General features: G+C 35.6%; 109 protein-coding genes (2 of these 109 running past the window's edge). 63 read left to right on the top strand and 46 right to left on the bottom strand.

Features of this window, described 5'->3' with window-relative positions; translation table 11 throughout:
- The 3 genes from leuC to leuB all read left to right on the top strand — a co-directional run.
- Window positions 1-352, top strand: partial view of a 3-isopropylmalate dehydratase large subunit gene (gene leuC / locus H6W53_RS01055; RefSeq protein ID WP_185204511.1) — the final stretch only. 1,028 nt of this gene lie to the left of the window's left edge; the window shows 352 of its 1,380 coding nt (coding positions 1,029-1,380); its start codon lies beyond the left edge, outside the window; it ends in the stop codon at window positions 350-352.
- 324 nt (window positions 353-676) lie between these two features.
- A complete protein-coding gene (leuD, locus tag H6W53_RS01060) occupies window positions 677-1,276 on the top strand; it encodes a 3-isopropylmalate dehydratase small subunit (RefSeq protein WP_185204512.1) in 600 nt (199 codons plus the stop codon).
- Window positions 1,266-2,387, top strand: a complete 1,122-nt coding sequence (gene leuB / locus H6W53_RS01065; protein WP_185204513.1) for a 3-isopropylmalate dehydrogenase — start codon at window positions 1,266-1,268, stop codon at window positions 2,385-2,387. Before leuD ends, leuB begins: the two co-directional genes overlap by 11 nt.
- A 354-nt stretch (window positions 2,388-2,741) precedes the next feature.
- Here the strand turns inward: leuB and H6W53_RS01070 are convergent, their stop codons facing one another.
- The 7 genes from H6W53_RS01070 to H6W53_RS01100 form a co-directional block, all read right to left on the bottom strand.
- Complete coding sequence (locus H6W53_RS01070; RefSeq protein ID WP_076390252.1) at window positions 2,742-2,930, bottom strand: hypothetical protein; 189 nt, start codon at window positions 2,928-2,930, stop codon at window positions 2,742-2,744.
- A 12-nt stretch (window positions 2,931-2,942) separates the two neighbouring features.
- The gene (locus tag H6W53_RS01075) at window positions 2,943-3,548 is read right to left on the bottom strand and encodes a DUF4230 domain-containing protein (protein WP_076390251.1); all 606 of its coding nucleotides are present in this window, start codon (window positions 3,546-3,548) and stop codon (window positions 2,943-2,945) included.
- A gap of 3 nt (window positions 3,549-3,551) precedes the next feature.
- Window positions 3,552-4,118, bottom strand: a complete 567-nt coding sequence (locus H6W53_RS01080; RefSeq protein ID WP_185204514.1) for a TlpA family protein disulfide reductase — start codon at window positions 4,116-4,118, stop codon at window positions 3,552-3,554.
- A gap of 1 nt (window position 4,119) precedes the next feature.
- Window positions 4,120-4,587, bottom strand: coding sequence for a nucleoside triphosphate pyrophosphohydrolase family protein (locus H6W53_RS01085; protein ID WP_087710124.1), 468 nt, complete (start codon window positions 4,585-4,587; stop codon window positions 4,120-4,122).
- Window positions 4,588-4,956: 369 nt separating this feature from the next.
- Entirely contained in the window at window positions 4,957-7,887 is a 2,931-nt protein-coding gene (locus tag H6W53_RS01090) for a reprolysin-like metallopeptidase (protein ID WP_185204515.1), read from the bottom strand.
- A gap of 205 nt (window positions 7,888-8,092) precedes the next feature.
- Entirely contained in the window at window positions 8,093-8,590 is a 498-nt protein-coding gene (locus H6W53_RS01095; RefSeq protein ID WP_185204516.1) for a DinB family protein, read from the bottom strand.
- A gap of 35 nt (window positions 8,591-8,625) precedes the next feature.
- Entirely contained in the window at window positions 8,626-9,765 is a 1,140-nt protein-coding gene (locus H6W53_RS01100; protein WP_185204517.1) for an acyl-CoA dehydrogenase family protein, read from the bottom strand.
- Window positions 9,766-9,974: 209 nt separating this feature from the next.
- On the opposite strand from H6W53_RS01100, the gene H6W53_RS21665 reads away from it, so the two are divergent.
- Window positions 9,975-11,840, top strand: a complete 1,866-nt coding sequence (locus H6W53_RS21665) for an endonuclease (RefSeq protein ID WP_185204518.1) — start codon at window positions 9,975-9,977, stop codon at window positions 11,838-11,840.
- 73 nt (window positions 11,841-11,913) lie between these two features.
- Here H6W53_RS21665 and H6W53_RS01110 read toward each other — a convergent pair whose 3' ends face one another.
- The gene (locus H6W53_RS01110) at window positions 11,914-16,653 is read right to left on the bottom strand and encodes a lamin tail domain-containing protein (protein WP_185204519.1); all 4,740 of its coding nucleotides are present in this window, start codon (window positions 16,651-16,653) and stop codon (window positions 11,914-11,916) included.
- Window positions 16,654-17,181: 528 nt separating this feature from the next.
- Between H6W53_RS01110 and H6W53_RS01115 the strand changes: the two genes are divergently transcribed.
- The 4 genes from H6W53_RS01115 (at window position 17,182) to purF (ending at window position 20,854) form a co-directional block, all read left to right on the top strand.
- Window positions 17,182-17,787: a SatD family protein gene (locus H6W53_RS01115; RefSeq protein WP_185204520.1), complete on the top strand. Its 606-nt coding sequence runs from the start codon at window positions 17,182-17,184 to the stop codon at window positions 17,785-17,787.
- A gap of 2 nt (window positions 17,788-17,789) precedes the next feature.
- On the top strand, window positions 17,790-18,485 hold the full coding sequence (locus H6W53_RS01120; RefSeq protein ID WP_185204521.1) for a DUF3307 domain-containing protein: 696 nt from the start codon (window positions 17,790-17,792) through the stop codon (window positions 18,483-18,485).
- 30 nt (window positions 18,486-18,515) lie between these two features.
- Window positions 18,516-19,235, top strand: coding sequence for a phosphoribosylaminoimidazolesuccinocarboxamide synthase (gene purC, locus H6W53_RS01125; RefSeq protein ID WP_076390242.1), 720 nt, complete (start codon window positions 18,516-18,518; stop codon window positions 19,233-19,235).
- Between the two features lie 119 nt (window positions 19,236-19,354).
- On the top strand, window positions 19,355-20,854 hold the full coding sequence (gene purF / locus H6W53_RS01130; RefSeq protein ID WP_185204522.1) for an amidophosphoribosyltransferase: 1,500 nt from the start codon (window positions 19,355-19,357) through the stop codon (window positions 20,852-20,854).
- Window positions 20,855-20,925: 71 nt separating this feature from the next.
- On the opposite strand, the gene H6W53_RS01135 is transcribed toward purF, so the two are convergent.
- From H6W53_RS01135 to aroB, 4 genes are all read right to left on the bottom strand, one after another.
- Window positions 20,926-21,504 carry a porin family protein gene (locus H6W53_RS01135; protein ID WP_185204523.1) on the bottom strand — a complete coding sequence of 193 codons (579 nt, stop codon included), beginning with the start codon at window positions 21,502-21,504 and terminating at the stop codon, window positions 20,926-20,928.
- Between the two features lie 118 nt (window positions 21,505-21,622).
- A complete protein-coding gene (locus H6W53_RS01140; protein WP_185204524.1) occupies window positions 21,623-22,339 on the bottom strand; it encodes a porin family protein in 717 nt (238 codons plus the stop codon).
- 245 nt (window positions 22,340-22,584) lie between these two features.
- Window positions 22,585-23,268: a porin family protein gene (locus tag H6W53_RS01145; protein WP_087710139.1), complete on the bottom strand. Its 684-nt coding sequence runs from the start codon at window positions 23,266-23,268 to the stop codon at window positions 22,585-22,587.
- Between the two features lie 269 nt (window positions 23,269-23,537).
- Window positions 23,538-24,590, bottom strand: a complete 1,053-nt coding sequence (aroB, locus tag H6W53_RS01150; protein WP_185204525.1) for a 3-dehydroquinate synthase — start codon at window positions 24,588-24,590, stop codon at window positions 23,538-23,540.
- A gap of 103 nt (window positions 24,591-24,693) precedes the next feature.
- On the opposite strand from aroB, the gene H6W53_RS01155 reads away from it, so the two are divergent.
- Window positions 24,694-25,842, top strand: a complete 1,149-nt coding sequence (locus H6W53_RS01155) for a pseudouridine synthase (RefSeq protein ID WP_228427465.1) — start codon at window positions 24,694-24,696, stop codon at window positions 25,840-25,842.
- A 576-nt stretch (window positions 25,843-26,418) separates the two neighbouring features.
- Here H6W53_RS01155 and pncA read toward each other — a convergent pair.
- Window positions 26,419-27,024 carry a bifunctional nicotinamidase/pyrazinamidase gene (pncA, locus tag H6W53_RS01160; RefSeq protein ID WP_185204526.1) on the bottom strand — a complete coding sequence of 202 codons (606 nt, stop codon included), beginning with the start codon at window positions 27,022-27,024 and terminating at the stop codon, window positions 26,419-26,421.
- Between the two features lie 301 nt (window positions 27,025-27,325).
- On the opposite strand from pncA, the gene H6W53_RS01165 reads away from it, so the two are divergent.
- The 15 genes from H6W53_RS01165 (at window position 27,326) to H6W53_RS01235 (ending at window position 39,315) form a co-directional block, all read left to right on the top strand.
- Entirely contained in the window at window positions 27,326-28,468 is a 1,143-nt protein-coding gene (locus H6W53_RS01165; RefSeq protein WP_185204527.1) for a DEAD/DEAH box helicase, read from the top strand.
- 465 nt (window positions 28,469-28,933) lie between these two features.
- Window positions 28,934-29,557, top strand: coding sequence for a hypothetical protein (locus H6W53_RS01170; RefSeq protein ID WP_185204528.1), 624 nt, complete (start codon window positions 28,934-28,936; stop codon window positions 29,555-29,557).
- Window positions 29,514-30,050 (top strand): YfiT family bacillithiol transferase, encoded by a 537-nt coding sequence (locus tag H6W53_RS01175; protein WP_076390234.1) that lies wholly within the window; start codon window positions 29,514-29,516, stop codon window positions 30,048-30,050. The genes H6W53_RS01170 and H6W53_RS01175 overlap by 44 nt, the downstream gene beginning before the upstream one ends.
- Entirely contained in the window at window positions 30,044-30,505 is a 462-nt protein-coding gene (locus H6W53_RS01180) for a DUF1569 domain-containing protein (protein WP_194304433.1), read from the top strand. Before H6W53_RS01175 ends, H6W53_RS01180 begins: the two co-directional genes overlap by 7 nt.
- Entirely contained in the window at window positions 30,502-30,879 is a 378-nt protein-coding gene (gene ytxJ, locus H6W53_RS01185) for a bacillithiol system redox-active protein YtxJ (protein WP_185204529.1), read from the top strand. The genes H6W53_RS01180 and ytxJ overlap by 4 nt, the downstream gene beginning before the upstream one ends.
- Entirely contained in the window at window positions 30,879-31,475 is a 597-nt protein-coding gene (locus tag H6W53_RS01190) for a Crp/Fnr family transcriptional regulator (RefSeq protein WP_076390232.1), read from the top strand. The genes ytxJ and H6W53_RS01190 overlap by 1 nt, the downstream gene beginning before the upstream one ends.
- Before the next feature lie 174 nt (window positions 31,476-31,649).
- Window positions 31,650-31,877: a hypothetical protein gene (locus tag H6W53_RS01195; protein WP_185204530.1), complete on the top strand. Its 228-nt coding sequence runs from the start codon at window positions 31,650-31,652 to the stop codon at window positions 31,875-31,877.
- Window positions 31,878-32,089: 212 nt separating this feature from the next.
- Window positions 32,090-32,251 carry a hypothetical protein gene (locus H6W53_RS01200; protein WP_185204531.1) on the top strand — a complete coding sequence of 54 codons (162 nt, stop codon included), beginning with the start codon at window positions 32,090-32,092 and terminating at the stop codon, window positions 32,249-32,251.
- A gap of 137 nt (window positions 32,252-32,388) precedes the next feature.
- Window positions 32,389-33,003 (top strand): Crp/Fnr family transcriptional regulator, encoded by a 615-nt coding sequence (locus tag H6W53_RS01205; RefSeq protein ID WP_228457729.1) that lies wholly within the window; start codon window positions 32,389-32,391, stop codon window positions 33,001-33,003.
- A 280-nt stretch (window positions 33,004-33,283) separates the two neighbouring features.
- Window positions 33,284-33,535: a hypothetical protein gene (locus H6W53_RS01210; RefSeq protein ID WP_185204532.1), complete on the top strand. Its 252-nt coding sequence runs from the start codon at window positions 33,284-33,286 to the stop codon at window positions 33,533-33,535.
- Between the two features lie 28 nt (window positions 33,536-33,563).
- Window positions 33,564-35,699: a catalase gene (locus tag H6W53_RS01215; protein WP_185204533.1), complete on the top strand. Its 2,136-nt coding sequence runs from the start codon at window positions 33,564-33,566 to the stop codon at window positions 35,697-35,699.
- 59 nt (window positions 35,700-35,758) lie between these two features.
- Window positions 35,759-36,259 (top strand): CinA family protein, encoded by a 501-nt coding sequence (locus H6W53_RS01220; RefSeq protein WP_185204534.1) that lies wholly within the window; start codon window positions 35,759-35,761, stop codon window positions 36,257-36,259.
- The gene (locus H6W53_RS01225) at window positions 36,259-37,011 is read left to right on the top strand and encodes an SDR family oxidoreductase (RefSeq protein WP_185204535.1); all 753 of its coding nucleotides are present in this window, start codon (window positions 36,259-36,261) and stop codon (window positions 37,009-37,011) included. Before H6W53_RS01220 ends, H6W53_RS01225 begins: the two co-directional genes overlap by 1 nt.
- Window positions 37,012-37,188: 177 nt before the next feature.
- Window positions 37,189-37,980, top strand: coding sequence for a phosphatase PAP2 family protein (locus H6W53_RS01230; RefSeq protein WP_228457730.1), 792 nt, complete (start codon window positions 37,189-37,191; stop codon window positions 37,978-37,980).
- Window positions 37,981-38,289: 309 nt separating this feature from the next.
- A complete protein-coding gene (locus H6W53_RS01235) occupies window positions 38,290-39,315 on the top strand; it encodes a T9SS type A sorting domain-containing protein (protein ID WP_185204536.1) in 1,026 nt (341 codons plus the stop codon).
- 64 nt (window positions 39,316-39,379) lie between these two features.
- On the opposite strand, the gene H6W53_RS01240 is transcribed toward H6W53_RS01235, so the two are convergent.
- Complete coding sequence (locus H6W53_RS01240; protein ID WP_087710160.1) at window positions 39,380-39,889, bottom strand: pyridoxamine 5'-phosphate oxidase family protein; 510 nt, start codon at window positions 39,887-39,889, stop codon at window positions 39,380-39,382.
- Window positions 39,890-40,027: 138 nt separating this feature from the next.
- A complete protein-coding gene (locus tag H6W53_RS01245; protein WP_185204537.1) occupies window positions 40,028-40,870 on the bottom strand; it encodes an NAD(P)-dependent oxidoreductase in 843 nt (280 codons plus the stop codon).
- A gap of 347 nt (window positions 40,871-41,217) precedes the next feature.
- Here H6W53_RS01245 and H6W53_RS01250 point away from each other — a divergent pair, with 347 nt between their 5' ends.
- Together H6W53_RS01250 and H6W53_RS01255 are read left to right on the top strand one after the other, a co-directional pair.
- A complete protein-coding gene (locus H6W53_RS01250; protein ID WP_185204538.1) occupies window positions 41,218-41,859 on the top strand; it encodes a CatA-like O-acetyltransferase in 642 nt (213 codons plus the stop codon).
- A gap of 446 nt (window positions 41,860-42,305) precedes the next feature.
- Window positions 42,306-42,698 carry a helix-turn-helix transcriptional regulator gene (locus tag H6W53_RS01255; RefSeq protein WP_087710165.1) on the top strand — a complete coding sequence of 131 codons (393 nt, stop codon included), beginning with the start codon at window positions 42,306-42,308 and terminating at the stop codon, window positions 42,696-42,698.
- Between the two features lie 14 nt (window positions 42,699-42,712).
- Here H6W53_RS01255 and H6W53_RS01260 read toward each other — a convergent pair whose 3' ends face one another.
- Window positions 42,713-43,444, bottom strand: a complete 732-nt coding sequence (locus H6W53_RS01260) for an MBL fold metallo-hydrolase (protein ID WP_185204539.1) — start codon at window positions 43,442-43,444, stop codon at window positions 42,713-42,715.
- A gap of 276 nt (window positions 43,445-43,720) precedes the next feature.
- Here H6W53_RS01260 and H6W53_RS01265 point away from each other — a divergent pair, with 276 nt between their 5' ends.
- From H6W53_RS01265 to H6W53_RS01275, 3 genes are read left to right on the top strand one after another with little or no spacing between them, the layout of a single operon-like run.
- The gene (locus H6W53_RS01265) at window positions 43,721-44,419 is read left to right on the top strand and encodes a DsbA family oxidoreductase (protein ID WP_185204540.1); all 699 of its coding nucleotides are present in this window, start codon (window positions 43,721-43,723) and stop codon (window positions 44,417-44,419) included.
- Window positions 44,420-44,429: 10 nt separating this feature from the next.
- On the top strand, window positions 44,430-45,011 hold the full coding sequence (locus H6W53_RS01270) for a nucleosidase (RefSeq protein WP_185204541.1): 582 nt from the start codon (window positions 44,430-44,432) through the stop codon (window positions 45,009-45,011).
- Window positions 45,012-45,014: 3 nt separating this feature from the next.
- Window positions 45,015-45,536, top strand: coding sequence for a GNAT family N-acetyltransferase (locus H6W53_RS01275; protein WP_185204542.1), 522 nt, complete (start codon window positions 45,015-45,017; stop codon window positions 45,534-45,536).
- A 17-nt stretch (window positions 45,537-45,553) separates the two neighbouring features.
- On the opposite strand, the gene pdeM is transcribed toward H6W53_RS01275, so the two are convergent.
- From pdeM to H6W53_RS01305, 6 genes are all read right to left on the bottom strand, one after another.
- Window positions 45,554-46,198, bottom strand: coding sequence for a ligase-associated DNA damage response endonuclease PdeM (gene pdeM, locus H6W53_RS01280; protein ID WP_185204543.1), 645 nt, complete (start codon window positions 46,196-46,198; stop codon window positions 45,554-45,556).
- Between the two features lie 115 nt (window positions 46,199-46,313).
- The gene (locus H6W53_RS01285; protein ID WP_185204544.1) at window positions 46,314-46,910 is read right to left on the bottom strand and encodes a hypothetical protein; all 597 of its coding nucleotides are present in this window, start codon (window positions 46,908-46,910) and stop codon (window positions 46,314-46,316) included.
- A gap of 157 nt (window positions 46,911-47,067) precedes the next feature.
- Entirely contained in the window at window positions 47,068-49,515 is a 2,448-nt protein-coding gene (locus H6W53_RS01290) for a ligase-associated DNA damage response DEXH box helicase (protein WP_228457731.1), read from the bottom strand.
- Between the two features lie 191 nt (window positions 49,516-49,706).
- A complete protein-coding gene (locus H6W53_RS01295; RefSeq protein WP_185204545.1) occupies window positions 49,707-51,287 on the bottom strand; it encodes an ATP-dependent DNA ligase in 1,581 nt (526 codons plus the stop codon).
- A 249-nt stretch (window positions 51,288-51,536) separates the two neighbouring features.
- Window positions 51,537-52,553: a ligase-associated DNA damage response exonuclease gene (locus tag H6W53_RS01300; protein ID WP_185204546.1), complete on the bottom strand. Its 1,017-nt coding sequence runs from the start codon at window positions 52,551-52,553 to the stop codon at window positions 51,537-51,539.
- 58 nt (window positions 52,554-52,611) lie between these two features.
- A complete protein-coding gene (locus H6W53_RS01305) occupies window positions 52,612-54,096 on the bottom strand; it encodes a PLP-dependent aminotransferase family protein (RefSeq protein WP_185204547.1) in 1,485 nt (494 codons plus the stop codon).
- A 65-nt stretch (window positions 54,097-54,161) separates the two neighbouring features.
- On the opposite strand from H6W53_RS01305, the gene H6W53_RS01310 reads away from it, so the two are divergent.
- From H6W53_RS01310 to bioA, 5 genes are all read left to right on the top strand, one after another.
- On the top strand, window positions 54,162-54,788 hold the full coding sequence (locus H6W53_RS01310; protein WP_185204548.1) for a hypothetical protein: 627 nt from the start codon (window positions 54,162-54,164) through the stop codon (window positions 54,786-54,788).
- Complete coding sequence (locus tag H6W53_RS01315; protein WP_185204549.1) at window positions 54,778-55,887, top strand: aminotransferase class I/II-fold pyridoxal phosphate-dependent enzyme; 1,110 nt, start codon at window positions 54,778-54,780, stop codon at window positions 55,885-55,887. The genes H6W53_RS01310 and H6W53_RS01315 overlap by 11 nt, the downstream gene beginning before the upstream one ends.
- Window positions 55,888-56,036: 149 nt before the next feature.
- A complete protein-coding gene (bioD, locus tag H6W53_RS01320) occupies window positions 56,037-56,675 on the top strand; it encodes a dethiobiotin synthase (RefSeq protein ID WP_185204550.1) in 639 nt (212 codons plus the stop codon).
- Window positions 56,672-57,652 (top strand): biotin synthase BioB, encoded by a 981-nt coding sequence (gene bioB / locus H6W53_RS01325; protein WP_185204551.1) that lies wholly within the window; start codon window positions 56,672-56,674, stop codon window positions 57,650-57,652. Before bioD ends, bioB begins: the two co-directional genes overlap by 4 nt.
- Before the next feature lie 534 nt (window positions 57,653-58,186).
- Complete coding sequence (gene bioA, locus H6W53_RS01330; protein WP_185204552.1) at window positions 58,187-59,458, top strand: adenosylmethionine--8-amino-7-oxononanoate transaminase; 1,272 nt, start codon at window positions 58,187-58,189, stop codon at window positions 59,456-59,458.
- A gap of 6 nt (window positions 59,459-59,464) precedes the next feature.
- Here bioA and H6W53_RS01335 read toward each other — a convergent pair whose 3' ends face one another.
- Complete coding sequence (locus tag H6W53_RS01335) at window positions 59,465-59,785, bottom strand: winged helix-turn-helix transcriptional regulator (protein ID WP_185204553.1); 321 nt, start codon at window positions 59,783-59,785, stop codon at window positions 59,465-59,467.
- A gap of 93 nt (window positions 59,786-59,878) precedes the next feature.
- Here H6W53_RS01335 and H6W53_RS01340 point away from each other — a divergent pair, with 93 nt between their 5' ends.
- The 4 genes from H6W53_RS01340 to H6W53_RS01355 all read left to right on the top strand — a co-directional run bounded on the left by H6W53_RS01340 (window position 59,879) and on the right by H6W53_RS01355 (window position 63,445).
- Entirely contained in the window at window positions 59,879-60,646 is a 768-nt protein-coding gene (locus tag H6W53_RS01340) for an MBL fold metallo-hydrolase (protein ID WP_185204554.1), read from the top strand.
- A gap of 57 nt (window positions 60,647-60,703) precedes the next feature.
- A complete protein-coding gene (locus tag H6W53_RS01345) occupies window positions 60,704-61,240 on the top strand; it encodes a GNAT family N-acetyltransferase (RefSeq protein ID WP_185204555.1) in 537 nt (178 codons plus the stop codon).
- A gap of 108 nt (window positions 61,241-61,348) precedes the next feature.
- Window positions 61,349-62,056 (top strand): DUF421 domain-containing protein, encoded by a 708-nt coding sequence (locus tag H6W53_RS01350; RefSeq protein ID WP_185204556.1) that lies wholly within the window; start codon window positions 61,349-61,351, stop codon window positions 62,054-62,056.
- 468 nt (window positions 62,057-62,524) lie between these two features.
- The gene (locus H6W53_RS01355) at window positions 62,525-63,445 is read left to right on the top strand and encodes a DUF3078 domain-containing protein (protein ID WP_185204557.1); all 921 of its coding nucleotides are present in this window, start codon (window positions 62,525-62,527) and stop codon (window positions 63,443-63,445) included.
- A gap of 87 nt (window positions 63,446-63,532) precedes the next feature.
- Here the strand turns inward: H6W53_RS01355 and H6W53_RS01360 are convergent, their stop codons facing one another.
- The 3 genes from H6W53_RS01360 to H6W53_RS01370 all read right to left on the bottom strand — a co-directional run bounded on the left by H6W53_RS01360 (window position 63,533) and on the right by H6W53_RS01370 (window position 65,753).
- Window positions 63,533-64,348, bottom strand: a complete 816-nt coding sequence (locus H6W53_RS01360) for a ferritin-like domain-containing protein (RefSeq protein ID WP_087710193.1) — start codon at window positions 64,346-64,348, stop codon at window positions 63,533-63,535.
- A 24-nt stretch (window positions 64,349-64,372) separates the two neighbouring features.
- On the bottom strand, window positions 64,373-65,080 hold the full coding sequence (locus tag H6W53_RS01365; protein WP_185204558.1) for a ferritin-like domain-containing protein: 708 nt from the start codon (window positions 65,078-65,080) through the stop codon (window positions 64,373-64,375).
- Window positions 65,081-65,183: 103 nt separating this feature from the next.
- Window positions 65,184-65,753, bottom strand: coding sequence for a fasciclin domain-containing protein (locus H6W53_RS01370; protein WP_087710197.1), 570 nt, complete (start codon window positions 65,751-65,753; stop codon window positions 65,184-65,186).
- 371 nt (window positions 65,754-66,124) lie between these two features.
- Here H6W53_RS01370 and H6W53_RS01375 point away from each other — a divergent pair, with 371 nt between their 5' ends.
- Both H6W53_RS01375 and H6W53_RS01380 read left to right on the top strand, forming a co-directional pair.
- Entirely contained in the window at window positions 66,125-66,568 is a 444-nt protein-coding gene (locus H6W53_RS01375; protein ID WP_235130770.1) for an RNA polymerase sigma factor, read from the top strand.
- A 1-nt stretch (window position 66,569) separates the two neighbouring features.
- Window positions 66,570-67,379 (top strand): anti-sigma factor domain-containing protein, encoded by an 810-nt coding sequence (locus H6W53_RS01380; protein WP_116098637.1) that lies wholly within the window; start codon window positions 66,570-66,572, stop codon window positions 67,377-67,379.
- A gap of 90 nt (window positions 67,380-67,469) precedes the next feature.
- Here the strand turns inward: H6W53_RS01380 and H6W53_RS01385 are convergent, their stop codons facing one another.
- Together H6W53_RS01385 and H6W53_RS01390 are read right to left on the bottom strand one after the other, a co-directional pair.
- Window positions 67,470-69,314 carry a chloride channel protein gene (locus tag H6W53_RS01385; RefSeq protein WP_185204559.1) on the bottom strand — a complete coding sequence of 615 codons (1,845 nt, stop codon included), beginning with the start codon at window positions 69,312-69,314 and terminating at the stop codon, window positions 67,470-67,472.
- Between the two features lie 67 nt (window positions 69,315-69,381).
- A complete protein-coding gene (locus H6W53_RS01390) occupies window positions 69,382-70,659 on the bottom strand; it encodes an NAD(P)/FAD-dependent oxidoreductase (protein ID WP_185204560.1) in 1,278 nt (425 codons plus the stop codon).
- 150 nt (window positions 70,660-70,809) lie between these two features.
- On the opposite strand from H6W53_RS01390, the gene H6W53_RS01395 reads away from it, so the two are divergent.
- Both H6W53_RS01395 and H6W53_RS01400 read left to right on the top strand, forming a co-directional pair.
- A complete protein-coding gene (locus H6W53_RS01395) occupies window positions 70,810-71,799 on the top strand; it encodes an aldo/keto reductase (RefSeq protein ID WP_185204561.1) in 990 nt (329 codons plus the stop codon).
- A 166-nt stretch (window positions 71,800-71,965) separates the two neighbouring features.
- Window positions 71,966-72,538 (top strand): OmpH family outer membrane protein, encoded by a 573-nt coding sequence (locus H6W53_RS01400; protein WP_185204562.1) that lies wholly within the window; start codon window positions 71,966-71,968, stop codon window positions 72,536-72,538.
- Window positions 72,539-72,655: 117 nt separating this feature from the next.
- On the opposite strand, the gene H6W53_RS01405 is transcribed toward H6W53_RS01400, so the two are convergent.
- Together H6W53_RS01405 and H6W53_RS01410 are read right to left on the bottom strand one after the other, a co-directional pair.
- A complete protein-coding gene (locus H6W53_RS01405) occupies window positions 72,656-72,826 on the bottom strand; it encodes a lmo0937 family membrane protein (protein ID WP_106408105.1) in 171 nt (56 codons plus the stop codon).
- A gap of 133 nt (window positions 72,827-72,959) precedes the next feature.
- On the bottom strand, window positions 72,960-73,757 hold the full coding sequence (locus tag H6W53_RS01410; protein ID WP_185204563.1) for a Cof-type HAD-IIB family hydrolase: 798 nt from the start codon (window positions 73,755-73,757) through the stop codon (window positions 72,960-72,962).
- Between the two features lie 154 nt (window positions 73,758-73,911).
- Between H6W53_RS01410 and H6W53_RS01415 the strand changes: the two genes are divergently transcribed.
- Window positions 73,912-74,367 (top strand): PA2169 family four-helix-bundle protein, encoded by a 456-nt coding sequence (locus tag H6W53_RS01415; RefSeq protein WP_185204564.1) that lies wholly within the window; start codon window positions 73,912-73,914, stop codon window positions 74,365-74,367.
- 693 nt (window positions 74,368-75,060) lie between these two features.
- Here the strand turns inward: H6W53_RS01415 and H6W53_RS01420 are convergent.
- On the bottom strand, window positions 75,061-75,519 hold the full coding sequence (locus H6W53_RS01420; RefSeq protein ID WP_185204565.1) for a helix-turn-helix transcriptional regulator: 459 nt from the start codon (window positions 75,517-75,519) through the stop codon (window positions 75,061-75,063).
- Window positions 75,520-75,647: 128 nt separating this feature from the next.
- On the bottom strand, window positions 75,648-78,716 hold the full coding sequence (locus tag H6W53_RS01425; protein ID WP_185204566.1) for a Tn3 family transposase: 3,069 nt from the start codon (window positions 78,714-78,716) through the stop codon (window positions 75,648-75,650).
- Window positions 78,717-78,898: 182 nt separating this feature from the next.
- On the opposite strand from H6W53_RS01425, the gene H6W53_RS01430 reads away from it, so the two are divergent.
- The 9 genes from H6W53_RS01430 (at window position 78,899) to H6W53_RS01470 (ending at window position 87,240) form a co-directional block, all read left to right on the top strand.
- Entirely contained in the window at window positions 78,899-79,501 is a 603-nt protein-coding gene (locus H6W53_RS01430) for a recombinase family protein (RefSeq protein ID WP_185204567.1), read from the top strand.
- Window positions 79,502-79,578: 77 nt separating this feature from the next.
- Entirely contained in the window at window positions 79,579-80,256 is a 678-nt protein-coding gene (locus H6W53_RS01435; RefSeq protein WP_185204568.1) for a response regulator transcription factor, read from the top strand.
- Between the two features lie 7 nt (window positions 80,257-80,263).
- Window positions 80,264-81,550 carry a sensor histidine kinase gene (locus tag H6W53_RS01440; protein WP_185204569.1) on the top strand — a complete coding sequence of 429 codons (1,287 nt, stop codon included), beginning with the start codon at window positions 80,264-80,266 and terminating at the stop codon, window positions 81,548-81,550.
- A gap of 149 nt (window positions 81,551-81,699) precedes the next feature.
- Window positions 81,700-82,452: a hypothetical protein gene (locus H6W53_RS01445; RefSeq protein WP_185204570.1), complete on the top strand. Its 753-nt coding sequence runs from the start codon at window positions 81,700-81,702 to the stop codon at window positions 82,450-82,452.
- A 63-nt stretch (window positions 82,453-82,515) separates the two neighbouring features.
- Window positions 82,516-82,944, top strand: a complete 429-nt coding sequence (locus H6W53_RS01450) for a PepSY-like domain-containing protein (RefSeq protein WP_185204571.1) — start codon at window positions 82,516-82,518, stop codon at window positions 82,942-82,944.
- A 10-nt stretch (window positions 82,945-82,954) separates the two neighbouring features.
- Window positions 82,955-85,378 carry a TonB-dependent receptor gene (locus H6W53_RS01455; RefSeq protein WP_185204572.1) on the top strand — a complete coding sequence of 808 codons (2,424 nt, stop codon included), beginning with the start codon at window positions 82,955-82,957 and terminating at the stop codon, window positions 85,376-85,378.
- A 20-nt stretch (window positions 85,379-85,398) separates the two neighbouring features.
- A complete protein-coding gene (locus H6W53_RS01460; RefSeq protein ID WP_185204573.1) occupies window positions 85,399-85,983 on the top strand; it encodes an HD domain-containing protein in 585 nt (194 codons plus the stop codon).
- A 92-nt stretch (window positions 85,984-86,075) separates the two neighbouring features.
- Entirely contained in the window at window positions 86,076-86,810 is a 735-nt protein-coding gene (locus H6W53_RS01465) for a phosphatase PAP2 family protein (protein ID WP_228457732.1), read from the top strand.
- A gap of 13 nt (window positions 86,811-86,823) precedes the next feature.
- Window positions 86,824-87,240: an EamA family transporter gene (locus tag H6W53_RS01470; RefSeq protein WP_185204575.1), complete on the top strand. Its 417-nt coding sequence runs from the start codon at window positions 86,824-86,826 to the stop codon at window positions 87,238-87,240.
- 190 nt (window positions 87,241-87,430) lie between these two features.
- On the opposite strand, the gene H6W53_RS01475 is transcribed toward H6W53_RS01470, so the two are convergent.
- The 8 genes from H6W53_RS01475 to H6W53_RS01510 all read right to left on the bottom strand — a co-directional run bounded on the left by H6W53_RS01475 (window position 87,431) and on the right by H6W53_RS01510 (window position 97,208).
- A complete protein-coding gene (locus H6W53_RS01475; protein ID WP_185204576.1) occupies window positions 87,431-90,535 on the bottom strand; it encodes an efflux RND transporter permease subunit in 3,105 nt (1,034 codons plus the stop codon).
- Window positions 90,536-90,539: 4 nt separating this feature from the next.
- Entirely contained in the window at window positions 90,540-90,839 is a 300-nt protein-coding gene (locus H6W53_RS01480; RefSeq protein WP_185204577.1) for a DUF190 domain-containing protein, read from the bottom strand.
- An 11-nt stretch (window positions 90,840-90,850) separates the two neighbouring features.
- Window positions 90,851-92,221: a magnesium transporter gene (gene mgtE, locus H6W53_RS01485; protein ID WP_185204578.1), complete on the bottom strand. Its 1,371-nt coding sequence runs from the start codon at window positions 92,219-92,221 to the stop codon at window positions 90,851-90,853.
- 11 nt (window positions 92,222-92,232) lie between these two features.
- Entirely contained in the window at window positions 92,233-93,300 is a 1,068-nt protein-coding gene (locus H6W53_RS01490) for an efflux RND transporter periplasmic adaptor subunit (RefSeq protein ID WP_185204579.1), read from the bottom strand.
- Window positions 93,300-94,553 (bottom strand): TolC family protein, encoded by a 1,254-nt coding sequence (locus tag H6W53_RS01495; protein WP_185204580.1) that lies wholly within the window; start codon window positions 94,551-94,553, stop codon window positions 93,300-93,302. Before H6W53_RS01495 ends, H6W53_RS01490 begins: the two co-directional genes overlap by 1 nt.
- 78 nt (window positions 94,554-94,631) lie before the next feature.
- Window positions 94,632-95,999, bottom strand: coding sequence for a sensor histidine kinase (locus H6W53_RS01500; protein WP_185204581.1), 1,368 nt, complete (start codon window positions 95,997-95,999; stop codon window positions 94,632-94,634).
- A complete protein-coding gene (locus H6W53_RS01505) occupies window positions 95,996-96,673 on the bottom strand; it encodes a response regulator transcription factor (protein ID WP_185204582.1) in 678 nt (225 codons plus the stop codon). Before H6W53_RS01505 ends, H6W53_RS01500 begins: the two co-directional genes overlap by 4 nt.
- Window positions 96,674-97,025: 352 nt before the next feature.
- Window positions 97,026-97,208: a helix-turn-helix domain-containing protein gene (locus H6W53_RS01510; RefSeq protein ID WP_185204583.1), complete on the bottom strand. Its 183-nt coding sequence runs from the start codon at window positions 97,206-97,208 to the stop codon at window positions 97,026-97,028.
- Between the two features lie 684 nt (window positions 97,209-97,892).
- On the opposite strand from H6W53_RS01510, the gene H6W53_RS01515 reads away from it, so the two are divergent.
- A complete protein-coding gene (locus H6W53_RS01515) occupies window positions 97,893-98,471 on the top strand; it encodes a YdeI/OmpD-associated family protein (protein ID WP_087710213.1) in 579 nt (192 codons plus the stop codon).
- Between the two features lie 351 nt (window positions 98,472-98,822).
- Window positions 98,823-99,326 carry a hypothetical protein gene (locus H6W53_RS01520; protein ID WP_185204584.1) on the top strand — a complete coding sequence of 168 codons (504 nt, stop codon included), beginning with the start codon at window positions 98,823-98,825 and terminating at the stop codon, window positions 99,324-99,326.
- 43 nt (window positions 99,327-99,369) lie between these two features.
- Here the strand turns inward: H6W53_RS01520 and H6W53_RS01525 are convergent, their stop codons facing one another.
- A complete protein-coding gene (locus tag H6W53_RS01525; RefSeq protein ID WP_185204585.1) occupies window positions 99,370-100,401 on the bottom strand; it encodes a threonine aldolase family protein in 1,032 nt (343 codons plus the stop codon).
- A gap of 84 nt (window positions 100,402-100,485) precedes the next feature.
- Here H6W53_RS01525 and H6W53_RS01530 point away from each other — a divergent pair, with 84 nt between their 5' ends.
- Window positions 100,486-101,139 (top strand): metal-dependent transcriptional regulator, encoded by a 654-nt coding sequence (locus H6W53_RS01530; protein ID WP_185204586.1) that lies wholly within the window; start codon window positions 100,486-100,488, stop codon window positions 101,137-101,139.
- A gap of 794 nt (window positions 101,140-101,933) precedes the next feature.
- On the opposite strand, the gene H6W53_RS01535 is transcribed toward H6W53_RS01530, so the two are convergent.
- The 4 genes from H6W53_RS01535 to H6W53_RS01550 form a co-directional block, all read right to left on the bottom strand.
- A complete protein-coding gene (locus tag H6W53_RS01535; RefSeq protein WP_185204587.1) occupies window positions 101,934-103,112 on the bottom strand; it encodes an aminotransferase class V-fold PLP-dependent enzyme in 1,179 nt (392 codons plus the stop codon).
- 142 nt (window positions 103,113-103,254) lie between these two features.
- The gene (locus tag H6W53_RS01540; protein WP_185204588.1) at window positions 103,255-104,394 is read right to left on the bottom strand and encodes a hypothetical protein; all 1,140 of its coding nucleotides are present in this window, start codon (window positions 104,392-104,394) and stop codon (window positions 103,255-103,257) included.
- Window positions 104,395-104,404: 10 nt separating this feature from the next.
- Window positions 104,405-105,319 (bottom strand): TssN family type VI secretion system protein, encoded by a 915-nt coding sequence (locus H6W53_RS01545; RefSeq protein WP_185204589.1) that lies wholly within the window; start codon window positions 105,317-105,319, stop codon window positions 104,405-104,407.
- Between the two features lie 56 nt (window positions 105,320-105,375).
- Window positions 105,376-106,317 (bottom strand): type VI secretion system baseplate subunit TssG, encoded by a 942-nt coding sequence (locus H6W53_RS01550; protein ID WP_185204590.1) that lies wholly within the window; start codon window positions 106,315-106,317, stop codon window positions 105,376-105,378.
- A gap of 286 nt (window positions 106,318-106,603) precedes the next feature.
- Here H6W53_RS01550 and H6W53_RS01555 point away from each other — a divergent pair, with 286 nt between their 5' ends.
- The 8 genes from H6W53_RS01555 (at window position 106,604) to H6W53_RS01590 (ending at window position 114,964) form a co-directional block, all read left to right on the top strand.
- The gene (locus tag H6W53_RS01555; protein ID WP_185204591.1) at window positions 106,604-107,395 is read left to right on the top strand and encodes a S1/P1 nuclease; all 792 of its coding nucleotides are present in this window, start codon (window positions 106,604-106,606) and stop codon (window positions 107,393-107,395) included.
- A 391-nt stretch (window positions 107,396-107,786) separates the two neighbouring features.
- A complete protein-coding gene (locus tag H6W53_RS01560; RefSeq protein WP_027385416.1) occupies window positions 107,787-108,653 on the top strand; it encodes an RNA polymerase sigma factor RpoD/SigA in 867 nt (288 codons plus the stop codon).
- Window positions 108,654-108,719: 66 nt separating this feature from the next.
- Window positions 108,720-109,208 carry a hypothetical protein gene (locus H6W53_RS01565; RefSeq protein WP_185204592.1) on the top strand — a complete coding sequence of 163 codons (489 nt, stop codon included), beginning with the start codon at window positions 108,720-108,722 and terminating at the stop codon, window positions 109,206-109,208.
- Between the two features lie 111 nt (window positions 109,209-109,319).
- The gene (locus tag H6W53_RS01570) at window positions 109,320-110,567 is read left to right on the top strand and encodes a hypothetical protein (protein ID WP_185204593.1); all 1,248 of its coding nucleotides are present in this window, start codon (window positions 109,320-109,322) and stop codon (window positions 110,565-110,567) included.
- 379 nt (window positions 110,568-110,946) lie between these two features.
- Window positions 110,947-112,170 carry a hypothetical protein gene (locus H6W53_RS01575; protein ID WP_185204594.1) on the top strand — a complete coding sequence of 408 codons (1,224 nt, stop codon included), beginning with the start codon at window positions 110,947-110,949 and terminating at the stop codon, window positions 112,168-112,170.
- Entirely contained in the window at window positions 112,170-112,964 is a 795-nt protein-coding gene (locus tag H6W53_RS01580; RefSeq protein WP_185204595.1) for an alpha-ketoglutarate-dependent dioxygenase AlkB, read from the top strand. Before H6W53_RS01575 ends, H6W53_RS01580 begins: the two co-directional genes overlap by 1 nt.
- A 273-nt stretch (window positions 112,965-113,237) precedes the next feature.
- Complete coding sequence (locus tag H6W53_RS01585; protein WP_185204596.1) at window positions 113,238-113,846, top strand: hypothetical protein; 609 nt, start codon at window positions 113,238-113,240, stop codon at window positions 113,844-113,846.
- Window positions 113,846-114,964 (top strand): FAD-dependent monooxygenase, encoded by a 1,119-nt coding sequence (locus tag H6W53_RS01590; RefSeq protein WP_185204597.1) that lies wholly within the window; start codon window positions 113,846-113,848, stop codon window positions 114,962-114,964. The genes H6W53_RS01585 and H6W53_RS01590 overlap by 1 nt, the downstream gene beginning before the upstream one ends.
- 327 nt (window positions 114,965-115,291) lie before the next feature.
- On the opposite strand, the gene H6W53_RS01595 is transcribed toward H6W53_RS01590, so the two are convergent.
- A protein-coding gene (locus H6W53_RS01595) for a multicopper oxidase domain-containing protein (RefSeq protein ID WP_228457733.1) crosses the window boundary here: on the bottom strand, window positions 115,292-115,343 show its 3' end. The gene runs 2,738 nt beyond the window's last position; only the last 52 of its 2,790 coding nucleotides appear in the window; the start codon falls outside the window, past its right edge — the gene reads right to left on this strand; its stop codon occupies window positions 115,292-115,294.

Below are 115,343 nucleotides of genomic sequence, written 5' to 3' on the forward strand. Positions count from 1 at the left end.
GAATGCGAGAATTGAAGATTTCCGTTCTGCGGCAAATTATGTTAAAGGAAAAAGGAAGTCGGATCATGTTCATGCGTGGCTTGTTCCGGGTTCTCAACAGGTTGCCAAACAGATCTTTGAAGAAGGTTTAGATACGGTTTTTAATGAAGCGGGTTTCCAGATCAGGCAACCGGGATGTTCGGCGTGTTTAGCGATGAATGATGATAAAATTCCGGAAGGAGAATATTGTGTTTCTACTTCGAACAGGAATTTTGAGGGAAGACAGGGACAAGGTGCGAGAACGATTCTGGCAAGTCCGTTAACGGCTGCAAAAGTTGCTGTGGAAGGAAGAATTTCCGTCTTTGAAAACTGATGGAGATGAATTTACTTAAAACTTGTCTAAACTTTTTTACCACAAAAGACGCAAAAGATTTAAACACTTTAGTTTTTTAAGCTTACTACTTAAATAGAAAAAAGAGCACATAAGTTTAAAAGTGAATTGTCAATAGTGAATTTTAGAAATTGACTATTGACTCACAAAGTGAAATTAACCGTTCACTTTTTAGCCCTGATAGAAACGGTTACCCCGGAGCAAGCGAAGGCAAAAGCAAGGGAGCGAGGAGTATGAGTGGATAGCGGGAAATAGCTCCTGAAAAAGAAAAAAAACAATAATTAAAACTATTTTGGCTCAAAAAAAATGCAAAAATTAGTCATTATACAATCCAGAGCAATTCCTTTGCCTGTAGAAAATATAGATACGGATCAGATTATTCCGGCGAGATTTTTAAAGAGTATTGATAAAAAAGGTTTTGGCGAAAATCTTTTCAGAGACTGGAGATACGATGTTCATACGAATGAACCGAATCCTGATTTTGTCCTGAATAACGGAAAATACAGCGGTGAAATTCTGGTTGCCGGAAACAATTTCGGTTGCGGAAGCAGTCGGGAACACGCTGCATGGTCTTTAACGGATTATGGCTTTAAGGTGGTTGTTTCAAGTTTTTTTGCGGATATTTTTAAGGGTAATGCTTTAAACAACGGATTATTGCCTGTAAAAGTTTCTGAGGAATTTTTGAAAGAAATTTTAACTGAGATTACTGAAAATCCTGAAAAAGAAATTTTGGTGGATGTTGAAAAACAAACCGTTACCTTTAATGATAAAACGGAAGGTTTTGAAATAGATTCTTATAAAAAAATATGTCTGCTGAATGGGTATGATGATATTGATTTTTTAATCAGCAGAAAACAGGCGATCGAACAATTCGAACTAAAAACACAAAAAGTGTATGAAAACTAATTTTAAAATTGCAGTGCTTCCGGGAGACGGAATCGGGCCGGAAGTAGTTGCAGAAAGTATTAAAATTTTAGATTCCATTGCGGAAGCATTCCAATATCAGTTTGATTTTAAATACGGATTGATGGGGGCGGAAGCGATTTATAAGACTGGAAATCCTCTGCCGGATGAAACACTGGAAATCTGCAAAGCATCAGATGCGGTGCTTTTCGGGGCGATCGGAGATCCTTCTTTCGATAATAATCCGGATGCCAAAGTACGTCCGGAGCAGGGGTTGTTAAAACTTCGTAAAGAACTGGGTCTTTTTGCGAATATCCGACCTTTGAAAACGTATGCTTCTTTAATTGAGAAAAGTCCTTTGAAAAGGGAAATTATTGAAGGAACGGATGTTCAGATTTTCAGGGAACTGGTGAGTGGAATTTATTTTGGCGAAAAATTTACGGATGAGGAAGCAGGTTATGCGTATGATATCTGTAAATACAACCGTGATGAAATCGCTCCAATCGTTCACATGGCTTTTCAGGAGGCTCAGAAAAGAAGAAAAAAGTTAACTTTAATTGATAAAGCGAACGTTTTGGATACTTCAAGATTGTGGAGAAAGGTCTGTAAAGAAATTGCGGCAGAATATCCTGATGTAGCACTTGATTTTATGTTTGTGGACAATGCAGCGATGCAGTTAATTTTAAACCCGAAACATTTTGATGTAATTGTTACCGAAAATATGTTCGGAGATATTATTTCAGATGAAGCGAGTGTGATCGGCGGTTCTATCGGTCTGCTTCCTTCGGCTTCCATTGGAAATGAAAATGCTTTGTTTGAGCCTATTCACGGTTCTTATCCGCAGGCAAAAGGAAAAGGAATTGCGAATCCTGTTGCTTCCATTTTAAGTACGGCAATGATGCTTGATTATTTAAAGCTTGAGCAGGCAGCGGAAAAATTGAGACAATCTGTAGAATATGCTATTGAGAATAAATACGTTACGGTGGATCTGAATTCTGAACAGCCTTATTCCACCAGCGAAGTGGGAAGTTTTATCGCAGATTATATTAAATATTCCGAGAAATCGTATTACAATTTTGAAAATGTGAAGCTCGGAAAATCAACTATTGTTTAAAAATATCGCAAAGAAAAACAAAAGATTTTTTTATTTATTGAAAGTTTGCAAGCTAAACAAAGGAACTTCGTTTATTTAAAAAAGACAAAAATGGTATTACTTTGATAAGTTTTACGCCTTTGTATATCTTAAAAGCATTTAGTATTTAAAATAGCCTTGCGGACTTTGTGTTAAAATTATGATTAATAATAAATAATCATTGAAAAATATGTCAGTTTTGCTTCGTAAGTCAACAGCCAAATAGTTACGGTAGTTGACAAGCGGGGCAGATTGACGGTTGTAGTTCATATTACATATTTGACTTTTATTTGTGTTTTTTTTTAAAAAAGGTTCCGCTCATTGAGCAGAACCTTTTTATTTTTTGTCGGTATTATCCGTTTTTCCGGATTTATTGTTTTGAGAAGATTTCTGAACGTCTTCTTTGTCCACGTCCGACGGATTTGTCTTTTCTGATGAAGCAGGAATGTCGGGGAAATCCTGATTTTGCTTTTTGGTTTCCGCAGAATTTGCAGATTCCTGTTTTTCTTTTTCTTCTGAATGCATAGCTTTTGAATTTTATAGTCCTAAAATGCCCAGTTTTCCGGTCTGGTCTTCTATGGTGTAATTCAAAGCCTTTGCCAAAACAAAAATATTATTAAGATTTTCCATCAACTGTTGTCTTCCTTCTGTTCTCAGCTTGTTCTGATCGATGGATTTTACAGCGGTATCTTTCGCTTTCTGCGTTACGTTTTTAATGTCTTTTTCGGAAATTCTGTTGAAAAAAGAATCGTCCATCGACTGGATTTCCACACTTGGCGTAATTCTGATGTCTGCATCGGGCAGTTCGGTAATCACTAATTTTTTATTGATCGAATCTACCTCCATTTTCATCTTGTTAAGATCATAAGAAACCTGTGCGTTCGTTTTGGTGTAGGTAATGATGCTGTTGCTGGAAACTTCTTTGCCTAAAAATTCGTAGCCCATTTTGGTTTTCTGAATGGAAGAAGTATTCTGCTCAAGTACCACCATTTTGTTCATTTTCGAAATCTGGTTGGTCAGAATATAATAGTCTGATTTCTCGGTTTTTTCACTAAGATTAAAGCATGACTTTAAGCTGAAAAACAAAACCGTTACCAGTGCAGCTCCCGCCAAAAACGATATTAAAACTTTACTATTTCTCAAACCTTATTTACCAAAAATTTCTTTAATTACAGAACTGTCATCTTTTTTCAGAATTTCCACCAAATCTCTTTCGATGTATCCTGATGTAGGCATTTCGATAATTCTTCCCAATTCTTTTCCGTATTTCTCAACAATAATCGTAGGAACTTTCTGGATGTTGAAAAGACTTTCTTCTCCGTTCGGGGATTCCTTTTTACGGTTTACCGCAATAATGGTGAGTTTGCCTTCCGGATATTTTATCTCTTCAAGGATTTTCATCAGTCTCGGAAAATCTCTGTGAGAATCTTCGCACCATGTTCCCATGAAAACCGTGATATTATACGTGTTGATTTTACTTTTTTTAAGCTCTCCGATGGCTTTCTGATCCAAGGCATATTCATCATGCTCTTTCACATACCAGTCGGAATAGGGAGCTTCAAGAAATTTACTTTTAAGCTGATTTCCCAAAAGCATTTTTCCGTCGGCAGTAGTTTCAACCTCACGTCCTACAACCACTTTTTGTGCAGTAAGCTGTTGAGTTGCCATGAATAGAGCTGAAACAGCCATACAATTCGTAATAAATTTTTTCATACTATTTTTCAATAATTGTCTTTAAATCGGCAGGAGAGTAGTATTTGTTTTTCAGGACTTTGTGATCTGCCTGTCTGTACACATTAAACTTCTCGCCGGATTTTTCATAAAATGATTCTACGTCTTTTGCTTTGTAAAATTCAACGGTTTCCTGTGCCTGTTCTTCATTATCGCAGGCTTTCGACATATTAGAACGCTGAACTTCGTTGAACAACTCTACAAATTTGCTGCCAAGTCCGAATTCCAGAACCGCTCCGCTTAAAACATACTGCAAATCGCATAAAGCATCTGCAATTTCTACGATATTATTATCTGCAATTGCCTGTTTCAGTTCGTTCAGTTCTTCCTGAAGAAGTTCAACTCTCAGGTTGCATCTTTCCGGTGAAGGAATTTGAGGGGTATCTAAAATAGGGGCTTTAAAAGTGGTGTGGAATTCTGCTACCTGGTTCAGACTATCAATTTTATCCATGTATATTTTTTATTTACGCAAAGATAACAATTGGGTTTTAGATTTTAAGAATTGGGACTTAGGTTTTTTACACAATGGTATTATTCTGAACATAGACTGAAAATCTACGAACATCGTTAAAAAATGAAGTGAAGAATCTCAAAAGTCAAGAAATAGATCATGCTTTTTCTTTCATAAATCTTTCAGATTTTCAATGATTGTGAATATTGGTGAAAATGTTTTTGGGATTTGTGATTAAATGATTTTTAAGAGCTCAATCCTATTTAGAATTTATGCAGAGAGTGGAAGTGTTTTATTTGGCGGACTCAGAAAAAAAGACTGTCCGTTTCCGGACAGCCTTTTACCTCAAAGCTTAATTGAGTGAAGCAATTAGTTTTTGATGAATCTCTTAGAGACTTCTCCAATCTGGATCATGTAAGCACCTTTAATAAGACCGCTTACATTTACCGCGCCTCTTTCAAGTTTTCCTGAATTGATTAGTTTTCCACCCATATCGAAGATTTTATAGTCTTCGTTCGTCGTATTTGAAACATTTAAAACATCTTTTACAGGATTCGGATACACTCGGATATCTGTAATCATATCTTTTGTATCTAAAATATTTCCTCTTCCTGATGATACAATATTTAAAGTATAGTCTTCTACCTGACCGTACGTATACGTTCCACAAGAAGATGTAGGTACAGAGCTGTACTGCATCATCACTCTCATTCTTGTAGTTCCTACAGTCGCTGTTGAAGGAATCGTGATAGATCCTGTTACCGGACTTGTGGTAGATCCTGTTTTAGACCAAGCCAATTCTCCGCTGTCTGCGAAATCTCCGTCTCTGTTATAATCAATATAAACAGCATAAGCTTCATTATATTTGGTTGATGTCCAAACCGGAGTAATGGAAAGTGAGTAAGCAGAACCTCTTGTTACGTTCGTAGAAACTGAAGTGAAGTTTTCGTAGCCTGCCGTTCCTGTTGAAGTATTGTTAATGCTTCCAAATGTTACATTTCCTATTCTTTCATCAGCAGTATTGTTCGCTGAAGCAGAACAGTAAGAAACCGCTGTTCCTGCTAAAGTGGTTACAGAAACCGTGTTGCTGGAAACTGAAGCATTTCCTGCTGCGTCTTTAGCTCTAACAGTGAAGCTGTATGTAGTAGAAGGAGATAAACTGGATACCGTATAAGAAGTAGAAGCGGTAGAGCCTATTAATGAAGCGCCCTGATAAACATCATAGCCTGTAACCCCTACGTTATCTGTTGCTCCGGACCATGAAAGATTGGTACTTGTAGAAGTTGTTCCGGAAGCTGCAAGAGTTGGAGCAGTAGGAGCGGTCGTATCGGAAGTTCCGGAACCTGCATTTACCGTAATGTTGGCATTATTCACATCAAAGAAAATGTGGTTGGAACCTTTTACCATAATTCTTCCTGTTGTGGTAGACGTATTCGGGATGGTTACCGCCTGTGTTCCGTCGTTTGGAGTTCCCGCCAATAGAGTAGTCCATGTATTTCCTCCGTCTGTAGACCAAAGAATATCTACGTTGGCTGCATTTACACCATTCGCTGTTGTTCCTGCCACATTCCATGTTACGGTTTGGGAAGTTCCTCCTGTAACTGTTGTTGCGGTATTTTGAGAGCTTACACTGAAAGGTCCTGCTGTTCCATTTACCGTGATCACTGCATCATCCGAGTTATTTCCAGAACCTCCGGCTCTGTTGTCGCGAACTGTAAATCTGAAATTGTACGTTCTTGCTACATTGGATAGTGCTTCAACAGTAATCTCAGATCCTGCTGTTGTGGTAGCTCCTGCCAGAACTGAAGCCATTCTTGGGAAGTATCTTACCGGAGTAGTTTGTGGTGTCCATGATCTGAACGTTGGTCCGGTTGCTTTTGTAGCACTTGCCGCAGAACTTGCTCCAGTTTGTGAAGAGGATGCATTGTCCATTTGTTCCCAGATGTACGTTAAAGAATCTCCGTTTGCATCTGTTCCTGATCCTGTTAACATAAACGGTGTTCCTTTCGGAATGGTATAATCTAAACCTGCATTTGCCGTAGGAATAGAATTTCCTGTACTTGTGCTTGTAGGGCAGGTTTTAGCTTTGATATTATTGGTAATCTGCTGAATACTGATTGCGTGGAAGAAAGCATCCGAATGCGGCTGAATATCCTGAGAAGTAATTCCCGCATATCCCATGATGGTTGATCCTGAACCCGGCTCCATATTGGCTCCTGTTCCTTCATTATTCATAGAGAAGGTGTGGTTTCCGCCGAACTGATGTCCTAATTCGTGTGCTACATAGTCGATATCGAAGTTATCTCCTGAAGGAATTGCATCTGCCGGAGAAGTATAACCGCTTCCTTTTGAGCCGTTTGTACAAACACAGCCGATACATCCTGCATTTCCGCCACCTCCGGAAGCTCCGAATAAGTGACCGACGTCATAATTTGCTTCGCCAATAACCGAAGTTAATGTAGACTGAAGCTGTGAGTTCCAGTTGCTTAAGCTGGAAGCAGGAGAATAAGGGTCTGTAGAAGCATTGGTATAGATTACTGAATCGTTATTTGCGATTAAAACCATTCTCGCTGCAAAATCTTTTTCAAAAACACCGTTTACGCGGGTCATTGTGTTGTTCATTGCCGCTAAAGCATTGGCTTTTGTTCCTCCGAAATACGTTGCGTATTCCCCGGTACAGGAAAGTGCTAACCTGAATGTTCTCAGTTTTGCATCATCGGCATTTGGTCTTGCTACCAGATTGGTTGTGTTTGCAACGCCTTTCTGCGCAACGTCGATTACGGTACATTCAAACTTGCTTAAATCGTCTTTTTTATCAGATTTTTTATAAACAACATAGGTCGAAAGGTCTTTTGAATAAGGCTCGATGAAAACCGCTGATTTATCTCCGTAGATTTCCATGGATGACAATCCCAGAGGCGAAACGCTAAAATAAACAGTGGAACCTGAGTCTCCTAATCCTTCACCGATATACGATTTGATGTCCGGATATTTTGCTGCCAGTTGAGGATCGAAATTAGAATTTTCTCTTACTTTAAAATTTTCCATTTTTCCCTCAGAATTCGGGAAAGAGATAATAATTTCAGACTTTTCTCCTGCAGCTAGTCTTTTGGGAGCTTTTGCAAGAGCATTTTTTAAACCATTAATATCCAGACTGTAGATTTTCGGATTGTTAATAGTTAATTTGTTTTCAAAAATTTCAGTAGTTGATTTTCTTGACGTTTCAGACCAAAGTCGGTCGGTCTGAGCGAATGAAATACCTGATGCAAGCATTCCAATCACCAATAGTTGTTTTCTCATACAAGTTTTCTATTTGATTGTGGAATATCAAAGCTAATGAAAAATATGTTACGAAAAACAAAATTTTTTAAGAAAATTTTTGATAATATATATAAACAATTATGCAATACATTAAATATCATCAGATGGTGAATTTCTCAAAAAAAGAAAATAGCACCCGCAAAATACGGATGCTATTGAATTATTAATAGTTTAATTCTAATTTTTAAAACTTGTTATCTGCGGTCGGTCCGTACAGTCCCGGAACTTTGTTTCCTGTAGATCTTAAATAAACCACAAGTTCTCCGCGGTGATGATACAAATGATTATACAGAAACGAGCGGATAACCTGAATCTTCGGCATTGGCGGGAAGATGGAATTTCCGTCCATTTCCATTGTCCATTCGTTCGTCATGGTGTTTTCATCCCAACTTTCAATGGCTTTCTGAGCTTTCGCAACATTTTCTTCAAATTTGGCAACAATATTTTCTGCTTTGGAAATATCGCCTTTGTCGTATTGATAGGTTCCCATATCGAATACATCCTGATTGAATGTCGCGTCATACCAATTATAAACTTCGACTACGTGGGAAGCCAACTGGGCTGTTGTCCAGTTAATTTCAGACGGTTTATAATCCAAAGCGCTGTCCGGAATTGCCTGTAAAAGTTTGCGGGTATTTTCTGCTTCATGCAAAAATTCACCTAATAATGCCTGTTTAATCATTTGTGGATGTTTTTTTGAAATAATTTAGTTAAAATTTATTTTGTAATATCTCTTCCGATAACCAGTCTCTGGATCTCGGAAGTTCCTTCTCCGATGGTGCAAAGTTTAGAATCTCTGTAGAATTTTTCTACCGGGAAATCTTTTGTATATCCGTATCCTCCGAAAATCTGTACTGCATTGTTTGAAATTCTTACGCAGGCTTCAGAAGCATATAGTTTTGCCATTGCTCCTTCTTTTGTCATTTTTTGCTTAGCGTTTTTCAACGTTGAAGCTCTTTGGATCAATAGTTCCGCTGCATCAATTTCTGTTGCCATGTCTGCCAACATGAAGTTAACTGCCTGAAATTCTGAAATAGATTTTCCGAACTGCTGTCTTTCTTTAGCGTATTTTAAAGCAGCTTTGTAAGCTCCTCTTGCTGTTCCTAAACTTAAAGCGGCGATAGAAATTCTTCCTCCGTCCAGTATTTTCATTGCCTGTTTGAAACCTTCACCTACTTCACCTAATCTGTGAGAATCCGGTACACGAACGTTATCAAAGATTAATTCAGCGGTTTCAGAAGCTCTCATTCCCAGTTTGTTTTCTTTTTTACCGGAAGAAAAACCGGTCATTCCTTTTTCTAAAACGAAAGCGGTAGAATTATTTTTAGCTCCTTTTTCTCCTGTTCTTGTCATTACAACAGCGATGTCTCCTGAAATAGCGTGGGTAATGAAGTTTTTTGCCCCGTTAATGATCCATTCGTCTCCATCCTTCACTGCAGTGGTAGACATTCCTCCTGAATCTGAACCTGTATTGTGTTCTGTAAGTCCCCAAGCTCCGATTACTTTACCGGAAGCCAGCTGAGGAAGCCATTTGTTTCTCTGCTCTTCGTTTCCGAATTCATAAATGTGGTTGGTACAAAGTGAATTGTGTGCTGCCACAGAAAGACCGATGGATGGATCTACCTGCGAAATCTCGTCCAAAATCGTTACATATTCATGATAACCAAGACCTGAACCTCCGTACTGTTCCGGAATAACGATTCCCATGAACCCCATTTCTCCTAACTCATGAAATAAATCTTTAGGGAAAGTCTGGCTTTCGTCCCACTCCATAATATTAGGTCTGATATTCTTTTCAGCAAATTCTCTTGCCGTTTCCGCTATCATTTTGATGTTGTCAATAGTCTCTGTATTCATATAGATATCTGTATTTATATAGATAATAGTTAGTTCCCAAAGATAATTAAATTGCTGTAACGCTCAAAAAAATTATTTATGACATAAGGCGGTAACTGCAAAAATCTAGTTTTCAATTTTTTATATTCTTAAAATTAATGATATTTTAATAAAATTTTCCGAACTTTAAGCAGATTAATTTACTATTTTAGCCACCCAATTTTTAAAGCATGAAAAAAATTCTACTGCCTATTATTCTGATTTCATCGTATTTCGCAGCTCAGGCTCCTGCAGGATATTACGACGGAACCACAGGTTTGACGGGTTACGCCTTAAAATCAAAGCTTCATGATATCATTTCGGCGAAAAATATAAACTGGCATTATGGTGATCTAACCAATTATTATAATCAGACAGATTTAGATAAATATTACGATTACGGACCAAGCAATACGACAATTCTGCTTGATATGTATTCTGAAATCCCTACCGGTCCGGATGCTTATGAATATACTACGGCAAATATTATCGGAAGTGCTTCTGCGGAAGGACAGGGCTGGAACCGTGAACATATGATGCCGCAGAGTACTTTTTACAGCAATTATCCGATGTATTCTGATCTGTTTTATGTAGTTCCTACGGATGCAAGAATCAATCAGTTGAGAAGTAATTATCCTTACGGAATTGTGGGTTCTACGATCTATTATACCTTTACCAACAGTTCAAGAATCGGGAACTGTGCGATTCCGGGAATTACTTATACCGGAAGAGTGTATGAGCCAATTAATGAATTTAAAGGAGATGTTGCGAGAAGTCTGCTATACTTTGCAGTACGGTATGAAGGCAAGTTAGGAACGTTTAATTTTAATAATAACGCCAATCCGGCTTCCGATACCAATCCTTTGGACGGAACGGAAGAAAGGGCTTTTGATCCTGCTTATATCGCCATGCTGCTTCAGTGGCATCAGCAAGATCCTGTTTCTCAAAGGGAGATCGACAGAAACAATGCGGTTTATGGGATACAGAAAAACAGGAATCCTTTTATTGATAATCCTTCGTGGGTAAATACGATATGGGGACAGACTCCAGATGCAGTGGTGCCGCAAACTCCCACAAATTTAACAGTAGCGCAAAACAGTGCTTATTTTGCGACACTAAGCTGGACTCCAAGTACGAGTACAGATGTAATCGGGTATAAAATTTATCAGAACGGAACGTTGGTAGGCGCAACAAAGAATTCAACGTTCACGGCAGATCATCTTACGCCTTCTACAGCGTATACGTTTACGGTGAAAGCTTATGACAACGGATACTTACTTTCTCCGGACAGTAATACCGCTTCTGTTACCACTTTAGCTTCAGATGTTTATGCCAAAGATTTAATGGTAACAAAATATCTTGAAGGGACTTCGAATAATAAAGGCATTGAAATCACCAATAAAACAGGACACCCTGTAAATTTAAGTGATTACAGATTGTCTATTCAGTTTAGCAGCGGAACAAATTATTATTTTGTAGATCCTTATGAACTGGAAGGAACTGTCCAGAATAACGAAACTTTTGTGGTATTGAATCCGGATGCCAATTTCTCCTGCTACACGATCAATCAGGCAAAGTTTGTAACGGCGGCTCCACAGATGACGTATTCCGGAAGTCAGTATCTTGAACTGAGATATAAATCTTCAACCGTTGATGCGATTGGAGCTTCGGGGACAAATAATTCTTCGGTTTTGGGGAATGTTTCTTTATACAGAAAATCCAATATCGCCCAGCCGACAACAACGTTTACTATTTCGGAATGGGATTCTTACGCGAGCAATTACTGTCAGAGTTTAGGAACCTTGGCAACGGCAGAAGCGATTCTTGCCCAGAATAATGAATTTAAAATTTACCCGAATCCTGTGAACGATCATGTTTTTGTAAGTGGAAAAACAGAAAATATAAAAACAGCACAGATTTTAGATCTTTCAGGAAAAGTGATTTACACTGAACAAAATCCATTTAAGAACAAAAAAGGCATTTCTGTTCAAAATTTATCTACAGGAACCTATTTGTTGAAAATTGATGATAAAATCTATCAGTTTATCAAAAAATAATGTAATGTTTTAAGCAAAGAAAACAGCCTTCGGTAAAATCTGAAGGCTGTTTTTTTTGTTATTTTCAAAAATTCTATTCTTTAATCATTTTAAAAGTTTTGTTTTCTTTTTCTCCCTGAATTCTAATTATATATCCGCCAGAAGAAAGCCCGGAAACATTAATGGTATTTGTTCCTGCTTCTAAAACCTGCGTTTTGATGGTTTGACCGGCTATATTGTAAACAGAAACGGTAGATTTTTCGTTTAAGATTACCAATAGTTTTTCTTTCATCGGATTAGGATATACTTTAATCTCCTTTAAATTTTCAGCAGAAATGTCATGGGGAGATTTCTTTTGTGAATTTTCTTTCTGAGTGTATAATCTGGAGGCAGGATTTAGAAGAGAATCATCCTTCCAGCTTTCCGGCAGACTGTTGTCCATATCTTCAGAGATCAGTTTAAGATAAGAACCTAAACCGTTTGCCTGAGTTGGCCAGGGAGAATTTACTCCGTAATACACATAATCCATAATATTTCCGGATACATCTTTGAAGATAATCGGTTCTCCTGAATTACTAAGGCTTCCACTTGTCCATTGATATTTATTTATTAAATCAAACCCAGAAATGAGAGCCGGATTTTTTGCAAGCATAATGGTTTGGTTTTGTGCTATTTTGAAACCTTGTGGAAATGTATAACTAACTGCATCGGAAATAGTATATCCGGAAACATCGATTTCTGAGCCTCCGGGATTTGAAATTAAAATAAATTCTGCATCACTGTTAGATTGCGGCTTGTAATTGATTCCTGTAATCATGAATTTGCCTTCATTCAATTCTTCAATTTTTATCGTTTTTGAGAATTTTGGTCCCCAGTTATTGGTGGTGAACGGACGGGTTACGACGGCATAAGTTCCTGTTGGTAAATTAAATTCTCCATTGTACAATAATGCCGCGGAAGATATAGTACCGTCATTTCCCATAGGATCTGTTCCGTTTGTTGTATAATAAAGCAGAGTGTTTGCATTGGGATTAACCATTTTAATAGTTTCGGTTGTTTTAATTATTCCGGCGGTAGGAATATCGGCAGCGTTAAGAGTATGCGCCATATTATACTCCATCCATTTCTGTAAACTGAACGAAACCCTTTCCGGAACCTGTGCAATAATTCTTGGTCCGTCTATATTTTTCCACTGGTTGTAAACATTTGAGGTGTATCCCATGTATGCTGCGTCTAATTTATAAAGCCTGTCCAGCTCAATCATCACAGACTGTATTTTCTGCTGTACCCGAAGTACGGATAATGGCGCTCCTGAAGCTCCGGCGAAATTTCCGGAGGCAGCTCCAATGTATTTCAGAACGGCATCTTTTACTAATGTCTTAAATTCTAAATTCCCTGTTGCGGCATTGGTGTTGGATCCCATAAACTGTCCGAAAATTCCTCCGGGACCGTTTTTGCTTTCATTAAGGATCCATTTATATTTATAATTGCCGCCGCCTCCGGCAAATGATCTTGCAGGCATGGCTGTATCTGCCGAAGAGTAAGTAATTCCTCCGAAGAAAGAGCCGTCTGTATCGTTAATCATGAACTTGGCTTTCATGATGTTCGGATCATTATGGGTAATTGCAACGGCTTCGTTTTCGGTATCGGTAAACATAAACATAATCTGGAATTTGATAAGATCATCAACATCTACAAATTTTTTAAACTCCTGAAATTTTTTGGCAGAAGCTAAATTTCTGATGTTATCCCATATCGCCTGATTTCCATCTCCTGTCTCTACAATTCCGTTGGTAAAATAGCCATCCTGCAGATTCACCTTTGTGTAGTTATCATCATCATCCCCAAAAGTTTCTTCAAGATTATTGGTATTGAAATCATTGCGCATTGTTTTTAAACCACGATATTTACCATTAATGAAAAGATGGATGAAGCGTGTATTCAGGGTGTATTTTCCCATTTCTTTCTGAAGTTCCATAGAAACTTTTTCACTGTACCGCATAAAACCTAAATTGAAAACATTTCTGGAAGCGTTATCCTGCCCTTGTTTTAATTCAATGGTCTGCGTTTTTTCCGGAACCTCAAAAGCATCATTAGGATAAGAGTCGAAAAACGGATACTTTGCTTTTTTAACTCCGGAATCAGAATTAAATTTAAATTTTATGTTTGGATTATAAAACCCTAAACTTTCCTGTCCGAATCTTTTCGTCATAGAATTGCTGAAGAAATTTTTTCTTCCGGCGTATACATTATTATCTATATATTCTACGGAAGCCTCCGTCCATGTTGCCGTAGGTTCGGAATTCATTGAAATAGAAACAACAGGCACTTCGCCAATTGCCTGTGCATATTCATCCGCTGTAATATTAGATTTATATATCCATTGGTTATAACCGCCTGAAGTATTTTCATTGGCATAGTTGTTCTTGAGAATATACGTATGTGCAACCACTCCGGAATTATTTCCATTGGCATCATAAGCATAGAATTTCACTACAGAAGTTTTGTTGATTGCTATCGGAGCAATGTACACTGTTCCGATGGTTGCAGAAGGAGTTTTGCCGTCTAAAGTATAGCGAACCGTTGTGCCTGTCTGTACAGGAACAGAAAGATCAAAACCGTCTGAATACACACCTCTCTCTTTACTGAAAGTGAGATCCAGTCGTCTTTTTCCGCCATTATTAGATGCTTTGTAGGTGGGTGTTATAAAGTTTACGAATGTTCCGTTTCCGTCTGATATTCTTCCCAAAGACTGGTTGAAAGGAATGGAGGTGAACGGTAAAACATCCTGTTCGATAAGATTTCCATTTACTTTTCTGGACAGATAAAGGGTTTCGCCATCAGAGCTTAGCCCGAAATTCAGATGATTGCTTCCTTTTGCGGGATCGCTGTCTGCGATGAATATTCCGTATCCTTTTGCCGGAATATAAACGTTTCTTAATTCGCATAAAGTTCTGTTTCCGTTTTTATCCGAAAGATAAACACCGCTGTTCTGGTTGGCGAAATATACAGGATAATCGTGTGCGTTGTAAAGTTCAATCCAGTCTTCGCTCTGAACCAATGTTCCTTCGGAGGATATTTCATTGATGTAAAGCTGCGTCATGTTGGCGGGATCTGTTTCTATTCCTTCGATTTTTGGTCCCGCATTGTTATTAAGATATTCGATGACAAGACGAGGCTGATAAGAGAGAGAACCGTTTTTGGAGTACACAGCAGCTCCTCCCGACTCTGATTCTATTTTAAATGCAAGAGAATTTCCGGAACTCCATCCGTTCATTCGGATCTCGTCTATTATATTTCTTAAGTTCGGAGTGCGGTATTTGGTATTGGAAATCCAGGTTTCTGTATTCCAGTCAATAAAAATTGTTGAATAATCTCTTTTCGTAATGTCCTGTAATGCCGAAGTATAGATCTGAGAGTTTGTGTTTTCTGTATAGATTTTAATTTTTGCATTTGTTGTATTGTTGCCATAAGCGTAAAATTCTAAATAAGCATCCTGGATATATGCGCCTGAAGGAATCTGGATGTTTTCGAACCTTAAACCTGTGGTTTGCGGAGTTGTTCCGTATTTTCCGCCAAGTTCAAGAATTCCGCTTCCCAGATCCATATTTCCTGTAGGAAGTATTTGTTCTGCATCATTTTCATTTTTAATGATATAGGTTTTAAATGTTTCCTCTAAAGGAATCGCGCCTACTGCCGGACCAGAACCATTGTTTTTATATTCTATGACTAATCTGGGCTGGTAAGTTGAACTTGCTTCTCTAGACCATACTGTTGCGCTTCCTTCATTTCCTTCAATTTTAAAAGCAATTGGCTGTCCGGATTGCCATCCGCTAAGCCTTGCTTCATCAATTATTTCTTTAAGATCTGCTGTTTTGTATTTTACATTCGCAACACCCCATGGGACAGTGATCCATTTTACTTTCCGCAAACTGTAGTTTCGTGCAGAAATATGATTTACAGCCGTTGTGTAAGCCGCAGAATTTCCCAGTTCTGTACGGAAGGTAAGTTCGGCGTTATTGGGACTCGTGCCGTAGGAATATAATTCTATGTAGGAATTGGTAATTTCTGCAGCAGGCGGAATCTGAATGTTTTCAAATCTTAAACCTGTAATCTGCGGTGATGTTCCCGATTTTCCGCCGAGTTCCAGCGCGGCTTCTCCAAGATTTACATTTCCGGTTGTAAGAATTTGTTCCGCATCGTTTGTACCGGATGTAATTGTTGCCGAAATGGTAGTGGTATTGGTTGTATAAAGTATAACGAGCTTCGGTCTGTAACCTGTACCTCCCGAAAAAGATTTCACTGTAAAATCTCCCTGTGCATTTCCTTTAATTCGAAAAGAGATATTTGCACCATTAATTATTCCCGGGAACATTTCGCTGAAAATATTCTTAAGATCCGGCGACTGATATTTCTGATTAACCTGACATCCATTCGTAATCCATTCAACAAAATTGGAGGAATAATTTCGGGATTTTAAATTCAGACCAGTAGAGGAAGCTGTTGAAGCAGGATAGGGAAGTGAGCTGCCTATTTCTCCGTTAATTTTCAATGTTGTAGAATTCGTACTTACTTCATCACCGTAAAAAATCAGATAAACATTATTTACAACCGCATCAGACGGGAGTGTAATATCGTTAAAATAAAGAAATGTTTCCTGTAGATTGGTGCCGTCTTTTCCGGATAGTTCAAGATCCGAACTGTCAAAGCTTACAGTATTGTTTGCCAATACTTCAGCGTCATTAGATTGGCTGCTTATCTCTGTTTGAAACTGGCTTTGCGAAAATACAAAGCAGGAAAAACAAAGCGCCATTAAGAGCATTTTAGTTTTCATGATAGTTGCATTTAAAGGTTAAACTTCATTCGTGTTTTTTTTAAATACATTCTGATAACATTACTAAAATACGTTTTATTTTATTTATATGGTGTTTTTAATTGGAATATGTTATTAAATATTTAAATAATTAAGTTAAAAATTTAAATTACTTCAAATTAATCTAATAATAATCCAAAATTCGGTTTGAAACAATATATTCGAAATATTTTTTTTAGTTCTTCACTTTTATCGGAGGAAAATTTATTTTTTTTGAATAAAATCATGACAACAGAACACAAAAGTTACTTTTTGATTTAAAATAATCTTTTTAGTAAAATTATTTTTATTCTTTGAAATCTTATTTCTGTACACATTTTCAGTATGTTTTTACTTTTTTGCTGGTCAATTTCTTAAATTTACTGTTACAGATTCAAAAATGCAGTCAATTATAAGGTATAGATATAAGCAGAATCACTAATAATCATTATCTATAAGTGTTTCTGCTTATATTTTTTATTTATAAGTAATAATGCTTATATTTGCAGAATGATAGCGGTCATTACCGGAGATATTATAAATTCGCAGCACGCGGAAACAGAGGTTTGGATCACCAAGCTTAAAAATCTTCTCGAACATTGGGGAAGCGCTCCCAGTACATGGGAAATCTACAGAGGAGACGAATTTCAGTTCAAATGTAAGATAGATGAAGTATTCTGGCGTTTTCTCGCCATAAAATCCCTTATAAAAAGTCAGGAAAATTTAGACGTAAGAATTGCCATCGGTATTGGCGAAGAAAATTTTTCTTCTGAAAAAATCACCGAATCTAACGGAACGGCTTATGTACATTCCGGAAGACTGCTGAACGATCTTAAAAATGATGGTCATACCGTATCTGTAAAAACCTCCAACGATTCCGTAGACCGGGATCTTAATATTCTGCTGAAATGGTCTTCCAAGGATTTTGATTCCTGGACGGTTGCCAATGCAGAGATTATTCATGAGATGATTATGAACAAAGACATTACGCAGGAAGATCTTGCGAAAAAGTTTGCCATCTCGCAATCTTCTGTAAGCCAGAGACTGAAACGTGCAAACTACGAACTGATCGTGGAAACCAATCAATATTTCAGAAAAAAAATATCCGAACTGTAAGCATGGTTTTTATTCAGCTCATATTGGCGCATTTATTTGGAGATTTTATTCTTCAGCCAAATTCATGGGTTGCAGAGAAGGAAAGCAAAAAGCTGAAAAGCAGATATTTATACCTTCACATTCTCATCCACACCATTCTGAGTTTTATTTTCCTCTGGAATACCGAATTTTGGTGGATCGCCGTTCTGGTTGGAGCTTCACATTTCATTATAGATGCTGCGAAGCTTAGTTTTCAGACCGCAAAATCTAAAAAATCATGGTTCTTTATCGATCAGGCTTTGCATATTGCTGTGATCGCAGCAATTTCCTTTTATTTCAAGGAATTTAATTTTGAATTTTTAAAAGATCAGGAAATTTTAAAAATCCTTATGGCGGCTTTGTTTTTAACGACACCGGCTTCCATTTTCATTAAGATATTATTGTCTTCGTGGACTCCGGTTCCCGAAACACAGAACAATATACAAACCGAATCTTTATCGAGCGCCGGAAAATATATCGGGATTTTAGAACGTTTATTGGTTTTCACCTTTATTGTGGTGAATCATTGGGAAGGCGTAGGTTTTATGGTTGCTGCAAAATCTGTTTTCAGGTTCAGCGATCTTGCTCAGGCAAAGCAGAGAAAATTAACCGAGTATGTACTGATCGGAACCCTTTTAAGCTTTGGAATGGCAGTTTTAACAGGAATTTTAATTAAGTAATATAAATCTAATAAAAAGTAATTTTAGAAAATGGAAAAGAAAGAAATGTTGTACGAAGGTAAGGCAAAACAGGTTTTTGCAACCGATAATCCTAATGAAGTAGTGGTACGTTTCAAAGACGATGCTACTGCATTTAATGCTCAGAAAAGAGGATCCGTAGATCTTAAAGGAGAGATGAACAACGCGATCACGACTCTTATTTTTGAATATCTGAATGAAAAAGGGATTAAGACTCATTTCATTAAACAACTGAACGAAAGAGAGCAGTTGGTAAGAAAAGTATCCATCATTCCTTTGGAAATGGTGGTAAGAAACTATTCGGCAGGAAGCATGGCTCAGAGACTGGGAGTGGAAGAAGGAATTAAATCTCCGGTTACCATCTTCGATATCTGCTACAAAAAAGACGAATTGGGAGATCCGCTAATCAACGATCACCACGCAGTGTTTTTAGGAGCTGCAACGTATGAAGAACTTGATGAAATGTATGAATTAACTTCAGACATCAATGAAATCTTAATCGATCTTTTCGATAAAATGAACATCATCTTAGTAGATTTCAAAATTGAATTAGGAAAAACTGCAGACGGCGAGATCATCCTTGCAGACGAAATTTCTCCGGATACGTGCAGACTTTGGGACAAAGATACCATGAAGAAGCTGGATAAAGACAGATTCAGAAGAGATCTTGGTGAAGTTACCGAAGCTTACGTTGAGATCTATAACAGACTGAAAACGGTACTTGCTAAATAATTATCAGGCATAAGCCAGAAGTTGGATGCCGGAAGTTTATCTGAATACGCAATGGTTTTGTTGTGAATTTCAGACTTCGAGCTCCCGGCTTCCACCATCAAAATTTAGAAAAAATAGAAATGAAAAGTTTAGACATTCATAAAAGTGAATATTTAAAACAATTTGAAACCCAAACCTACGGAAGAAATCTCTTCAGAACACAGGAAGAGGAAAGATTAGACGCTCCGAACGAGGAGTGCGGAATCTTCGGAATGTATTCTGATAACGATCTGGATACGTTTTCTCTTTCACAGTTCGGTCTTTTTGCATTACAGCACAGAGGTCAGGAAGCTTGTGGTATTTCTGTTCTTAAAAACGGGAAAATTACCAATATGAAAGATGAAGGTCTGGTTTTGGATGTTTATAAAGAGATCAACGATCCTGAAACTTTTATGGGAAATTCTGCGATCGGACACACGCGTTATACGACTGCAGGAGACAAAAAGAAATATAATTTTCAGCCGTTTTTCGCGAAAAACGAATACGACCAGATTATCCTTTCCATTGCACACAACGGTAACTTAACCAATGCCAAAGAACTGAAAACAGAACTGGAAGCTGAAGGAGTTGTGTTCAGAGCAACGTCTGATTCTGAGGTTATTTTAAGATTGATTCAGAAAAACCTTGATTTAGGACTTCGCGGAGCTATTAAAGCAACCATGGAAAAAATTGAAGGGGCTTATTCTGTTGTAGGAATGACGAGAAATAAATTTTTCGCGTTCAGAGATTTCAACGGAATCCGTCCTTTGGTTTTGGGAGCAATTAATGAAAATTCTTACGTGGTAGCTTCAGAGTCTGTGGCTTTAGATGCAGTAGGAGCGCAGTATGTGCGTGATATTTTACCGGGAGAAATTATTTATACCAATGAAAACGAACCCGGAAAACTTCATTCTTACATGGTAGATGAAGAAAAAGGAAAGCAGAGAATCTGTTCTTTTGAATATATTTATTTTGCAAGACCCGATTCTACTTTAGAAAATATTAATGTGTACGAAATCAGGGAAAAATCCGGAGAAAAAATCTGGCATCAGGCTCCTGTGGAAGCAGATGTTGTAATTGGAGTTCCGGATTCCGGAGTTCCGGCTGCCATTGGTTTTTCTAAGGCTTCGGGAATTCCTTTCCGTCCGGTTTTAATTAAAAACAGATACATCGGAAGAAGTTTCATTGTACCGACTCAGGAAATGAGAGAAAGAGTAGTGAACCTGAAACTGAATCCGATTATTTCCGAGATTAAAGATAAAAGAGTTGTGATTATTGATGATTCCATTGTACGTGGAACCACTTCAAAAAGACTCGTAAAGATTCTTAAAGATGCAGGCGTGAAGGAAATTCATTTCAGAAGCGTTTCTCCGCCGATTATCGCTCCTTGTTATCTGGGAATCGATACGCCGTCGAAAGACGATCTGATTTCTGCCAATATGTCTACGGAAGAACTTAGAGATTACTTAGGAGTAGATTCTCTTGAATTCTTAAGCGTTGAAAATCTGAAAGAAATTTTAGGCTCTACCAATCACTGTTTCGGGTGTTTCACGGAAGAATATCCTGTAGAAAAAGGAGAGGAGGTAGAATTATTCAATTAAAATATTTCCATAAAAAGAAAATGTCAGACTTAAATTTTTAAGTCTGACATTTTTTATTCTGTTTAAACTGCTTAGAATTTATACGCTACACCAACCTGGAAAACGCCGTTTCTTACTGCGTCACCTGTATTGTTTTCTGCGATATCCGTAAGTCCTGCAACATATCTTGCCGTAATTCCGAATTTTTGCTCAAAATAATATCCTGCTCCAAGACCTAAACCAAGATCAAAACCTTTGAAAGCCTGATCTACATCTACAGAACCTCCGTCTCCTTTTAATTTCTGGCTGATTGCAAAACTGAATTGTGGACCAGCTTCAACATATAAATCCGGAAGAACGTTGTACTGAACCATTACAGGAACTGAAATATAATCCAGATTAAGCTTTACAGAAGAATAAGTTTTGTCTTTAGCACCCATTCCGTTATACAAAACTTCCGGCTGTACGCTAAAAGAACTTGCTACAGGAATGTTTGCAAAGAAACCTCCGTAGAATCCTGCTTTTGCTTTAGAATCGTTATCGTTAATAGAAGATACGTTAAGTCCCGCTTTTACTCCGAATTTTACCGGTGAAGCTGAAGCTGCTGCTTTTTCCTGTGCGAATGAAAATGTACCTGCTGTAATTGCAAGTCCTAGAAAAATCTTTTTCATAGTCTATTAATTTTTATGAATGTTTATTATTAAAGTGTTGCAAATTTAATAAAAAGAAAAAGATCAGGCCTCATGATGAAACCTGATCTTTGTTATGAAATCAAAAATTGTTTTTTATTTAAAACTTATAGTTCAGCCCTAACTGAAATGATCTGTTTGTGTTTACATTTTTCTGAGCATCGGTTACTGCATCAGAATTGTTGTAAATGTGCGTAAGACTGTTTACATATCTCGCATTAATGCCCAGATTACGAGTAAAATAATATCCCAGACCGACTCCAAAACCTAAATTGAACTTTTTAATATCGTCTTTGTTAATGCTTTCTGAAGCTGATAAAGTCTGTGTAGTGGTTGTTCCCGCAGTGGTTGTGGCAATAGTCTGTTCACCTTTGTTTTTACCGTCTACAAAATAACTTACTTCCGGACCCGCTTCTACATAAAAATTATCGGTAGGTTTCATCTGAAGCATTACCGGTACGGAAATGTAGTTCAGCGTAGTACTGTAATCCTGCTTTGTTCTTACCGTTGTAGTTCCTGTGGTAACTTCCGAATCAGAAAGTACACTTTTTGCACCAATCTGGTTGTATAAAACTTCCGGCTGTAATGCAAACTTTTCAGATAATGGTACATTTACGAAAACACCTGCATTAAATCCTATTTTCTGGTTTTTGGCTGTAAGTTCCTGTTCGCTGAATTGGGAAGCCGTTGCTGCTCCTTTAATACCAAATCTTACAGGCTCCTTCATTTTCACCGGTGGGGTAGCTGTTGTTTTTACTTCCTGTGCAAACACAAATACTCCTCCTGTTACTGCCATTGCTAGAAATAACTTTTTCATAATTTTACATTTAAATTTTACTACTTTTTTGTTTCCTGAAATTTTCATTCAGGTAACAGTTATTTTACAAAATGCTTGCCAAATAAAGGATTTTCCGATTTTTAAATGTTAATAATTCACAATTTTTAGAGTGAATTATTATGTATTGAATGGTATTTTATTATCCAATCAAAAGGTCAGGCTTCATGATGAAACCTGACCTTTTTATGTATTGAAATCAAAATTGTTTTTACTGAATCAGCTTCTTAGAATTTGTAAGCTAAACCAACTTGGAATGTGTTGTTTCTTGTTGCATCAGAACCGCTTGGTCTGTCTTTAGCAACGTCTGTAACACCCGCAACGTATCTTGCAGTAATACCAAGATTATCTGTGAAATAATATCCTGCTCCTAAACCGATACCGAAGTTAAATGTGTTTAGATTATCTTTATTGATATCATCTGTATAGCTTGCTGAAGAAGTTGTTGTTCCTGAAGCATTGGTTACAGTTGTAGTTCTGTCTCCTTTATTTTTTGCGCTTACTAAGAATCCGAATTCCGGACCTGCTTCAACGTAAAAGTTTGGAACAAAGTTATACTGGAACATTACCGGTACAGCGATGTAATCTAAGTGAGTTGAAAAAGACTCAACGTTTCTAGTTGTTGTACCTAATGCAGTAAATTCGTCAGTGCTTTTTACTTTAGCTCCGTACTGAGAATATAAAACCTCCGGCTGAACACTGAATGAACTTGCTAAAGGAATGTTTGCAAAAACACCTGCGTTAAATCCGATTTTAGATTTTTGATCTTCAAGACTTGCATCTTTAGAAAGAGAAGCTACGTTCATCCCACCTTTGATACCAAATCTTACCGGGCTTGAAGATGAACCCGTCGTCTGAGCGAATGCTAATGAACCAGCTGTAAGTGCTACTCCTAAAATTAACTTTTTCATAACTTTAATTTTTTAATTTTTACTATTTCTAATTTTAAATTTTACTACTGTCAATTTTTTCGTTTGACGGAGAGTATCTTTCAAATTGCTTGCCAAAAAACAGATTATGATAAATGTCATAGAAAAATCCGCCTGTAAAAACAAACGGATTTTATTTTAATATTTTGATTTTCAGAAATTTAATTTTTCAATTAAACATTTGTTTAGAAATAATCTAAATTCTGAATTATGCTGAAAATAAGTTAGATTTTTATCAGAATTTTCAGAAATTAAAGAGAAACATCATTCAGTTTTCTGTAAAAATCTAAAGAAGCCGTGATGTTTTTCAGGCTGCACTGATGATCGAAATTACACGCCCCGATTCCGGTAATCAACGAGAAATTGATCTTGCTGTCCGTATTCTTTTTATCATTCAGCAAAAGATCAAAAATAGCTTCGTCTTTAAAATCGCTGATATCAAGGTAAGGATAATATTTTTGAATGCTTCCGATAATAATCGTAGTGTCTTCTTCAGAAATTAAACCTTCAAGATAAGCAAGATGCGCTTCCGTAATCATTCCCATCGCCACAGCTTCGCCGTGAAGAATAGGATTTCCCTGGCTTAAACATAAACTTTCAACGGCATGACCGATCGTATGCCCAAAATTCAGTGTTTTTCTGATGTTTTTCTCGTGAAAATCTTCCTGAACAACATTCTGTTTAATATCCATCGACGTCTGAATATGCGGAATTACGCCTTCAATATCCAGTTTATTAATTTGGGTGAGATTTTCCCAGTGAGATTTATCGGCAATTAATCCGTGTTTCAGCATTTCGGCAAATCCGCTTCTTAATTCTTTGAAGGGAAGAGTTTCAAGAAATTTAGGATAGACAAAAATTTTCTCAGGAAAAGTAAAAGTTCCCACCATGTTTTTATAATGCATCAGATCGATCCCTGTTTTTCCTCCAATAGAAGCATCACACATCGATAAAAGCGTTGTCGGAATATTAATAAACTGGATTCCTCTTTTATAAGTAGAAGCTACAAAACCGCCCATGTCCGTAATAACGCCGCCGCCGAGATTAATGACCAGAGCTTTTCGGTCTGCCTGCATTTCCGTAAGAATTTCCCAAAGCTGGTTCGCTGTCTGTATATTCTTCATCTCTTCACCGGCTTCAATCTCCAGAATTTCAAAGCCAAGATCTGTTTCCATATTTCCCAAAAGGATAGGAAGACAATATTCATGCGTATTTTCATCAACCAGAATAAATATTTTGCTGAAAGATTTTTCGTGTAAGAAGTCGTTTAATTGAGAAAAATTATCGTTTAATATTGTTATCATTTTCAGATTTTCTGTAGGGTTAAATGTAAAACTATATTGCAAAGTTATGATTCTTAATTTTTAACTCGTTATTAAATATACTATCTTTGCAGAAATTTTTAGAATGAGCAGAGATAATAATAATTCAGAACGACCAAAGAGACCAAGAATTTCAACTAAGAAAAATTCTGATAATTCTCGTGCTTCCAGATCTGGAAATTCTTCAGAATCAAAACCTTTTAAAAAATCTTTCCCTAAAGCAGGCGAAAGAAATTCAGACTCCAGAAGAAGTACCGGTACAAGTTATCAGGACAGAATGGATAAGAAATTCGGAAAAACGGAACAGCAGCCTTTTATCACCAATTCGGGTGAAGAGAAAAAATCTTTTGGAAAATCTGCCCCGAAAAGAGGCGGAAGCAGACCCAATACTTTTGATACAAGAGATAAATACGAAAGAGGCAGCCTGAAATACGGAAGAAGACCCGGAACAGAAAACAGAGAAGATAAAAATAAATCTTTTGTACAGAAAAGAAGACTGAATAAAATTGAGAAAGATGTACATAAAGACACCATCCGTCTGAATAAATACATCGCCAATTCCGGAATCTGCAGCAGGAGAGAAGCCGATGAGCTGATTACGCAAGGTCTTGTGGAAGTAAACGGAAAAGTGGTGACGGAAATGGGATATCAGGTTCAGAAAACGGATAAAGTGGTTTTCGACGGACAGAATATTACCCCTGAAAAACCGGTTTACGTTCTTCTTAACAAACCGAAAGGATATATTTCTACCACAAAAGACGACAAAGCCAGAAAAACAGTAATGGATCTTGTAGCGAACGCTTCACCGTACAGAGTTTTTCCGGTAGGAAGATTAGACCGTTCTACAACAGGTGTTATTCTTTTAACTAACGACGGTCACATGACGAAGAAATTGACGCACCCTTCTTTTGATGCAAAGAAAATTTATCATGTAACATTGGATAAAAAGCTTACACACGAGGATATGAAGCTTATTGCGGAAGGAATCCGTTTGGATGAAGGAGTTGCCGAAGTAGATCAGATTTCGTTCATCGAAGGGAAACCGAAAAATGAAGTGGGAATCGAAATCCACATCGGATGGAACCGTGTTATCAGAAGAATTTTCCAGAGATTAGGATATGAAGTGGAAGCCTTAGACCGAGTAATGTTTGCCGGATTAACGAAGAAAAACATCAAAAGGGGACACTGGAGAATCCTTACAGAACAGGAAGTGAATAATCTTAAAATGCTTTAATTTTGAAGTATATTTTAAGCTGAAAATAAAAAAAGACGTTGAATTTTTTTTTCAGCGTCTTTTTTTTGCTTTAACATGAATGCTACAAATGGATTTACACGAATATCACAATGAGTTTGTTTAAACTTTTTTATCAATGAAATATTCTTGTTGGAAAGCGCAAAGACGCAAAATTTTTATTAGTTCTCCAATCTTTAAAGCGCAAGAAAATCAAAGATTTTCAAGAAGGATTAATGCTAATTTTATCGTGGATAAAATTTTTGCGCCTTAAGAAAAGACAGTATTAAAGAATATTTTGCGTCTTTGCGATAGTTATATTAAAGTTGTTTAAAGTAAAATGGTAGAAAACTCTGTAGAGTTTTATCTGTGTAGACAGCATATTCGCAAGGCATTCTGCGTTCCGTAGGAACGCTATCTTTAGAAAATGTATCGTATTTAAGATATCAATCCTATGGATTGATTGACGGATTTATTCTTATTTCTACACAGATTCTGCTCCTAAAGGAGCAAACTCTTTTACTTTAAACAACTTCATTATTAAGTTTAATATTAAATGGTGCTATTTGTGTTTAAAAACTATCCCAAAACCGTAACCCCTTTCTGGATCATATCATAAATGGCATCTCTTCCGTTATCCGGCTTTACATTTACAGCGCGTGTTCCGTTGAAGTGAAGACAGGTAACATAACCATTGGCTACGGCATCGGTGCAGGTATATTTTACACAGTAATCCATAGCAAGACCTACGATTTCCACCAACTGGATGTCGTGAAACTTTAAAAAATCGTCCAGACCTGTTTTCATGAAATGATTATTGTCCTGAAAACCGCTGTAGCTGTCGATTTCTACATTTTTACCCTTTTGTACGATGTGGGTTACTTTATCTCTGTTAAGATCTTTATGGAATTCTGCCCCGAAAGTTCCCTGAATACAGTGATCTGGCCACATAAACTGCGGAACACCATTTAAGATAATGCTTTCGCCTACTTTTCTGCCATTATTGCTGGCAAAACTTTTATGATCTGCAGGATGCCAGTCCTGAGTAAGTACGATCTGATCGTATTCGTTTTCTTCCATCAGAGCATTGATGTATGGAATTACTTCATTTGCTCCCGGAACAGCCAAAGCTCCTCCTTCACAAAAATCATTCTGCACATCTACGATTATTAACGCTTTTTTCATATTTAAAATTCTCGAAATTTTTGATAAATCTACGAATTCCTAGCTTCAAAAAATTGTCCAAAACAGAATTATCGGACAAATCGGCATTTTGTTTAATAATTTTTTTGACAGAGTTTGATTTAATTTCTGGTAATCGTAAAGTTGCTAACTGTTTTTAAAAGTTATGTCCTTTTTAGTCGCAAGAACATCAATAATTTTCAACTGTTTTTATCGCACATAAATTCTGGCGTGTTTGTGATTGCCAACAAATAAGCGCAAAACCAAATTCTAATAACTTATCTTTGCAAAAATTAAATTTTTTATGTCATTTGAGTCTTTAGGATTATCGCACAATATTATTAGTTCCGTTAAAAAACTGGGGTATCTGAAACCTTTTCCGATACAGGAACAGGCTGTTCCCGTTATTTTGCAGGGAAAAGATCTGATGGGAATTGCACAGACCGGTTCGGGAAAGACCGCTTGTTTTGTGATGCCTATTTTAGAAAAACTGCAAAACACGGAGGTTAAAAAAGACCGTAACGTTCAGGTTCTCATATTGGTTCCTACCCGTGAACTGGCGATTCAGATTGATGAGGTTTTCAGGGCTTTTACAGACAATTTAAAGCGTGAAGTTCGTACCATGGCAGTTTATGGCGGTGTTTCCATCAATCCGCAGATGAAAGGATTATTCGGGGTTGAAGTTCTTATCGCTACGCCCGGTCGTTTATTGGATCTGATCGATCATAACGCGTTGAACATTTCCGGAATTCAGCATCTGGTGATTGATGAGGCGGATAAAATGTTTCAATTAGGTTTTGGTGAAGAAATGAATAAGCTTTTCGCAATGATGCCTGTTGCCAGACAGACAACTTTGTTTTCTGCCACTTTGAATGATAAGGTTTCTGAAATGAAAGAACGTTTATCCATCAATCCGACGATTGTTGAGATCAAAAAAGAGGAGGTTGAAATAGACAATATTGAGCAGTTGGCTTATCATGTGGCTCCGGAAAATAAAGGCCCTTTTTTACGCTATTTAATTAAAGAAAAAAAGGTGGAGAAAGCTTTGGTTTTCGTCTCTTCAACAAGGGCAGCAGATAATCTGGTTGAAAAATTAAAGAAAAACAAAATAAAAGCGGTTGCCATTCACAGTCAGAAATCGCAGGGAGCACGAAGAAATAATCTGGAAGAATTTAAATCGAACGGAGCTCAGATTTTGGTTGCAACAGACCTGATCGGTCGTGGAATCCACATAGAATCTTTGCCATGCGTCATTAATTACGAATTGCCGCGTTCGCCTTTGGATTACATTCACAGAATCGGAAGAACAGGACGTGCCAATGAAAAGGGAACGGCGATTACTATTTTAACGGATGAGGAATTGCAGCATTTCCGCGTAATCCAGAAGAAAATGGGAAGGAAAGTGACTCTACAGAGAACGGAGGATGTTAATCTGCACGGTTATTAATAAAATACAGGGCTTCAATTTTAAAATTGAGGCTTTTTTTATTTAAACACAAAAGCGAATGACAAAGCTAAGTTCAAGAACAATAAAAAGTGCTCAAAACTAAAAGATCAAAGATTTTTAAAAAATGTTGTGCTCTTTTCTTCTTACGCTTGTTAATTTTTAATGAAGCACCTAAATCTTTTGTCTTATTAATCTGCAACACTTTCATTTTGAGCGCAACGAAGTGAATGAAGCCGAAAATCTCAAATCACAACGTTTTAAGAGATTCTTCATTGCATAATGCTGCGCAAAATTCCATTCAGAATGACAGAGGGATTTTACTGCAAAAGATCGCATAAGAAGAAAATCAAAGATTTTCATTGGTTAATTCTTTTTCATATTCAGTTTTCTTTAAATTTTAATAAATTTACAAAAACTAATATTCAAAAAAAGTCTGAACAATAATTTCAGACAAACCGGCATTTTATGAAAGAATTTACCATTGTTCGCGGATTGTTGGATAACCGGAAAAGATCATTAATTATTGACGATAATTTTATAAAATTTGAAAATAAAGATCAAAACAATGATTTATTTACGATTATTAAAAAAGAAGATATTGCCGGAATTCGCTATGGTATTCATTTTATAAGAGGTTTGAAGTTTTATATTGGAAGAGAATATTTAATTTTTATCCAAAATAAATCGGGAAGGGAACTTAAAATTAATTTCAAGCTTTTTTACAGAAGAAAATTAACCGAAAAGCATCAGTTATATTGCGATATTATTGATGAATTGTGGGATAAGTTTATTCGAGATATTACAAGGAATTATTATTTAAAATTCAAGAATAATGAAAAATTCAGTGTTTCAGGAATTGAAATTGCTGAAGACAGAATCATATTTAATAAGACAGAAATTTTGTTTGAAGATCTGGAATTAAAACAATATCACCATCATTTTATGATTTTCTCAAGAGAGGACAATTATAAAAACAAAATGTTATACTATTTAAAAGATAAAGACGCTGTTATTCTGTTTAGCGTATTAAAAATTATAATTAAAGATGAGCAACTTAGAACAAAAGAAATTTCCGATAGGTCAGTTTAAACAGCCTGAAAATATCTGCGACATAACGCTTGATGAATATATTAAAGTTATTAAAGATTTTCCGGGAAGACTGAAGAATCTGATTGAAGATTTCAGCGACGATCAGCTCGATACCCAATACAGAGAAGGCGGATGGACGGTAAGACAGGTGGTGAATCATCTGGCGGACAGTCATATCAACAGTTTTATGCGCCTGAAACTCGCTCTTACGGAAGAAAATCCTACGATAAGACCTTATGACGAAGCAAAATGGGCAGAACTTCAGGACAGCCAGAATATCTCAGTAAAACCCGCCATGAGAATGCTGAAAGGCACTCACCAGAGATGGACGGCTCTGTTAAAAAGCATGACCAACAAACAGTTTGAAAGAACTTTTCATCATCCGGAACACAATAAAAACTACAATCTGAGGAGTTATCTTGCGCTGTACGCATGGCACTGTAATCATCATTTTGCACACATCGAAAATCTGAAGAAAGAAAAAGGTTGGTAAAGAAAAGTCTCCATAATCCTGAAGATTTTAAGGAAATTATAAACAGGATTTCCTGCCTGAAAGAAAATTCGCCAAAAAAATGGGGGAAAATGAATGTCAGTCAGATGATGAGGCATTGCAGTGATGTACTTTTAGTGCCACAGAAAAAGGTAATACTTCCTTCGATACATAGTGTTTTTCGGTGGATAGGAATTGCCACAAAAATAGAAATGCAAATTTTTAACAACGGAATTCCCCGAAATATGCCGACTTTTCAAAAACTTATTGTTAATTTTGAGTGTGACTTTGATGCAGAAAAAGAAAACCTTCTGAAAACACTCTGCGATTACCGTATTAATTTTGAAAACGGAAATTTACCCCGTCATCATGAGCTTTTCGGACGGATGAAAGAAAAAGACTGGGGATTTTTAGAGTATAAACATCTGGATCATCACTTAAAACAATTTGGGACATGAGTTTTTTTGATAAAATATTTGGCGGAAAAGAAGACGCTTCGGAGCAGAAATCGTTCTGGAAAAAGATAGAATCTAACGAGGATCTGGAAAAAGCCATACAGGATTCTTTTCAGCACAGGATTGCAATATTCAAACATTCAACAAGTTGCTTCATCAGCAAAACCGTGTTGAAAAATTTTGAAAAAGAAATAGAAAATCTGGATCAGAAAATAGATTTATATTACTTAGATTTGCTGGCGCACAGACCGATTTCCAATAAAATTGCAGAAGATTTGGGAGTAACGCACCAAAGTCCGCAACTTATTGTGATAGAAAACGGAAAAGCCATTAATAACGCTTCACACCAAAGTATATCGGTAGACCAAATTGTATAATGACGAATATCAATAATTATTTAGCAAGAGTTTTAAATGTTCCTTTAGAAAAAGTGAATATGTGCAGTCTGCATTATGAAGTAAAAAAAGTGCAGAAAAATCAGTTCCTTTTACAATACGGGGAAGTCTGCAGATATATTTATTTTGTAGAAAAAGGACTTTTGAAAATGTATTCCATCGATAAAAACGGGAAAGAACACATCATTCAGTTTGCGCCGGAAAGCTGGCTTACTTCAGACCGAAGCAGTCTTTATTTTAATGAAAAATCTGTTTACTATATTGAAGCCGTAGAAGATTCGGAAGTGCTTCTGCTGCATCCGGATTTCATCAATAAACTGATCGGAGAATTCCCCGACAGCCTCGAAAAAAGTGATATTCTTCTTCAGAAACATATTAAAAGTCTTCAGGACAGAATCAATTCCCTTCTTGCTGAAACTGCGGAAGAACGTTATATGAAGTTCATCAAAATGTATCCGGATTTACTTTTGAGGGTTCCACAGTGGATGATCGCCTCTTATCTTGGCATTACTCCGGAAAGTCTGAGCCGCGTTAGAAAAGAACTCGCAAGAAAAAACTTCGTTCCGGACAGCAAATAATCTTTTGAATAAATTTATTTAGACTTAAAATTGGTTTAAGCCTATTTAATCATTAATTTCATATAATTCTCAGATTTTCATTTGAGTATCAATTTTTCTTATGACCAAGGTCATAAACACTTAACATAATATTATCCTACTTTTGAAAGATCACACCACTTAAAATATAATATTATGAAATGTATCCTGTCAATTGCCCTTCTTGGGCTTCTGGTATGGAGTTGTCAGAAAAAAGAAAACTCAACAACTTCTGATTCCGGTTCCGGCTATGATTCCGCCACGATAACGGATTCTTCTGTTAATGCAACCACAACAATGTCTAATGATTCCATTCCTTTGGCAGACAGTACAACGGTACGTTCCGCAGGAAAGGAGGCAGACAGTACAAAAACGGCAAAATAAATTTCACATAATTAAATGAAAAACCCGTTTTCAGATTAAGAAGCGGGTTTAACTTGAACAACGAATTTTTATTCTGAAGACAATATTTTTTATCGAGTATTCTTTAAATGTAAATAAATTTTGGGTGCGGTTTTTGCATATATAAAATGTATTTCCAATTTTATTTCTACTGAGAATGCTTTATAATTAAAGAAATATTAAAAATAATTTATATGATTATTAAAGAAGAAATTTTGCATTTGGTAGGAGCCAGTATCAAAGACTACAAACCTTCGGAAAACAGATTTACCGAAGTAAGCCATCCCAATTATTATCATCAGATCATCAGAGGAAAGGTTAAACTCAGCGCCGTTTATGAGACAACAGATGGCTGATCTTACTGGAAACTCCCGTCTAAACGAGTAAGTTCATGAGAGAAAACAGACTGTAAAAATCAGAAAACGGAAAATATTGTATTAAATATAGAATTTGTGGTCTTTTTTTTGTAGAAGAATTGTTAAAATTCTAAAATATGAAAACTATAAGCTGCATGAATATTGATCCTGAATTGTTATATGAATTCGGAGCAGAAGATAGGTTTTATAAAGCAAAGGAAATAATCTATAAAGAAGGAGATCATGCCTTATATTACTATCAGATTATCAGAGGAAAAGTAAAGCAAAACAGCTATAATGAAGAAGGCAAAGAGTTTATCCATAATATTTTAGGAGAAAAACAAAGCTTTGGAGATCCCATGCTTTTTTTAGAAAAATTCTACGTGATGAATGCAATATGTATGACGGATGTAGAAATCATAAGGCTAACAAAGAAAAATTTCATGGACCTTTTGGAAAAAAATCCGAAAATTTCTCTGGAAATGAATTCCTGCCTTTCACAAAGATTGTATTTTAAAGCGATCATGCTGCAGAATATGTCTTCCCAGAATCCTGCTGTAAGGCTGAAAGGTCTGCTGGATTATCTTAAAAGTTATCATGAAGGAGACTGCGAACAGTGTTTTCATGTGGATCTTACAAGACAGCAGATTGCCAATCTTACCGGATTACGCGTAGAAACGGTGATCAGAACCCTTAAAAAAATGGAAAAAGAAGGCAGTTTAAAAATAGAAAGCCGAAAAATTTTATATTAATCAGATCAATATGACTGAAGTCATAAAAACGACACATTTTCAGTCGTAGATTTATTATCTGTTTCACTTACATTACTTTGGATATTTACAGATCACACTTTCACAGCGGATCTTGTAAATACTTTAAATCAAATTCAACATAAGAAAATAGCAGGAGCCTGAACTTTATCCGATCAGGATTCGGGGGAATGTTTAACTCATAATACTCTTCCGGATTACCTCTTTATTTGTGATTATGCAGAGAGGTAATCTTTAATGAACATCAAACACCAAAAAAATCATGGTAGCCAAAACCACAGATAATAAAGATAAAAGTAACGCCGCAGATCCATCATCTGCATCGGAAAAAAGCAGACAGACAGAAAATAATGCCGTGAATGAAAGTGAAATGGACAATTCTTCGCTTCACAGGTTCTTTATTTCAGCAATAAAAGATATTTATTTTGCTGAAAATGCATTGATGGATGCTTCAGACCAAATGAAAAAGGAAGAACTAAAAGAAACTTCTAAAGATACACACAAGCCATCTTGAAAAAGATAAACCACAAAATAGTAAAATTATGAAAGACAAAAAAACGACGAATGATAAGCTGGATCAGCTCGCGTCGCACACCACATCAAATGACGATACAAAACTTACAACCAATCAGGGACTTAAAATAAATGATAACCAGAATTCCCTTACAGCAGGAGAAAGAGGAGCCACTTTACTGGAAGATTTTATTCTGAGAGAAAAAATTACCCACTTTGATCATGAAAGAATTCCTGAAAGAATTGTTCATGCACGCGGATCAGGAGCGCATGGCGTTTTTAGGCTGAAAAAAAGCCTTAAACAATATACAAAAGCTAAATTTTTAACAGAAACAGACAGAGAAACGCCGGTTTTCGTAAGATTTTCTACCGTTGCAGGAAGCAAAGGAAGTACAGATTTAGCTCGGGACGTAAGAGGCTTTGCCATAAAATTTTACACAGAAGAAGGAAACTACGATCTCGTAGGAAACAATATACCAGTTTTTTTTATTCAGGATGCCATTAAATTTCCGGATCTTGTACATGCTGTAAAGCCGGAACCACACAACGAAATTCCTCAGGCTGCTTCTGCGCATGATACCTTCTGGGATTTTATTTCCCTGATGCCCGAAAGTATGCACATGATTATGTGGGTGATGAGCGACAGAGCAATCCCCAGAAGTTTCAGCAGAATGGAAGGTTTTGGCGTTCATACCTTCAGATTTATTAATGATGAAGGAAAAGCCCATTTTGTAAAATTTCATTTCAAGCCGAAATTAGGCGTCCATTCCGTAGCCTGGGACGAAGCGCAGAAAATTTCGGGAGTAGATCCGGATTTTCACAAAAGAGATCTTTGGGAATCCATCGAAAGCGGTAATTTTCCGGAATGGGATTTCGGAGTACAATTAATTCCCGAAGAAGATGAAGATAAATTCGATTTTGATCTTCTCGATCCTACGAAAATTATTCCTGAAGAAGAAGTTCCGGTAGAAATTTTCGGAACCTTAACATTAAACAGAAATCCAGATAATTTCTTTGCAGAAACAGAGCAGGTAGCTTTTCATCCGGGACATCTGGTTCCGGGAATCGATTTTTCCAACGATCCTCTTTTGCAGGGAAGACTATTTTCCTACACAGATACACAGCTTTCAAGATTAGGTTCGCCCAATTTCCATGAAATCCCGATCAACAGATCTGTAAATACCGTTCACAACAACCAGCGCGACGGACACATGAGACAGCAGATCGTAAAAGGAAAAGTAAGCTACGAACCCAATTCTATCGGAGGAGGATGTCCTTTTCAGGCAATGATGTCGGAAGGAGGATTTACTTCACATCAGGAAAGAGTTTCAGGGACAAAAATAAGAGCCCGAAGCGAAAGTTTTGTAGATCATTACTCACAGGCAAAATTATTTTACAACAGCCAGTCCGATTATGAAAAAACACACCTTCAGAACGCCCTGATTTTTGAACTGTCGAAAGTTACCGTTCCGGAAATTCGGGAAAGAGTGGTCGGACAGCTCAATTTTATTGATAAATCTCTGGCGCAGAATGTTGCTTCAAAAGTAGGCGTTGAGGTAAAAGAGCTGGAATTTCCAAACCAGAGTCTTCCGGCAGACAGCAACCCTGCAGATCTGCAAAGTGAAGAAAGAGAAGCCCATACAAGAGCTTCTGAAGCCTTGAGTATGGCAAATACTGTAAAAAATACAATTCAGGGAAGAAAAATAGGCTTTATTGTTGCCAGTGGAGCAGATTTTGGCATTATAAATGATTTAAAAAATAAACTGGAAGATCAGAATGCAGTTGTAGAAATTATCACACCAAGTTTGGCTCCGGTAAAGACAGACAAAGGAGATGCTTTAACACCAAAACATTCTCTTACAAGCACGGCAAGCGTATGTTTTGATGCCTTGTTTATCGGAGCGGGAGAAGAGGCAGCCAAAGAGCTTATGAACGCAGAAAACAAACACAAAGTTTTGCATTTCATCAATGAAGCATATCAACACTGTAAAGCAATTTATTTTGGAGAAGGCACAGAAGCAATTTATAAAAACAGCAATGTCGCAGTGAAAAAGCATGAAGATCCTGCCATTGTAAACTGGGAAGATTCTGATCCCGACCATAAATTTACGGAAGCCATTGCCAACCACAGAGTCTGGGAGCTTGAAGTTGAAAGAAATGCATAAATTTTAATCTGTACAAACAGAAATATTATACACCACAACCACTTAAAATAATAAAGATTATGGAATTTCAAAAAAACCTCTTAGATTACATCAGTCAGTCGCTCATAACCGCTGATGAAACCATTTCTGTGGTAGAGAGCGTTACCTCCGGCTGTTTACAGCTTGCCTTTTCACAAATGCCCAATGCATCATTATTTTATAAAGGCGGAATGACCACCTATACTTTACCCGAAAAAGTAAGACTGATGAACGTAGATCAGGCCGAAGCCGAAGAATGCGACTGCGTGTCGGAAAATATTGCAGAAACAATGGCTTTAAATGTCGCCAAATTTTTCGAATCCGACTGGTCTATTGCGACAACGGGATATTGTACGCCGATCCGTAATTCCTCGTATAAGATTTTTGCCTACTTTTCTTTCTCGTACAAAGGAGAAATTGTACTGACTAAAAAACTGGAGCTTCACCCAAAAACACAGGCACTGAATGCTCAGTTGTACTATACCGAATTTATTTTAGGCTGTTTTAAAAGTGAAATCAACCAGCTTTTAATTTTAAAATAATGAGGGAATTGAAATTAGACAGTAAAACCGTCCTTATCACCGGAGCCGACAGCGGAATCGGAAAAGCTGTAGCCCTGCTTTTTGCTGAAGAAGGCGCAGATATTGCGATCATTTATCATTCGGATGAAAAAAATGCCCGCGAAGCAAAGTCAGAAATTGAAAATCTTGGCAGAAAATGCTCTGTTTTCAAAGGGGATATTAATGATTATGAATTTTGTGAAGAGGTAACCTCAAAAGTAATTTCAGAATTCGGAAAAATCGATATTCTTGTGAATAATGCGGGAATTCAGTTTCCTTCGAAAAATATTGAAGAACTGGAAGAAAAAAATATCCGGACAACATTCAATTCAAATATCATCGGAATGATTTTGTTAACCAAAGTTGTATTTCCATATCTGAAAGAGGGGAGTTCCATTATTAATACGACTTCGGCAGCGGCGTATCAGGGACATCCTGAACTGTTGGATTATTCAGCAACCAAAGGAGCTATTGTTTCTTTTACAAGATCTCTGGCATTGAAGGCAAAACCTAAAGGGATCCGTGTTAATGCGGTTGCTCCGGGACCGGTAACAACACCTTTAACCAAAGAAACCTTTGATGAGGAAAAGGAGGATAAAAATAAGCCACCTTTTGAAAGAAATGCTACGCCGGAAGAAATTGCCACCAGTTTTCTTTTTCTGGCAAGTAAAGAGGCAGCTCAGTTTACAGGACAGGTTTTTCATCCCAATGGAGGAATCGTTGTTAATGGATAAAGCATTACCTTATTTAAAATAATCAATTTAGCCCATACATTTTTGTGTGGGTTATTTTTATTTAGCTTGGATAAGAATTAAGATTAATTTTAAATGTCTAAACCACGTTCTCTACAATTCATCTATCTTTGATAAGAGATACAGATCAATTTTTTGATCATTAAAATCCTTTATCTTATGAGAAAATTCTGTACAGGATTATTTTTATTGGTTAGCAGTTTTCAATGGATCTGCGCTCAGGAAACAGACAGTCTTCGGTTTCAGGATAATGCAGATTCTGTAATGGTTTTGAAAAGCCTTCCTGAAGATAAGATCCATCAGTTCAGCTATAAAAAGCTTATCGTTCCTACCGTACTTATTTCCTATGGAATTGCCAGTCTGAGTATTGACGAACTAAAAACACTGAATTCTTCCACACAATACGAAATTAGCGAACATAAGCCGGATCATATCAAACTCGATAATTACACCCAGTTTGCTCCCGCAGTTTTGGTTTACGGACTCAATGCTTTCGGAGTAAAAGGAAAACATAATTTCCGTGAGAGAAGCATTATCTACGGAACTTCCATGATGATCACTTCTGCCATCACCATTCCGCTGAAACACGCTGTAAAAGAAGAAAGACCGGATCATTCCAACAGGCTTTCTTTTCCTTCGGGGCATACAGCCATTGCTTTTGCATCGGCGCAGTTCATGTTCAGAGAATATAAAGACCACAATCTTTTGCTGGGAATTTCAGGATATTCTCTGGCAGTTTTTACAGGAGTGTACAGAATGCTGAACGACAAACACTGGTTCGGAGACGTAATCGGTGGCGCAGGATTCGGGATTTTGTCTACTGAACTGGCATATTGGCTTTATCCGAAAATCAACAAACTTTTAGGCGGAAATCCGGAAAAATCGCAGGCGATGATGATGCCTTACTATCAGAAAGGAAATGTAGGAATAGGATTTGTGAAGAATTTTTAACTGTAATAAAAAAACAGTGAATGCTCAGTTGTTAATTTTAAATTAATAATTTGACGTAAAAACAAGATAAACAAATCAATAAAATAATTTTGCAAATTTCAATGATTGTAGGTTTTATTAATAATAAAATTCAATTATGCATTGTTTTTATTATGATAAGAATATTAAAAATTCATAAATATTTAAAAATATGATAAATTTTAATATATTTGTAGAATTAAAAAAGTAGAATTTAAAGGAAAGAATTATCTGCCTTTAATCTCTTTTTTTTATTTGTCTGCACATTATACTAATTTTAAAATAACACACATGAAAAGAAAAGACTTTCTAAAAAGTATCGGTATCGTAGGAGCATCTGTTCCGTTAATGGCATTCACCGGTAAGAATATTATGGAAGACATCATGGATGAACCTTCTAATCAGGATCTTTTATCTTGTACTGCAACAGCTTCGGAAACGGCAGGTCCGTATCCTACACCAAGCAGTGTAAGTACTTCTACCTTAGTAAGAACAAATATTACCGAAGGAACACAAACCGGTATTGCGCTTACTCTTACGATAACTGTTCTGAATACCAATAACAATTGCCTTGCAGTAGGATCGGGATACCGTGTAGATATCTGGCATTGCAACAAAAGAGGATATTATTCCGCTTATTCCGGACAGCCGGGAATTGACGGAACACAGAACACTACTGGACAAACCTGGCTTCGCGGCATTCAGTATACCAATGCAAACGGACAGGTAACCTTTACATCTATCTATCCGGGATGGTATACTCCCCGCGCTACACATATCCATGTGCAGATCTATGATGCTTCCAACAACCTTTTACTGACAACCCAACTTGCGTTTCCCGATGCAATCAATACAACAGTAAATACTTATTATGCGACTAGCGGAACAAATTCTGTTACAAACACAAATGATATGGTTTTTAGTGATTCTTATGCTTCTGAACTTATGACCGTTTCGGGAAGTACTTCAGCAGGTTATACAGCAACCGCAAATATTTTTGTAGCAGGAACACTGGGAGTGGATGATGTAAGTTTTGAGACTGGAGGTCAGTTCAGCAATCTTACCATTTCGCCCAATCCTATAGCGGATGAAGCAAAATTGAGCTTTAATCTTATTCAGACTTCCGGCGTAAGTGCAGAGATTCTAGATGTATCCGGCAGAATTGTTAAAAAAATAGACAAAACCAATTTTTCAAGAGGTAAAAATGAGCTGAAATTAGATTTTTCATCATTACAGCCCGGAAATTATATTCTCGCGTTTACCGTATCAAACATTAACGGTGAATTTTCGCAAAGTAAAAAATTCATTAAAAAATAATCAAAAAATACCAATTAAAAAGCAGCTCTCATAAAGCTGCTTTTTGTTTTTGTATAGAAAGTAATTATACTTTTGCTGTTCCCTCAACGCCATCAGAATTATCGGTTGTATTGCCTGTAATTGCTGCCGCTACAAAGTTGAAAAGACTCACCAGTTTTCCTGCTTTCGTATTCCAGTAATACGTTTCTTTAGGTTCTACACGGATGATGGATACATTCGGGTCATCTTTTCCTTCCTCAAACCATGCTTTTGCCATAGGCGACCATTTGTCTTCAATCGTCGATTTGTCTTTGTAAATTGTAGCGTCTCCGTATACCGAAAGATATTGATAATCAGAATTGTTCATAAAAAATAACTGAACTCTTTTATCATCTCTTATCTCAAAGTTCTTATTGCTTGTATCTCCGCTGATGAACCATAAATTTCCTTCGTCATCTGTTTCCTGAAGCGACATTGGTCTGGAATTGATCGGAAGTTTGTCCAGTTCCGTACAAAACATACAGATTCTTGCATTTTCAGATAATTCCTTAATTTTTTTAACCGCTTCTGTGTGGGTAAGATTTTCTGTTGACATAATATTATATTTTAGTGATTGATTTTCTGTTAAAACTGAATTTTAATTACTCTTGTTTATTCAAAAACCCGACCACAATTGAAAAATTCAACATAAAAATAATTGAAGATGATATATTTTAAGAAGATTTTTGTTGAGCTATTTTTTCAGATAATTAATGATTCCGATCACATCATCCTTTCCAAAACCTTCATCATGAGCAGATTGGTAGGTTTTAATTAAAGCTTCAGACAGCGGAAAATCTGCCCCTGCATTTTTAGCCAGAAGAATATCTTTTAGCATCAGATCCAAAGCAAAAGCAGGATCGTAATTTTCTTCCGTTAAAAGAGGTGTTTTTACTTTCGTAGCACCACTTCCGCTCGCACTTTCATTAATAATTTCCAGCATGTCTTTACGGTCGATTCCCAGTTTGTCTGAAAACAGAACCGTTTCCGCAAGTCCCTGATAAATTGCCGAAAGAAAATAGTTCACCGAAAGCTTCGCTGCAATTCCTTTTCCGTTTTCTCCCAAATGTTTAATGCTTTTTCCAAGCTTTTGCAGATAAGGTTCGGCTCTTTTAAGATCTTTTTCCTCGCCACCTGCCATAATCAGTAATGTTCCTTCTGCAGCAGGTTTTGTACTTCCCGCAACCGGAGCATCGATAAAACCGGCTTCTTTAATTTTTACTGCACTCGAAATTTCTCCCGTCATTTCAGGCGAAATCGTACTCATATCAATAAAGAGCTTTTCTGAAATATTTACCGAAAGTATTTTCTGATAAACTTCTTTCACTGCGGCATCGTTCGTAAGCATGGTGAAAATAATATCGCTGTTTTTTATCACATCCTCAACGGTATCGCAAACAACAGATTTTTCTTTAAAATCTTCCGCTTTTTCGGGCGTTCTGTTATAAACCGACAGTGTAATTACTGCTTTTTCTAAATTTTTTGCCATCGGATGTCCCATATTTCCCAATCCGATAAATCCTATTTTTTCTTTCATTTCCAATCGTTTTACTGAAAAACTTGTTTAAACTTTTTTACTGCCAAAGATGCAAAAGATTGTAACACTTTAGTTGTTTAAGTTGAATACCTAAATAAAAAAGAGCACATAAGTTAAAAAAATCAAAGATTTTTTTAACTTTGCGGACTTTTGAAAAACTTAAAATAAATCCAATAAAGTCTTTTATATCTTTTGCGGTTAAATTTAAAATTAGTTTACACAAACTTTAAATAATAATTTGCTTTTTTTACTGCAAATCCTGTACAAAAATACGTTGCAGACTACATTTATTTCTTCAGAACTTTTATAATTGATAAAACTTACAGACATTTGCAAAAAATAGAGTAGTGAAGATTATAGATATGGAGAGCTGGAACAGGAAAGAGCATTTCGAATTTTTTTCTAAAATGAAAAGTCCGTATTTCGGATTTACTTCGGAAGTAGACTGTACCAAAGCTTATGATGAGGCAAAACAAAATAAACAGTCGTTTTTTGCGGCATATCTTTACAAATCTATGATTGCCGTAAACTCTGTAGATGCGCTGAAACTGAGAATTGTAAATGATGAGGTAATTTTATATGATGAGGTTCATGTGGGAAGCACAATTGGCAGAGAAGACGGAACTTTTGGATTTTCATTCTTTCATTTTTCTGAAGATTTTGATATTTTCAATGAAAGACTTCAGGAACAGGTAAAAACCGTACAAAATTCTACAGGATTGGGAATCAGCAACGATGGTTTGCCGATCAATCATATTCGGCATACTTCCATTCCGTGGACTTCTTTCAGCGCGCTGCTGCATCCTACGAATTTCGATCCCAAAGAATGTATTCCCAAGATAGCCTTCGGAAAATTCAGAGTAAGAGACGGAAAAAAGTTTCTTCCGGTTTCCATAGAAGCGCACCACGGTTTGGCAGACGGATTACACCTTGCGCAATATTTTGAAGAATTCCAGAAACAAATGAATCTGGGATTAAGTACATTTTAAAATTCCATTTTATACTTTACTTTTTTTTCATACGTCCCTGAAGTGATATTTTTTATTGCTTTAGAATGTTATTGGTGACAATAAACCTCATATTTCATTTGTATTGATCGTAATCATAAAAAAAGATGACAAAAACTTCTAGATTTGTTCTCAGATAATTGAAATATCAGAAAAAGATCCCTAAAAATAAGGCAACAGCAGAAATAACGTGGTATGTATGTGGTATTTTTATTATGTAAAATTTTAATCATTTTTTCTTTCTTTGTCTTTGGTTAAAATCTTAATCGTTGTTTTTACGATATTATTTTAAGCATAAATACAATAAGTAAAGAAAAAAAGTAACCAAAAAGATGTTATTGGAACAGTAAAGATTATTCAAGACTTAAAAACACCTCAGAAAATTGGCTTCATTGCACAATAACTGAGGTAAGAGAACGAAGAGATTTATGCTGAAGCTTGTCGGAAAAGCATCAGAAATTAGAAGAGATGAGAAAATTATGAAAAACGAAAAAACTGAATTCAATTTAGAAGATTTAAACCAAAAGATTTTTGTACAGGACGAAATTTTAGCACTGGCAAAAGAAAATTCTCCTCGTCTGCTGAGTAAATTCAGATTGGTGGAGCCGGATTTTTTCAGTAAACTATCTGCAATCCAGCCCGACCTTAAAAATTCAGAGCTTGTATTTTGTATTTATTTAAAGCTTAATTTAACAACGAAGGAAATTGCAACTTACACGTTTGTAACTCCAAAGGCAATACAGAATCGGAAAAACAGACTTCGGAAAAAACTGAGCATAGCTTCCGATATGGATATTTATAAATGGTTTAATGATCTTTAAACCATTTTTTTTGTTTAAAATTCCAGAACAGCGGTATCCAGATCGTGGTACAGTAAAACTTTCCAATGATTTTCAATAGCCTCTTTTTCCCATTTTATTCTTAAATTCATTGCCTTTTTTCCGTCGAAATCACTTTTGTAGGCAAGATGATATTTTAAATAAGACTGTTGAGGAAGATTATCTGCTCCGTAAAAAACCGTTTGATTACCTTCTTTAATCCAGAAAACCTGCATAAACGGAGTGTGGCCTCCGACAACTTCAAACGAAATTTCATCCGTAATATTTCCCCTATCTTCATCCATCCAGACAATATTTTCAAGCTCGATCAGTTTTTCGAGGGTATCAAAATCAAAAGAATAATTTCCCCGGTTTTCCATGGCAAAAGCCAATTCACGTTTCTGAATATAGATTTCCGCATTCGGAAAAGTAGGTTTAAATCCGTTTTCGGTTCTGGTAATTGTGGTTTCAATATGGTCTTTATGAAGATGAGAAAGCAAAACTTTAGTGATCTGATCAGGATGAACATTTTCTCTTTCCAGAATTTCTGAAATCACCGTTTTTCCTTCTTCATTTTTCCATCCGATTCCTGCATCCAGAAGAATACTATCTTTTTCTGTAACAACTAAAAAAGGAGTAACCGACATCTTGATCCCTTTAACCGTGTCTTTATTTTCTTCAGTTAAAAGCGTAAAATCTTTGGTTTTATTGGTAGAAAAATTTCCTTCTTTCAGTGGTATGATTTTCATGGAGCAAATTTCATGATTATTTATAAAACAATGAAATACTTCCGTCAATACCTTTCATCAGCAAAACCAATAAATATGAATACTTTTTCATCAGTAAATTGAGTATTTTTGTACTGCTGTTTTTAATTACAAAATAAACCGGAGAAAAAGAATTTAAAAATAAAAAAAACTCTGTTTGCTTATTTAAGTGAAACGACTCTGTGAACTTAAAAACGAATAGCTATTAAAAAAATCTTCGCGCACTTTGCGTTAAAACAGTATAAAAATATATTGAAAATGAAAGTAGAAATCTGGTCGGATGTGATGTGTCCGTTCTGTTATATAGGAAAAAACAATTTTGAAAAAGCATTGGAAAATCTGCCTTTTAAAGATCAGGTAGAAATAGAGTGGAAGAGTTTTCAGTTAGATCCTACTTTAGACCCGAAAGAAACAAAGACAACTTCCGAATATTTTAAAGAAAAGAAAGGTTTCCCTGAAGTTCAGGCGCAGCAGATGATCGCGCAGGTAAAACAGATGGGAAGCGGAGCCGGAATTGATTTTAATTTTGAAAAAGCATTAATTACCAATACATTTTCTGCCCATAAACTGTTGCATTTAGCCAAAAAATACAATAAGGCAAACGAAATGGAAGAAGCTCTTTTCATCGCTCATTTTATAGATGGTAAAAATGTAGGAGATGTGGAAACACTGGTTAATCTTGCCGGTTCTTTGGGGATTGATCGGGAAGAAGCTCAGAAAGTTTTAACTTCCGAAGAATATAATCAAGAAATTAGCAAAGATATTACAGAAGCGAGAAACAATGACGTTTCCGGCGTTCCGTTTTTTGTACTGAACGGAAAATATGCGGTTTCCGGAGCGCAGCCTGTGGAACTTTTTGCCAGTGTATTGCAGCAGACTTACGACGAAACGGTAACTCCGTTAAAAAATATTTCGGATAACGGAGCTTCGTGTGATGCAGACGGTTGTGAAATTTAAGCTTAATTAAATGATAAAAATAAACGACGAACTTCAGTTTTCGGTTGAAGACACTCTTTTTGTTTTTGCTTTGGATTCTGAAGCAGGAAAAGTATTTAACGATAAAAACAAACTGATTACAGGCATCGGAAAAGTAAATGCAGCAATGGAATTAACGAAAGAAATCTACCGCAAAAGACCAAAACTGATCGTTAATCTGGGTTCTGCAGGAAGCAAAAGTTTCCATAAAGGAGATGTTGTGTGCTGTACGAAATTCATCCAGCGCGATATGGATGTGAGAGGACTTGGTTTCAGCCTGTACGAAACCCCGCTTTCAGGAATTCCGCCCGTTTTGGAATATGGTTTGAAAAGACACGATCTTCCGGAAGGAATCTGCGGAAGCGGCGACAGTTTCGAGATGAACCATTCGGAAACGGTGTATAATATTGTGGACATGGAAGCTTATCCTCTGGCTTTGATCGCGATGAAGGAAGAAATTCCTTTCCTGTGCCTGAAATATATTTCCGATGATGCTGGAAGCAATGCCGCAGACGATTGGGCGGTTCAGGTTCATCTGGCTTCGGAAGCGTTTAATAAAATTTTATTTTCGTAAAAGATGGAAGCAATTATCATTAAAAAAGCTTCTCTCAATGATCTTGAAATCATTCAGAAAATAGGAAAAGAGACCTTTTATGAGACTTTTGCACCTTATAACTCAGAAGAGAAGATTCAGAAGTATCTTACTGAAAGTTTTGCGGAAGAAAAACTGACAAAAGAATTAAATAACTCTCATTCTGAGTTTTATATCGCTTATGATGAAGAAAATGCAGTAGGTTATCTGAAAATTAATTTTGGAAATGCACAAACCGAACTTCAGGACGAATCGTCTGTGGAAATTGAAAGAATTTATGTAAAAAGTTCGCACCATGGTAAAAAAGTAGGGCATCTTTTGTACAGCAAAGCTTTGGATATTGCCATTTTAAAAGACAAAAAATACATTTGGCTGGGAGTTTGGGAAGAGAATAAACGAGCCGTCAATTTTTACAAAAAGAATGGTTTTGAAGAATTTGACAAGCATATTTTCCGTTTGGGAAATGATGAACAGACTGATCTTATGATGAAGAAAATTTTAAACTGATTTATTTAAGTTTTCTCCTAAATCTCATAAATTTCAGCATCCGTAAAAACATAGAATCTTCCTTTTTTAGGGAGATTTTTTGTGTCTAAACCTGTAAACTCACTAAAAGCGGGAAGCAATAATTGATTTTCCGTAACAACAAAACAGGGCAGTTTGATTTTTTTTACCACAGAATTAATGACAAATCCGGGATGAATGTGTCCTGTAATCTGAAATTTTTCATTCTTTTTCTGAAAATCGTGGACGAATAAAAAATCATCAATATTTAAGGTTTCGTCCCTGAAATTAAGGCAGAGTTTAGCTTCTAATTTTTTCGAAATTCTGTCGTGATTGCCTTCTACGAGATGGAATTCGAGGTTAGGAAACTCAGCTTTCCATTCGCAGAATTTGTCTACTCCGGAATTGTCTCCTGCGTGAAGCAGATCGCCGACAACGATAAATTTTTCCGGCTGAAAATATTCGATTAAAACGGACAATCGCTGCAGATCATTTTCAAAAATATGATCGGAAAGCGCAATTCCGTTTTTGCGGAAATGGGCTGTTTTTCCAATGTGAAGATCCGACAGGATCAAGGCTTTTTCTTTTTTCCAGAATAATGCTCTCTGATTGGTTAACGTAAAGACTTCGTCCTGAATATGGATATTTTTTGTTACTATTTTCATAATTGTTTTTCAACTGTTGTGATACCATCGAAAACGGCGATATTGTAGCACAAAAGTGTAATCTAAACTGTTTAGCTCTGCTTATTGGCAATAACTTGTTAGCAATTGTTCTTTTCTAAATTTCTAATATTTTTGGTAGTCCGTAAAATTTAAAGTTACTAATGTTTTTAATAATGATTGGCTTTTCGTCTTTTCTTCTTCTACTTAATGCCATTCCTCTGTCAGCTAATTCAGCCCAAGGTTCTTTTGAGTTATAAATTTGGTGCATTATTGCAGCTTCAAATCTTGCCCTTTCTCGTTTGTCTGGCATTTGAGCAACAAAAACTCTAAATGATTCTAATTGTTTTTCTACTGAACTTAAAATTTCTTCTTTACGTTCATTAAATTCTTCACGATGTGTCCTTGCATATGACCAACCATGCCAAATCTCAACTCGTTTTCCCTTTTCTGCTTCAACTACATTAAATACAGTATAATTTCCACTTTTATATTCTAAAGTATGCTGTCTAAACCTTTTTCTTGTAGATTTTGTTATTCCTACACAATAAACCAAGTATCCTTCTTCATACTTAAAAGTCCAAAGATATATACCATTTATGTCAGGAATCTTGTCAAGCCCATTTTGATTTTCGTAACCTATCCACGAAAATGGTCCTTGCCATTCTATTTCTCTAACATCAATATTAGATACATCAATTTGCTCTAATTTCATTATCCTGTATTTGATTTTATTCATTAATTTTACATTGACTTCAAACTTTCGTTCTGATGACTAAATTCGCAGCCCGACCTGAGTGGAGCTCTTTTTGTGCAGCATCGCGGAACAAAAAAGCGGGAACGGAGGGCGGATTAAGCTGCCCAGATAAAAATTATTTCCCTTTTTTCGCCTGCTGAATAAGTTTTTGAATTCTAGCATCCAGTCCTTCGCTGGAAAGCGTCTGTCGCAAACTGTCCACTTTTATCGGGAAACTCAGCGGGGTAAAAGTATTGGCAAATTTCAGGATTATTTTTGATTTTTCAATCCGTTTAAAGGCTTCCACCAGTCGCTGTTCCTGCAATTGTGCATTAAAAACTTCTGTATACGCCTGTCTTACAAGAAAATGATTCGGATCATAATCTTCAAGAACTTTGAAAATTAATCCTGCCGAACTTTGCAGAGATTTGTTGGAACGCTGTTTTCCTGCATAATTCTGGATCACCATTCCGGAAATGACCGCAATGTCACGGAATTTTCTTCTTGCCATTTCTGCTGAATTGATGCTGGAAATTACATCCGTCATCAGATTTTCCCTGCTCAGAATTTTATGGAGATTTTCGTCATTCAGCGGAATTTCTTTATCGCTGAACAGTTCAAAACCATAATCATTCATCGCCATTGAAAAGGAAATGGGAGCCAGTTTTGAGATTCTGTAGGCAATTAAAGCCGACATCACCTCGTGAACAAGCCGACCTTCAAACGGATACATAAACAGATGATATCCTTCACGGTTTTTAATGAGTTCCACCAGAAATTCGTCCTCTTTCGGGATATGAGAACGTTCTTCCTGATTCATCAGCAAAGGATGCAGAAATTTCAGTTCCTTTTCTGAAGCTTTCGGATTGAGCGCTCCGGATAACTTTTCTCTTAAAAACTGTCCTAAATTTGAGCTTAAAGGCAGTCTTCCTCCCAGATAACTCGGCGCAAAAGCTTTTCCTTTGGCAGCGCGGACAAAAACCGTCATATCTTTAATCATCGCGACTTCCAGAACTCTTCCCGCCAAAATAAATTTTTCATCTTTTTTGAGTTTTGAAATAAAATATTCTTCCACCATTCCGATATAACCGCCGGAAATGAATTTCACTTTCAGCATGGCATCGCTTACAATAACCCCCATATTCATCCGGTGAAGCATGGCAATTTTTCGGGACGTCACTTTATACAAACCGTCCTCCTGAATCACGATTTTATGGAATTCTTCATAGCTTTTCAGTACACTTCCGCCGATGGTAAGAAAATCGAGGATACTTTTCCATTCTTCGTCCGTCATTTCCTGAAAAGCATATACTTTTTTAATCCTTTCGTACAATTCCTGCGGGTAAAATCCGTCACCGACCGCCAAAGTCATTAAAAACTGAACCAAAACATCAAAACACAAAACCTGCGGATCTCTCGGCTCAATCACTTTCTGTTTTACGGCTTCTTTCAAAGCGGCGACTTCAATCAGTTCCAGTGAATGCGTCGGAACACAGTAAATTTTTGAAGTTTCGAAAGGGGAGTGACCGCTTCGTCCTGCCCGCTGTAAAAATCTCGCAACGCCTTTTGCAGAACCTATCTGAATAACGGTATCAACCGGCTTAAAATCAATTCCCAGATCCAAAGAAGAGGTGGAAACGACAGCTTTTAACTTTCCTGAACTTAAGTTTTCCTCGATCCAGATCCTCAAATGAGCATCAATCGAACTGTGATGAATGGCGATCTGTCCTGCAAAATCGGGATAGGCTTCAAGCAACAACTGATACCACATTTCGCTCTGGCTTCGGGTATTGGTAAAAACAATGGTAGATTTCGATTCTAAAATGATAGGAACAATTTTATCGGCTAATTTTGCTCCTAAATGTCCTGCCCACGGAAGAATTTCCACTTCATCCGGAAAAACGGGAAGAATATCAATTTTCTTCTGTTCTTTGGCGGTAATTTTTGTTTTTTTAATATCATACGGAATTAAAACATCCATCGCTTCATCCAGATTTCCGATGGTTGCCGTAATTCCCCAAATTTTCATTTTGGGAACATATTTTGTAAGCTGGGAAATTCCCAATTCCACCATTACGCCACGTTTTGAACCGAGCAATTCGTGCCATTCGTCGACAACGATGGTTTTTATTTCCTTAAAAAAACGTTCGTGATTTTTCTGCCCGAGAAGAAGATGTAAGCTTTCTGGTGTCACTACGAGAATTTCAGGCATATTTTTTACCTGTTGCTGCCGTACTTTCGGATCGGTGTCGCCGTTTCTTACTCCAACTGCCCAGTCCAATCCGATTTCATCAATGGCTTCCTGCATTGCTTTGGCAATGTCTTTGGACAAAGAACGGAGCGGCGTGATCCAGATCATTTTTAAACCTTTTCCATATTGTTCAGGATGGTTTAAAAAGTGGGTTAACAATGCTAAGAAAACAGAAAATGTTTTTCCGAAACCGGTCGGAGCAATGACCATTCCGCTGTAACCGTTCTCGAATTTCTGCCACGTATCGACCTGAAATTTAAAAGGGGAATTGCCTTTGTCCGCCATCCACTGCTGAATGACTTTGAAGCCGTTGGTATTTTCGAAGTTGCTCAAGTTTTAAATGATGTTTTTGTTTTAACGCAGCGAGCGCAAAGATTTTTGATTTCTAATTCTTTATATTTTCGTTCGCGAAGGCACTTCGTTCAGCAAATGATAGCACAAGCCGCGGCTGAGTGAAGCGCCTTTGCGAACGAAATATGTTTTCAAAGTTTTAAATAAAATCCTTGCGATCTTAGCGTTTATAATTACTGTATCAATTTTTTTATTTCTTCCAGATCATCAATTTCATCTACTGTTTTATCTTTTCGCCATCGTAAAATTCTTGGGAAACGCAGTGCCACACCGCTTTTATGACGGTTGCTGAAACCAATTCCTTCAAAAGCAATTTCAAAAACAAGTTCAGCTTTTACAGTTCGAACGGGACCGAATTTTTCAATAGCATTCTTATTGACAAATTTACTGACTTCCATAATTTCCTTATCCGTTAATCCTGAATAAGCTTTGGCGATGGTGACCAGATTATCTTCATTTTTCACGGCAAAAGTGTAGTCGGTGTAATATGCGCTTCGTCTTCCGCTTCCTTTTTGGGCGTAAATCAGAACTGCATCAATCGTTAAAGGACTGATTTTCCATTTCCACCAATCGCCTTTTTTTCGTCCGGAATGATAAGGTGAGTTTTTCTGTTTCAGCATCAAACCTTCGCTATTGATATCCCTTGAATTTTCCCTGATTTGATTTAATTCTTCCCAGTTTTCAAATTCTATTGATTCGGAAATTTTGATATTTTCAGGATTTTCATTCAATAATAATTCTTCCAGCATTGCACGTCTTGCAGAGATGGGTTTATCACGCAAACCATTTCCTTCCAGTTCCAAAAGATCATACGCAAAGACTTCAATCGGAATTTCGGAAAGCATTTTCTTTGTTAATGTCTTTCGATTGAGACGTTTTTGTAATTCGTTGAAATTTAAAACTTTATCGTCTTTTACCGCGAGAATTTCCCCGTCAATTACGAAATTTCCGTTCATTTGCTGAACGGTTTCTGCAATTTCGGGAAACTGTTCCGTTACCAGTTCTTCTCCTCTCGACCAGATAAAGACTTCATCATTCCGCTTAATAATCTGTCCGCGGATTCCGTCCCATTTGTATTCAATCAGCCATTCATCGGGTTTTCCGAGTTCTTCCAAATCTTTTTCCAGAGGATAAGCCAGACAGAACGGATATGGTTTTGAATTATCGGGATTTACATTTTCAGCCGAAATTAATTCCTGAAATGAAGCTTCTGTCGGCTGCCATTTTCCCATCAAACTGTGCATCAATGCGCTGGATTCCTGTCCGGAAAATTTCGTCAGAGCATTAATCAAAGTTTTATCAGAAACTCCGATCCTGAAACTTCCACCCAATAATTTATTGAAAATCAGCCGTTCCGTGTAATCCAAACCATTCCACGAATTCAGGACAAATTCTTTTTTCTCAGCATCCGTTTTTGTTTTTAAGTTGATGATGTCATTCATCCAGTCCGACAAAGAACGTTCAATTTTTTCTGTTGGAGGCGGAAGAATCAGGGAAATGGTTTCGCCTAAATCTCCCACTGAAGAGTAGCTTTCCTGAAACAGCCAGAACGGTAATTCTGTAATTTCCAAAGCCCATTCTTTCATATAATTGGTGTTTACATTCCGCTTGGGTCTTTTGTCTGTAAACAAAGCAATGAACCAGACTTTATCTTCATCAGGCGCACGTTCCAGATAATCAATAATGGCATCGATTTTTGCATTGGTTTTATTGGTGCTTTCGAGAGCATTGATCAGTTCTGCGAAATGTTTCATAAATTTTAATTGGCGTTTTTTAAACGTATGTTAACAATTTTTGGGGCAGCTTAATCCGTCTTCCACTCCCGCTTTTTTGTTCCGCTTTGCTCCACAAAAAGAGCTCCGTTCAAGCCGGGCTGCTTGCAATTCGGCGTTAATTATGATGGGCTATTAACAGGTCGCTCCTACGGAGCTCCGCTTTATTATGCCTTAAATTTTTCTATTAACAGTAAGCTCCTACGGAGCTTTCCTGCATCGCTATAATTATTAGTCTTTAATAATTTCTTTCTCTTTTTCTTCCTCATCATCATCGCCGTAAAGCGTTTCCACCACATCAGATTTAATCCCCATTTCATTCAAATATTTAGAAAAAACTTCAGTTTGTCCGTGCGTGACGTGAACGATTTCAGCTTCAGTGGCTTTTATAGCCTGTAACAAACCTTTCCAGTCGGCGTGGTCGCTCATCGGGAAACCTGCATCGGCACTCCGCCATCGTCTTGCACCGCGAACCTGCATCCATCCGGAACAAATTGCCGTTGCGGCATCCGGAATTTTTTTGATGACATTGGAATCCAGCAAAGCGGGCGGAACAATTACAATATCTCCTGCAACGTGCTTGATGCTTTCCCTAAAATCGGGAATTTCATAATCAGGGAGTACAATTCCCACTTCTTCAAAGGCTTTATTCAGTTTTCCGATCGAGTAGTGGACGTGGATTTTTCCCATTCCCTCCACTGCTTTCATTACGCGTTGTGCTTTTCCCAGAGAATAACCGATGAAAACAGAGGTTTTTTGATTTTCCTGATTTCTGAGCACCCAGTTCTGGAGTTTTTTATTCAGATCCGGAACTTCCAGCCAGTTGTAAATAGGCAGTCCGAAAGTACTTTCGGTAACGAATTCATTGCATCTTACCAGTTCGAAAGGGGTACTCAATCCATCATCCTGAACTTTATAATCTCCTGAAACCACGCTTACATAGCCTTTGTATTCCAGCCGGATCTGCGCGGAGCCAATGATATGACCGGCAGGATGAAGTGAAACTTTTACGCCGTTGATATTGATGATTTCGCCATATTCCACGCTCTGAACTTCAAGATCTTCGCTGATTCTTTTATGCAGAATAGGTTTGGTAAAATGATGACACAAGTATTTCTTCATTCCCCAACGTGCGTGATCGGCGTGTCCATGAGTAATGACAGCCAAATCAACTGGTCGCCAAGGATCAATATAAAATTTTCCCTGTGGACAATAAATGCCTTTATTTGTGAATGTGATAAGTTTCAATGGTGCAATTTTGTTAATTTTTTACATTCAAAAATCTAACCAATATATTTAAAAATCTTTAATGAAGCATCTTTTTCACATGATCCGTTACTATTTCAACCGATTTTTCCATTTCTGTAGTATTCAGGTTTCCAAATCCTAAACGCATGGCGGTTAGATTTTTATTCTGATAAAGTAAGGTTTTAGGAATAAATAAATTGTTTTGCGCACAATTTTTAGAAAGCTGCATTAAATTAATGGAAATTTGCCATTCTGTCCAAACCGCAAGTCCGCCCGACGGTTTTTCGAATTGTATATAATTTCCTAAATTTTGCTGAATGAGATGAATAAAATAATCTCTTCTTTCCTGATAAATTTTTAAAGATTTTTTCAGGTATCGGTTAATTTCTCCTTCGGCAATCATTTCACCCAAAACGTGCTCCATTAAAATATCACCCTGTCTGTCGATAATTCCCAAATGTTTTCTCATTTCAGACATCAGATTTTCGGGAGCGACAATAAATCCTGTCCGGAAACCGGGAGCTAAAGATTTTCCGAAAGAACCGATGTAGATAACCATTCCGTTTGTATCTGCGCTTGCAAGCGGAAGAAGCGGACTTTTGTCGTAATGAAAATCATAATCGTAATCGTCTTCTAAAATGATAAAACCAAATTCATTCGAAAGATTCAGCAGTTCTAATCTGCGCTGTGCGCTCAACGTAACAGTTGTAGGATAATGATGATGCGGCGTAAGATACAGCATTCTCACCTTGTATTGCTGACAAATTTTCCTTACTTCTTCCGTGTTAATTCCGTCATTGTCAATGGACACCGATTTTATTTTCACTCCTGCTTTTTGAAAAATCATGTTCACCGAGAAATAACTCAGTTCTGCAACTAAAACAATATCCCCTTCAGATAAAAGAATTTCCGAAGCAATATAAATGCTCATTTCTGTACTTCTTGTGATCAGAAGATTATTTTTAGAAATAGGCAATCCTCTGGATAATTTTAAATATTTTGAAAGATTTTCTTTAAAAAATTCGCTTCCATCCTGATTGTACTGTCCGATTTTATGTGCTTTTCTTTTTAAGATAGAACTGTAAATTCTGGAATGCTGATCGATCTGAGTTAAGCGGATGTCGGGAATTCCGTCATTAAAAATGTATTCACAATTGGAATATTCAAAAGGATTATCTAAAATATTGGATGTTTTGAAGGTAAATCCTGTTGATTTGGGATAATTTTCGAGCTGAATTTTTTGTAAATTTTTCGATTCCAAAAACTGATACTGGTCTTTTCCGATGATAAAGGTTCCTTTGTTGGGAAGACTTTCCACCCATCCCTGAGAAAACAGTTCTTCGTAGACAGAAACAATGGTATTTCTGTGAACATTCAGCATTTCGCTTAACACTCTTGTTCCCGGAAGTTTGGTTCCGAATGGCAAAAAACCACGTTGAATGGCATTAATAAGCTGATTAGAAATCTGCATATAAATAGAAACTTCGGAATTTCTATTGATTTTAATGAAGCTCTGATAAGGAATTTTAACCGGACTATCCATAATCTCAAAACTGGCACCATGTAACCATCCGGCAATATACTACTTTTGAACCAAAACAAAAAAGAATGGAATTGTACAGTCTTTTAGAAAAAATTATTCAGCAAAATGAAACGCACGCAAAATGGCTGAATACGCTTTCCTTTATGGAAAATGCAGGAGCCAGAAAAATTTCAGCTTGCGAACATCCGACTAACGTAAGTTTAATACAGCTAAAACACGCTGCGGAAGAACATCGCCATGCTTATTATCTTAAAAAGCAGATCCTGAAAATTGATCCCGAAATGTGCAAAACGTACAATAGCAATGAACTTTTAGCCGCAACGGCAACGAGACAATATCTTCATTCTCTCGACGTTAAAGCGTGTAAATATCTTCAGCAAAATTTCAATCTCAGCAAAGAAGAATTAAAATATGCGGCGTATCTGTTTGTAACATATGCTATTGAGGTTCGTGCTGATGAATTATATCCTGTTTATCAGGAAATTCTGACAAAATATACCTCAAAAGTTATGGTAAAATCAATTATTTTGGAGGAAGAAGGACATTTGGAGGAAATGATTAATCAGTTGGACGAATTTTCGGAAGACTGGAAAATTCATGCAGAAATTGTTTTAGAGATTGAAAAATATCTTCATAGCCAATGGATTGATGCCATTTCAAAAGAGATTTTACAGGTAAATTATGCTGAATAATTTTCGCCATTTTCAGGAAGCTTTAGACAAAAGAAAAGAAAACGGAACTTTAAGGGTTTTAAAATCTCAAAAGGAAGGAGTGGATTTTTATTCCAACGATTATTTGGGATTGGCAGGAAATAAAGATTTTCAGCAGATTTTATTAAAAAAAATCAACGAAAATCCGGAATTGCTGAAAGGAAGTACTGGTTCCAGACTGATCAGCGGAAATAGTTTAACTGTTGCTGAAACAGAAGAATGTATAGCCAAAGAACATCAATACGAATCGGCTTTGCTTTTTTCTTCGGGCTATAATGCCAATCTGGCTCTGTTTTCAACGCTTCCGACCCGTCATGATATCATCATTGTGGATGAAAAAATTCATCGTTCCGTTCATGATGCGTGTAGTATGTCAAATGCTAAAAAACTAAAATTCAATCATAACGATGTTGAAGATTTAGAAAGGATTCTGAAAAAGCAAACCGGACTTTCCTATGTTGCGGTTGAAAGCCTGTATTCGATGGACGGAGATATTGCTCCTTTGAAAGAGATCGTAGAAATCACAGCAAAATATAATGCTCTGTTAGTTGTGGATGAAGCTCACGCTTTCGGTGTTTTTGGAAAAGGTTTGGTGAGTGAGTTTAATCTGCGGGAAAAAGTTTCAGCAACGGTTGTAACCTATGGAAAAGCAATGGGAACGCATGGTGCGTCAATTTTAACGAATGATTTAATTAAATCTTATCTCATCAATTTTGCATCCCCTTTTATCTATACGACTTCAGCGCACGATTTTCTGTGGATGAGCATTTTTAGCGGATATGAATTTTTAAAAGCAAACAGTAGATTATCCATTCAACTTCAGGAAAACATTAAAATTTTTCGTGAGCAGAATTTAGTCACTCCGTCTTCTGGAAGCAGCCCGATTCAGGCGATTATTATTCCGGATAATCGTCAGTTGAAAACTGTACAGAATGCTTTATCGGAAAGTGGATTGTTAACGTATGCGGTTTTAAGTCCGACGGTAAAAGAAGGAACGGAAAGACTGAGGATTTGTATTCACAGTTTTAATACAGAAGAGGAAATTTTGAAGTTAACGGGGATTATCAGAGATTTTAGTTAATATAAAAATCAACATCAGTTTGTCATTCCGTAGGAATCTAAGCAATTAAAATTAAAAAAAACACTCTAAAAACGCTGTTTAGATTCCTACGGAATGACAAACTGATGGATATAAATATGGATATAAATATGGATATAAAAAAAGTAAAAATGGAAACACAAAACTCAGGGCAAAAACTCCTTTTCGTCACTGGAATCGGGACAGAAGTAGGGAAAACGGTTTGTTCGGCGGTTTTAACCAAATATTTTGAGGCAGAGTATTGGAAACCGGTTCAGTCCGGAGATCTGGATTACTCTGATACGATGAAAATTAAAGACTGGGTGGGAAAGCATACGGTTTGTCATCCGGAAAGATATCGTTTTAAGCTGGCTGCATCACCGCATCAATCGGCAAAGGAGGAAGGAATTTTGATTGATCTGAATGAATTTAAACTTCCTGAAACACAGAATCATTTAATCATAGAAGGAGCGGGAGGATTGATGGTTCCGCTGAATGACAAAGAATTTATTATTGATTTAATTGAAAAACTGAACGTTCCCGCCGCTTTGGTTGTGAAGAATTATTTAGGCTGTATCAATCATACATTGTTATCTGTTTTAGTTTTAAACCAAAAGAAAATTAAACTAAACTATTTAATTCTTAACGGAAATTTTCCACCAGACACGGAAAGAGTTATTTGTGAAAATATTCCATCAGAAACTGAAATTATAAGAATTCCTGACCTTGAAAATATAACAAAAGAAAGTATAGAAAATATTGCACTACAATTAGAAAAAATAGAATCATGAATAAGAATCAACTAAGAAACGACTGGACGAAGGAAGAAATAGAAGAAATTTACAATCTTCCGCTTCTGGAACTTGTTTATAAAGCTGCAACGGTTCATCGGGAGTGGCATAATCCTGAAGAAGTTCAGATGTCTACATTGCTTTCAATTAAAACAGGAGGCTGTCCGGAAGACTGTTCGTATTGCGGACAGGCAGCGCGTTATCATACGAATATTAAAGTTCAGGCTTTACTGCCGACAGAAACGGTAATTGAACATGCCAAAAAAGCAAAAGAAGGCGGTTCGTCGCGTTTCTGTATGGCTGCAGCGTGGAGAGAAGTGCGTGACAACCGTGATTTTGACCGTGTTATTGATATGGTAAAAGGGGTAAATGAACTGGGATTGGAAGTGTGCTGTACGTTGGGAATGTTAACGGAAGATCAGGCAAAACGGCTTCAGGAAGCAGGTTTGTATGCATACAATCACAATCTGGATACTTCCAAGGAATATTACGATGAAATTATTTCCACAAGAACGTTCGACAACAGAATCAATACGATTAATAATGTAAGAAAAGCCGGAATTACGGTTTGTTCGGGAGGAATTATCGGATTGGGAGAAACGCCAAAAGATAGGATTTCAATGCTTTTAACATTGGCAACAATGCCGAAACATCCGGAATCTGTCCCGATCAATGCATTGGCAAGAGTGGAAGGAACGCCGCTTCAGGATAACGAAAAAACGAATACCTGGGAAATGGTAAGAATGATCGCCACAGCAAGAATTGTAATGCCTTCATCAATGGTTCGTTTAAGCGCAGGAAGAATAGAAATGACTGAATTTGAGCAGGGATGGTGTTTCATGGCGGGAGCCAACTCGATCTTTACAGGGGAAAGAGAAACGCTTCTGGTAACGCCAAATCCGGGTGTTTCTGAGGATATGCAGATGTTGCAGACTTTGGGATTAAAGCCTATGATGAAAGAGAAAACGATGTGTTAAAAAGTGAAAAGTGAATGGTCAATAGTCAATTTTTTTGGATTGTGAAAATAACAATTCACGATTGACAATTCAACATTGAATCATATTCATAATTTTCAATGCTAATTTAAGTATTCATCTATTTACTAATAATATAAAGAATGATTAAACGCAAAGAAAATGTTTTTCTTGGGTAAAAAGTAAAGCAAAGAAATTTCCGTCAGAGACGGACTATGAAACGTTCGCTTAATGGCAGATGAAATCTGCTTGACTTTGCTTAGCTTAAATAGTAATTTAGGAATAGAGTCTTTGCGTTTACAATTTACGATTGATAATTGACAATTCAGCATTGATAAAATAAATATTCTGTTTTAATAATAAGTATAACAAAGAAATTTCCGTCAGAGACGGACTATGAAGCGCTTGCTTAATGGCAGATGAAATCTGCTTGACTTTGCTTAGCTTAAAATATTAACATGGAAATAAAGTCTTTGCGTTTACAATTTACGATTGACAATTCAACATTGAAAAATTAGACATTACAAACAATTATTTATGAATTTACAAGAGCGCGACAGAGCCGTCAACTGGCATCCTTACACGCAGATGAAAACAGCGGAAGATGCAATCCCGATCGTGAAAGGAAGCGGAATTTATTTGTACGATGAAAGCGGAAAAAAATACATCGATGCAGTAGCTTCGTGGTGGGTTACGCTTCACGGTCACGCGAATCTTTACATTGCACAAAGAGTTTCTGAACAATTAAATACGCTGGAGCAGGTTATTTTTGCGGGATTTACACACGAACCAGCCATTAAGCTTTCTGAAAATTTATTAAAGCTGCTGCCTGAAAATCAGGAGAAGGTTTTTTATTCGGATAACGGTTCTACTGCGGTGGAAGTGGCGCTGAAGATGTGTATTCAGTTCTGGCATAATCAGGGAAAAGAAAAGACGAAAATTCTGGCTTTTAAAGAGGCTTATCATGGTGATACTTTCGGAGCGATGTCGGTGAGCGGAAGAAGTGTCTGGACAAAACCTTTCGGGGAAATGCTTTTTGAAGTAATCTTTATTGATGCGCCGACTTCTGAAAATATTGAGGATCTAAAATCCATCATAAAAAATCATGCTGAAGAAATGGCTTGTTTCATTTACGAACCGCTGATTCAAGGAGCCGCGGGAATGTTGATGCACAAAGCCGAAGATTTATCAGAACTGATGAAATTTTGCAGAGAAAAGGGAATTTTAATGATTCAGGACGAAGTTTTTACAGGTTTCGGAAGAACCGGAAAGCTGTTTGCGGCAAATTATCTTTCGGAAAAACCAGATATCATGTGTTTTTCAAAGGGATTAACAGGCGGAACAATGCCGATGGGAATTACGACTTCTTCACAACAGATTTTCGACGCGTTTTTGTCGGAAGATAAATATAAGACGTTATTTCACGGTCATTCTTTCACGGCAAATCCTTTAGCGTGTACAGCGGCTTTGGCAAGTATGGAATTGCTTTTGAAAGAAGAAACGCTGGAAAAAATCAATCTAATCAGTCAGAAACATTTTAATTTTTCTCAAGATTTAAAAAATCATCCGAAAGTTGAAAATGTAAGACAGACCGGAACGATTATCGCCTGGGAAATTAAGAATGATGAAAAAACATCCTATTTTAACGAAATCGGGAAGGTTTTGTATCGTGAATTTTTAAAAAGAGGAATCATCATGCGTCCTTTGGGAAATGTGATGTATCTCGTTCCGCCTTACTGCATTACGCCTGAAGAACTGGATTTTGTGTATCGAAATATTCTTGAAGTTTTGGATGACTTCAGTAATTAATTGATTTTAAGATCTTTGATGTTCGTTTCCCCATTGATGAAGTTCATCAAGGATCGGACCGAGCTTTTTGGCTCTTTCCGTTAATTTATAATATACTTCCGGAGGAAAATTATAGACTTCAACCCGTTGAATGATATGATCTTCCTCCATTTGTTTGAGCTGTTCTGCCAGAACTTTTTTTGAAACTTTAGGCATTTTTCGCCATAATTCCACAAAACGGACTTCTTTTTCCTCAAAAAGATTCGATAAAATAAGCGGTTTCCACTTTCCGGAGATCATGTCTAATGTTTTTCTCAGTCCGCAGTTTTTAAATTCTTCAAATGTCATACGTTACAAAATTGTATATAGTGCACCTTTTGGTAACCAGCCATTATTTAATTTCAGGTAAACAATAGCTTTGCAGATACAAAATTAAAGAAAATGAAATTACAATTATGGCGAAATGCAACACTGCTTTTAAATATTGATGGATTGAACATCTTAATTGATCCGATGTTGGGTGAAAAAGGTTCTTTGGGAATATTTCCGATGGTAGACAATGAATTATTGAATCCCTTAATTGATTTACCTTTCACTGAGGAAGAACTTCAGGAAAAATTAAAAACGATTGATGCGGTAGCCGTTACACATCTTCATCCCGATCATTGGGATCCGAAAGCGATTGAACTTTTAGATAAAAATGTACCCATCATTTGTCCTGAAATCATTTCTGAACAGATTTCTGAGGCAGGATTTAAAAATGTGATTGCTTTCAATGATACAGTGCAGTTTAAAAATATTGAAATTTCCTTAACGGACGGACATCACGGAACAGGGGAAATTGAAGAACAAATTGGCGTAGTTCATGGATTTGTCTTTAAAAATGCTGAACAGTCTGTTTATATTGCGGGTGACAGTATCTGGTGTGAAGAAATGGAACAGGCAATTAAAAAACATCAGCCGGAGCATATTGTTGTTGCGGGAGGAGCAGCAACTTTTGTAGTGGGAGATCCGATTGTAATGACAAGTCATGATATTTTGAAAGTCTGTGAAACCGCGCCGAATTCAAAAGTCTGGGTAACGCATCTTGAAAGTGTAAGTCATTCTAAAGAAGACAGAAAATTCATTAAAGAAAAAATTCAGGAGAATGGTTTGGAAGAAAGATGTTTTGTGCTGAATGACGGTGAAGAAGCTGAATTAGGTGCTTAAATCTCTTGTTTTAAGATTTGAGATTAAATCCTAATTTAGTTGATTCAAATTAGAAACATGAATTTAGAAACAGAAAGATTACTGATTCGGGATATAACTTTGGACGATAAACAGACAGTTTTTAATTATCGTTCCGATGCGGAAGCCAATAAATTTCAGAGCTGGATTCCGGAAACATTGGAAGATGTTGAACAGTTTATTGAAAGAAATAACAAAGAATTCAATCAGCCGGAAAGCTGGTATCAGGTTTTAATTACGGAAAAAGATACAAAAGCTGTGATCGGCGATATCGGAATTCATTTTTTTGGTGCAGAAAATTTGCAGACAGAATTAGGAATTACTTTAAATAAGGACTTTCAGGGAAGAGGGTATGCTTCTGAAGCGTTAAAAGGAATAATTAATTTTCTTTTCAGTGATCTGAAAAAACACAGAATCATGGCTTCTGTAGATCCGGAAAATATTGATTCTCTTAAACTGATGGAACGCATCGGTTTTAGAAAAGAAGGTCATTTTGTGAAAAGTTTATTCTGGAAAAACAACTGGACAGATGATGTGATCTATGCTTTGCTTCGGGAAGAATGGATTAAAGAATAAGAGAAAAACCGTTTCAACAGAGACGGTTTTTATTTTCAGTACAAACGTTCATGCCGCATTTTCCTTTTGCTTGGCGTATTTTTTGAACCTTGCAAAAATAAATTTTATATGCTATCCATATTTCTGTTACAATTAGACTGGAAAGAGCTTTTAATGGGGCACGAAGAATGGTCTTTTATTCTGGAAATCATTCTCCGCACCGCTATCATGTTTATTACCATTATTATTGGTCTGAGAGTTTTGGGAAAAAGGGGAGTGAAGCAGCTTTCGATTTTCGAACTTGTCGTGATTATCGGACTTGGTTCTGCGGCGGGAGATCCGATGTTTAATAAAGATGTCGGAATTGTTTCATCATTCATTGTTTTTGCCGTAATTATTCTTCTGTACACCATTGTAACCTATTTTATCGCAAAAAATAAAAAAATCGAACAGCTTATTGAGGGAAAATCCATCTGCCTGATCGAAAACGGAGAATTCTCCATTGAAAATTTTAAAAAAGAAAATCTGGGGAGTGATGAATTTTTTGCCGAATTAAGATTAAAAGGAATTTCCCAGCTTGGGCAGATTGAAAGTGCCATTGAAGAAATTTCCGGAGAAATCAGTGTGTTTTATTTCGAAGATGAAAGAGTAAAGTACGGACTTCCGATTATGCCGGATTCTCTGGATCATCCTTTGAAAACGATTGTTCATGAAGGATTTTATTCCTGCACGTTCTGCGGACATACGGAAGAAAAACACAAAGGTATGGCTGGAAACTGCAGCAAATGTAAAAAAGACGAATGGGTGGCTTCAAGCAATAGAAAGCGGGTTACCTGATAAAAACAAAAAAGACTCCTTAGAAAGGAGCCTAAAAAAACACAAATGATGAAAAAAAATTATTTCGATTCACAAATATAATCAAAAAATGATTTTCCAACCTAATATTTTCAGAAAAAAAATAACATATTTTTTTCATGATGTTAATAGATAAAAATGATTGGCTTAAAACTGTGATTTTTTATTTCTTTATAATCTTTTTTTAATTTGTTTCAAGCCTATGTAAAGACTCTATGGAGCTTTATTTGTGTAGAAATCATATTCGCGAGATACTCGGCGTTCCGTAGGAACGCTATCTTTGAATTAAATACAATAACTGATCATATCTTCTCATTTACCTCTTACCCTTTTTAATTCCCGACTTTATATTGACTAAGTGTAAAATAATTTCACATAAATTCTTTTAAGTTCAAAATTTTTAACAAATCAGTAAGTTTTATTTTTAATTTTAAACCAAAATATAAACTTATGAAAAGAAAATTACTTCCACTTATCGTTTTGTTAGGGATTCATCTCTGCGCTCAGGAAAAAAGCGAAGCTGTTGTTTCGGATACGGCAAAAGTATGGAGTATTCAGGGACAGAATACCTTAATGCTCAATCAGGCAGCTTTTTCCAACTGGGTTGGAGGAGGAGCCAATAATGTAGGATGGCTTGCCGGGCTGAACTATAACCTTACGTACGAAAAAGGAAAAGATCTTTGGGAAAATATTATCATTCTCGGATACGGACAAAATAATACGAAAGGAGTAGGAACGAGAAAAACTCAGGATGTAATTAATCTTTCCACCAACTACGGAAGAGAATTTGCGAAGAACTGGTATATTTCCGCAGGAGCCAGTTTACAGACACAGTTTGCACCGGGTTATGCAGACGGAAATAATCCTGCTGCGGCTAAAATTTCAAATTTCATGGCTCCGGGTTATCTCAATATGGGAGCCGGAGTTACTTACAGACCCAATGATAATTTTACGGCAACAATACGTCCTGCCAATGCAAGATGGACCTTTGTTTTAGATGAAGAACTTCAATACAAGGGAATTTATGGATTAAAGAATGACGGTGATTCTTCTCTGTTTCAATTCGGTTTTTTGGGAACAGCCATGTATAAACTAAAGATTATGGAGAACATTACTTTAATGAATACAGGTTCTGTTTTCTCTAATTATCTGGATCATCCTGAAAGACTTGTTTTAGCATACAGCGGAATTTTGAATATGAAAATTAATAAATTTATTTCCACGAATGTAACGCTGGACTTGCTGTACGATCATAATCAGATTGCTAAAACACAGCTAAAACAGACTTTAGGAGTCGGCTTTGCTTATAATATTGATAATGGCAGAAAACGCTCTGAGAATAAAGAAAACCAGACGTGGCTTAAAAAATAACTGGCAGTTATTTAATATTTTAAAAAAATCCCTTTCCGAAAAACTCGGAAAGGGACTAAACAGCTAAAAATTTAAGGTAAAAACCCCTCAGACAATGAATAATGATGCAATTGCCTGGGCATCACTTCCACTTAAAATCTCGTCATAGGCAGCAGAACCTGCAGCGGCTCCAAAAGCTGTTGCGGTATTAAAGCCAGCCTGATTTGTATTGCCTTCTCCGGCGTAAACAGGATTGGTTGCAGAAGGCATATTTCCTCCGTCTGCCAATTCTATCCATCCTTTGTTGGCTCTCATTCTTCTTACCTGTGAAGCGTGTCTTGCTTCTACAGAGTGAATCTGCAATGCAGCCTGAAGAACAGTTTTATTAGACATTACATTTCCTGCCTGTCCTTTGTACGCTCTTACTCCGGTATCTTCAAATGCCTGAGCTAAAACAAGGAACTGATTGTAATCTGTAAAAGGTGAAAAATTACCGTTCGCCGTAAAATCGAAGGTCGGTTTAGCGCCTGGAGTTACTCCTAAAGAAGTTAAAGTATTTTTCAAAAACGTTACGTGTGCAGATTCATGTTTTGCAATCTGCATAAATACCACTTTGTCTGCACTCGGAATTAAAGACGAAGCCGCCAATCCTAATGCATAATATTCATTTTCAAGATATTCTAAAACCAAGGCCAATTGTAGTGCATCCGTTAAAGCACTCTTAAAGAATGTTGCATTTTTTGTAGTATCTGTGGTTTCAGCTTTTGCAGGAGTCGTCATTAAAGCTCCTAATCCAAAAGGAACTGCAGCAATAGCCGCTTTTTTCCCGAAAGATGAAATATTGGTAAGTGTTTCTAATCTTGATGTTTCTGTAGTGAAGAATTTATCATCAGAAAGCTTATCTAGTAATTTAAGAATATTCATAATGTAATTTTTTGAAGTGAATAATTAACCGATTCCCTGTTCTTTCCAAGTGAAAGGTGTTTTGAAAAATCCTCCTGCTGCGGATACAACTTCTTTTGGCTCTTTCGCAAGATCCAGACCGTTGGCATCAATCACATCATCACCGGAGAAAGCTGCTGTTCCCGGATTGATAAGGTTTCTGATAGCTGAAGCATGTCTTGCCTCCACGGAAACAATTTTACCAGCAATTACCAGATAATCTGCATTGGTAATGTATTTTCCTGCTCCGTTGTACGCTGCAACACCTGTATCTTCCAATGCTTTTGCAGTAGCTAATACAGAGTTTCTGTCGTTAAAATTCACATTCGGGTACTGAAACTCCAGAGTAGGCAGTACATTGGATGTTGCTCCGCTGATTGCTGCTTTAAAGAAGTCTCTGTGAATTACCTCATGATGATAAAGATCTGTAAAAAGCTGTTTTTCAGCATTTGAGATTCCGGAATAGAAATTATTAACCACTTTGGTATAGAAATCTGCTTCCAATTGTTCAAGTGCATAAGCATAGTTCAATACACCCACATCACCTTTTCCAAGGTCGAAAACGTTATTTTCAACCATATCGAAATTATCGTCATCACAACCGATCATGGTAAGACCTGCAAGAGCAAGACCTACACCGCTCAGTTTCAAAAAATTTCTTCTGCCTGTATCCAGAGTTACTCCCTGATTAGACACATTAATAGTTTTTTTCATAATATTATTTTTTAGTGTAGAGGTTTATATATTTTAATGTGTTTTGGACAAAGTTGAAAGAAAACAGCATAAATATTATGCTGTTTCTCACACTTAAAAATTATTATGGCATTAACACCGTATCTATAACATGAATTACACCGTTAGACTGGTTAACGTCTGCAATAGTTACTTTTGCATCGTTACCTTTAGCATCTCTTACATAAAGATTTTTACCTTTTGCCCAGAAAGTAAGTTCTTCACCTTCCACTGTTTTCATCATGGCTTTTCCGTTTCCGGCTTTTACTGCTGCCCAAACTTGTTTAGAGCTGTATTTTCCCGGTAAAACATGATACGTAAGAATTTTTGTAAGCATTTCTTTATTTTCAGGCTTCACAAGATTTTCTACTGTTCCTTTCGGAAGTTTAGCAAATGCTGCATCTGTAGGTGCAAAAACAGTAAACGGACCTGCTCCCTGTAACGTTTCTACAAGACCTGCAGCTTTTACAGCAGCTACCAGTGTTTTGTGATCTTTAGAATTTACTGCGTTCTCAATAATGTTTTTAGACGGATACATTGGCGCTCCTCCTACCATTACTGTTTTTTCCTTCATTGTCTGTGCTGTAGCGTTTCCACTGAAAGCGAAAGATAAAGCTACCATTCCTAAAACTGCGATTTTTGATCTAGTATTCATTTTTTTTAATTTTTAATGATAAATTATTCGATTTGTCTGTTGTTAAAATCATTTACGAACTCGGTTTTATTTTGGATTTAAAAATTTGAATAAAAATCACAAGTAATTGAAAAACAGGTTATTAAATTTTATATTTGTTTTGAAATAGATGAATATTGTTCACAATCTGTTAATATATACCCTGTTTTAATAAAGATTTAAAAGAGTTTTTAAAATTTGGTTATCATTAATATTATTGTTACTTTTGATGAGTAAAATAATTTACTATTAAAACAAAATATTCTGAAGAGCAGCTAATCGTTTTACTAAAGGAAAAAAACGAAACAGGTTTTCATCATCTGTATGATCACTATTCCGGTGCATTGTACGGGGTGATTCTTCGAATTGTTCAGTCCAAAGAATATACAGAAGAGATTATTCAGGACGTTTTTGTTAAAATATGGAATTCTATCCATCAATATGATGTTTCTAAAGGTAGATTTTATACCTGGATGATTAATATTGCAAGGAATACAGCGATCGACTATTTAAAATCAAAAGGATTTCAGAACCAGTTAAAAAACCAATCGCTTCCAGATTTCGTATATGATTCTACAGAGCTTTCAACGACTAATGATTCTTCCGATTATATCGGTTTTGCCAGTGTGCTTGAAAGTCTGGAGAAAGACAAAAAGGAACTTATCGATCTCGCGTATTATCAGGGATATACACAAAACGAAATATCCGAAAAACTGAAGATACCGCTGGGAACGGTTAAAACTAAAATGAGGAATGCACTTATGAAACTTAAAGATTTGCTAAAAGATTATCAATAAATTGAACACTAAAGAATACATATCATCCGGAATTATAGAATCTTATATTCTAGGTCTTGCTTCTCCAGAAGAGGCGGGAATTTTGGAGTGTGTGATGAAAAACAATGCGGAAGTAAAAGCTGCTTTTGAAGAGGCACAGAAAGCACTGGAAGATCTTGCAACAGCACAGGCGGTAGCACCTCCGGCAGATTTAAAATCGAAGATTTGGAACAAAATTCAGCAGGAACAGACTGCTGAAGAGGAAAAGCCTGTATTTTCTGCGGATATTCCTGCAGCGAAACCTCAGGAAGAAATAAGAATTCAGGGAAGTAATAACTGGAAGGTTTTTGCGGTTGCCGCATCTGTTCTGCTTCTGGTAAGCGTGGGCGGAAATGTTTTCTGGATGAACAGCCAGAAAGAAACAAAAGAAACAATCGCGAAAATGGAGACTGAGAAGAACGCTCAGAATCTTGCGATGCAGAGAATAAATCAGAAAATGGAAATGATTTCCAATCCTGATATGAAAATGGTGAAACTGAAAGGCGTAGAAAAACATAACGATTCCAAAGCAATGGTTTTCTGGGATACTAAAACCAAAGATGTATATCTTGATGCGGAAAGTTTACCAAAAGCTCCGGAAGGAATGCAGTATCAGCTTTGGGCTATTGCAGACGGAAAACCTGTAGATGCAGGGATGTATACGGAAGAAAAAGACAGCAAAATTGCGCTTGCCAACATTCCAAATGCTCAGGCTTTTGCCATTACACTAGAAAAAAAGGGCGGAAGTCCGGTTCCTACCATGGAGAATATGTATGTAATGGGAGAGATTTAATAAGTAAACAATTCAAAAATATAAAGACCGGCTTTCGCCGGTCTTTTTGTTTATATAATGGTGAGAAATTTAATTCAATCTGAAAAAAGCTTATTCAGAATATTCTTTTAAAAGCTGTCTGTAGCTCATCAGTATTGTCGATTTGGAAATAAATCCGATAAACCTGTTGTTTGCGTCCACCACAGGTAAATTCCAGACTCCGGTATCATCAAAAGTCTGCAGGATTTCCAGAGGCTGATCTTCCGGACGAATAATCGCAGGTGGAGCTTTCATGATCTGAATAATTGTGGCAGAAACTTCATCACTTGTAAACAGATAAGGTCTGATGTCATCCAGTGTTAAAATTCCTCTTAATACCTTATCTTCATTTACTACCGCAAAAATATTTTTATTGCCGTTTTTTACCAGTTCAAACAATTCCGTTACAGGAGCATTTTCATCAATCGCCTGAGAATACTTGTCGATAAATTCTTCTGTTTTTAAAGAAAAAAGGATATTTTTATCATGTTTGTTGGTGAATATCTTTCCCTGATCGGCTAAAGATTTCAGCTCCGGAGAAATAGGAGAGAACCACTTCGCAATGAGATAAGAAATGATGGAAACAATCATCAAAGGAATAAAAAGATCATATCCAAAACTGGATTCCGCGATAAGGAAAATAGCCGTTAAAGGAGCATACATCACACCGCTCATTGCTCCAGCCATTCCTACCAATACAAGGTTGGTGACAGGAACTTCCGTAAAACCGATCTGCTGACAGACAACTGCAAAAAGATACCCGACTGTTCCACCGGCAAAAAGCGAGGGTGCAAAATTTCCTCCGTTTCCACCACTGAAAATAGTGAAAGAAGTGGCAAAAGCTTTCAGTAATAAAACCAGAATTAAGAAAATAATAATCGTAAAATCTTTTATTTCAAAATATCTGAAAAAACTGTTCTGGATAATATTGTGGGTATTTCCATTGGTAAAAGCTTTTACCGTATCATAACCTTCCCCAAACAAAGGCGGAAAAAGAACGCAAAGCAGCGACAAAACCGCTCCGCCAAACATTGCTTTTCTAAGCCGCGACATTTTTAACCCCTTTATAAAATGTTCAACTTTTTGGGAAATCACCACAAAATATCTCGCGTAAAGACCTGTAACGATTCCTAAAATAAGATAATATGGAACATTTTTATAATTAAAAGCTTCCCGGGTATAAAATCTGAAAAGAACATCTTCCTGCAGCAGAATTCTGGATAACAAGCTTCCGCAAACCGCCGCTACAACCAAAGGAATAAAGTCTGTAAATACAACACCCGTTAAAAGAATTTCGAAAGCAAACATAATTCCGGCAATCGGAGCGTTAAAAGCGGATGCAATTCCGGCAGTTGCTCCTGCAGCCAACAGAAGGGTTCTTTCTTTGTAACTGAGACGGTACGTCTGTGCAAAATTGGAACCGATGGCCGCTCCCGTTACTGCAATCGGACTTTCAAGTCCCGCAGAACCACCGAGTCCTACTGTAACGGCACTCTGTACAATCTGCGAATACATTTTAACGGAAGAAACAATACTGGAATTTTGTGCAATTTCATATAAAATCGCACCGATTCCTTTTCTGTCCTGTCCTTTAAATATCGTTAAAACAATACTCGTCGTTAAAACAATCCCCAGAAACGGAAAAATAATATAAAACAGAACCTGATATTCAAAATGAACCTTTGTTGTTATAAAATGATGAATATTGTGAACCAGAGTTTTAAGAATTACACCTGCCAAACCGGCTGAACAGCCCACAATAATCCCCGACAAAACCAAAAACTGATTCCTGCTGAGTCTGTTGTTTAGCCAATGTAAGATGAGTTCGTAGCTGCGCGCTTTTTCAAGTCCATACTTCTGAAAGTCTCTCTTGAACTTCAGGAAGCTCAGAAACTTTTTCTTATTATGAATATTCACTTTTGGGAATTTTAAACTGTAACCGAATTGCTACAGTTTTGTAAAGTTATGAAATAAATCATGAAATTTAAAATTCCGTGTGAAAAGCATTTTCTTTTTTAGGTCTCAAAATAAGACGGATAGACGGATTATTGGTAATGAATAATCTTAACCAATTGAATGCCAATCGTACTTTACTTCCAAAACTTATTAGCGGGATAATGTGAATAAAAAGCCACGTTAACCAAGCCGTAAATCCTTTGTAGGAAAAATTGGGAAGATCTACAACCGCATTGAATTTTGAGATGATTGCCATGCTTCCTTTATCGTTATACTTAAAAGGAATCTGAACTTTTTCCTCTTCAATTCTTTTAAAATTCTTACCTAAATTTTTGGCATGCTGAATAGCAACCTGAGCCAATTGCGGATGTCCTTTCGGAAAATTTTCATCAGAAAACTGTAACGAAATATCTCCTAAAGCATAAATATTTTTTGTTCCCTGAACTTTATTGTAAGCATCAACCAAAATTCTGCGTCCTTTACCTATGCTTTCTTCCGGAATTCCCGGAACTTCTCTGCCGATAACGCCAGAAGTCCAGATCAGGGTTTCTGTTTCAATGGTTTTTCCGTCTCCTAAAATTACTTTTCCGTCCACATAATCTTTTACGGCTGTATTTAAAATAATTTTTACGCCCAGTTTTGTAAGTTTATCATAAGCGGCTTCCTGAGCCATTTTGCTCATCGGCGAAAGTAAAGTAGGCAGTGCATCAATTAAATAAATATTCGAGAGTGAGAATTTAATTTCAGGATATTCTTTTTCTGCGATGTAGCTTCCCATTTCCGCAATCATTCCGGCAAGTTCCACGCCGGTTGGTCCGCCTCCCGCAATCACGATATTCTGAAGTTTTTGTGCATCTTTACTATTTTTATTTCTCGCCGCTTCTTCAAGGGTTAAAAGCATATAATTTCTTAGATAAAGTGCTTCGTCAATGGTTTTCATGGGGATAGAACATTTCTTTACATTTTCCATTCCGAAGAAATTAGATTCCGTTCCCAAAGCAAGAACTAGATAATCATAATTCAGATTTCCTGTATCGGTTTCAAGAATATTTTTTTCATGATCCACATTCACAAGACTTCCCATGTGGAAATTTACGTTCTTATAATTGGCAAGCAGCTTTCTGAAAGGATAGCTGATGTTGGAAGCTTCAATAAACGATGTGGCAACCTGATAAATTAACGGTGGAAAAAAATGATAGTTGTTTTTATCGACTAAAGTAATTCTGAATCTCTTATCATTAACTAGGGATTTTATAAGATTAACTCCTGCAAAACCTCCTCCTACGATTACGATGTGTTTTTTCATATGTATGTGCGATTGAAAATGTTACCGTATTTTATTCAATAATAAAGCCAAATAGGCGGTTTCAATTATTTAGACATAAAGATTTATGATTAAAAATTATCTGCACGATGTTTGTATCCTTTAGAGCAACCAAATTTTAAATATTACCATATGAAAGCAGATGTTTTAAAGGAAAAACACAGACTCGGATTGGGCGGAGTAGCCATCGGAACAGCCTTTGATAAATTAACAGACGGCGAATCTTATGAAGTTTTACAGAAAGCATGGGATCTCGGCATACGATATTATGATACATCGCCATGGTACGGATTAACGAAAAGTGAAAGACGATTCGGAAATTTTCTTCATGGGCAGAACAGAGATGAATTTGTATTGTCTACCAAAGTCGGACGTTTATTTGTGGAAGTTTCCGAAGACGAAGTTCCTCCAACGATGTGGAAGGCTCCTTTACATTATGATTTTGAACATAATTATACAGCAGATGCCATTAAAAGATCTATTGAAGAAAGTCTTGAAAGAACACGTCTGAACCATATAGATATTGTTTACGTGCATGATTTGTCTGAAGATCAGGTAGGAGACCGCTATCCATATTTTTTGAAACAGGCGAGAGAAGGTGCGTTTAAAGTTTTATCGGAACTGAGAGATCAGGGCGTTATTAAAGCATGGGGAATAGGCGTGAATAAAATTGAGCCGATTTTAGACTGTCTGGATTCCGCAGATCCGGATATTTGTCTTTCGGCAACGCAATATTCTATTCTGGAACATGAAGATGCAGTCGACCGATTGCTTCCCGCAGTAAGAAAAGCCAGTGTGAAGCTGGTTTCCGGTGCAGGATATAATTCCGGATTTATCAATGGACGAGATCGTTACAATTATAAGGATGTGATCCCAAAAGGAATGAAAGAAAAGCGTGAAAAGATTGATGAAATTGCCAGAAGATACAATACCAACATTACCCACGCCGCATTACAGTTTGTTTTGGCAGCCGACGAATTTGCTTCCATTATTCCCGGAGCGAGCAAACCCGAACAGGTGGAAGATAATGTGAAAGCTCTGCATGAAAAAATTCCGTCTGATTTCTGGAAAGAGCTGCAATCGGAAGGATTAATTTACGAAAAAGCACAAATCCCGAATTAATACAGACTTCATCATTTTACTCTATACAAACCTCTCTTTTCGGGAGGTTTTGTTATTTACCATGATGGAAATTCATGTAACTTTATTTTAAATATCACTACCAATATAGTTATATTTATTATATTTGCTGAATTTTAAAAAACGAAAAATAAAAATTTAAATAAAGATGAAAAAGTTTATCACAACATTTTCTATAGCGGCAGGACTTTTCCTTACGTCAAACATGGTAAGCGCACAGCAAAAAATCGGGCATGTAAATTCGGATGATATTTTTACCAATCTTCCCGAAGCTAAAACAGCAGAAGGTTCATTAGATACTTTCACCAAAACAAAGCAGGGTGAGATTGAAAAAATGATCACTTCTTATCAGACAAAATTAAAAGCGGCTCAGGATAAAGAAAAAACGATAAGTGAGGCAAACAAAGAGACTGTAATTAAAGAATTAACAGCAGCTCAGACCGAATTGCAGACTTTAGGTAAAGATATTGAAACTTCCAGAACTAAAGCAGCACAGGAAATTTCTAAAAAGCAGACGGAATTATTTACGCCGATTCAGAAAAAAGTAAGCGCAATGATTGCTACGGTAGCAAAAGAAAAAGGATTGGCTTATGTGTTTGATATTGCGCCTTCTCAGGGAAACAGCCAGGTTGCTTATATGGACGGAGGAGAAGATATTACTCCGACGGTAAAGTCTAAACTGGGAGCTACAGGAACTGCTTCAAAGCCGGCTTCTAAGTAATATTTAAAAAAATTATGAATAATTCTAAGGTAAAAATTATTCATTCAAAATAAAAAAGCCGGAAACTAAGAATATGAAAATTCCCGTTTCCGGCTTTTATTTCTTTTATACGACGGTCTAATCGAGAGGCTTTCGACCGGATATCAGATTATACAGTACCACAATGATTGCAATAACCAGCAATACGTGAACTAAATATCCTGTACTCATTCCCGGAACGATTCCTAACATTCCTAAAAGCCATACCACAATACAAATGACTGCGACTAACCATAATAAACTTCTCATAACTAAAATTTTTAAGTGATTTGATAAAGTAAATACACATATTATGCCTTTTTCTTAAAAACAGCTTAAAAATATATACCACAAATTATGAAAAGCGAATTTTTTTACACAAAAATTAGCGTGTAAACGGAATTTAATCCAGAAGACCAAAATGGATTAAAGCTTTTTCAATTCCATGATTGTCAATATCTTCGGTTACATAATCTGCAACTTCTTTTACGCTGTCATTCGCATTTCCCATGGCGATGCCGATTTTTGTAAATTTTAACATAGAAATATCATTTCCGCCGTCTCCGAAAGACATTGTTTCTGAAACGTCGATGTCAAAATATTTACAGAAATTTTCGATTCCTGTTTGTTTGCTTATTCCTCCTGGATTTACATCGGCAAAAAGGGGAGTCCATCTCGAAGATATACTTTTGGGCATTACTTTTTTCATAAATTCGGCTTCGGCTTCCGGTTTCAGAAAAATATTTGCCTGAATTACATTTTCAATATCAATATTTTCTTTATCATGAATCGGCGGAACAGGAATGTTGATATGAGAATACATTCCCACAACTTCAGGTGTTGCATCGTTTATTTCTACTTTATCTTCATACATTAAAGAATAACTCAGCGGAAAATTTTTGGCATAAAGAATCAGACTTTTAATGTCGGAAGGATCTATTGTATGTCTGGAAATAAGCTTGTTTGAGGCTGTAACACAATACGATCCGTTAAAGGTGATGAAACCGTCAAATTTCAGATGATCAATATGATGCAAGGAATTGATGGATCTTCCTGTTGCGATAATAACTTTTATTCCTTTTTCTCTTAACTTTTGAAGAGCATTTTGGGTAGAATCGGGGACTTTTCCTGTTTTAAAGCTTAATAATGTTCCGTCTATATCGAAAAAGACGGCTTTAATGTTGTGATTTTGGGTGTTCATTGAAGTTTAATAATTTAATCGTTTAAGATTTAAAACAAAAATACAACAATATAATTTTGTTTTATGATGTCGTATTTTAATTGAAACTGAATTATTGCAGAATCTATAAGGTACGGTTATTGTAAAGATTTTAGCACACCAATAATAAAATAATATGAAAAATCAGGAGGAAATCGATCTTTTGAATGATCTTGTCCACATTACGAATGACAGAATAAAAGGCTTTGCAAAAGTGGAAGGTAAAATATGGGAAAGCTATCCCGACGTGAAATCGGAATACGCAAGAATGAATTCTCTTTCGAAAGTTATGAAAAACGAACTCATAGATCTCATCACCAAAAATGGTGGTGAAGCGAATGATTCACCGTCTGTTGCCGGAACACTCCACAGAACGTGGATTGATATCAAAAATTCTTTTACCATCGGAAATACGGAAGAATCTACGATTGAAAATGTAATTTTTGGCGAAAAAGCGGCGATTGATGCTTATCAGAACGCAATTGACACCGGAAAACTGAGCGAAAAAAGCAGGGAAATTGTTTCGGAGCAGCTTAAACACATCAAAGATTCTTATCATGAATTCAAAGGAAAAAGCAATTATAAAGAATAGTTATTGTTTTTCTTACAGATCAACTTCCTGAAACGGGAAGTTTTTTTATGTCTAAAAAAAAATTATTCTAAAACAATTCAGAATGGAATTCTGACAACCTTTTTTGGGAAATAGAATCATTACAAATCACCAAATATTGAATAAAAATTAATGAATTATTCTAGAAAAGAAATAATTCCGGCAATTTCTCATCAATCAGATGAATACTTCAGGATGTTGAAATTTTAAAAATAAACATTTGAATATCAATCAAATGAATTAATAAATCAATAGAAAATAAATTATTTTATTTAGGAAAAATTTATCCATAAAAATTTATGATAAAAATAATATTAAAATCTTTTGTATTATTAAAATTATTCATACATTAGTGATGTATAAAATACAAAACTTTATCATTTATAGAATTTAGGAAATAATTATCACTAAAAGTTTTATTCATTCTTTTATATATTTAAATTCTGCTTTAAAATTAGGTATATGCCACTCTTGTAAAAGGGTGGTGTTTTTTATGATATAGAAATATGGATTAAAATTTGTAAAAAATCCAATTATTCTGATCAGAAAATAGAAAATAATTTCCGTAGAGTAATTTAACATAATATTCTACGGAAATCATTTGAAAATTTCAAAAAATGGAGTAGTATAGAAACTCAATCAAGAGAATAAATAAATTGATTGAGTTTGTTTTCCTTAAAAATCCTCAGGAAAAATTCCTGTTGCATATTGCCATACTTCAACTACCTCATTTAAAGGAATTTCGTAAGGCTCATAAAATGTATTATCTGCGGCAACCGTTAAAGAATTTTCATTTTTAGATTTCAGACGTTTGTAAGTAATACCGTCATTTAAGGTAATGAAAACATAGGTGTTACCGGATTTGAGATCATTAAGACCTTCCATATATTTTCCGATGATGTATGAGCCGTTCTTAAAGGGCGGCATAGAATCTCCATCCGCAGGAAATGCACGGAATTTTCCGTTTTTCAGAAAAGGAAGAGAAATTCTCTGAAGACTTTCAATATAATCCGGATCGCTGTAACCCGTTAAGTAACCCATAGAAGCTTTCTGAGAGACAATTTCAATGCTTTCGTCGCCGTTCTGATCTACCATTACAGGCAGAACAATACGGTTATCAGGAAGTTTCAGCATATCTTCAAGAGCATGTTTTGTTAAATCTACCGACAGCAAAAGATCAATACTGACATTAAAAATTCTTGAAATTTTAATTAAAAGGCTTCAAACCAAAAATGGGACAAAATTTACACTTTAAGGCTTAATTAATTGATTATTAATGAATTAATTTTATCCATATTAAATGGTGGTTTATCTGTGTTTATTATAAAATCATATTCACCATGCATATTAACATGCTGCCAAGTCATTATAGAGCTGTTTTTCATTAACTCAATATTCTTCCTAATTTCATCCTCTTCCTTAATTTCGGAAAGTTTGTCTGAGATAAAAAGGTAGTTCCATAAGATAATTGCGTTTTGGATTAAGTGCCTACATGCTACTGCAATTTCTTGCTCTTCTTTAGTCTCGTATTTAAATTCCTGATTGTTTCCAAAAAATACGGCTTTAGCAAATAGATGTGATAATTCAATTTTATTTAATTGCTTTTCAATGTTTTGCCTTAAAGGGGGTTCATCAAAATACCGCAATAAAAAAATTGTTTTATGAATTCTGCCAATTTCTTTCATAGCTTTATATAAAGGGTGTTGCTTTGAATAAGAACTTAATCGTTTCAAAATAATAGAAGCTTTTGCTTCTCCTAATTTAATTGAGCATAATAATCTTAATATATTCTCCCATTGATCTTTAATGATATTCTCATCTATATACATACTTTTTGAAGGAAGAATTTTATAACCCTTGCTTTCATAAGTATTTCTTGGAATATCCTTAAAAGTATATAAAAGTTGGTCACTGTAATTTTTAATTCTTGGAGCAAATAAAATTCCTAAAGAATTACATACTCCAAATATAATCTCACTATATCCATGCGTGTCTGTTGAATGCATATCACTCTCTACATCTTTGTTGTGAAGGAGCCCATCAAGGATATATCCGGCTTCTCTTTCGGAAGCACTAATTACACTGTTATAAAAGAGCTTACTTTTTTCGTCAATAAAACTATATGCAGAAATACCCTTTCCAGTTCCAAAATATTTAAAGGAATGAGTGGCATTAATTGCAGGAACAGTAACATTAAATTTTTGTCCATCACTTGAAGTATGTAGTGAATCTTTTTTTTGAAGATATATTTGGGGTAGCGAGAGTTTATCTGTAATTTCCAGAATCATTTGATTGGCTTCATCAATATTGTCCTTACTAAAAAACCACCTGACTACATATTCCAATTTATCGGCTCCAATACCCGTAGATATTTTGCCCATTTTCCTTACTCCTATATTACAGCCTAAAGCTATAATTGCAGCATAAATAATATTTTTGGACGGAGAATCCTTACTTGATGTTCGGCTGTAATGTAAAAAAGAAGAATTAAAATTTGAGGAATAATCTATATCGGATAATATTTTTGTAAGTGGGATATAAACATTTTCTCCAATAGTTTCATGAACAAAATGACTTGTTACTTCATCCAATTTTGGAGTACTTACTCTTGGTCTATTATCTCTACTAAATTTTAAATATTCGTTGGTTATAATATTTTCGTTAGTTTTTGTATAATGCTTAACCATATTTTCCTTTAGAATTAGCAAAGCATCTTCCATGTCATACATTTGGTTGATATTTGCCCTTTCCATCAACTCCTCCTTATCTGAAATCCAACGGTTGTAAGAAATTAAATAATCATCAATTGACCTATATTTATCAGAAAATTTAAGATTAAGCGTACCTCCTTTTATATGATTAGAAACCTCTCTAAACAAAAATAGTTTATACATCTGTGGATTAAATTCACCAGTATCATCATATAACCATTTCTGCTCGTTTTTACCAATAAACTCACGAGGAGCAGTATGTGTTATTTTTCCATTTTTAGCTTGATAGTTTTTTATAGCAGATATCATATGAAAATCAGACATTTCAGTATTGAACTCAAATATTAATAAAATTCCGGCAACTCTGTTATGTATTTTTCTATATCCTTTATTTAGCTCCTTAAAGAATAGTTCTTCTTTTAGTGCAGTAGTACCTAAATTTTCAAGCTTTTCTATTTCCTGAATGATATCATCATGTAAAGACGGATTTTCAGAAGTAAAAATATCTTTTATTAATCTGAGTTTTTCTGAGTCTCCATATTGACTTGTAAAAATTATACGCTTTACCTTTTCTAATTGTTTTTTTGAAGAAAAAATAATATTTCTAATCTTTGCCAGCTGCTTTTGTTTATTAGGTTTTAAATCTCTCTTTAAAAAATCAGTTGCAATAGACTTATTAGCATTATTATGATATTTTTGAACAACCTGAAGAAAAATATCAACGAATGCATCCTGACGGACACGGTACTGATAAATAATGAATGATACAATGAAAAGTCTTTTTCTTTTTATATCCCGAATGCTATCAAACTGAATATGTTCTGCTTTTACTACCCAGACAGCATAATAATTTAGAATCCCGGAAATTTCATTCAACTTAGTAATATTTGAAAGATGAAAATGCATATCTCTTATAATATTAAAATCATCAATGCTTTCCTTAATTTTTCTCGGAGTTACTGTTTGAATAATCCTTTTTAATTTAGTAATTAAATAGGGGTTCTTTGAAGATACTTCATCATTACCTGAAGGAAGGCTCATCATTTCATCCAATAATTCTTTTTGAATGATACTAAGATTTTTATCAACCAGATTTACTAAATTTTCTTCAAATAAATTTAAAGACTTGGATATAGTTTGAGCAAAAACATAGTATTTAGGATGCTCAATTTTTCTCTCCTCCAAAAATGAAATTAAAGAATAAAAAATTTCTTTTGGTCTTTGGGGAGTTTTAACCAATTCTAAAGCTTCTTTTTCAAATAGATCTAAGCAATCGGAGAAGGCACTATATCCAAAATGATTTAAAATAAATGCTCTATGCTTTTTATATATAGATGTCTTATAATCTAAAATATCTACTTCATATTTTAGTCCACAAAGTTCTGTTACATATATTATATCATCCTTCCGATAGTGTTTTGGAACAAAAAATTTTTTTTGTGCTAAGAAATAACCTTTTTGAAGAATATAGCCAACAGTAGTAATTCCTTTTCTTAGGTTAGGTTCAAGATCGTTGTCAAACTCTAAAGTAAATAATGCTTTTCTTTCATCAACTGTTAATTCAATAGGATTATCGAAAAGCTCAATATCTTTTTCTTTTAAGAGATTTATTCTAGGCATCAGAAATATTTTGTGAATATAAATATATCATAAATTTGTATATCCCAAAATTAGACTATAGTTTAACATTGGTAGTAGAATACAATAATTTCAGACAAATTAACAGTATTAATCACATACCAAAAACACCCACTCTAAAATTGGTAAAATTTATTTATATTTATTAACAAAAAAATTCTAACATGAAGGCAAGATATATAAGAGTATCTACATTAAACCAAAAAATTGAACGGCAGTTAGAAAAACAATATCCTGATGAAAAAATATATATAGATAAACTTAGTGGCTCAATTCCATTTAGTGAGAGAGTCCATGCAAAAGAGCTTCTAAAAGCCGTTGAAGAAAATAAGATACATTACATGAGTGTTTCAAGTATTGACAGATTAGGAAGAAATACATTGGATGTATTACAGACTATTGAGAAATTGCACAAAAATAATATTTGTTTGAAGGTAGATAATTTAGGGCTGGAAAGTTGGGTTAATGGAAAAGAAAATCCAACATTCAAATTGATCATAAGTGTTTTAGCCAATATCAGTGAAATGGAAAGGAACTCTTTATTAGAGAGACAAAAAGAAGGAATTGCAATTGCAAAAGCTAAAGGAACCTATAAAGGGAGATTAAAAAATACAACAGAATCTGTGGACGAATTTCTAGCCAAGTACCCGAATGTTATTCATTATTTAAACAAAAAAAATCCACCAACCATTATAGAAATTGCTAAACTCACAGATTGCTCTAAAAATACAGTACAAAAAGTTAAAAAATATATCCATTACAAATAATTTCTATAACTGCCTACCATTATACAGTAAACAATTAATTCAAAATTTCTTCAGAATTGGAGATATAGATTTGTAATATGAAGATCTTAATAATAGAAGACGAAACAGAATTGGCAAAAAGTATCTCCGAATATCTTTCTGGAGAAAACTATTTATGTGAGTTTGCAACGACATTTGGTGACGCAATGGACAAAATAGAGACTTTTAATTATGATTGTATTCTGCTTGATATTATGCTTCCAGATGGAAACGGACTTACTATTTTAGAAGAATTGAAAAAGCAAAATAAACAAGATGGTGTTATCATTATTTCTGCGAAAAATGCTTTAGATGATAAAGTAAAAGGGTTACAACTAGGTGCTGATGATTATCTTACCAAACCTTTTCATCTTTCCGAATTAATGGCAAGGATCTATTCTATCATCCGCAGAAAGCAATTTAACAATTCAAATGTTGTAAGGCAGAATGAAGTAGAGATTGATCTTTTGGCAAAAACCGTTTCAATTAATAATCAGACCATTACTCTTACCAAAAAAGAGTTCGATCTATTGATCTATTTTATAGGAAATAAAAATAAGGTAATTTCCAAAAGCACTTTAGCAGAACATCTGTCCGGTGATTTTGCAGATATGCTAGACAATCATGATTTTGTATATGCACATGTAAAGAATCTGAAAAAAAAATTATATGATGCCGGATGTGATCATTATCTGAAAACAGTGTACGGAACGGGATATAAATGGGAAAGTAACTAAAATACCTATGAAACCATTATTAAGCAAGACTACAAAGCCATTTATTATTTATGTCCTTATCATTCTGGTCATTAGTATTCCTGTATATTATGTTGTAATTGATACCATTTGGAAAGGTGAATTGGACGAACATAATGGAACAATCGCGGAAAAAACTGCTTATGAATTTAATAGTCTAAAGCTTTCTGATCAGGAATTAGAAAAAAGTTTAGTGCTTTGGAATCAGATCCAGCCGGGAACCGATATTAAAAAAGTATTATCCAATAGTGCAAAAAAAGATGTGTTTTTTACTGTAGAAAAGCAGAAAACGTTTGTATCAAAACCTGAGATAGAACGATATAGATGCTTAATGAAAGTGATTTATATTAATAATAAGCCTTTCCTTTTTACCGTTGAAACCAATATTGAAGAATCTCAGGAAACCGTTGCTGCCATTGCTTTAGTAACCATTTTCTTCTTTCTTCTTATCGTTGTTGGTTTATTGTTTTTAAACAAAAGGCTTTCGGCTTCAGTCTGGGAGCCATTCCGAAATACTTTGGATAAACTTAAAAGATTTAATCTCAACAGCCAGACAAAAATCGAATTTGATAAAACTGACATAACAGAATTTGAAGAACTCAACCAATCTTTAAGAAAATTAATAGAGCACAATATTTCGGTTTTTAAAACTCAAAAAGAATTCACCGAAAACGCTTCACACGAATTACAGACTCCTTTAGCAATTTTGAAAAACAAGTTGGATATTTTACTGCAAAGCGAAGATCTTACAGAAAGACAATATCAGATTGCTGAAGAAATGAACAGGGCTTTAACAAGAAGTTCCAGAATTAATAAAAACCTTTTGTTGCTGGCCAAAATTGACAATAGTCAGTTTGATAACGCTGAAATTATTCAATTTGATGGCTTATTAGATCAAAGTATGGAAATATTACAGGAACATTTCGATCAAAAAAATATTTCTGTTGATAAAAATATTTCTTCTGATATACAAGTAAACGGAAACAGCGGTTTAACGGAAGTTCTTATTAATAATCTGATACTAAATGCAATTCGACATACTTCGCCTAACGGATCAATCTCGGTTAAACTAACAAGTTCTGTGCTTGAGGTTGCTAATTCCGGAACAGAAAAATTGAATACAGAGTTTTTATTCAAGAGGTTTTCAAAGCTTTCAGCGGATCATAAAGGTAGTGGTTTAGGATTGGCTATAATTAGTGAAATTTGCAAATTTCATCAATGGAAAATCAGCTATAAATTTGAAAATAGTATGCATATTTTTTCTATCGTATTATAAAAATTTAAATTATGATTTAGGAAAATTCATTTCGAACACCAAGAGAAAACCATAGTTAAAAAAAATGGCAAAATGAAAGCTAAATACTTTTACAAAAAATAAGCATTCTAAATTTCTACAAAATTGTATATCAAATTTGTAAGAAAAATATGAAAACGCTAAATAAGGTAGCAGCTGTAACCCTTCTCTTCTGGCTGATGAAAATAACAGCAACCACACTGGGAGAAACTTTGGGAGATTTTATTTCTATGACGCTCAACCTTGGTTACACTGTTGGAATAGGAATCACCCTCTTATTTTTCATCATTATTATTACAATACAGCTGAATGTAAAAAAATACATTCCGGTCATTTACTGGCTGGTAATTATAGGAACAACCACATTAGGAACGGAAATTTCAGATTTTATAGACAGAACCCTGAAAACCGGATATTTATTGGGTAGTTTAATGCTGGTAAGCGGTCTTTTGACGACGCTTTTTCTATGGTATAAAAAATATAATACTCTTGAAGTATATCCGGTTTTTGAAAGAAATAAAGAAATTTTTTACTGGGTTACTATTCTTTTCTCCAACAGTCTGGGAACAGCGTTTGGAGATTACCTGAGTGATAATTTAGGATATAGCTATTTAGCAGGAGCTGTAATTACGGGTGTTATCATACTTATTGTTGTTCTGCTTCATTATTTTACAAAGCTTAATCATGTTCTGCTGTTTTGGGTCGCTTTTGTTTTTACAAGGCCTTTTGGAGCAACTTTCGGAGATTTTCTTACTAAACCTATTTTAAAAGGTGGATTAAATCTAAGTACACTATACGCTTCATTGATTTCTTTAGGTCTATTATTTCTGATGATTATTATATCACATCAAAAGCAAAAGAAAGAATTAGATCTTCAAAACTAAAAATTCAAAATTTCTTCTAAATCATTCCTGAATATTGCCTTACAAATTAAAAATTTAATTAAAATGAAAAAGTTAGCATTCCTATTGACAGTGATTTCAGCTGTAGCTTTTGTTAATGCTCAAAAAGTTCAGCAGAAAGATGTTCCTGCATCTGCCCAGAAAGGTTTTCAAAAACAATTTCCAACTATTAAAGAGGTAAAATGGGTAAAAGAAGATGGTAATTATGAAGCAGGTTTTAAAGTAAAAGAAACGGAAACTTCTGTTGTGATCACTCCTTCAGGCAACATTCTTGAAACAGAAACAGAAATGAGTATCAATTCTCTTTCTGCACCAATCAAAGCATATATCACTAAAAATTACCCCAATCAGAAAATAAAAGAAGCCGCGAAAATTACAGATGCAAAAGGTATTATTACCTATGAGGCAGAAATAAGTGGAAAAGATCTGATTTTCGACAAAAATGGAAAATTTTTAAAGGAAAACAAAGACTAAACTTAATAATATGAATAGAATCAAGCTCTTAGCGTTTTTAGTAATGCTGCTATTTTCTTCCATAGCTTTTGCACAGGTGGCTGTTGTTACCATTTCTGGAAATGTAAAAAATAAGATGAAATTGTTAGGGTTGTCTTATGTTAATATAATGGCAAAAAATGCAAAAGATTCCACATTTGTTGCCGGAACGATAACTGATGAAGAAGGCAAGTTTTCATTAACCGGAATCAAACCTGGACACTATCAGCTGGAGTTTTCACATTCAGGATTTAGAAAGCAAGCTCAATCTCTTTTTGTGGGAAGCCTTTCAGAATTTTTGGAAATTTCTGTTGTAGAACTTGAACCGCAGGAAGAAAAAGAATCAAAAATTGAAGAAATTGTTTTAACTGGTTCTAAAAAGAATGAAATCAGCAATCAGCTTGATAAAAAAACATATTCTTTAGCAGATAATATCAGCCAAAGCGGAGGTTCGGTTTTACAAAGTATGCAAAATCTTCCCGGAGTAACTGTCCAGGACGGAAAAGTGCAGCTGCGCGGTAACGATAAAGTAACTGTTTTAATTGATGGTAAACAAACGGCATTGACTGGTTTTGGAAGCCAAAGCGGACTGGATAATATTCCGTCTTCTGCAATTGATAAAATTGAAATCATCAACAATCCTTCATCAAAATATGATGCCAACGGAAATGCCGGAATCATTAATATTATTATGAAGAAAAATAAACAGAACGGCTGGAACGGGAAAGTTGGTTTTATTTATGGTACAGGTTCCTATTGGGTAAGAAAAGAAAACTTGCCAACGATAAGACCTCAATATACGATTACACCAAAAATAAATCCTTCGGTTTCGCTTAACTATAGAAAAGATAAGGTTAATATTTTCCTTCAGGCTGATAATTTATACACGGAAACATTGAATAAAAATGAATTTGTAACCAGAACTTACGACGATGGAAAAATCATTAATTCACAATTAAAAAGAAATAGAAACACAAATTATCTTACCACAAAAGCCGGAATCGACTGGAATATAGATGCTCAAAATACAGTAACAATCTCAGGATTGTATGGAAGTGAGAAAATTATAGATCGTGGAGACCAGCCGTTTTTCAATGGAGATCTTTCTCAACGTCTTCGTCTTTGGCAGTTTTTGGAAGATGAGTTGAAAACAACGATTATGGGAACTGCTTCTTATCAACATAAATTCAAAGATGCAGGACATGTATTGAATGTCGGATTCAATTATACGTTCCATAGAGAAGATGAAAAGTATTTCTACGACAATTATTTGCCGGCTTCAACCGGAACAGATGCTTTTAAATTATTGTCTGACGAGCAGGTTTACGATTTCAATATTGATTATGTAAAACCTTTGAAATACGGACGCATCGAAACAGGAATTAAACTGAGAAGCAGAAGTATTCCTACAGATATGAACTTTATTCCTGGTACAAATTCTGTTTTGGATGCCAATGCAGGAGGTTGGGCAACTTATAAAGAGTTGATTCCTGCTGTTTATGGTAATTATATTTTCGAAAACGAAAAGTGGGAAGCGGAACTTGGTGTAAGACTGGAATATGTGAAAATTCAGTATGATGTGAATCCCAATCATCCGACGTACAAAAGTGACAGCTATAATTATACACAACCATTTCCAAACCTGAGACTGGCTTATAAATTAAACGATCAAAACAAGTTATCTGTATTTTATAATAGGAGAGTTGATAGGCCAAATGAAGTTGATATCCGTATTTTCCCAAAATATGATGATGCTGAAATCATTAAAGTCGGAAACCCACAGTTAAGACCTCAGTTTACCAATTCGATTGAGTTTGGACACAAATATAATTGGGATAAAGGATATTTGTATTCAGCTTTATACCACCGTTTTGCTAATGGAACAATTACTAGAATTTCAAGTATTGTTCCTGAAAGTACACTGATTTATGCTGTATTTCAAAATGCAGGGAAAAGTTATAATTCAGGGCTGGAAATGATCTGGAATCAGAAAGTTTCGAAAACATATTCTTTTAATATTAATGGAAATATATACAGAAATCAGATTGATGCATTTTCGGTAGAAAACCTTTATCCAAAACCCAATATATTTTCTGCTAATCAGAAAACGGCCATTTCAGGAAATGTAAAATTGAATAACATTTTTAAGCTTTCTAAAGGTTTTGACGCTCAATTGACAGCTGTTTATCTGGCTCCAGATATTATTCCGCAAGGGAAAATAGGCTCAAGGTTTTCAATGGACTTGGGAGCGAAAAAATCGATCCAAAACGGAAAAGGAGAAATATTCTTAAACGCCACAGATTTGCTGAATACAATGGTAATTAAGAAGAAAATACAGGGGAATGGATTTACTTATACAAGTGATGATTATTATGAAACTCAAGTTGTAAGATTAGGCTATAGTTATAAATTTTAATAAAAAACTCAACAGTGATCATGGATAATTTAGTAGAAGCTGTAAGCAGTTATGTAACATTATTTCTTTCAGAAAATCTTTCAGAGGATTTTTCTTTTCACTGTATGGGGCATACCTATGATGTAGTAAATGCGGTACGGGAAATTGGTGCACAAAGTAACCTTTCGGAGGAGGAAATGCTTGTCTTACAGGTGGCAGCCTGGTTTCATGATTGCGGATATGTGAATCTTTATATTGGTCATGAAGAGGAAAGTAAAAAAATAGCACAGAATTTTTTAGAAAATTTCGGATGCGAAAAAGATTTTATTTATACTGTTTTAAGCTGTATTGATTCTACAAAATATCCTCCAAAACCTTCTTCTTTAATTGAAAAAGTGCTGTGTGATGCAGATCTATATCATTTGGCATGTCCGAACTATCCAAAGTATGAAAAAGCAATACGACAAGAGTTTGAAAAATATCTTGGACTGGCTTATACAGATGAAGAATGGCTGGTAAAGAACTGCAAATTCTTAACGGATCATGAATATTACACAGACTACGGTCAAAAAGTTCTTACAAAGTTTAAAGAAGTGAATATTCAATTAAAGAAGTATTCCGAATAAATTTTAAAATCAATTAATAACTTACTAAGATGTCAAAGTTTACTAAAAAAAAAGCATTCCGCCTTTTCGTATTAATTTTTGCTTGTGGAAAAATGTCTGCACAAACAAGCAATGATACCATTCAGGTTCAGGAACCAAATAAAGACAGTATTATTGCATTAAGCACTGAAAAAAGTCATTTAAATTATAAAAGCTTAATCATTCCTACCGCACTTATTGGTTACGGAGTCGCCAGTTTGTCTGTGAATGGTCTTAAGCAATTAAACTTCTCCACCAGAGACGAAATTAATGAGCACAAACCCGATCATATCAGATTGGATAATTATACACAGTTTGCCCCTGCAGTTTTGGTGTACGGATTAAATGCAATCGGACTGAAGGGAAAACATAATTTTAAAGACAGAAGTATCATCTACGGAACTTCAATGTTAATTACATCAGCAATTACAGTTCCTTTAAAACATATTGTTAAAGAAGAAAGACCGGATGGGTCCAATAATCTATCATTTCCTTCGGGGCATACGGCTATAGCATTTGCTTCTGCTCAATTTATGTTCAGGGAATATAAGGATACCAACTTCTGGCTGGGAGTTTCAGGATATTCATTTGCCGTTTTTACAGGAGTTTACAGAATGTTAAATGATAAACATTGGGTAGGGGATGTCGTTGCAGGTGCTGGTTTTGGGATACTTTCTACAGAATTAGCCTATTGGTTATATCCTAAAGTTAATAATCTGTTGGGAGGTAAAAATAAAAGTACAGCGACGATGGTAATGCCATTTTATCAGGATAAAAGTATGGGAATAGGTTTGGTTAAAACTTTTTAAATTAATAAGAAATATGTGGTTCTATTATGCGCTGTTGTCGGCATTATTTGCGGCATTTACAGCTGTTTTTGCCAAAATGGGAGTTTCCAATGTCAATTCTAACCTCGCAACCGGGATAAGGACTGTGATTATCCTTGTATTGGTATGGAGTATCGTGTTCATAAAAGGTGAAGCGAAAGATATAGGTTCGCTGTCAAAATTTAATATTATTTTTCTTGTTCTTTCCGGGATTGCAACCGGATTATCATGGCTGTTTTATTTTAAAGCATTGCAAATAGGAAAAGTGTCGCAAGTAGCCGCTGTAGATAAATTAAGTGTGGCTATTGCCATTATTTTATCTGTATTATTTTTCAAAGAAACATTAACGTTAAAAACAGCAATCGGTGCTTTGTTAATCATTGGCGGAACTATTTTGTTTGCAATGAAATAGTTGGGTTCTCATCATCAAATTATTTAACGAAGTGGACATTTTGCCCCATTTTTGGTTTGAACCCTACTATTATTGAAATAGCAAAATTAACTGACTGTTCAAAAAACACTGTTCAAAAAGTAAAAAAAATTATAAAATTATTATAAACACACCCTGAGGTAAAAAAAATACGATAAATAACATTTTCATATCATTCTCTCTTTCCCAACCATAAATATAACGGTGGAAGTAATATGGGAGCGAATAACAATGTGCTTGTCAAACCACCGATGATCACTGTAGATAACGGACGCTGTACATCAGAACCGATACCTGATGAAATAGCGGCAGGAACAAGACCTATAATTGCGACTACCAATATAGAAAGCAGTGCCCGCAATTGTTCTTTAGAAACCTGAGCAACTGTCTGGTTGTTTACAGCATTCTGTGTGCCTCTATTTAAAGCTGAGACTAATAGTACACCCGCCATTACAGATATTCCGAAAATACTCACAAAACCAACTCCAGCTGAGACATTAAAATAATACCCCCTTAAAAGCAGGGCTACAATCCCGCCTCCCAAAGCAAATAGAATACAACTCATTGTAATTAAGGTGTATCTCAAATTTCTGTATAGCATAAATAGAAATAAGAAAACCATCAATAATGTAAGTGGAATTGTAAATAATAATTGCTTTCCGGCACGTTCTAAATTTTCATACTGACCGCCGTAAATAATATCATAACCTTTGGGAACCTGAACCCTTTTTTCTACTTTGGATTGCAGTTCGTTTACAAAACTTCCCTGGTCACGTCCTTGTATATTAGTACGAACGGTTATCATTCGTTTGCTTCCGTATCGGTAAATATTAGTTTGCCCCTCTACAAAATGAATGTCTGCCAATTGATCCATCGGAATTAATGCTCCGTTTGCTGCAGGCACCAACAAGTTTTTGATGGCATCAATAGAGTTTCTGCTTTCAGGTAAAAAGCGAACCATAATATCATATCGTTTGGCTCCATCGTAAAGTGTTGAAATTGATTTTCCTCCGATAGCTGCTTCTATCATATTTTGAATATCGGCCACATTGATCCCATAACGTGCCGCCGCTTCTCTGTTTATATTAATCGCTAATTGTTCCTGTGCACCTTCCTGTTCAATATTTACTCCTTTTGCTCCTTGAATATTTTTGGCAATAGCAGCAATACTATCCGCTTTTTGACGCATCAATTTTAAATCATCCCCAACGACTGAAATTGCCAGATCAGCGGCACTACCATTTACAATCTCCATTACCTGATCTATGATAGGCTGTCCTGATGAAAATTGTACAGAAGGCAGTTGATGCTGTAAATCTGTCTTTATTTTTTCAACCAAATCCTTTTTGGATATAGTATCACTCCATAGTTTATAATCTTTAAGACCTACCAAAATTTCGTTTCTATTGGCTGGGAATGGATCTGTACCATCATCATTCCGCCCTGTCTGAGTGATTACATAAGAAATTTGAGGGTATTTTGAGACTATACTTCTTATTTTAGGGGCATACTTTGCATTTTCCTGAATGGATATTCCTGCAGGGAAATTGCCACGTAAAAAAATAGACCCTTCGTCCAAAGTAGGTAAAAACTCTGTCCCTAATTTTATACCACAAAGGATTAATATAAGCACAATGGAAAACCCAATAATAGTTGTTTTCTTATATGATTTTAAGAATAATTCGAGTGTTTTCCCATATATTTTTGTAAGAAAATCCAAAACAAAATTTTTATGCTCTTTCATTGGCTTATTTACATCTGCTAGGCTTTTTCGATAGGCGAAAGAAATGAGAACAGGAATGAACGTAAGTGCTGCGAGCATAGAACCAATAACAGCAAAAGCTAATGTTAAGGCCATTGGCGAAAACAATTTTCCTTCCACTCTGGTCATCAAGAGAATTGGCATATATGCCAAAATAATAATCGTTACCGAAAAGAAAATCTCTCTTCCGACTTCCTGTGCAGCCTGCAAGGTAATTTTTACGATACCTTCCTTTTTTTCTTCCGGTGTAGCTGTTCGGTATTTTCTGATCAGATGTTCTGCCATCACACAGGCGCCATCTACAATAATTCCAAAATCTATGGCACCTAATGAAAGTAAATTGGCTGGAATACCTGTAAGCCGCATCAATATAAATGCAAAAAGTAAAGAGAAAGGAATGGTTAACGCAACAACCAACGCACTTCTTACACTTCCCAAAAAGAAAATCAGCAGGATAATAACAATAGAAACTCCTTCAAACAAAGTATGGGCTACAGTTTCAAGAGAATGGTCTATCAGGAAGCTTCTGTCATACATTGGACGTAAAGTTACACCTTGAGGTAAATCACTTTCCTGAAGTAACGCCATCCTTTCTTTCAGAGCCTTTAATACTTCACTGGGATTTTCATATCTTCTTAGCAATACAATGCCTTCTACACCGCTGTTTACATCCTTTTTTTCTTTGGTTACTGTATAGCCCAAAACGCCGCTTGGCGGTGGTGGTGTAATTTCAACAGTAGCAACATCACGTACAAAAACAGGAATGCCATTTTCTGATTTTAATACAATATTCTGTATATCCTGTTCAGTTTTAATGGCACCTAAACCGCGAATAGCAAAACCTTGTCCGCCCCTTTCAATAATATTTCCGCCAGTATTCTGGTTGTTTAAATTAACAGCATCCATAACATTTTGCAATGTAAGGCTGTATTTTCTTAATTTTTCAGGTGAAGTAATGATATGAAATTGTTTTAAAGGACCACCGAATGTGGCTACATCAGCAATTCCATCTACCTGCAATAATGCCGGCTTTATAACCCAATCCTGCAGATCCCGCAATTGTGCCTGACTGTAAGTTGGAGGTGCTTCCACTACGTACCTGAAAATTTCGCCCACCGCTGTAGAAAGGGGGGCTAATTCCGGTGCAACACCTTCCGGCAGTTCTGCTCCTGCCAGTCGTTCCGTAACCTGCTGTCGGGCAAAATAATCATCCGTCCCATCTTTAAAAGTAAGCTGTACAACCGCAAGTCCAAATATAGTTCTGCTTCTGCGATCTAAGACATTAGGTGTATTTTGCAGAGCTCTTTCGATAGGAATAGTAACCTGCTGTTCTACTTCTTCCGCTGCACGTCCTTTATATTGGGCAATGACAATGACATTGGTGTCTGCAATATCCGGATAGGCTTCTATTTTGAGCTGTGTAAAACACCAAAATCCGATAGCCATTGTAACAATGCTAGCAGCAATTACCGCCCAACGGTTTCTTAAACTGAATATGAGTAAATTCTTGATCATTTTTTTACCATTTTTCTACCTGATGGGTAACAATAAACCCTCCTTTATACTGATTTCTAAGTTCACTTAATACAGCTCTCACTTTTTTTTCTTCATCAATAAAAGTGATCATCATCGGTGTTTCGTCAAAACTAAACAAATCGTTCGGCCGGTTAAGACGTTGATTTTCACCATAGCCTAATCTGCCTCGAAATACGGTTGCTCCTTTAATATTTTGTACAATTAAAAATTGCAAAATGAATTCGTACACTAATTGTGTTCCTTTCAAATCGTCAGCGTCTATAAATATTTGTGCTTGTATCATAATTTTGAGGTTTAAAGTATTGTTCCTTTCAGGATAATAGAGGCAATGGAAAAGTAGATTATCAAACCTGTTACATCTACTAAAGTGGCTACAAATGGTGCCGATGATGTAGCCGGATCTATTTTGCATTTTTTTAAAACAATGGGTATCATAGAACCGCTAAAAGTTCCCCACATGACAATTCCAATCAGTGAAAAGAAAATGGTTACAGCCAATAAAAACCAATGCTGTCCGTAATCGTACCAATGCAGGTTTTGCCATACTGCTATTCGGATCAATCCTATTGTTCCCAGCACAACACCTAGTGATAGGCCCGATAAAATTTCCCTCCTCATCACATACCACCAGTCTTTCAATCTTATTTCTTTCAAAGCCATCGCGCGAATAATAAGAGTAGCAGCCTGAGAACCGCTGTTTCCGCCACTTGAAATGATGAGTGGAACAAACAAGGCTAATACAACTGCCTTTTCAATTTCCCCATCAAAATACCCCATTGCTGTTGCCGTAAGCATTTCTCCCAAGAATAGGATTACCAGCCAGCTGGCTCGCTTTTTTAATAATTCAAAAAAGGGAGTTTCCACATAGGGGTAATCTAGTTCTTCAACACCTCCTATCTTTTGAATTTCCCTTGTATTGGCTTGCTCTTCAACATCTAAGATGTCATCAATTGTCACCACGCCCAGTAATATATTTTCGGCATTTACGACAGGCAGAACAACTCTGTCATATTGCTTGAATTTTTCAACAGCATCTTCTTTAGTTTCTGTAATGGTCAGACTTGGACAGAAACCATCTAAAATATCGGTGACTTTTTTATCTGTATCATTCAGGACTAATCTTCTGACAGGAATATCGTCTATTAATGTATTATTAGTGGCTACCACATAAATTACATTGGCAGTCTCATCATCCTTATGGTTATTTTTCAGATGTTCAATGGCATCTGCAATAGTGACTTCCTGATGGACAGTCGCCACATCAGTATTCATTATCCTGGCAACACTGTTTTTGGAATAACCCAATGCTGTTTGCAGGTCATCTTTATTTTTTTCGTTCAGTAGGTTAATGAAATGGGTCTGCTCTAAACTTTTTAAAGACGAAAAGAATATGATCCTGTCATCCGAACTTAGTTCATTTAAAATACGCCCCTGCCGTTTAGGAGATATACTTTTAAGAATATTCTTCTGTAAAAAATTATCCAAATAAGTGAAAACAATACTCTGGTCAGAAGCAGACAAAGCCTGAAATGCCTGTAGAGCATAATCAAAGGGAATTTCAGTAAATATTTTTGCAATATTTGATGGATGTGCATAATTTTTCTCATTTCGGCTATATAAAAGATCAGAAAAATCTCCGTTTAAAATTTTTTCTTTAATTGACATGATTTCTTTTTTTAATATCCAAAGGATAGTCCCTTTAATTGCATTACCCCTTCCACAGCTACTTCATCTCCATCATTTAAACCACTATATACAATAGTTCTGTCACCCACCTGACTGCCAACAGTTACTTCTCTGCGTTCAAAAATATTCTTGCCTTTTTTCACAAAAACATAATTTTTGGATTGTACCGTGACCAAAGAGCTTTTGGGTATACTGATGAAATCGCCTTCGTTTACCCCAAATGAAATGTTAGCAAACATTCCAGATTTCAGTTTATTATTTGTATTATCTATACTTATCCTTAGTTTTATCATCCGGGTAGAATTGTCTATAACATCGGCAATATCTTCAATATATCCTGTGAACTTTTCATTCGCGTAAGCATTAAATACTACGATACAAGTACCTCCTTCTTTAATCTTTCCTGTCTGGCTTTCGGGAATATCGGCAATAATCCATGCTTTTCCTCTGCTTGCATGAAGCAGGGCATCCGGGTCAAAACCTGCCATTTTTAATTTTGACTGCTGTTCCAGAATAAGGCTCTGTTCGGTTATCAGATCTGTTTCAGCTGCTGCTTTTTCGGCAATGGCAGCATTCTTATCACTTTCAGCAGCTATTTTATCCACTCTTGCATCGGCAACTTCTTTACCTGTACTTGCGCCATGTGCAAACAAATCCTGAAATCGTTCTATTTCTACCTGCTTTTGTCTGATGATCGCTTGTTTTTGTCCTACAATAGTTTTTTTTTGCGCAATAATCGCTTTCTTTTGCGCAATATTGGCTTTCCGGTTCATTAAATCGGTATAATTTGTACTCAGTTCAGGATCGTTGAATAAGATGATCCTGTTCTCAACAACTGTGGCTACAATTTGTGCAGGTGCTGTAACATCTGCATTAATAGTACCCGAAGCTATTTTTTCTGTTTTGAAGAAGGTAAAGGTTTTGGCATCTGGAAAAGTAATCGTTTGTCCACTGTTACTTACAATAGGTGTTATACTTTTTTCCGGTTGTTGAGTTTCTTTACGACCACAAGCAGTTAGAAATAGCACTGCTGAAATTATATAAATGCTTTTTTTCATTATTTTGCCAATTGATTAATTAATCCTGTTGCGTACAGTACTTGAATGTTACTTTGTTTATATTGTTCTAAAGCATCAAAGTATTGTTGCTGTGTTTCGAGCCAGCTTCTTTGCGCTTCAAGAAAATCTATCATGGTAGTTCCACCCCGCAGATAAGAATATTTCACATTATTTAAAATAGTTTTTGCCTGTATGTTTATATTTTTGAAATTTTCGAGCGTTTGTTTTTGCAGTTGATAATTCGCATGAGCAGTGGCAACTTCTGTTTCTATTTTTTTTTGCATCGTATTCAGCTGCTGCTCGGCTTGTTGTTTTAAAAGAACTGCTTTTTGCCTTTCTCCCTGATTTCGCGAGAAGAAAGGAAGTTCAAATGTAGCATAGGCTCCTACATACGGTATTGTATTCTGTGGATTATAAACAATACCTAGTTCGGGACTTGGGATGGATAAAGATTTTTGCAGTCTGATATTGGATGAAGCAGCTTCAATAGCTAATTTGGAAGATGAAATATCGCTTCTGTTGTTTAATGATTGCTGTAGCAGGCTATCTATATCCGATGGTATTGGGTACAGAAGATCATCGGAAATCTCAGCATCTACATCTTCTTTTGTTCCAAGCAGAAACTTTAGTTCTTTTTGTTTATTGATAATTTCCTGTTGGGCTGTTTTGGTTTGAAGTGCATACTGTTTGCCCAATAATTCGGTGCGGTATAGATCAATTTGGGTAATTACCTGTTTTGCATAACGATATTGGTTGATATTTACCAGGCTGTCTATATTGCTTTTGGCAGTTTGAATCAGAGCCAGCCTTTTTTGTGCAGACCATAATTCTATCCATTTATGGGCAACTTCAAGATATAGGTTTCTTTCAGTTTCATTATAATTTTTTTCGGATACAGCGGCTGTTTTTTCTGCAAAATCAATTGCATATTTGCGCTGTCCTGCTATTTGGAAAGTCTTTCCTAATTGCAGACTGGCTTGTGTATTTGCTGAATTTAGCAAACCAGTATTCTCAGCATAATCCTGTTTTCTAATGGTACTGATGTAATTTATTCCCATCACGGGATTAGGTCGTAGTTTTGCAGTCGTTATATCGCTTTTTGCAATCTCGATATTAAATTTTTCAGTCCTGAGAACAGGATTGTTTCCCCGAGCTATCTGTAATGCTTTTTGCAAAGTAATCTGGGTTTGTGAGAAAATACTACCCGAAAATAAAAAGTTTAACAGAAGGAAATAAATATACTTTTTCCGCATCGTTTCGATTTAATGAATTACTGCGGCAAAAGTAGAAAAACCTGTTGTTGGATTTTATTAGAATTCCATTAGAATTTATTAGAGATGGGGGAGTTCGATCCTGAATATTGTTCCTGTATTTGGTTTTGAAAAAACTGTAATTTTACCTTTATGTAACAGGACTATTTTTTTTGTAAGTGATAATCCTATACCATTTCCATAAGCAAACTGCTTGTTTTCACCACGATAAAATGGAGTAAATATATTATTCACATCATTGTCGGAAATTCCAATGCCTGTATCTTTAAATTGTAATAGTACTTTGTTATTATCATGTGCAATAGAAGCTGTACATTCTTTATTGCTGGAAAATTTACACCCGTTTTCAAACAGATTAGCAAAGGCGACTTTTAACAAATATTCATTTCCTTTAACTGAAATCTGATCTTCATTATCAATATCGTTTTCAAAATGCAAATCAATTTTATAATTTGTATATACCTGCTGTACCTGTTGTTTTGCATCCAGTAAAACTTCGTCAATTCGTATTTTTTTAAATGAAATTTCAGAAGGATCATAGCTGGCTTTTGCAAAGTCTAACAGGCTGTTGGATAGACGGACTATTTTTTTTGCATCATTCAGTGAGCTCTTAATGGCCTTTTTATAGGCTTCATTATCCTGCTCTTTATCAATTGCTAATTCGAGTTCAGAGATAATGGCAGAAAGCGGAGTTCTTAATTCATGTGAAATATTGGAAACAAAATTTTTTTGGGCATCAAAAGAATTTTCAAGTCTGTCGAGCATTCCATTAAATGTGTTTCCCAATTCTGAAATTTCGTCTTTATTATTTTTGGTATTTAAGCGTAAATAAAGATTGGTAGCTGAAATATTGTTGGCTTTATCCGTCATTTCTTTTACAGGCTTGAATACTTTTTTTGAAAAGATCCAACCTGCTATAAATATGAATAGAATAGAAAGTAATAGTACCAGCAAACTATTTTTTAAGAGGTTATTTAATTTGCTGTATCCATATTCATCATACGCGGCGGCTGTTACAATATAATCCCTGCCTTCAAAAGAATATCTTAGTCCCACTACCTGCCAGTCTTTCTGATAAAATTGAGTTTCTCCTTTTTTTTCAATTTCATCAATCATTCCTTTTGTCTCTTTTACAAAATCAATGCTTACAGCATCATGATATAATAATTGAAAAGAGGTACTGTAAATCGCTACTTCTACCTCATTAATGGTTATTCTATTGTTTTTATAAATATTTTGTAGTGTCTTGGAATCTACCTGAGCTTTGAAAAATAGATTAGCTTTGGTTTCAGCTTCTTTTTTTAAGACTGTATAAAACTCCTGTTCTCGGTTTTCTTTGGCTGAAAAATAAATAATAGCAGCAAACAACAACAAAATTGAAACTGTAATGATTGTGAACAGTAAGGTAATCTGTGTTCTTATTTTCATTTTTTAATCAGTATAAATCCCATTCCGGACTTGGTATGAATTAATTTAGGCTCAAAATCCTTATCAATTTTTTTTCGTAAATAATTAATATATACATCTATAAAATTGGTTCCTGTGTCAAAGTAAGTATTCCATACTTTTTCAGCGATCTCTGTTCTTGACAATACTTTTTCAGCATTTTGAACCATATAGGTCAGAAGATCAAACTCTTTGGGAGTAAGGTTGATCTCCTTAGTGTCTCTCTTTACTGTTTTGGTTTGAAGATCCATTTCAAGATTGGCATATTTTAGTGAAAAATCTGTTTCAGAATTTTTTGGAATCCTTTTTAGTAATGCACGAATCCTTACAATTAATTCCCTCATTTCAAAAGGTTTTACCAAATAATCATCAGCACCTGCGTCAAAACCTTCTACTTTATCATCTGTGGTTCCTAGCGCGGTAAGCATAATAATTGGTATTTGTGGTTGTATCCTGCGGATTTCACGACAAAAATCAATTCCATTTAATTCAGGCAAAAGAATATCTGTGATGATAAGATCATAAGATTTATTTATTGCTAATGTCTTTCCCGAAAGCCCATCAACAGCTAATTCGGTATGAAAACCATATTCCTCCAATCCTCTCTGAATGAGCTCTGCCATTCTTTGATCATCTTCGATAACTAAAATATTCATTGTAAAAATTAAAAAGTGTTATTTTAAATTCTGAATTTTTCAATTCTTCTTTCTAAAGTATTTTGGGCATAAGTAACTTTCTTGTGGAAGTCAGAAGTGTTTTGTCCAGTCATATGATATTATTACTGCAAAATAAGTCAAATTTTAATTATTATGATAAAATGTAAATCAATTTTTACATTCTATGTATCTACTATATAATGATATGCGCACCTATATTAAATACTTTGAACTTTCTAAATACAATATTATGATGATTGATGGAGGATAATCAGTTATTTAATTACAAATTATACATTTTGGCTTGAAGCTAAAGTACATTAAAACGTATTTAAAATCAAATAGTTAAATCTTAAAGTGTAAATCTTGTCCCATTTTTGGTTTGAAGCCTTAAAACATCAACCGGAGGTTTAGATTTTCCGTTTTCATAAGAACTGTATCTGGAAGCTGTAATCTGTATTTTTTGAGACAATTCGCGTTGGGTTTTTCCTAATTTGGCGCGTAAAAGTCTGATATTTTCTGAAAAAATCGACATATAAAAAATTAAAACGTAAAAATACGAATGTTTGCCGGAGAATCCTAAGTTTTAGGGCAGTTGTGGATAAGTTCCTTGAAAAATATTTTGATAGAGTCGGTAATCATTCATAAAATTAAAATGCTTGAAAATTTTCGAAGCAGAAAAGTAACGTTTGATTAATAGCAGATAAATAAATTCATTAAAACTAAAAGGAAAGTTTTAAAACAAGATTAAACAGGATCATCTGAAAGAATTTTGGTCATGAAGATATTCTGGTTTTCAATTTGAGAGAATTCTTAAAATACACTCTATTTAACATAATATAAATTATAGGATTCTTTGTTTATGCCTGAATAGAGTATTTATGTCGTTCTTTTAAATTCTGCTAAATCTTTTATCCATAGTCATTTATGCGTTTTAAAGCCCTTTAAAACAAAGATCTACCTATGCTATTCATTTAATTTATAAGACCATATATGCGTTTAAAAAAGCTTCGCTTCTATCTTATGATTAATTTTACATTTTATATAATTTGTCTGCATTAATATGCAGCTTTAATTCAATCTAAAACTGCTGTAATTATTTAGCTTAAAATATTTATGAAATAATTTCTATAAATTTTAAGTGGCAATACGAAAAATGAATAAATTTGATTTTACCTTAAACCGAAAATAATTTCAATCAGTTGTAAATGAAAATATTATGAATCCAAAAGTTGATTTCTTTTTTAATAAAACCGGACAATGGCAGACAGAATTTGAAAAATTAAGAACAATTGCATTGAAAACTGAGCTTACAGAAGATTTAAAATGGGGCTGTCCGTGTTATACATACGAAGGGAAAAATATATTCCTGATTCATGGTTTTAAAGAATATTGCGCACTCCTCTTTTTCAAAGGCGCTTTGATGAAGGATCCTGAAAATATTTTAATTCGGCAGACAGAAAATATACAGGCAACAAGACAGATTCGTTTTACAAACCTACAACAGATCATTGATTTAGAGAATGTTTTAAGCGATTACATATTTGAAGCGGTGGAAATTGAAGAATCCGGAGCGAAAGTTGAAATGAAAAAAACACATGAATTCAACATACCGGAAGAATTTGCTCAAAAACTAAATGAGAATCCGGAACTTAAGAAAGCTTTTGAAGCGTTAACTCCCGGAAGACAGCGTGCGTATCTACTCTATTTTTCTTCAGCGAAACAGTCAAAAACCAGAATATCCAGAATTGAAAAGTATATCCCTGAAATTCTTAACGGAAAAGGTTTAAATGATTAGTTTATATTTCATCAAACTGTATATTTTTAATTTAAAACTTGTTTAAACTAATTTCAGAATTAACCGCAAAAGGGACAAAAGATCATGTTAAAGCGAATTTCCAGAATAATCAAAGTACTCAAAAGAATAAAAATCAAAGATTTTTAAAAACTATTGTGAGCTTTTTCATTTATAATGATCAGCTTAAATAAAAATTTAGTAGATCTTTTCTGACTTTTGCGGTTAAATAAAAGTTTAAACAGACTTTTATACAAAATTTAACAATAAATCATTATCTCAACAAAATTTAATTGTCATCATAAATTAGTATTTTAGTAAGATCGAAAAAATTTGACTATAAATAATAAGGTTATGAAAAAATTACTTTTATTAAGTTCATTATCCGTTGTATTGTTTAACTGCAACAAAAAGCCGGAAGCTCCGGCTGCAAATGAAGTTTCTGCGGATACTGCTGCGACAACAGAAAAAGTGATCGATACATTAGGTGCGAAATCATTCTGTTACATGGGAGTTACCGGAAAAGATACCGTTTTTGTAAGCATTGACGATAATCTGGGAACCATCACCGGAAAAATGGCAACTAAAAACAGCGAAAAAGACAATAATGAAGGAACTTTAAGCGGCATCAAATCTGGAGATACACTTAAACTGACGTATGAATTTGCTTCTGAAGGAGTTTCAGGAAATAAAAATGACATCTATTTTATACAGACCAAAGACGGCTTAATGGAAGGAATCGGCGAACGTGATGCTGAAACCGGAACAAAATACGCCAACGAAAAAAAGATAAAATATGAAGGCGGAAGAAACCTTAAAACCGCTGATTGCAGTACGGTTACAAAGGCTCTACAATAAAAGACAGTAAAATATAAATGCAACCAAAATCGGTTGCATTTTTTTATAATTCTTTGTTAATAATTTCAATAAAACTGTTTACGGCTTCATCATTTGTATTCCAGGAAGTGATGAGTCGGACAGCAGAAAAATGCTCATCGATTTTCTTCCAGACATAAAATTCAAACTTTTCAGATAGTTTTTCAATTAAATCATGGCTCAGAATCGGGAAAATCTGATTGGTGTATGTATCAGATAAAAACTGCACTCCCCTTTCTTTCATTGCATTTTTCATCTTCATCGCCTGCGAATTGGCGTGTTTTGCCAGATCAAAGTACAGATCATTTTTCATCAGTTCCAGAAACTGAATTCCCAAAAGTCTTCCTTTGGCAAGTAATGCTCCTTTCTGTTTGATATTAAAGGCAAAATCCTGTTGCAGCTCCTTGTTATTGATTACGATGGCTTCCCCGATTAAAGCTCCGTTTTTGGTTCCTCCGAGATAAAAAATGTCAGTCAGTTCCGCCACTTTTTCCAGCGTAAGATCGCTGATTTCGGAGGTTAAACCGTGTCCCATTCTCGCACCATCCATGAAAAGATAAAGACCTTTTTCTTTACAGAATGTAGAAAGTTCTTCCAATTCTTTTAAGGTATAAATCGTTCCCAGCTCCGTGGAATTCGAGATATAAACCATCTTTGGCATTACCTGATGCGGAACGTTTCTATGATTCTCAAGAACCGGAATAATATCTTCCGGAGTTAATTTTCCGTCTGCTTTTTCAATGCTCAGAATTTTATGCCCCGTTGCTTCAATTGCTCCGGTCTCATTGTTAAGAATATGTCCTGTTGATGCAGAAACTGCACATTGATAAGGTCTTAAAACCGAAGAAATAACGATAAGATTTGCCTGTGTTCCGCCCGAAACAAAATAGATCTCAGAATCCGGACCGGCGATTTTTTCTTTTATCATTGCTTTTGCTTCTAAAGAATACAGGTCTTCTCCGTAACCGGCTTGCTGATCGAGATTATGCTCTGTAAGAGCTTTTAAAATATTGGGATGACAACCTTCTGAATAGTCGTTTTTGAATGAAAATTTCATAGAGTAAAATTAAAAAAGTTCGCCGAAAGTGCCTAATTTATTCATAATATTTTGTTAGATTTGTACAGAATTTCATCTAACATTTTGAAAAATACATTAACAGAAGAGAATTATCTGAAAGCTTTGTTTCATCTGGTAGACCATGAGGGAAAAGTGACGATTAACGAACTGAGCAAATTTCTGAACGTAAAAATGCCAAGCGTTAATAATATGATGAAGAAATTTGCAGACAAAAGCTGGGTAATTTACGAAACTTACAAACCTTTGATTGTCACAGATAAAGGCCGTCGTGAAGCTTCTTTGGTCGTAAGAAAACACCGCCTTACAGAAATGTTTCTGGTGAAAAAAATGAATTTTGGCTGGGAAAATGTTCATGAGATCGCGGAACAACTGGAACACGTCCACTCTGCTGTTTTCTTTGACAAAATGGATGAAATTCTGGATTATCCGAAATTCGATCCTCACGGAGAACCCATTCCTGATAAAGACGGAAATATTATTGCGCAGGATCTGCAAAAGCTAAGCAACTGTGAGGTTGGAGAAACGGTTGTTTTTGCATCGGTTACGCTTTCGGATGATGCTTTTTTAAATTATCTCACCGAAAGAAATTTACTCCTGAATAAAAGAATCAAAATTATTAAAATTGAAAGCTTTGATAGATCCGTAACCATCGAAATCGAAGGAAAACAGGAAGTTTTAAGCAAAAAAGCGACGGAAAAAATATTGGTGAAGAAATAATTTTTTCGTCAGTAAACAAATGTTTTGACAAGTTCATTTTGATGATTTTAAGTGTTTCTCTAAGCTTTTCGAAGAAGATAAATATATTTTACCTGAGTTCAGGATAAATCTTCTTAAACGCAAGGTTAAACAAAGAGATTCAATTATCAGGAATCAGCTTTTAAGATATACAAAGGCGTAAAACTTATCAAAGTAATACCATTTCATTTTTGTTTTTTGGTTTAATGGTCAAAAATAGTTGGTGAAATTCTTCGCAACGCTTATTATTACTAATGATACAGTAAGTTTATTGAACTTTGTTTCAATAAACTTTTTTTGTAGCTGAAAATTCAAAAAATATCGTTGTTGGAGTTTCAAAAAGTATGGATGTGATTTTTTTGGGAAAGCAAAACAGTAAGCGTCGTTCGTAAAAGGTTTTTAAGCCATAGTGCTGTTCCAATAATTTGAAAAAAAAGGATGGCAAAAGCCATCCTCTAAACTATTGTTTACAGCGTTGATTGTATTGCTGGTAATGAACTACGTTCGTAATCTTCGTAAAGCATCCGCTTTATCTCAATTATTCCTCAGCATTGCTCATTTCCTCTTCCAATCAACAGCCAAATATTACGAATTATTTTTGTGAAAAACACCAACTATTTTTGACCACATTAACTGTTTTTTTAAATAAACGAAGTGCCTTTGTTTACCTTACAAACTTTTAATAAGTAAAAAAATCTTTTGTCTTTCTTTGCGATAAACTAATATAATACATAAATCAATCATTTAAATTTATTTCTTATCACGAACTGAGGTTATTATTTTAAACTATTTTTCAGAATTTCAGAAACCTGTTCAATCTCCTCTAAAGTATTGAAGTAATGAGGTGATAATCTCACGATTCCGTTGATTTTTTTATTTGTAAAATCAATTAACGCTGAATTCTTATACGTTACCGAGAAAAAAACATTATTTTCTTTCAAAACTCTTTGAATATTTTCCAGATCTCCATCCGGACCGGAAAATGTAACAATGCTGCTCAGATGATTTCCCCAATCCCAAACTTTAAAACCACTGTCTTTCAATCTATTTCGCAACTTTTCAGATAAAATCTTATTGTATTCTGCAATGGTATCCAATCCGATATGGTTGGCATATTGTATGGCGTGCTTAGCTCCTAATAAAGAAGCATAGGAAATTTCCCAGTGCTCAAATCTTTTGGCTGTTTTAAACAATTCATAATCATTGTATTCCGTCCAGTCCGCTCCTCTCATATCCAACAGCAATGGCGCATAATTCTGTTCCAAAACTTTATCCGAAACATACAAAAACCCTGTTCCTCTCGGTCCGCGCAAAAATTTCCTTCCTGTTGCCGTCAGAAAATCGCAGCCTATCTTGTTTACATCAACAACCATTTGACCGACCGACTGACAGGCATCAACCAAATACAAAATATTATATCTTTTACAGATTTTGCCGACTCCTTCAACATTCTGAATCAGTCCCGAATTTGTCGGAATGTGCGTAACGGCAACGAGTTTCGGGGTATATTTTCTGATCAGATTTTCAAGATCTTCCAGATCAAGCTCATTGTCTGGAAGATTTCTGGTTCTGATGATTTTGATATTTATTTTTTTCTGAAGCGAAATAAAGGTGATCTGATTGGAAATATAATCATCAGCCGTTGTGATAATGACATCATTTTCTTTAAAAACAATGCTCGATAATGCCTTTGTAAATGCTTCGGTCGCACTTGTTGCAAAGGCGATATTGGAAGGTTTACAGTTAATCAGTTTTGCCGTTTCATCATAAAATTCTTCTAATAATTCAGCATTTCTGTTGGCAACTTCATATCCTCCGAATTGTTCTTCCTGCTTTAAATAATCAATCATTGAGTCAACGACGATTGAAGGCATTAACGAAGATCCTGCATTATTCATGAAAATTTTTCCGTCCGAAAGACCTCTTATATCTTCTCTTATTTTAGCTACATTCATTTTTTATTACTGTTTAATTTTGACGAAAGAATAATCATTTTCAATAATTTGATTTCCAAAGAAATTTAACTTCTAACAATTTTACACAAAAAATCCCGAATTTATCGTATCGGGATTTGTATTTTTTAAATATGTTTTGACATTAATCCAAAACGCTCCACCCTCTTTTTGGGTTACTATTGTTGGAAACTTCCTGCTCGTTAACAATAATATTTTCTTTTCTCTGACCAATATAATCCAGTTCACTCAGTTTGGCAAAGATCGTTTCAAGACTTCGCAGCATCTGCTGAATATAAAGGAACGGTTCTCCACAATTATGATGATCGTAATTGGTTTCAGCAACTATTGAAAGCTGATTAAGTAAAGTATGAGGAGCAATTTCACTCCATTCCAGACTGTAATTCAGCATTTCTTCCAATTCTGCAGGAACCAGAACCTGAGTCGCATTATACAGGCGGAGTGCAAGTTTTGCAAAAGATTCAATTAAAAATACAGGCGGCTGATAAGGCGTAATATTTCTGAACTGAAAATACATATCTCCAAAAGTATCGATCATGGTATTGCACAGGAATTTAACATTTTGTGCCAATGCCGTATTCTGATTTTTATGAGAAGCTTTCTGAATAATTTTAAAAGCATACTGCTGTAAATTCCCAATGGATTTTGCGAAATTGTTATAATAACCAAGCAACGCAGGATGACTCTGAATCGATGTGCATGGCGGAATAAAATTAGAATCTACCTGCGCAATATTTCCTTTTAAATCTACTTTTCCGATGATCAGATAATTTCCTCCCGAATAGCTGCTGTTCAGTGATGTTACGGGAAGCAGTTCGATATGGTGATTCGATTGTGCATTCGGATGACGGGGCGGAATTTCCTCCGGATCGATATCTCCAAAAGGAACTTTATCAAAAGGATTTACCGAAATCAGGATGTAATATTCTCCGTCTGCCTGTTCCTCATGCATGGATTTTGCCAGAGATTTTACGCTCACTCTCCTGTCGTTCAGTTCAATTCTGTAACCCGCCATGGTGACTGCGCTGCAATGTTTGATAACCAACTGAACATCATTAGTCGCGGTATTATGAACATCAAAAATAGTTCGGTCGGTAAAGTTATTCGAGATCGGTAAAAGTCCGTAATTATAGGTCGTTATTCCCAAAGAATTGGAATCTCGGATGGTATCGATTAAAAAATTATCCTGATCATTAAGATGTCTCTGGGAAACCTTCATCCCGTCAACCCAGTTAATGGCAAAATGCTTTATAGGCTGTATCATATTCAATATTTTAGATGGTGTTTTGCTGTGGTTTTCTTAAGCCTTCTTCTTCATGCTGGATCACTCTTTTGCAGATCACGACGTCGTTTTCAGAAATTCTGTTTTCTGTAATATCCTGATCGAAATCGATGTATTTTCTGAAGCTGAAGAACGATTTTTTGGTATAAAAGATCCAGTAATAGGATTCTCTGGTTTCATCCGTAAGATGAATAACAGAATTGGGATTTTTGTGGTTATAATCGTCCACAACTCTGTAAAACCAGTCCCCGAAAGTAATTCCGGTAGGTAAAGTTTTCGCTTTGATTCTGAATCTGTTGGAATCCTCAAGGTTTTTGCTTAATTCTACATTCAAAACCATTAATCTGTCGAAATCCGCCCCTTCAAAATCCGGAAGTTTCTGTTCCGGAGAATACCTCCAGGTTTTATAAATATCCACCGGAATGCTGATTAACTGCACATAACAGTAATGAAAAACGAGAGGAACAATAAAAATGAAAATACTGGTCGCTGCCATAATCGGATAACCGGTTCCACGACTCATCCAGCCGAAAATCAGGTAAAAAAGATACCCTCCGAATCCGATACACGTTAAAGACAGAATCGATTCAAATAAAATACTTTTTGTGGTAGAACTGAAATGTTTTTTGAAATACCGATCTGATAAATTAACATGAATAATTCCTAAAATAAGGTAAATGATCTGGGCAATTAAATACCAGTAAGGATTGAATAAATTTCCTGCAAACCCGAAAATTCCCGGAATAGCAAGGCATAAACTGCACAGCAGAACGTAGATGATAATGGTTTTGATCTTAATTGCGGGTTTGTTTTTTCTGATGATTCCTAAAATGACCATCATAATAACCGCAAATAAAGGCATAAGAATATACCTTAAAAAGATTCCTTTTACTGAAGAAATTTCCATTTGTCTTTTTTCGAATTAATATTTTTCTTGGTGATTGTAAATATAGTTAAAAAAATTCACAGAAAGGTAGAGTAACCGAGCCGGTTTGCATTTCTATCATCATCTTCCAGTGCAAAAGAATAATCCTTTTTTTCTGTGATAAAATTTTCTTCCACATCTACACTTACAGGCAGAAAATAATCGTACATCGCCTGCAAAACTTTCCGGAACGGACTGCCGTCGATATATTTTTTCATTTCGGTGTAAGGAATTGGTCCGATGTTTATTACCCAGTTTCTCTGTCCGTCCATATGTTTTCCGCTCGGAATATAGGTAACTCCCAATCTGGAATTTCCCAGCAGCATAGAATCGTCTTCCTCTTCCACTCCGTCAATAATATTCGGGGCAAAAGTTACTTTTACAGGAGTCTGTAAAAATGCGGTCATGCAGCGTTCAAACCAGGATTTATTTCCTCTGATCTGATGAAAAAACGGAAGAATATAAATAAAAATACAGGCATTTTTCTTATCCAACTGATTAATCAAAGGCCAGAGTTCACTTACGGTTTCCAGTAAAGAATCTGTATCACTTGATATTTCAAAATCAAACTCTTTGAGTAAAGCACTGATCTCGGTAAAAAATATTTCCAGCTCAAAAGGTTTGAAAAACTTTCGGGCATCCTCTTCCACTCTTTTCTGTTTGCGGATTTCGCGGACAACGGTGTCTACATTTTTTCGGGAAGCACCTAAAGAAGGCGGATGAAAAAGTCCTTCGGGAAGATAATCATAAATCCCTTCCCGATAGGTTTCTATGGTAAAAACTTCTTCGTCAAAACCCAGATAATCGCTAGAAATACTTTTAATATCCTTTAAATAAGCACGGTCATTAATCCCGATCCTGTCGATAAAAATATTGCTTACCGCTCTGTGGTATTTTAAAAGATTAACAGCTACAGCTTCCGCTTTGAAGTCGGTCTGCAGCTTATTGTATTGCATATCTACAATATTATTCTCATACATGGTTTTTCCTGTGATTTGGCTTGTAAAAATAGTATATCTCGAATTATTGAAAAAATATTATTCCATTAAATTCATACTAAATATACTAAATTTTCAGAATTTAAAAGAATAATATAAATCTTAAATGCGAAATTTATGAAAATTAGAACATCTAAACAGGCTTTAAAAATCCGAAATAATATTAGATCATGTTTAAGATTACGTTAATTTTTAAAATCCTTATACTCAAGCTTAACCTGAACCTTAAATTAACCGTATCTTTGCCCCCTGAAAATGTTATTTTACAATGAAAAGTATTTATTCTAAAATGCTGGTTTTAGCATTCATCGCATCTTCGCTTTATTCTTATGCGTGGGGATTAACGGGACACAGAATTATTGCAGAGATCGCAGAAAATCACCTTTCCGGAAAGGCAAAAAGAGAGATCAGAAAAATGATGGGGAGAGAACGTCTTGCGTACTGGGCAAACTGGCCGGATTTCATTAAGTCTGATACTACAGGAGTCTGGAAGGAGACTTCAGCTTGGCATTATGTAAACATCGATCCGCAGACAGATTTTAAAGTATTTGAAGAAAAACTGAAAGCGCAGGCGGGACCAAATTTATACACGCAGATCAAAACATTATCCAGCCAGATCAAAGACGAAAAAACGTCTGAGAAAGACAGAAAAATCGCTTTAATTTTCCTGATCCATATGATGGGAGATCTTGCGCAGCCTTTACACGTAGGAAGAGCGGAAGATTTGGGAGGAAACAAAATTAATGTAACTTATTTCGGAGAAAAATCCAACTTACACTCTGTCTGGGACGGAAAACTGGTAGATTCTCAGAAATACAGCTACACAGAATATGCAAAATTATTAGACATCAAATCTGATGATGAAGTAAAGCAGATCCAGACCGGAACTTTAGAGGACTGGTTGTACGATTCTCACAAAATTGCCAACAGGATCTACGCACAGACACCAAACGATTCTAAACTGTCTTACGATTATCAGTATAAATTTAACGATACAATGGAAAGACAGCTTTTGTATGGAGGTCTGAGACTGGCAAAATTGCTGAATGACCTTTTTTAAAGTGAATTACCAATGGTGAATTTTAAAAGTCAATTTATTTTCACCTTTAAATAATAGAGCGGAACTTTTGTTTCGCTTTTTTTATTTTAAATAACAATATTCACAATATTTGTCATGCTGAAAACATCTAAAAAAGTATATTGAAAGATTTGTTTCTTGGTAAGATTTGAACATACATTTCGAACGCGAAAAGCCTTTATGTAAAAAGTTTTAAAAATTTATTGAAGATCTAAAAAGCCCTAAAATCGCTGTTCTGTGAAGTGAGAGCTATAATTTACAACTATTTTTTCAAATTAAGTTTAATTAAATGAAAATATTTTGTAACCAGTGTAACCTTTTTACTGTTTCATACGTATATTATAGTAGAAACTCTTTTTTGAGGATAAAATAGATGAGACAATTAAAAATCACTAAGCAGGTAACCAACAGGGAAACTGCTTCATTAGACAAGTATTTGCAGGAAATTGGTAAGGTAGAACTAATTACTGCGGACGAAGAGGTAGATTTGGCACAGAGAATCCGTGCAGGCGACAGAGCAGCACTGGAAAAATTAATTAAAGCCAACCTTCGTTTCGTGGTATCGGTTTCTAAACAATATCAAAATCAAGGTCTTTCTTTACCCGATTTGATTAATGAAGGTAACTTAGGACTGATGAAGGCGGCAAAAAGGTATGATGAAACTAGAGGTTTCAAATTCATCTCTTACGCGGTTTGGTGGATTCGTCAGTCGATCTTACAGGCTTTGGCAGAACAGTCGAGAATTGTAAGATTGCCGTTGAACAAGATCGGTTCCATCAATAAAATCAACAAAGCTTACGCTCACCTTGAGCAGGAAAACGAAAGACCACCTTCTCCGGAAGAATTGGCTGAAGTTCTTGACATGAGCGAGGAAGATATCAAAGAATCGATGAAAAACTCCGGAAGACACCTGTCAATGGATGCACCTTTGGTAGAAGGAGAAGATTCTAATCTTTATGACGTATTGCGTTCAGGAGAATCTCCAAGTCCGGATAAAGACTTAATGCTTGAATCTCTTCAAATTGAGATCGAAAGAGCATTGAATACTTTAACTCCGAGAGAGGCTGATTTGGTGAGATTATACTTCGGACTGAACGGAAAACATCCGATGACTTTAGAAGAAATCGGGGAAACTTTCGACCTTACAAGAGAGAGAGTTCGTCAGATCAAAGAAAAAGCGATCAAGAGATTGAAGCACAACACCAGAAGTAAGATCTTAAAATCTTATTTAGGGAAGTAATTTTTAACGAAACAATACTACGCGGAGCTTGATTTTCAGGTTCCGCTTTTTTATTTTTGCTAAACTATGGAACTGTATTTTGCTATCGTAGTGCTTTTCTGTTTTTTGGTGATAGGAAATGTGGGAACGCATTTTTATTATAAGGAAAAACACAAACAACTTTTAAAATTCTTAATAGGAAAAGAATTTTTGTGTATTGAAAACGTAAAGATAGATATTGATGTATCACATAATAAAACCTTCCGCGGCTATCAGATAAATAAAGCCGATGTTATCTTCTTCAGAAAACATATTTTTCTACTAATTAGAGGTAAAATTTTCAGTCAGGCTCAACCTATTTTACAGATCAGCAGAATTGGAAATACCGAAAAATTTAAAGATGTCTGGGAAGAGATTAATTATATATCCAAAATGAAAGTCGAAAATAAGCTTAGAATTAGCGGGTTTGCACTACGCGGATCATTTAAAGTTGACTACAAAATATTTTTGGATTTCCAGAACCAAGATTTTGATTTAGAGAATTATATTGACAGCCAAAATATTTATAATAATTAATTACTCAGAAAACATAAATTTAATACATAATTAATCCGCTTGAAATCCAGTTAGAAAAAGAATCCGATAGTTTCGCATGCAATTTAAAATCCCAAACAAATTAAATTAATCATGATTCAAAGAAAACTTTTCGGATGGATGCTTTTGCTTACCATAACGAGCATAGGATGTACAGATAATGACATCGCTTCAAATTTAAAAGAAGAAAATTTATCTTCAAAAGCCAGTCTCAGCAAATCTGCCGCAGACGTAAGCGTAAATGCTTACACAGATACAAGTGCATACATCAATTCCGGTTTCAGCTTTTTAAACCCTTCACAGATTGATAAAAACCGTCAGGCAATCGGCGGAAATGCTTATACCGAAGTTTACGGTTTCAACATTCCTGAAGAAAACAGAGTGAGAGGAATCCGCTGGAACACCGATGATGAAACAACTTCGCTTTGGAGACCGCAGGGAATTTCAGGATTTACTAAAGATGGAGTCCGTTATCTTTTGGTGAGTTGGTACGCGAAAGATGAAGCTGAATTTAAAGGTTCCCGAATTACCCTGATTGACATCAGTCCGAGTTCCAGTACATATCTTACTTACCGTCATATTCTTTTGGTTCAGCCCGATATTCCGGCAGGTACAACAGGCTATTCACAATATGGTTCTTACGCTCCGTTGAATGTTCATGCAGGCGGAATTGCCTATTTTAAAGGTAAAATCTATCTCAGCAGCACAAATTTAGGCGTTCGTGTTTTCGATCTGAATAAAATTATTGAAGTAAGCACGGGAGACACCACCAATGATAAATGTGGTAAAGATTCTAACGGAAACCTGTTCGCTTTCAATTACAGATACATATTGCCACAGACAGGATATCAGAAAATCAATAACGCGAATCCTTTCTCTACGATTCAGGTAAATGATGAAGGAACGCAGTTCTGGACAGGACAATATTATTCAGGCAGCGCCGATGTTTCTATTGTCCCGAAAGTATTTGGTTTTCCGGTTGATACGAACGGAAGACTTCAGAATACAGGAATTGTAACCGTGACTCCGAAAAACAGTCTTTTCACAGACAATCATGCGCATGGAATTCAGGGCGTTTTCAGAAAAGGCAACAGAACATGGCTTTCCTGTACCGGATCTCCAAGCAATTCTTACGGATCAAACGCAAGATTAGCGCGTTATACCGATGGTGCAGATGACACAGTACGTTTCAGATGGCCATATGGAGCGGAATCTCTTTACTATGAGTCTCAGTATAATTATTTGTGGAGTTTAACCGAATATGAACCGAATGCAGGAGCACAAAACGGAAGTCAGGTAAACCGATGCATTTTTGCGGTTGATTTTTCCAAATACGAATAGTAAAATTTGAAATTTAAAAAACAGATAAAGACCGTCATTGCGATGGTCTTTTTTTATTCTAAATTGCTTTAAATTAATTAGCTATGACCATCGCAAAGGCACAAAATATTGATTACATACGGTCTTGTTTTAAGACGCAAAGATTTTATCTGCGATAAAATTAAGCATCATTTTTTATTGAAAATCTTTGATTTTCTTGCGCCTTAAAGATTTGAAATTAATAAAAAACTTGCGTCTTTGCGTTTCCAACAAGAATATTTTCTTTTAAGCCTCTTTAGCTTAAAAAAACTGAGTGAAAATCAATGTATTTATTCCTTAAAGGCTATAAGATTTTAAAACATTTAAAATTTTAGCTATCTTCACTTTTCAATTGAGAAACATGAATAACCATTCGGAAGAAAACAAAATATCAAAAGATAAAAATGTTCTTGTTGTTTTAAATAACAGTCAGGAAATCAATACAGAACTTCAGTACATCATCGATCATTTCTGCGGAACCGTAGTTCATGAGCTTAGTCCGGAACTTGATCATCAAAAAATATACATCTGCGGAAATTTGGAAAATATTCCGAAAGACCATCATTTCCTGCATATCATTAAAGAATTTTCGGTGAATTTTGAAAATATCAGCGAAGAAAAATCAAAGGTTATTCAAATTGGAGAAGTTCCGGTTATTGTAAGCAATGCGGGAGTTTATTTCCGAAGACTTTTTCACGAGGAAAATATTTTTGAAAAAGTAAAATCCGAACATCATTTTCAGGAACTTACAGAATCCAATAAAGAAGCGAAAGCTCTGAGAAAAGGTATATATCTGAGTAAAGTGACTCATGAAGCCGATGAAAACGGAGAAGATGCTCTGCATTTTAATTTGTTGAGATGTTCGAGTAATCTGACAGGACCGACAGATAATTTCAGAGAAACCGACCGGAAAATTATTGCTCTTCTTAACGAATGTGCAAAGGAAACTTTTGAATATGAAACCGATCTGAATCACGCTTTGGTACAGATTTACGAGAACAAAAAGAAAACTTCCGATGCTGAAAAGGAAGTGAAGGCTAAAATTAAAGCCCACTCCGATAAAACGAAAGATATGCCAAAAGAAGGACTGATCGCATTCTGTACTTTCTACGACCATTCCAATTCCGAACATTTAAAACCATCGGAAACAGATAGATTTGATGTTTGTTATAAGCAAACGAGCGCATTAACAAGGCTCCATTTCAGGCTTAAGAAAACGGTTGAAGACGAATCTCTGGAAAAAGAATTTACCGTAACTTTATATCCGAACTCTGCGTTTATTATTCCGCTGTCTACCAACAGATTATATACGCATGAAATCCGCCCTTCTGTTTTGGGAGTCGATCAGATTCCGATAAGAATGGGATATGTGGTTCGTTGTTCGAATCTTGAGGCGATGTACAGAGACAATCAGACCTACATCAAAGAAAGTGATAATTATGTTAAATTGGAAAGCATGACTCCCGAAATGCAGGCGGAACTGCGCAATTCTTATTACGAAGAGAACATGACGGAGAATAAGGTAAACTATAAAACCACCCATTTCAGCATGAATCTGGGCGATTATGAAAAACCAATCCTGTAATGAGCAGCTCCGGATTTTATAAAATACGGCTTCCTGAAAAGCAAAATACATTTGAAAATCTCTTGAATTCTGCGGATTTTGAAGCAACAGGAAAAGGCAGGCTCGGAAATCATCTCGTGAAAGAAGAAAACGGAACTTTTGCTGTTGTAAGGACAACGACAAGATATCAAATTCCGGCGAATCTCTTTTCTGAGGTTCATCATTCCGTGGTTGAACAAATTAATCAAGCCATTTCTGGCGAAAAGAAAGATGTGCCTGAACAGCATTTCAACAATGCATTGATTGAAGTGTATGATTCTTCGTACTCGAAAATGGGATTTCATTCCGATCAGGCTTTGGATCTGGAAGATCATTCATTTATTGCTTTGTTTTCATGCTATGAAAATCCAGATCAGTTAAAAGAAAATCAGCTCAGGAAGCTTGTTATAAAAGACAAAATCACGGAAGAAGAATCTGAAATTATACTGGATCATCATTCTGTTGTACTATTTTCTGTAGAAACGAACAAAAAGTTTCAGCATAAAATTGTTCTGAATTCTAATCCTAATTCCAAAGATTTTACGGATAACAGATGGTTGGGAATGACGTTCAGGACTTCCAAAACTTTTATCAGATTTAAGGACAACCAACCGTATTTTTCAACCGGAGAATTATTTATTTTAGCCGATGAAGAAAAGGAAAAAGAGTTTTTCCGGCTGAGAGGTGAAGAAAACCGTTCTCTGGATTTTGTCTATCCTGATCTGTTTTTCACGATAAGTCCGGCAGATCTTCTACTTCCTGAAATCAAAAATTAAATAACTTCAGTTCGGATAAAAAATAACTTTAAATAATTGATTTATAGCATTATAATAATTTATCGCAAAGAAAAACAAAAGATTTTTTTGCTTATTGAAAGTTTGTAGCTAAAAAAAGGCGCTTCGTTTATTTAAAAAAGACAAAATAGTATTACTTTAATAAGTTTTACGCCATTGTATATCTTAAAAGCTGAATTCTTAATAATTGAATCTCTTTGTTTAGCATTGCGTTTAAGAAGACTTATCCGAACTCATATTAAATATATACACAACATGAAAAAATTATTTTTTACTTCTACCCTGCTTTTAGCCATGTTTTCCTGCAATGAAAGCAGATCCGAAAATAAACCTTTGGTTGAAAACGCAGTGGACAATGCGGAATCTTCCGCTTCAAGCTCCATAACAAAAGGAACAAGACTTTCTTCCCGTGAAGATGATATGGTTCATCAGATTTATGATGAGTTACTTAAAAACGATAAAAATCTTCAGGCTCTTGATGAAAAAGTAAGTATGATCGACAGCAAAACAGACGATGCAACTCTTGAATATGATGACGTAATTAGCAAATCTGAAACCTATTACAGCAATGCGGAATCTTTGGCTAAATCTGTAAGCGATTCAATATCACGAAAAGTAATTGAAGCAGAGATTAAGAGAAGTGAACAGCAATATAATCTTAAAGTGAAGAAAATAAAAGATCTGATTGAAGAAATTACAAAAAACCGCGAAAGAATTCACGATACGTATACAATTTTCAAAATCAGAAAAACCCTTCCTGAAATTGAAAAATATCAGAATGCACATCCTTTAAAAACAGACAGTCTGGAGAATTTTATCAGTAAACAGAACCAACTTCTGAGCGAATTGAAAAATCTAAAATAATGAATGAAATATCCATCATCGGAGGCGGAATCGGCGGTTTAACATTAGGAAATATCCTGAAACAACAAAACATTGATTTTACCATCTATGAATCGGCAGCGGAAATAAAACCTGTCGGTTCCGGAATTATGATGGCAATCAACGCAATGCAGATTTTTGATAAGTTAGGCTTAAAAGAAAAAATCGAACAGGCGGGAAACAAAATTCACGGCATTTCGATTACAGATGAAAAGTTGAAACGCATCTCTAAAACCAATGTTCTGGAATTGGAAAAAAAGTACAATTCCTGCAACGTTGCTATTCACAGAGCCGATCTGCAAAAGATTTTAGCGGAAAATATCGGCTATGAAACTATTCAACTGAATCATGCGCTGAACAAAATTGAGAAGAAAGAAAATTATATTCTACATTTTGAAAACGGAACTGAAACTGAAAGCAAAATTGTTTTCGGAGCAGACGGAATTCATTCAAAAGTAAGAAATCAGATTTTCGGAACCGGAACCATCAGAAATACACATCAATTGTGCTGGCGCGGATTGGCAGAATTTGATCTTCCTGAAAATTTTCATCATGAAGCCATTGAAGCCTGGGGAAAAGGAAAACGTTTTGGGTTTGTAAGAATGACAGACCGAAAAATATACTGGTACGCTGTTATCAATAAAAACATTTATCAGAATGAAAATCAATTAGCTGAAAATTTTTACGGGTTTCATCCTCTGGTTCTTGAAATTATGGAGAAAACATTTCAGGAAAATATCATTTTTAACGAAATTATCGACCTCGCTCCTATTCCGAAATGGCACACGAATCATCTTTGTCTGATCGGTGATGCAGCACACGCAACAACGCCGAATCTCGGACAGGGAGCCTGTCAGTCAATTGAAGATGCTTATGTTATCGGAAAGCTGTTGGAAAACCATCAGAATTTTAATGAAGTTTTTGAAAATTTTCAGAAAGTCAGAAGAAAAAAAGTAGATTATGTAGTCGATACAAGCTGGAAAATCGGGCAGATTTCTCAATGGGAAAAAGGAACTTTTTTAAGGAATTTCATGTTAAGAATGGTTCCTGAAAGCTTTAATCAAAAACTGGTTGAAAAAACAATTCGACTGGAAATGTAGTTTCCAGACATTTTTCACGGATAATTTTTTTAATTTAATTATCTTCGAATGTAAACAGCAAAAGGTACAAAAGATAATTATAAAGCAAATTTTCAGAATAATCAAAGTGCTTAAAAGTATAAAAATCAGAGATTTTTTAAAACTGTTGCGCTCTTTTATTCTTTTACTTTTTAACTTTAAAAACGCATCAAAATCTTTTGTCCCTTTTGTGGTTAAATGAAAGTGCAGCAAACTTTCAGATAAATTTTATACAATCTCAAGAAAATAAAAATCCTCCAAAATTTAAAAATCTTGAAGGATTGAATATTCTATTGTTTTATAAAAATTTTAATAAGTAAGGGTAATTCCGGCTCCCCATCCCATTTCATTATCATAATTT

It is taken from the genome of Chryseobacterium sp. C3, from assembly GCF_014218905.1.
GTDB lineage: Bacteria > Bacteroidota > Bacteroidia > Flavobacteriales > Weeksellaceae > Chryseobacterium > Chryseobacterium mucoviscidosis.

Excerpts from the sequence above, each read along its gene's own strand:
- H6W53_RS01505 (WP_185204582.1), bottom strand. The coding sequence starts at position 96,673 with ATGAATATTTTAGTTATCGAAGATGATCAAAGAATGGCAGAGCTCATT.
- H6W53_RS01435 (WP_185204568.1), top strand. The coding sequence starts at position 79,579 with ATGAAGATCTTAATAATAGAAGACGAAACAGAATTGGCAAAAAGTATC.
- H6W53_RS01470 (WP_185204575.1), top strand. The coding sequence starts at position 86,824 with ATGTGGTTCTATTATGCGCTGTTGTCGGCATTATTTGCGGCATTTACA.
- H6W53_RS01230 (WP_228457730.1), top strand. The coding sequence starts at position 37,189 with ATGAGAAAATTCTGTACAGGATTATTTTTATTGGTTAGCAGTTTTCAA.
- H6W53_RS01465 (WP_228457732.1), top strand. The coding sequence starts at position 86,076 with ATGTCTGCACAAACAAGCAATGATACCATTCAGGTTCAGGAACCAAAT.
- H6W53_RS01115 (WP_185204520.1), top strand. The coding sequence starts at position 17,182 with ATGATAGCGGTCATTACCGGAGATATTATAAATTCGCAGCACGCGGAA.
- mgtE (WP_185204578.1), bottom strand. The coding sequence starts at position 92,221 with ATGTCAATTAAAGAAAAAATTTTAAACGGAGATTTTTCTGATCTTTTA.
- H6W53_RS01100 (WP_185204517.1), bottom strand. The coding sequence starts at position 9,765 with ATGAATACAGAGACTATTGACAACATCAAAATGATAGCGGAAACGGCA.
- H6W53_RS01500 (WP_185204581.1), bottom strand. The coding sequence starts at position 95,999 with ATGAAAATAAGAACACAGATTACCTTACTGTTCACAATCATTACAGTT.
- H6W53_RS01360 (WP_087710193.1), bottom strand. The coding sequence starts at position 64,348 with ATGAATATTCTTAAATTACTAGATAAGCTTTCTGATGATAAATTCTTC.
- H6W53_RS01070 (WP_076390252.1), bottom strand. The coding sequence starts at position 2,930 with ATGCATTCAGAAGAAAAAGAAAAACAGGAATCTGCAAATTCTGCGGAA.
- H6W53_RS01095 (WP_185204516.1), bottom strand. The coding sequence starts at position 8,590 with ATGATTAAACAGGCATTATTAGGTGAATTTTTGCATGAAGCAGAAAAT.
- H6W53_RS01450 (WP_185204571.1), top strand. The coding sequence starts at position 82,516 with ATGAAAAAGTTAGCATTCCTATTGACAGTGATTTCAGCTGTAGCTTTT.
- H6W53_RS01260 (WP_185204539.1), bottom strand. The coding sequence starts at position 43,444 with ATGAAAATCATACCACTGAAAGAAGGAAATTTTTCTACCAATAAAACC.
- H6W53_RS01425 (WP_185204566.1), bottom strand. The coding sequence starts at position 78,716 with ATGCCTAGAATAAATCTCTTAAAAGAAAAAGATATTGAGCTTTTCGAT.
- aroB (WP_185204525.1), bottom strand. The coding sequence starts at position 24,590 with ATGATAACAATATTAAACGATAATTTTTCTCAATTAAACGACTTCTTA.
- leuB (WP_185204513.1), top strand. The coding sequence starts at position 1,266 with ATGAAAACTAATTTTAAAATTGCAGTGCTTCCGGGAGACGGAATCGGG.
- H6W53_RS01415 (WP_185204564.1), top strand. The coding sequence starts at position 73,912 with ATGAAAAATCAGGAGGAAATCGATCTTTTGAATGATCTTGTCCACATT.
- H6W53_RS01295 (WP_185204545.1), bottom strand. The coding sequence starts at position 51,287 with ATGAAACATTTCGCAGAACTGATCAATGCTCTCGAAAGCACCAATAAA.
- H6W53_RS01420 (WP_185204565.1), bottom strand. The coding sequence starts at position 75,519 with ATGCTGAAACTTCCTGATAACCGTATTGTTCTGCCTGTAATGGTAGAT.
- H6W53_RS01165 (WP_185204527.1), top strand. The coding sequence starts at position 27,326 with ATGTCATTTGAGTCTTTAGGATTATCGCACAATATTATTAGTTCCGTT.
- H6W53_RS01495 (WP_185204580.1), bottom strand. The coding sequence starts at position 94,553 with ATGCGGAAAAAGTATATTTATTTCCTTCTGTTAAACTTTTTATTTTCG.
- H6W53_RS01550 (WP_185204590.1), bottom strand. The coding sequence starts at position 106,317 with ATGTATGAGAATAATATTGTAGATATGCAATACAATAAGCTGCAGACC.
- H6W53_RS01355 (WP_185204557.1), top strand. The coding sequence starts at position 62,525 with ATGAAAAGAAAATTACTTCCACTTATCGTTTTGTTAGGGATTCATCTC.
- H6W53_RS01190 (WP_076390232.1), top strand. The coding sequence starts at position 30,879 with ATGACGAATATCAATAATTATTTAGCAAGAGTTTTAAATGTTCCTTTA.
- H6W53_RS01570 (WP_185204593.1), top strand. The coding sequence starts at position 109,320 with ATGATTCAAAGAAAACTTTTCGGATGGATGCTTTTGCTTACCATAACG.
- H6W53_RS01590 (WP_185204597.1), top strand. The coding sequence starts at position 113,846 with ATGAATGAAATATCCATCATCGGAGGCGGAATCGGCGGTTTAACATTA.
- H6W53_RS01315 (WP_185204549.1), top strand. The coding sequence starts at position 54,778 with ATGCTGAATAATTTTCGCCATTTTCAGGAAGCTTTAGACAAAAGAAAA.
- H6W53_RS01540 (WP_185204588.1), bottom strand. The coding sequence starts at position 104,394 with ATGATACAGCCTATAAAGCATTTTGCCATTAACTGGGTTGACGGGATG.
- H6W53_RS01335 (WP_185204553.1), bottom strand. The coding sequence starts at position 59,785 with ATGACATTTGAAGAATTTAAAAACTGCGGACTGAGAAAAACATTAGAC.
- H6W53_RS01445 (WP_185204570.1), top strand. The coding sequence starts at position 81,700 with ATGAAAACGCTAAATAAGGTAGCAGCTGTAACCCTTCTCTTCTGGCTG.
- H6W53_RS01575 (WP_185204594.1), top strand. The coding sequence starts at position 110,947 with ATGAATAACCATTCGGAAGAAAACAAAATATCAAAAGATAAAAATGTT.
- H6W53_RS01510 (WP_185204583.1), bottom strand. The coding sequence starts at position 97,208 with ATGTCGATTTTTTCAGAAAATATCAGACTTTTACGCGCCAAATTAGGA.
- H6W53_RS01475 (WP_185204576.1), bottom strand. The coding sequence starts at position 90,535 with ATGATCAAGAATTTACTCATATTCAGTTTAAGAAACCGTTGGGCGGTA.
- H6W53_RS01305 (WP_185204547.1), bottom strand. The coding sequence starts at position 54,096 with ATGGATAGTCCGGTTAAAATTCCTTATCAGAGCTTCATTAAAATCAAT.
- bioA (WP_185204552.1), top strand. The coding sequence starts at position 58,187 with ATGAATTTACAAGAGCGCGACAGAGCCGTCAACTGGCATCCTTACACG.
- bioB (WP_185204551.1), top strand. The coding sequence starts at position 56,672 with ATGAATAAGAATCAACTAAGAAACGACTGGACGAAGGAAGAAATAGAA.
- purC (WP_076390242.1), top strand. The coding sequence starts at position 18,516 with ATGGAAAAGAAAGAAATGTTGTACGAAGGTAAGGCAAAACAGGTTTTT.
- ytxJ (WP_185204529.1), top strand. The coding sequence starts at position 30,502 with ATGAGTTTTTTTGATAAAATATTTGGCGGAAAAGAAGACGCTTCGGAG.
- H6W53_RS01215 (WP_185204533.1), top strand. The coding sequence starts at position 33,564 with ATGAAAGACAAAAAAACGACGAATGATAAGCTGGATCAGCTCGCGTCG.
- H6W53_RS01490 (WP_185204579.1), bottom strand. The coding sequence starts at position 93,300 with ATGAAAAAAAGCATTTATATAATTTCAGCAGTGCTATTTCTAACTGCT.
- H6W53_RS01170 (WP_185204528.1), top strand. The coding sequence starts at position 28,934 with ATGAAAGAATTTACCATTGTTCGCGGATTGTTGGATAACCGGAAAAGA.
- H6W53_RS01520 (WP_185204584.1), top strand. The coding sequence starts at position 98,823 with ATGAAAAAATTACTTTTATTAAGTTCATTATCCGTTGTATTGTTTAAC.
- H6W53_RS01430 (WP_185204567.1), top strand. The coding sequence starts at position 78,899 with ATGAAGGCAAGATATATAAGAGTATCTACATTAAACCAAAAAATTGAA.
- H6W53_RS01245 (WP_185204537.1), bottom strand. The coding sequence starts at position 40,870 with ATGAAAGAAAAAATAGGATTTATCGGATTGGGAAATATGGGACATCCG.
- bioD (WP_185204550.1), top strand. The coding sequence starts at position 56,037 with ATGGAAACACAAAACTCAGGGCAAAAACTCCTTTTCGTCACTGGAATC.
- H6W53_RS01120 (WP_185204521.1), top strand. The coding sequence starts at position 17,790 with ATGGTTTTTATTCAGCTCATATTGGCGCATTTATTTGGAGATTTTATT.
- H6W53_RS01585 (WP_185204596.1), top strand. The coding sequence starts at position 113,238 with ATGAAAAAATTATTTTTTACTTCTACCCTGCTTTTAGCCATGTTTTCC.
- H6W53_RS01440 (WP_185204569.1), top strand. The coding sequence starts at position 80,264 with ATGAAACCATTATTAAGCAAGACTACAAAGCCATTTATTATTTATGTC.
- purF (WP_185204522.1), top strand. The coding sequence starts at position 19,355 with ATGAAAAGTTTAGACATTCATAAAAGTGAATATTTAAAACAATTTGAA.
- H6W53_RS01265 (WP_185204540.1), top strand. The coding sequence starts at position 43,721 with ATGAAAGTAGAAATCTGGTCGGATGTGATGTGTCCGTTCTGTTATATA.
- H6W53_RS01340 (WP_185204554.1), top strand. The coding sequence starts at position 59,879 with ATGAAATTACAATTATGGCGAAATGCAACACTGCTTTTAAATATTGAT.
- pncA (WP_185204526.1), bottom strand. The coding sequence starts at position 27,024 with ATGAAAAAAGCGTTAATAATCGTAGATGTGCAGAATGATTTTTGTGAA.
- H6W53_RS01195 (WP_185204530.1), top strand. The coding sequence starts at position 31,650 with ATGAAATGTATCCTGTCAATTGCCCTTCTTGGGCTTCTGGTATGGAGT.
- H6W53_RS01090 (WP_185204515.1), bottom strand. The coding sequence starts at position 7,887 with ATGAGAAAACAACTATTGGTGATTGGAATGCTTGCATCAGGTATTTCA.
- H6W53_RS01200 (WP_185204531.1), top strand. The coding sequence starts at position 32,090 with ATGATTATTAAAGAAGAAATTTTGCATTTGGTAGGAGCCAGTATCAAA.
- H6W53_RS01210 (WP_185204532.1), top strand. The coding sequence starts at position 33,284 with ATGGTAGCCAAAACCACAGATAATAAAGATAAAAGTAACGCCGCAGAT.
- H6W53_RS01220 (WP_185204534.1), top strand. The coding sequence starts at position 35,759 with ATGGAATTTCAAAAAAACCTCTTAGATTACATCAGTCAGTCGCTCATA.
- H6W53_RS01110 (WP_185204519.1), bottom strand. The coding sequence starts at position 16,653 with ATGAAAACTAAAATGCTCTTAATGGCGCTTTGTTTTTCCTGCTTTGTA.
- H6W53_RS01345 (WP_185204555.1), top strand. The coding sequence starts at position 60,704 with ATGAATTTAGAAACAGAAAGATTACTGATTCGGGATATAACTTTGGAC.
- H6W53_RS01555 (WP_185204591.1), top strand. The coding sequence starts at position 106,604 with ATGAAAAGTATTTATTCTAAAATGCTGGTTTTAGCATTCATCGCATCT.
- H6W53_RS01225 (WP_185204535.1), top strand. The coding sequence starts at position 36,259 with ATGAGGGAATTGAAATTAGACAGTAAAACCGTCCTTATCACCGGAGCC.
- H6W53_RS01565 (WP_185204592.1), top strand. The coding sequence starts at position 108,720 with ATGGAACTGTATTTTGCTATCGTAGTGCTTTTCTGTTTTTTGGTGATA.
- H6W53_RS01390 (WP_185204560.1), bottom strand. The coding sequence starts at position 70,659 with ATGAAAAAACACATCGTAATCGTAGGAGGAGGTTTTGCAGGAGTTAAT.
- H6W53_RS01270 (WP_185204541.1), top strand. The coding sequence starts at position 44,430 with ATGATAAAAATAAACGACGAACTTCAGTTTTCGGTTGAAGACACTCTT.
- H6W53_RS01310 (WP_185204548.1), top strand. The coding sequence starts at position 54,162 with ATGGAATTGTACAGTCTTTTAGAAAAAATTATTCAGCAAAATGAAACG.
- H6W53_RS01545 (WP_185204589.1), bottom strand. The coding sequence starts at position 105,319 with ATGGAAATTTCTTCAGTAAAAGGAATCTTTTTAAGGTATATTCTTATG.
- H6W53_RS01135 (WP_185204523.1), bottom strand. The coding sequence starts at position 21,504 with ATGAAAAAGATTTTTCTAGGACTTGCAATTACAGCAGGTACATTTTCA.
- H6W53_RS01155 (WP_228427465.1), top strand. The coding sequence starts at position 24,694 with ATGAGCAGAGATAATAATAATTCAGAACGACCAAAGAGACCAAGAATT.
- H6W53_RS01480 (WP_185204577.1), bottom strand. The coding sequence starts at position 90,839 with ATGATACAAGCACAAATATTTATAGACGCTGACGATTTGAAAGGAACA.
- H6W53_RS01365 (WP_185204558.1), bottom strand. The coding sequence starts at position 65,080 with ATGAAAAAAACTATTAATGTGTCTAATCAGGGAGTAACTCTGGATACA.
- H6W53_RS01410 (WP_185204563.1), bottom strand. The coding sequence starts at position 73,757 with ATGAACACCCAAAATCACAACATTAAAGCCGTCTTTTTCGATATAGAC.
- H6W53_RS01205 (WP_228457729.1), top strand. The coding sequence starts at position 32,389 with ATGAAAACTATAAGCTGCATGAATATTGATCCTGAATTGTTATATGAA.
- H6W53_RS01085 (WP_087710124.1), bottom strand. The coding sequence starts at position 4,587 with ATGGATAAAATTGATAGTCTGAACCAGGTAGCAGAATTCCACACCACT.
- H6W53_RS01580 (WP_185204595.1), top strand. The coding sequence starts at position 112,170 with ATGAGCAGCTCCGGATTTTATAAAATACGGCTTCCTGAAAAGCAAAAT.
- H6W53_RS01235 (WP_185204536.1), top strand. The coding sequence starts at position 38,290 with ATGAAAAGAAAAGACTTTCTAAAAAGTATCGGTATCGTAGGAGCATCT.
- H6W53_RS01370 (WP_087710197.1), bottom strand. The coding sequence starts at position 65,753 with ATGAATACTAGATCAAAAATCGCAGTTTTAGGAATGGTAGCTTTATCT.
- H6W53_RS01400 (WP_185204562.1), top strand. The coding sequence starts at position 71,966 with ATGAAAAAGTTTATCACAACATTTTCTATAGCGGCAGGACTTTTCCTT.
- H6W53_RS01560 (WP_027385416.1), top strand. The coding sequence starts at position 107,787 with ATGAGACAATTAAAAATCACTAAGCAGGTAACCAACAGGGAAACTGCT.
- H6W53_RS01275 (WP_185204542.1), top strand. The coding sequence starts at position 45,015 with ATGGAAGCAATTATCATTAAAAAAGCTTCTCTCAATGATCTTGAAATC.
- H6W53_RS01525 (WP_185204585.1), bottom strand. The coding sequence starts at position 100,401 with ATGAAATTTTCATTCAAAAACGACTATTCAGAAGGTTGTCATCCCAAT.
- H6W53_RS01535 (WP_185204587.1), bottom strand. The coding sequence starts at position 103,112 with ATGAATGTAGCTAAAATAAGAGAAGATATAAGAGGTCTTTCGGACGGA.
- pdeM (WP_185204543.1), bottom strand. The coding sequence starts at position 46,198 with ATGAAAATAGTAACAAAAAATATCCATATTCAGGACGAAGTCTTTACG.
- H6W53_RS01255 (WP_087710165.1), top strand. The coding sequence starts at position 42,306 with ATGCTGAAGCTTGTCGGAAAAGCATCAGAAATTAGAAGAGATGAGAAA.
- H6W53_RS01455 (WP_185204572.1), top strand. The coding sequence starts at position 82,955 with ATGAATAGAATCAAGCTCTTAGCGTTTTTAGTAATGCTGCTATTTTCT.
- H6W53_RS01140 (WP_185204524.1), bottom strand. The coding sequence starts at position 22,339 with ATGAAAAAGTTATTTCTAGCAATGGCAGTAACAGGAGGAGTATTTGTG.
- H6W53_RS01395 (WP_185204561.1), top strand. The coding sequence starts at position 70,810 with ATGAAAGCAGATGTTTTAAAGGAAAAACACAGACTCGGATTGGGCGGA.
- H6W53_RS01460 (WP_185204573.1), top strand. The coding sequence starts at position 85,399 with ATGGATAATTTAGTAGAAGCTGTAAGCAGTTATGTAACATTATTTCTT.
- H6W53_RS01145 (WP_087710139.1), bottom strand. The coding sequence starts at position 23,268 with ATGAAAAAGTTAATTTTAGGAGTAGCACTTACAGCTGGTTCATTAGCA.
- H6W53_RS21665 (WP_185204518.1), top strand. The coding sequence starts at position 9,975 with ATGAAAAAAATTCTACTGCCTATTATTCTGATTTCATCGTATTTCGCA.
- H6W53_RS01405 (WP_106408105.1), bottom strand. The coding sequence starts at position 72,826 with ATGAGAAGTTTATTATGGTTAGTCGCAGTCATTTGTATTGTGGTATGG.
- H6W53_RS01350 (WP_185204556.1), top strand. The coding sequence starts at position 61,349 with ATGCTATCCATATTTCTGTTACAATTAGACTGGAAAGAGCTTTTAATG.
- H6W53_RS01285 (WP_185204544.1), bottom strand. The coding sequence starts at position 46,910 with ATGAAATTAGAGCAAATTGATGTATCTAATATTGATGTTAGAGAAATA.
- leuD (WP_185204512.1), top strand. The coding sequence starts at position 677 with ATGCAAAAATTAGTCATTATACAATCCAGAGCAATTCCTTTGCCTGTA.
- H6W53_RS01515 (WP_087710213.1), top strand. The coding sequence starts at position 97,893 with ATGAATCCAAAAGTTGATTTCTTTTTTAATAAAACCGGACAATGGCAG.
- H6W53_RS01080 (WP_185204514.1), bottom strand. The coding sequence starts at position 4,118 with ATGAAAAAATTTATTACGAATTGTATGGCTGTTTCAGCTCTATTCATG.
- H6W53_RS01240 (WP_087710160.1), bottom strand. The coding sequence starts at position 39,889 with ATGTCAACAGAAAATCTTACCCACACAGAAGCGGTTAAAAAAATTAAG.
- H6W53_RS01175 (WP_076390234.1), top strand. The coding sequence starts at position 29,514 with ATGAGCAACTTAGAACAAAAGAAATTTCCGATAGGTCAGTTTAAACAG.